The 115,343-nt window shown below is 62.4% G+C and carries 90 protein-coding genes, 2 tRNA genes and 1 pseudogene (1 of these 93 running past the window's edge); 25 read left to right on the top strand and 68 right to left on the bottom strand.

Annotated elements, in window-relative coordinates:
- Nucleotides 1-1,060, top strand: the 3' portion of a protein-coding gene (gene leuA / locus PQR67_RS22615; RefSeq protein WP_408464230.1) for a 2-isopropylmalate synthase. Its footprint begins 659 nt before the window's first position; only the last 1,060 of its 1,719 coding nucleotides appear in the window; the start codon falls outside the window, past its left edge; it ends in the stop codon at nt 1,058-1,060.
- A gap of 404 nt (nt 1,061-1,464) precedes the next feature.
- On the opposite strand, the gene PQR67_RS22610 is transcribed toward leuA, so the two are convergent.
- The 8 genes from PQR67_RS22610 to PQR67_RS22575 all read right to left on the bottom strand — a co-directional run bounded on the left by PQR67_RS22610 (nt 1,465) and on the right by PQR67_RS22575 (nt 11,440).
- The gene (locus tag PQR67_RS22610; protein ID WP_408464228.1) at nt 1,465-2,238 is read right to left on the bottom strand and encodes an amino acid ABC transporter ATP-binding protein; all 774 of its coding nucleotides are present in this window, start codon (nt 2,236-2,238) and stop codon (nt 1,465-1,467) included.
- The gene (locus PQR67_RS22605) at nt 2,238-2,915 is read right to left on the bottom strand and encodes an amino acid ABC transporter permease (protein ID WP_120344492.1); all 678 of its coding nucleotides are present in this window, start codon (nt 2,913-2,915) and stop codon (nt 2,238-2,240) included. The genes PQR67_RS22610 and PQR67_RS22605 overlap by 1 nt, the downstream gene beginning before the upstream one ends.
- A 38-nt stretch (nt 2,916-2,953) precedes the next feature.
- Nucleotides 2,954-3,736: an amino acid ABC transporter substrate-binding protein gene (locus PQR67_RS22600; RefSeq protein WP_408464225.1), complete on the bottom strand. Its 783-nt coding sequence runs from the start codon at nt 3,734-3,736 to the stop codon at nt 2,954-2,956.
- Between the two features lie 354 nt (nt 3,737-4,090).
- The gene (gene hydA / locus PQR67_RS22595) at nt 4,091-5,542 is read right to left on the bottom strand and encodes a dihydropyrimidinase (RefSeq protein WP_408464223.1); all 1,452 of its coding nucleotides are present in this window, start codon (nt 5,540-5,542) and stop codon (nt 4,091-4,093) included.
- Nucleotides 5,543-5,625: 83 nt separating this feature from the next.
- Nucleotides 5,626-7,137 (bottom strand): NCS1 family nucleobase:cation symporter-1, encoded by a 1,512-nt coding sequence (locus PQR67_RS22590; RefSeq protein WP_408464221.1) that lies wholly within the window; start codon nt 7,135-7,137, stop codon nt 5,626-5,628.
- A 114-nt stretch (nt 7,138-7,251) separates the two neighbouring features.
- Nucleotides 7,252-8,580, bottom strand: a complete 1,329-nt coding sequence (gene preA / locus PQR67_RS22585) for an NAD-dependent dihydropyrimidine dehydrogenase subunit PreA (protein WP_408464219.1) — start codon at nt 8,578-8,580, stop codon at nt 7,252-7,254.
- A gap of 93 nt (nt 8,581-8,673) precedes the next feature.
- Nucleotides 8,674-10,023, bottom strand: coding sequence for an NAD(P)-dependent oxidoreductase (locus PQR67_RS22580; protein ID WP_408464217.1), 1,350 nt, complete (start codon nt 10,021-10,023; stop codon nt 8,674-8,676).
- Between the two features lie 136 nt (nt 10,024-10,159).
- The gene (locus PQR67_RS22575) at nt 10,160-11,440 is read right to left on the bottom strand and encodes a Zn-dependent hydrolase (protein ID WP_408464215.1); all 1,281 of its coding nucleotides are present in this window, start codon (nt 11,438-11,440) and stop codon (nt 10,160-10,162) included.
- A 302-nt stretch (nt 11,441-11,742) separates the two neighbouring features.
- On the opposite strand from PQR67_RS22575, the gene PQR67_RS22570 reads away from it, so the two are divergent.
- The 3 genes and pseudogenes from PQR67_RS22570 (at nt 11,743) to PQR67_RS22560 (ending at nt 13,162) form a co-directional block, all read left to right on the top strand.
- Nucleotides 11,743-12,501: a TetR/AcrR family transcriptional regulator gene (locus tag PQR67_RS22570; protein WP_408464213.1), complete on the top strand. Its 759-nt coding sequence runs from the start codon at nt 11,743-11,745 to the stop codon at nt 12,499-12,501.
- Between the two features lie 29 nt (nt 12,502-12,530).
- Nucleotides 12,531-12,767 carry a type II toxin-antitoxin system Phd/YefM family antitoxin gene (locus PQR67_RS22565; RefSeq protein WP_408464211.1) on the top strand — a complete coding sequence of 79 codons (237 nt, stop codon included), beginning with the start codon at nt 12,531-12,533 and terminating at the stop codon, nt 12,765-12,767.
- A pseudogene (locus tag PQR67_RS22560) lies at nt 12,764-13,162 on the top strand (type II toxin-antitoxin system VapC family toxin). Before PQR67_RS22565 ends, PQR67_RS22560 begins: the two are co-directional and overlap by 4 nt.
- A 53-nt stretch (nt 13,163-13,215) precedes the next feature.
- Here PQR67_RS22560 and boxA read toward each other — a convergent pair.
- From boxA to PQR67_RS22540, 4 genes are all read right to left on the bottom strand, one after another.
- Nucleotides 13,216-14,460 carry a benzoyl-CoA 2,3-epoxidase subunit BoxA gene (gene boxA, locus PQR67_RS22555; protein ID WP_408464209.1) on the bottom strand — a complete coding sequence of 415 codons (1,245 nt, stop codon included), beginning with the start codon at nt 14,458-14,460 and terminating at the stop codon, nt 13,216-13,218.
- Between the two features lie 58 nt (nt 14,461-14,518).
- On the bottom strand, nt 14,519-15,946 hold the full coding sequence (gene boxB, locus PQR67_RS22550) for a benzoyl-CoA 2,3-epoxidase subunit BoxB (protein WP_408464207.1): 1,428 nt from the start codon (nt 15,944-15,946) through the stop codon (nt 14,519-14,521).
- Between the two features lie 110 nt (nt 15,947-16,056).
- On the bottom strand, nt 16,057-17,727 hold the full coding sequence (gene boxC, locus PQR67_RS22545; RefSeq protein ID WP_408464205.1) for a 2,3-epoxybenzoyl-CoA dihydrolase: 1,671 nt from the start codon (nt 17,725-17,727) through the stop codon (nt 16,057-16,059).
- A 117-nt stretch (nt 17,728-17,844) separates the two neighbouring features.
- Entirely contained in the window at nt 17,845-18,849 is a 1,005-nt protein-coding gene (locus PQR67_RS22540) for a helix-turn-helix transcriptional regulator (RefSeq protein ID WP_408464203.1), read from the bottom strand.
- A gap of 184 nt (nt 18,850-19,033) precedes the next feature.
- Here PQR67_RS22540 and PQR67_RS22535 point away from each other — a divergent pair, with 184 nt between their 5' ends.
- From PQR67_RS22535 to PQR67_RS22520, 4 genes are all read left to right on the top strand, one after another.
- Nucleotides 19,034-19,525, top strand: coding sequence for a DUF4863 family protein (locus PQR67_RS22535; protein ID WP_408464201.1), 492 nt, complete (start codon nt 19,034-19,036; stop codon nt 19,523-19,525).
- Entirely contained in the window at nt 19,522-21,120 is a 1,599-nt protein-coding gene (locus tag PQR67_RS22530) for a 3,4-dehydroadipyl-CoA semialdehyde dehydrogenase (RefSeq protein ID WP_408464199.1), read from the top strand. Before PQR67_RS22535 ends, PQR67_RS22530 begins: the two co-directional genes overlap by 4 nt.
- 99 nt (nt 21,121-21,219) lie before the next feature.
- Nucleotides 21,220-22,836: a benzoate-CoA ligase family protein gene (locus PQR67_RS22525; RefSeq protein WP_408464197.1), complete on the top strand. Its 1,617-nt coding sequence runs from the start codon at nt 21,220-21,222 to the stop codon at nt 22,834-22,836.
- An 8-nt stretch (nt 22,837-22,844) separates the two neighbouring features.
- Nucleotides 22,845-23,675 (top strand): alpha/beta fold hydrolase, encoded by an 831-nt coding sequence (locus PQR67_RS22520; protein WP_408464195.1) that lies wholly within the window; start codon nt 22,845-22,847, stop codon nt 23,673-23,675.
- 57 nt (nt 23,676-23,732) lie between these two features.
- Here PQR67_RS22520 and PQR67_RS22515 read toward each other — a convergent pair whose 3' ends face one another.
- From PQR67_RS22515 to PQR67_RS22505, 3 genes are all read right to left on the bottom strand, one after another.
- Nucleotides 23,733-25,100 (bottom strand): GntT/GntP/DsdX family permease, encoded by a 1,368-nt coding sequence (locus tag PQR67_RS22515; RefSeq protein WP_408464193.1) that lies wholly within the window; start codon nt 25,098-25,100, stop codon nt 23,733-23,735.
- Nucleotides 25,101-25,180: 80 nt separating this feature from the next.
- The gene (locus PQR67_RS22510) at nt 25,181-26,299 is read right to left on the bottom strand and encodes a porin (RefSeq protein WP_408464191.1); all 1,119 of its coding nucleotides are present in this window, start codon (nt 26,297-26,299) and stop codon (nt 25,181-25,183) included.
- Between the two features lie 157 nt (nt 26,300-26,456).
- Nucleotides 26,457-27,659 (bottom strand): aminotransferase class V-fold PLP-dependent enzyme, encoded by a 1,203-nt coding sequence (locus PQR67_RS22505; RefSeq protein WP_408464189.1) that lies wholly within the window; start codon nt 27,657-27,659, stop codon nt 26,457-26,459.
- A 118-nt stretch (nt 27,660-27,777) separates the two neighbouring features.
- Here PQR67_RS22505 and PQR67_RS22500 point away from each other — a divergent pair, with 118 nt between their 5' ends.
- The 4 genes from PQR67_RS22500 to PQR67_RS22485 all read left to right on the top strand — a co-directional run bounded on the left by PQR67_RS22500 (nt 27,778) and on the right by PQR67_RS22485 (nt 31,846).
- Nucleotides 27,778-28,653, top strand: a complete 876-nt coding sequence (locus PQR67_RS22500) for an IclR family transcriptional regulator (RefSeq protein ID WP_408464187.1) — start codon at nt 27,778-27,780, stop codon at nt 28,651-28,653.
- A gap of 71 nt (nt 28,654-28,724) precedes the next feature.
- Nucleotides 28,725-29,186: a RidA family protein gene (locus PQR67_RS22495; RefSeq protein ID WP_120344473.1), complete on the top strand. Its 462-nt coding sequence runs from the start codon at nt 28,725-28,727 to the stop codon at nt 29,184-29,186.
- Nucleotides 29,187-29,323: 137 nt separating this feature from the next.
- Complete coding sequence (locus PQR67_RS22490) at nt 29,324-29,653, top strand: hypothetical protein (RefSeq protein ID WP_408464184.1); 330 nt, start codon at nt 29,324-29,326, stop codon at nt 29,651-29,653.
- 81 nt (nt 29,654-29,734) lie between these two features.
- Nucleotides 29,735-31,846, top strand: a complete 2,112-nt coding sequence (locus PQR67_RS22485; protein ID WP_408464181.1) for a phosphocholine-specific phospholipase C — start codon at nt 29,735-29,737, stop codon at nt 31,844-31,846.
- Between the two features lie 9 nt (nt 31,847-31,855).
- Here the strand turns inward: PQR67_RS22485 and PQR67_RS22480 are convergent, their stop codons facing one another.
- On the bottom strand, nt 31,856-32,104 hold the full coding sequence (locus PQR67_RS22480; RefSeq protein ID WP_408464178.1) for a hypothetical protein: 249 nt from the start codon (nt 32,102-32,104) through the stop codon (nt 31,856-31,858).
- A gap of 96 nt (nt 32,105-32,200) precedes the next feature.
- On the opposite strand from PQR67_RS22480, the gene PQR67_RS22475 reads away from it, so the two are divergent.
- Both PQR67_RS22475 and PQR67_RS22470 read left to right on the top strand, forming a co-directional pair.
- Complete coding sequence (locus PQR67_RS22475; protein ID WP_408464175.1) at nt 32,201-34,000, top strand: methyl-accepting chemotaxis protein; 1,800 nt, start codon at nt 32,201-32,203, stop codon at nt 33,998-34,000.
- 21 nt (nt 34,001-34,021) lie between these two features.
- The gene (locus PQR67_RS22470) at nt 34,022-35,605 is read left to right on the top strand and encodes a methyl-accepting chemotaxis protein (protein WP_408464172.1); all 1,584 of its coding nucleotides are present in this window, start codon (nt 34,022-34,024) and stop codon (nt 35,603-35,605) included.
- Here PQR67_RS22470 and PQR67_RS22465 read toward each other — a convergent pair.
- Entirely contained in the window at nt 35,602-35,982 is a 381-nt protein-coding gene (locus tag PQR67_RS22465; RefSeq protein WP_408464169.1) for a DUF5594 family protein, read from the bottom strand. The genes PQR67_RS22470 and PQR67_RS22465 overlap by 4 nt on opposite strands.
- A gap of 176 nt (nt 35,983-36,158) precedes the next feature.
- On the opposite strand from PQR67_RS22465, the gene PQR67_RS22460 reads away from it, so the two are divergent.
- Nucleotides 36,159-36,644 (top strand): hypothetical protein, encoded by a 486-nt coding sequence (locus PQR67_RS22460; RefSeq protein WP_408464166.1) that lies wholly within the window; start codon nt 36,159-36,161, stop codon nt 36,642-36,644.
- A 328-nt stretch (nt 36,645-36,972) separates the two neighbouring features.
- Here the strand turns inward: PQR67_RS22460 and PQR67_RS22455 are convergent, their stop codons facing one another.
- From PQR67_RS22455 to PQR67_RS22445, 3 genes are all read right to left on the bottom strand, one after another.
- A complete protein-coding gene (locus PQR67_RS22455; RefSeq protein ID WP_408464163.1) occupies nt 36,973-38,622 on the bottom strand; it encodes an amidohydrolase in 1,650 nt (549 codons plus the stop codon).
- An 8-nt stretch (nt 38,623-38,630) separates the two neighbouring features.
- Complete coding sequence (locus PQR67_RS22450) at nt 38,631-40,211, bottom strand: DUF3138 family protein (protein ID WP_408464160.1); 1,581 nt, start codon at nt 40,209-40,211, stop codon at nt 38,631-38,633.
- A gap of 163 nt (nt 40,212-40,374) precedes the next feature.
- The gene (locus tag PQR67_RS22445; protein ID WP_408464157.1) at nt 40,375-41,484 is read right to left on the bottom strand and encodes an extracellular solute-binding protein; all 1,110 of its coding nucleotides are present in this window, start codon (nt 41,482-41,484) and stop codon (nt 40,375-40,377) included.
- Between the two features lie 235 nt (nt 41,485-41,719).
- On the opposite strand from PQR67_RS22445, the gene PQR67_RS22440 reads away from it, so the two are divergent.
- Nucleotides 41,720-42,580, top strand: a complete 861-nt coding sequence (locus tag PQR67_RS22440; RefSeq protein WP_408464154.1) for a helix-turn-helix transcriptional regulator — start codon at nt 41,720-41,722, stop codon at nt 42,578-42,580.
- 57 nt (nt 42,581-42,637) lie between these two features.
- A complete protein-coding gene (locus tag PQR67_RS22435; protein ID WP_408464151.1) occupies nt 42,638-43,051 on the top strand; it encodes a RidA family protein in 414 nt (137 codons plus the stop codon).
- Between the two features lie 43 nt (nt 43,052-43,094).
- On the opposite strand, the gene PQR67_RS22430 is transcribed toward PQR67_RS22435, so the two are convergent.
- From PQR67_RS22430 to PQR67_RS22415, 4 genes are all read right to left on the bottom strand, one after another.
- Nucleotides 43,095-43,619 (bottom strand): arsenate reductase ArsC, encoded by a 525-nt coding sequence (locus PQR67_RS22430; protein ID WP_408464148.1) that lies wholly within the window; start codon nt 43,617-43,619, stop codon nt 43,095-43,097.
- Nucleotides 43,620-43,715: 96 nt separating this feature from the next.
- Nucleotides 43,716-43,859, bottom strand: coding sequence for a hypothetical protein (locus tag PQR67_RS22425; protein WP_408464145.1), 144 nt, complete (start codon nt 43,857-43,859; stop codon nt 43,716-43,718).
- 237 nt (nt 43,860-44,096) lie between these two features.
- Nucleotides 44,097-44,285 (bottom strand): hypothetical protein, encoded by a 189-nt coding sequence (locus PQR67_RS22420; protein WP_408464142.1) that lies wholly within the window; start codon nt 44,283-44,285, stop codon nt 44,097-44,099.
- Nucleotides 44,286-44,326: 41 nt separating this feature from the next.
- Nucleotides 44,327-45,262: a LysR family transcriptional regulator gene (locus PQR67_RS22415; RefSeq protein ID WP_408464139.1), complete on the bottom strand. Its 936-nt coding sequence runs from the start codon at nt 45,260-45,262 to the stop codon at nt 44,327-44,329.
- 165 nt (nt 45,263-45,427) lie between these two features.
- Between PQR67_RS22415 and PQR67_RS22410 the strand changes: the two genes are divergently transcribed.
- The 4 genes from PQR67_RS22410 (at nt 45,428) to PQR67_RS22395 (ending at nt 51,748) form a co-directional block, all read left to right on the top strand.
- Nucleotides 45,428-47,548 (top strand): 3-hydroxyacyl-CoA dehydrogenase NAD-binding domain-containing protein, encoded by a 2,121-nt coding sequence (locus PQR67_RS22410; protein ID WP_408464136.1) that lies wholly within the window; start codon nt 45,428-45,430, stop codon nt 47,546-47,548.
- 113 nt (nt 47,549-47,661) lie between these two features.
- Entirely contained in the window at nt 47,662-48,870 is a 1,209-nt protein-coding gene (locus PQR67_RS22405) for an acyl-CoA dehydrogenase family protein (RefSeq protein ID WP_408464133.1), read from the top strand.
- 12 nt (nt 48,871-48,882) lie between these two features.
- On the top strand, nt 48,883-50,013 hold the full coding sequence (locus PQR67_RS22400) for an acyl-CoA dehydrogenase family protein (protein WP_408464130.1): 1,131 nt from the start codon (nt 48,883-48,885) through the stop codon (nt 50,011-50,013).
- Between the two features lie 154 nt (nt 50,014-50,167).
- Nucleotides 50,168-51,748, top strand: coding sequence for an aspartate:alanine exchanger family transporter (locus PQR67_RS22395; protein ID WP_408464127.1), 1,581 nt, complete (start codon nt 50,168-50,170; stop codon nt 51,746-51,748).
- Nucleotides 51,749-51,778: 30 nt separating this feature from the next.
- On the opposite strand, the gene PQR67_RS22390 is transcribed toward PQR67_RS22395, so the two are convergent.
- Nucleotides 51,779-53,461 carry a hypothetical protein gene (locus tag PQR67_RS22390; RefSeq protein WP_408464124.1) on the bottom strand — a complete coding sequence of 561 codons (1,683 nt, stop codon included), beginning with the start codon at nt 53,459-53,461 and terminating at the stop codon, nt 51,779-51,781.
- Between the two features lie 234 nt (nt 53,462-53,695).
- Here PQR67_RS22390 and PQR67_RS22385 point away from each other — a divergent pair, with 234 nt between their 5' ends.
- Together PQR67_RS22385 and PQR67_RS22380 are read left to right on the top strand one after the other, a co-directional pair.
- Entirely contained in the window at nt 53,696-54,985 is a 1,290-nt protein-coding gene (locus PQR67_RS22385) for a PIG-L deacetylase family protein (RefSeq protein WP_408464121.1), read from the top strand.
- A gap of 245 nt (nt 54,986-55,230) precedes the next feature.
- The gene (locus PQR67_RS22380; protein ID WP_408464118.1) at nt 55,231-56,082 is read left to right on the top strand and encodes a PP2C family protein-serine/threonine phosphatase; all 852 of its coding nucleotides are present in this window, start codon (nt 55,231-55,233) and stop codon (nt 56,080-56,082) included.
- Nucleotides 56,083-56,215: 133 nt separating this feature from the next.
- On the opposite strand, the gene tagF is transcribed toward PQR67_RS22380, so the two are convergent.
- From tagF to PQR67_RS22255, 25 genes are all read right to left on the bottom strand, one after another.
- Nucleotides 56,216-56,950 carry a type VI secretion system-associated protein TagF gene (gene tagF / locus PQR67_RS22375; RefSeq protein WP_408464115.1) on the bottom strand — a complete coding sequence of 245 codons (735 nt, stop codon included), beginning with the start codon at nt 56,948-56,950 and terminating at the stop codon, nt 56,216-56,218.
- The gene (gene tssM / locus PQR67_RS22370; RefSeq protein WP_408464112.1) at nt 56,947-60,510 is read right to left on the bottom strand and encodes a type VI secretion system membrane subunit TssM; all 3,564 of its coding nucleotides are present in this window, start codon (nt 60,508-60,510) and stop codon (nt 56,947-56,949) included. The genes tagF and tssM overlap by 4 nt, the downstream gene beginning before the upstream one ends.
- 52 nt (nt 60,511-60,562) lie before the next feature.
- Nucleotides 60,563-61,906, bottom strand: a complete 1,344-nt coding sequence (locus tag PQR67_RS22365; protein ID WP_408464109.1) for a DotU family type VI secretion system protein — start codon at nt 61,904-61,906, stop codon at nt 60,563-60,565.
- A 6-nt stretch (nt 61,907-61,912) separates the two neighbouring features.
- A complete protein-coding gene (gene tssK, locus PQR67_RS22360) occupies nt 61,913-63,247 on the bottom strand; it encodes a type VI secretion system baseplate subunit TssK (protein WP_408464106.1) in 1,335 nt (444 codons plus the stop codon).
- 108 nt (nt 63,248-63,355) lie between these two features.
- Nucleotides 63,356-64,012 (bottom strand): type VI secretion system lipoprotein TssJ, encoded by a 657-nt coding sequence (gene tssJ, locus PQR67_RS22355; RefSeq protein WP_408464103.1) that lies wholly within the window; start codon nt 64,010-64,012, stop codon nt 63,356-63,358.
- Nucleotides 64,009-65,682 (bottom strand): type VI secretion system-associated FHA domain protein TagH, encoded by a 1,674-nt coding sequence (gene tagH / locus PQR67_RS22350; RefSeq protein ID WP_408464100.1) that lies wholly within the window; start codon nt 65,680-65,682, stop codon nt 64,009-64,011. Before tagH ends, tssJ begins: the two co-directional genes overlap by 4 nt.
- Nucleotides 65,683-65,688: 6 nt before the next feature.
- Nucleotides 65,689-67,668, bottom strand: a complete 1,980-nt coding sequence (locus tag PQR67_RS22345; RefSeq protein WP_408464097.1) for a type VI secretion system Vgr family protein — start codon at nt 67,666-67,668, stop codon at nt 65,689-65,691.
- Nucleotides 67,669-67,702: 34 nt separating this feature from the next.
- A complete protein-coding gene (locus tag PQR67_RS22340; RefSeq protein WP_408464094.1) occupies nt 67,703-68,092 on the bottom strand; it encodes a DUF4280 domain-containing protein in 390 nt (129 codons plus the stop codon).
- A 14-nt stretch (nt 68,093-68,106) separates the two neighbouring features.
- On the bottom strand, nt 68,107-70,779 hold the full coding sequence (gene tssH, locus PQR67_RS22335) for a type VI secretion system ATPase TssH (RefSeq protein WP_408464091.1): 2,673 nt from the start codon (nt 70,777-70,779) through the stop codon (nt 68,107-68,109).
- A 73-nt stretch (nt 70,780-70,852) separates the two neighbouring features.
- On the bottom strand, nt 70,853-71,860 hold the full coding sequence (gene tssG, locus PQR67_RS22330; RefSeq protein ID WP_408464088.1) for a type VI secretion system baseplate subunit TssG: 1,008 nt from the start codon (nt 71,858-71,860) through the stop codon (nt 70,853-70,855).
- Nucleotides 71,845-73,734 carry a type VI secretion system baseplate subunit TssF gene (tssF, locus tag PQR67_RS22325; RefSeq protein WP_408464085.1) on the bottom strand — a complete coding sequence of 630 codons (1,890 nt, stop codon included), beginning with the start codon at nt 73,732-73,734 and terminating at the stop codon, nt 71,845-71,847. The genes tssG and tssF overlap by 16 nt, the downstream gene beginning before the upstream one ends.
- Nucleotides 73,734-74,243 carry a type VI secretion system baseplate subunit TssE gene (gene tssE / locus PQR67_RS22320; protein ID WP_408464082.1) on the bottom strand — a complete coding sequence of 170 codons (510 nt, stop codon included), beginning with the start codon at nt 74,241-74,243 and terminating at the stop codon, nt 73,734-73,736. The genes tssF and tssE overlap by 1 nt, the downstream gene beginning before the upstream one ends.
- Before the next feature lie 7 nt (nt 74,244-74,250).
- On the bottom strand, nt 74,251-75,060 hold the full coding sequence (locus PQR67_RS22315) for a type VI secretion system accessory protein TagJ (protein ID WP_408464079.1): 810 nt from the start codon (nt 75,058-75,060) through the stop codon (nt 74,251-74,253).
- Between the two features lie 85 nt (nt 75,061-75,145).
- On the bottom strand, nt 75,146-75,631 hold the full coding sequence (locus PQR67_RS22310; protein ID WP_408464076.1) for an Hcp family type VI secretion system effector: 486 nt from the start codon (nt 75,629-75,631) through the stop codon (nt 75,146-75,148).
- Between the two features lie 66 nt (nt 75,632-75,697).
- On the bottom strand, nt 75,698-77,188 hold the full coding sequence (gene tssC, locus PQR67_RS22305; protein WP_408464073.1) for a type VI secretion system contractile sheath large subunit: 1,491 nt from the start codon (nt 77,186-77,188) through the stop codon (nt 75,698-75,700).
- 27 nt (nt 77,189-77,215) lie between these two features.
- Nucleotides 77,216-77,719: a type VI secretion system contractile sheath small subunit gene (gene tssB / locus PQR67_RS22300; protein WP_408464286.1), complete on the bottom strand. Its 504-nt coding sequence runs from the start codon at nt 77,717-77,719 to the stop codon at nt 77,216-77,218.
- A gap of 30 nt (nt 77,720-77,749) precedes the next feature.
- The gene (tssA, locus tag PQR67_RS22295) at nt 77,750-78,796 is read right to left on the bottom strand and encodes a type VI secretion system protein TssA (protein ID WP_408464070.1); all 1,047 of its coding nucleotides are present in this window, start codon (nt 78,794-78,796) and stop codon (nt 77,750-77,752) included.
- A 125-nt stretch (nt 78,797-78,921) separates the two neighbouring features.
- The gene (locus tag PQR67_RS22290; RefSeq protein ID WP_408464284.1) at nt 78,922-79,356 is read right to left on the bottom strand and encodes a hypothetical protein; all 435 of its coding nucleotides are present in this window, start codon (nt 79,354-79,356) and stop codon (nt 78,922-78,924) included.
- A 90-nt stretch (nt 79,357-79,446) separates the two neighbouring features.
- Complete coding sequence (locus tag PQR67_RS22285; protein ID WP_408464067.1) at nt 79,447-79,611, bottom strand: hypothetical protein; 165 nt, start codon at nt 79,609-79,611, stop codon at nt 79,447-79,449.
- Nucleotides 79,612-79,684: 73 nt separating this feature from the next.
- Nucleotides 79,685-81,847: a serine/threonine-protein kinase gene (locus PQR67_RS22280; RefSeq protein WP_408464065.1), complete on the bottom strand. Its 2,163-nt coding sequence runs from the start codon at nt 81,845-81,847 to the stop codon at nt 79,685-79,687.
- Between the two features lie 12 nt (nt 81,848-81,859).
- Nucleotides 81,860-82,243 (bottom strand): SEL1-like repeat protein, encoded by a 384-nt coding sequence (locus PQR67_RS22275; RefSeq protein ID WP_408464062.1) that lies wholly within the window; start codon nt 82,241-82,243, stop codon nt 81,860-81,862.
- A gap of 188 nt (nt 82,244-82,431) precedes the next feature.
- Nucleotides 82,432-90,066: an autotransporter-associated beta strand repeat-containing protein gene (locus PQR67_RS22270; protein WP_408464059.1), complete on the bottom strand. Its 7,635-nt coding sequence runs from the start codon at nt 90,064-90,066 to the stop codon at nt 82,432-82,434.
- Nucleotides 90,067-90,124: 58 nt separating this feature from the next.
- On the bottom strand, nt 90,125-91,846 hold the full coding sequence (locus tag PQR67_RS22265) for a ShlB/FhaC/HecB family hemolysin secretion/activation protein (protein WP_408464056.1): 1,722 nt from the start codon (nt 91,844-91,846) through the stop codon (nt 90,125-90,127).
- Nucleotides 91,847-92,140: 294 nt separating this feature from the next.
- A complete protein-coding gene (locus PQR67_RS22260; protein WP_408464053.1) occupies nt 92,141-94,630 on the bottom strand; it encodes an ATP-binding protein in 2,490 nt (829 codons plus the stop codon).
- Between the two features lie 397 nt (nt 94,631-95,027).
- A complete protein-coding gene (locus PQR67_RS22255; protein WP_408464050.1) occupies nt 95,028-96,056 on the bottom strand; it encodes a helix-turn-helix transcriptional regulator in 1,029 nt (342 codons plus the stop codon).
- Between the two features lie 405 nt (nt 96,057-96,461).
- On the opposite strand from PQR67_RS22255, the gene PQR67_RS22250 reads away from it, so the two are divergent.
- Complete coding sequence (locus tag PQR67_RS22250; protein ID WP_408464047.1) at nt 96,462-98,297, top strand: ATP-binding response regulator; 1,836 nt, start codon at nt 96,462-96,464, stop codon at nt 98,295-98,297.
- 4 nt (nt 98,298-98,301) lie between these two features.
- On the opposite strand, the gene PQR67_RS22245 is transcribed toward PQR67_RS22250, so the two are convergent.
- The 16 genes from PQR67_RS22245 to PQR67_RS22170 all read right to left on the bottom strand — a co-directional run bounded on the left by PQR67_RS22245 (nt 98,302) and on the right by PQR67_RS22170 (nt 112,982).
- Nucleotides 98,302-98,952 (bottom strand): response regulator, encoded by a 651-nt coding sequence (locus PQR67_RS22245; RefSeq protein ID WP_408464044.1) that lies wholly within the window; start codon nt 98,950-98,952, stop codon nt 98,302-98,304.
- Nucleotides 98,953-99,088: 136 nt separating this feature from the next.
- Nucleotides 99,089-99,165, bottom strand: a tRNA-Pro gene (locus tag PQR67_RS22240).
- A gap of 63 nt (nt 99,166-99,228) precedes the next feature.
- Nucleotides 99,229-99,636 carry a MerR family transcriptional regulator gene (locus PQR67_RS22235; protein ID WP_408464041.1) on the bottom strand — a complete coding sequence of 136 codons (408 nt, stop codon included), beginning with the start codon at nt 99,634-99,636 and terminating at the stop codon, nt 99,229-99,231.
- A 46-nt stretch (nt 99,637-99,682) separates the two neighbouring features.
- Entirely contained in the window at nt 99,683-100,093 is a 411-nt protein-coding gene (locus PQR67_RS22230) for an integration host factor subunit alpha (RefSeq protein WP_028200202.1), read from the bottom strand.
- 69 nt (nt 100,094-100,162) lie between these two features.
- Nucleotides 100,163-102,598 (bottom strand): phenylalanine--tRNA ligase subunit beta, encoded by a 2,436-nt coding sequence (pheT, locus tag PQR67_RS22225; protein WP_408464038.1) that lies wholly within the window; start codon nt 102,596-102,598, stop codon nt 100,163-100,165.
- A 142-nt stretch (nt 102,599-102,740) separates the two neighbouring features.
- On the bottom strand, nt 102,741-103,754 hold the full coding sequence (gene pheS, locus PQR67_RS22220; RefSeq protein ID WP_074282769.1) for a phenylalanine--tRNA ligase subunit alpha: 1,014 nt from the start codon (nt 103,752-103,754) through the stop codon (nt 102,741-102,743).
- A gap of 158 nt (nt 103,755-103,912) precedes the next feature.
- Nucleotides 103,913-104,272 carry a 50S ribosomal protein L20 gene (gene rplT / locus PQR67_RS22215; protein WP_006052502.1) on the bottom strand — a complete coding sequence of 120 codons (360 nt, stop codon included), beginning with the start codon at nt 104,270-104,272 and terminating at the stop codon, nt 103,913-103,915.
- A 29-nt stretch (nt 104,273-104,301) separates the two neighbouring features.
- Entirely contained in the window at nt 104,302-104,499 is a 198-nt protein-coding gene (gene rpmI, locus PQR67_RS22210; protein WP_012433738.1) for a 50S ribosomal protein L35, read from the bottom strand.
- A 247-nt stretch (nt 104,500-104,746) separates the two neighbouring features.
- Nucleotides 104,747-105,271, bottom strand: a complete 525-nt coding sequence (gene infC / locus PQR67_RS22205; RefSeq protein WP_325044246.1) for a translation initiation factor IF-3 — start codon at nt 105,269-105,271, stop codon at nt 104,747-104,749.
- Between the two features lie 49 nt (nt 105,272-105,320).
- Complete coding sequence (gene thrS, locus PQR67_RS22200) at nt 105,321-107,228, bottom strand: threonine--tRNA ligase (RefSeq protein ID WP_408464035.1); 1,908 nt, start codon at nt 107,226-107,228, stop codon at nt 105,321-105,323.
- A 252-nt stretch (nt 107,229-107,480) separates the two neighbouring features.
- Nucleotides 107,481-107,557, bottom strand: a tRNA-Val gene (locus PQR67_RS22195).
- Nucleotides 107,558-107,687: 130 nt separating this feature from the next.
- Nucleotides 107,688-109,931, bottom strand: a complete 2,244-nt coding sequence (locus tag PQR67_RS22190) for a RelA/SpoT family protein (RefSeq protein ID WP_408464032.1) — start codon at nt 109,929-109,931, stop codon at nt 107,688-107,690.
- A gap of 80 nt (nt 109,932-110,011) precedes the next feature.
- The gene (locus PQR67_RS22185) at nt 110,012-110,365 is read right to left on the bottom strand and encodes a RidA family protein (protein WP_120345975.1); all 354 of its coding nucleotides are present in this window, start codon (nt 110,363-110,365) and stop codon (nt 110,012-110,014) included.
- Nucleotides 110,366-110,456: 91 nt separating this feature from the next.
- Nucleotides 110,457-111,368 (bottom strand): alpha/beta fold hydrolase, encoded by a 912-nt coding sequence (locus PQR67_RS22180; protein ID WP_408464029.1) that lies wholly within the window; start codon nt 111,366-111,368, stop codon nt 110,457-110,459.
- A 265-nt stretch (nt 111,369-111,633) separates the two neighbouring features.
- Nucleotides 111,634-112,275: a CoA transferase subunit B gene (locus PQR67_RS22175; protein ID WP_408464026.1), complete on the bottom strand. Its 642-nt coding sequence runs from the start codon at nt 112,273-112,275 to the stop codon at nt 111,634-111,636.
- A 2-nt stretch (nt 112,276-112,277) separates the two neighbouring features.
- Nucleotides 112,278-112,982: a CoA transferase subunit A gene (locus PQR67_RS22170; protein WP_408464023.1), complete on the bottom strand. Its 705-nt coding sequence runs from the start codon at nt 112,980-112,982 to the stop codon at nt 112,278-112,280.
- 250 nt (nt 112,983-113,232) lie between these two features.
- Between PQR67_RS22170 and PQR67_RS22165 the strand changes: the two genes are divergently transcribed.
- A complete protein-coding gene (locus PQR67_RS22165; protein WP_408464020.1) occupies nt 113,233-113,778 on the top strand; it encodes a LuxR C-terminal-related transcriptional regulator in 546 nt (181 codons plus the stop codon).
- Between the two features lie 24 nt (nt 113,779-113,802).
- Here the strand turns inward: PQR67_RS22165 and PQR67_RS22160 are convergent, their stop codons facing one another.
- Together PQR67_RS22160 and PQR67_RS22155 are read right to left on the bottom strand one after the other, a co-directional pair.
- A complete protein-coding gene (locus tag PQR67_RS22160) occupies nt 113,803-114,234 on the bottom strand; it encodes an acyl-CoA thioesterase (RefSeq protein WP_408464017.1) in 432 nt (143 codons plus the stop codon).
- Nucleotides 114,235-114,339: 105 nt separating this feature from the next.
- Complete coding sequence (locus tag PQR67_RS22155) at nt 114,340-115,116, bottom strand: SDR family oxidoreductase (RefSeq protein WP_408464014.1); 777 nt, start codon at nt 115,114-115,116, stop codon at nt 114,340-114,342.
- Nucleotides 115,117-115,343 lie beyond the last annotated feature (227 nt).

Raw genomic sequence — 115,343 nt, 5'->3', positions numbered from 1 at the left:
TGTCTACGCCGACCAGATCGAATGGATGCACCGCAATCTCGCCCGTCGCGATTCGCTGGTCCTTTCAGTGCATCCGCACAACGATCGGGGCACCGCGGTGGCTGCCGCGGAACTGGCGGTAATGGCAGGAGCGGATCGTATCGAAGGGTGTTTGTTCGGCAACGGCGAACGTACCGGCAATGTCGATCTCGTGACGCTCGCGCTGAATCTGTACACGCAGGGTGTCGATCCTGAACTCGACTTTTCGAATATCAATGAAGTCGCGCGTACCGCCGAAGAATGCACGCAGTTGCCGGTGCATCCGCGTCATCCGTATGTCGGCGATCTCGTGTTCACCGCGTTCTCCGGCTCGCATCAGGATGCGATCAAGAAGGGTTTTGCCGTGCAAAAACCGGACGCGATGTGGGAAGTGCCTTATATGCCGATTGATCCGAGCGATCTCGGGCGGACCTATGATTCGGTGATTCGCGTGAACAGTCAGTCTGGCAAGGGTGGGATTGCTTATTTGCTCGAGCAGAGTTATGGGGTGGTGTTGCCGCGGCGCTTGCAGGTCGATTTTAGCTCTGCTGTGCAGCGGTTTACTGACTCTAGCGGTCAGGAGGTCACGCCCTCGCAGATCTGGGAATTGTTCCAGCAGGAGTATGTGCAGAGTAATGCGCCGATTCACTATATTGGACATAGTCTCTCTGAGCGCGATGGGCGGGAACATATCAAGCTCACCGTCGAGATTAATGGCTCGCGGCGCGTGCTGAACGGTGAAGGGAATGGGCCGCTCGATGCGTTGATGCATGCTGTCGGTGTGCCGGTGCGGATTCAGCATTATGAAGAGCGGGCTTTGACTCAGGGCGCGGATGCTCGTGCTGTGGCTGTGGCGGAGATGGCCGGCGCTGATGTAGTTGGGAGTGCTTTTGGGGTTGGTATTGATGCCAATCTGGTGACGGCTTCGATTCGGGCCGTGATTAGTGGGGTTAATCGGGCTTATGTCAGAGCTAATGCTGAGGCGCAGGGGCGGTTTTTTGAAGTTGCGCTGAGGGATGAGGTGGAGCGGGTGGTGGTTTGAGGTTTTGGTGTTTTTTTTATCTGGAATTTTTTTGGCCTCTCCTTGATTTCTTAGTGGTCTATTAGTGTTGCCCCTGTGCGGGGCGGCACTTACTTTCTTTGCCGCCGCAAAGAAAGATAAGCAAAGAAAGCGGCTCAACCCGCCAGCTTATAAGCGGGTCCCCCGCGCAGCCACGGTAGTGGTGCATCTGGAATCTGTCTTCTCGCACACTCCGCGTGAGTGACAAGGCAGTCATTCTTCCCGACTCGCACTGCGTGCTCGTCGGAAGCCTCTGCCCGCAAACCAGTGGTCCAGGTTTGCGCCTGTTGTACGTCTTTTTGAGGGGCGCTTTGGCGCCCTTCTTCTTTTGTGCTGTACTTTGCGCTATCGGTGGATGTTGCTGGTGTCCTTTCATCCTCCGTCGCTCAGCCTTGTGCTGTCCACGCGTCCGGCAAGCTGTGTGTCAGCGTCGATACGAAGCGCTCCGTCTCCCGCTCGCGCGGTTGCATGAAAATGTCCCTCGACGGGCCCGCCTCCACCACCACGCCGTTGTTCAGGAACACCACGTCTCGCGCAATCGTCGCGGCAAGACGCAAATCGTGCGTCGCCATCAACATCGTCATGCCTTCCATGGCCAACTGCTTGAGGACGTCCACCACCTCGGCAGCCAAGCCAGGATCGAGCGCCGAGGTCGGCTCGTCGCATAACAACACCTCCGGCGAAGGTGCCAGCGCTCGCGCAATCGCTACGCGTTGCTGTTGGCCGCCGGACAGCGTGGAGGGCCATGCATCCGCTTTGTGCGCAATGCCAACCTTCTCAAGCAGTTCGTCCGCGCGCACACGCGCTCTCTCCTTGTCCCACTTCAACACGGTCAGCAGACCTTCCATCACGTTCTGCCGTACCGTCAGGTGCGGAAACAACTGGAAATTCTGGAACACCATGCCAGTGCGGCGGCGAATCGTTAGCACCGTCTCGCGCAATGGCTTGTGGTCCCGGCTGAATTCGAGGCGCTGGTCACCCAGCTCAAGGGACCCGGCCTCCGGGATTTCCAGCAGATTCACGCAGCGCAAAAGCGTACTCTTGCCGCTGCCCGACGGGCCAATCAGCGCAGTGACGTTGCCCGGCGCGAGTTGCAGGTCCACTGAACTCAATACGCGATTCTCGCCGAAGTACTTGTCGATTTTTTCCAGTCGAATCATCAGTTGCTCGCCTGAAAAAGTGCATGACGGCCAAACTTGCGCTCGAGCCGCACCTGCGCCGACGACAACACCGAACTGAACACGAGATAAACAAGTGCCGCCTCCGTGTACAGAATCAACGGTTCATACGTCACCGACGCAATCCGCTGCGCCGCCTGAAAGACCTCGGGCACGGTCAGCACCGCGGCGAGCGACGTGTCCTTCACCAACGCAATAAACGAGTTCGACAGCGGCGGCAACGCAACGCGCGCCGCCTGCGGCAGGATCGCGCGGCGCAGCGCCTGCTCACGCGTCATACCCATCGAATACGCCGCTTCCCACTGACCCTTCGGAATCGACTCGATCACGCCGCGGATCACTTCCGAGTTATACGCACCAACATTCAGTGAGAAGCCGATGATGGCTGCTGTCAACGGGTCGAGCACGATGCCTACATTCGGTAGTCCGTAGAAAATCACGAACAGTTGCACCAGTAGCGGCGAGCCGCGAAACAGCCACACGTAGAAGCGCACGCACGCCACCGCCCACCGCGGCCCGAATAGCCGCACCAGCGCGACGATAAACGCCACCACAATCCCAATGGCAAACGACGCCAGGGTGAGCGGCACAGTAAACACCAGCCCCGCATACAGGAGGGGCCACAGCGACTGCGCCATCAGATGCAACCATGCCGGCATAGTTCAGACTCGCACTTAGCGCTTATTAACGTACTGGCTTATTGGGAAACGTCTTTACCGAAGTACTTTTCCGAAATCTTCAGGTACGTGCCGTCTTTCCTCATGTCGGCGAGCGCTTTGTTGATCGCCGCCTGCAACTCAGGACTGCCCTTGCGGATCAGCACCGCGGACTTGTCGCTGCTGTCGGCCGACGTATCGAGCGTGGCGATCTTCACCTTCGCATCCGGCTTGTGCTTCTTGAAGTCGAGGAACGACAGCGAATCGTTGACGGTCGCGTCGACGCGGCCCGACGTCAACAGGTCGATCGATTCATTGAAGCCCTGCACGGGAATGACGTCCGCTCCGTGCGCGGCCGCGATCTTGCCGAAGTTGCTGGTCAGCGTATTCGCCGACTTCTTGCCCTTCAGGTCGTCAAACGTCTTGATCGTGGTGTTGTCCGAACGCACGATCAGCGCCGCATGCGAAGTAATGTACGGGTCCGAGAAATCGTATTTCACCTTGCGTGCGTCGGTAACCGCAACTTCATTGATCACCGCGTCGTAACGGTTCACATCGAGACCGGCGATCAGACCGTCCCATTTACCCTCGACGAATTGCGGCTTGACGCCCAGGCGTTGCGCAATCGCCGTGCCGATCTCGACGTCGAAGCCGGTCAGCTTGCCAGACTCATCGTGGTACGTGAACGGTGCGTAAGTGCCTTCGGTGCCGATCTTGAACACGCCCGCGGACTTGATCTGCGCAAGCTCATCCGCAGCGAATGCCGGGCTCAGGGTCACCGCTTGCAGCAGTGCGATCAGCAGAATGGAACGAATCGACTTCATCAGGTGGCTCCGTTAGGTTTGCTACGTCGTTTGCATGGTTTGGTGTGCGGCGTTCCGCCGGCGCTCGGGCCGGGCAGAGTGGGCGGACTGTAGCAAACGGCCTGCGTTTTTACAAAGGATCAGGTCTCCGATCAATATGCGCTTGCGTGCTAAGCGAACAGCCAGGGTATCTCATGCAACGTCGAACTCGACGCTGTAACGGATAACGCGGATGCGGCATGCATCGCACCACGGAATACGTGCTGAGCGCCATCGGGGAAAACGCGGGAGGGGTATCGCCACGGCGAATGCGCGGCGTCGAAGAACAATCGGCGCGGGCGGCACTGCGAGGCCGCCCGGCAGATTGCAAACAGCTTACCGTTCCACCGGATGCGGCTCCTTGCGCTTGTTGGCCACCCGGATCGCATCGAAGTAAGCCGGATTCGGCGGACGCTTCAGATAACGCCCGGCACCCCGCACGGCCCGCAACTCGCCATTGGTCCATGCCAGTGCGCCGCGCGTGAGCGTGTGCATCGCCACGCCCTGCACCGTCATCCCTTCGAATACGTTGAAGTCGACCTTCTGATGATGCGTCTTCACCGAGATCGTTTTGCTCGCCGCCGGATCCCACACCACCAGGTCGGCATCCGCGCCCACCTGTATCGCCCCCTTGCGCGGATACAGATTGAAAATCTGCGCGGCATTGGTCGATGTGATGCGCACGAACTCATTCGGCGTGAGACGCCCCGAATTCACACCGTGATGCCAAAGCACCGCCATGCGATCCTCAACGCCGCCGCAGCCATTGGGGATCTTCGTAAAGTCCTCGCGCCCCATGGCCTTCTGCGACGCGCAGAACACGCAGTGATCGGTCGCCGTGGTGTGCAACTGCCCCGCTTGCAGGCCTCGCCACAATGCCTCGCGATGCTCCGCGGAACGGAACGGCGGGCTCATGACATGCGCGGCGGCCCGGGTCCAGTCAGGATCGCGATACACCGCTTCGTCGATCACCAGATGGCCCGGCAGCACTTCGCCGAACACCCGAAGACCTTCGCTGCGGGCGCGCGCGATCGCGTCGACCGCATCTTTCGAGGACACGTGGACGATGTAGACCGGCACACCCAGCACCTGGGCAATGCGAATCGCTCGGTTGGCGGCCTCGCCTTCCACTTCAGGCGGCCGCGACAGCGGATGCGCCTCCGGACCCGTAAAGCCTTTTGCCAGCAACTGACGCTGCAACTGAAACACCAGCTCACCGTTTTCCGCATGCACGGTAGGCAACGCGCCGAGCTCGAGCGAACGAGAAAAGCTGTTCACCAGCACTTCGTCATCGGCCATGATCGCGTTCTTGTAGGCCATAAAGTGCTTGAAACTCGACACGCCGTGTTCATGCACCAGCGTACCCATGTCGCGATAGACCGAATCGTCCCACCACGTCACCGCAACGTGAAAGCCATAATCCGCCGAAGCTTTCTCAGCCCAACCACGCCATTCCTTGAAGGCCTCCATCAACGGTTGCTTCGGACTCGGAATCACGAAATCGATGATGCTGGTCGTGCCGCCGGACAAACCCGCCGCCGTGCCGGTGTAGAAATCGTCACTGGCCGTGGTGCCCATGAAAGGCAACTCCATGTGCGTATGTGGATCGATACCACCGGGCATCACGTATTGCCCGCCCGCATCGACGATCGTGGCGCCCGCCGGCGCCGCCAGGTCCGCTCCGATCTGCAGGATGGTGCCGCCATCCTGCGGGTCCGCACACAACACGTCCGCACGATACGTGTTGTCCGCGTCGATAATCGTGCCGCCGCGAATCAGGGTCGTCATGATGCCGCCTCCTTATGAACTGCTGGTTTCGGTGCTACGTACTTCGTTCACCGCGCGCTTTGCTCATCCACGCGCATCCACACTCAGGCGCTCGCCACGCGCGCGCTCGGTCCCTTGCTCAGTTTCATCCAAGCGCTATAGACGATCGACGCCAACGCGAGTCCGACGAACCAGGCGTACGTATAAAGCGTGTTGAAAATCGCCGGAACGTTCGGGAACGAGGCCGGAAACGCGGTATGCAAAAAGCCCGGCAGATTCGGCAGCACGCCGATCACAAGCGCCACCACCGCACCGATGTTCCAGCCGCCGGTGTAGCTGTACTCGCCATGCTCGTCGAACAGTTCACGCGGGTCGAGCCGGGTGCCGCGAATCAGGAAGTAGTCGACCATCAGAATGCCCGCCACCGGACCGAGCAAAGCCGAGTAGCCGACCAGCCACGTGAAGATGTAGCCCTGCGTGGTGGCGAGAATCTTCCAGGGCATCATCACAATGGCGATAGTCGCGGTCATCATGCCGCCGACGCGATACGAAATACCCTTCGGCCACAGGCTCGAAAAATCATAAGCCGGGCCGACTAGATTCGCTGCCAGGTTGCAGCACATCGTATCGAGCGTCAGGATGATCAATGCAAGGCCGACACCGATGCCGGTCATACGGCTCGTCAGGTCGATCGGGTCCCAGATCGCCTTACCGTAGATCACCACGGTCGCCGAGGTCACCACCACGGAGATCACCGAGAGCAGCGCCATTGGAACCGGCAAGCCGATTGACTGGCCGATCACCTGATCGCGCTGCGTTTTGGCAAAGCGGGTGAAGTCGGGAATGTTCAGCGCAAGCGTCGCCCAGAAACCCACCATGGCCGTGAGACCGGGCCAGAAGGTCACCCAGAACATGCCCTCCTTCTTGCCGCCCGGCACGAACTGCGACGGCGCCGACAGCATCGAGCCGAGTCCGCCCGCCTTCGAGGTAGCCCACCACACCAGCGCGATGCACATCACGATCTTGATCGGCGCGGACCAGCTTTCGAGCCAGCGGATCGAATCGGTGCCGTGAATAATGAAGTAAATCTGCAGCGCCCAGAACACGAGGAAACATGCCAGTTGCGCGAGCGAGATGTCGAGGAACGGCAAGGCCGCGCCGTGCAGCGCGTTGCCGGTCAGAATGTTCAGCAGCGTGTAGATCGCGCTGCCGCCGAGCCATGTCTGAATGCCGTACCAGCCACACGCGACGATCGCCCGCAGCATGGCCGGCAATTTCGCGCCTTGCGTGCCGAACGAGGAACGCACCAGCACCGCATACGGAATTCCGTGCTTCGCGCCGGCATGCCCGATCAGCAGCATCGGCACCAGCACGATCAGATTGCCAAGCAGCACCGTCGCCACGGCCTGCCACGGCGACATACCCTCCTCCGTCAAACCGGCTGCGAGCATGTAGGACGCAATGTTCATCACCATCCCGACCCAGAGCGCGGCAAAGTGATACCACCGCCACGTCCGCTGGGCGACGCCGGTCGGCGCAAGGTCATCGTTGTAAAGACTGCTGCCCTGCGCGCCGGCCGCGAACTGCGGATCGACGGGTTGCGCTGTCTGCTTCATCGAAAGATCTCCACTGATCGTTGAGGCCCGCGCGGCTTCTGGCGGCGCGTCAGGCCTTGGGGAAAAATTACAGCTTCAGTACAAGCGCTTCGTTTTTTATGGCTGGCTCACGTTTCAGGCTGCCTTTTCGGCATGGGCGTGCCCGGCGACTTCAGCGGCGTCCGACGTGTCGCCCTCTCCAGCATTCACCCGTGCCGGGTTGTTCGGATGCGTGGTCCAGTTCGCGTACTCACCGCTGTCCACGCGCTCCATCGTGATGCATTGCTCGACCGGGCACACATGCAGGCACAGATTGCAGCCGACACATTCGGAGTCCATCACTTCAAAATGCCGAACGCCATCTTTTTCTTTCATGATCGCCTGGTGAGCCGTGTCTTCACACGCGATATGGCAGAGGCCGCACTGGATGCACTTGTCCTGATCGATGCGCGCCTTGATGTCGTATTTGAGGTTCAGGTACTTCCAGTCGGTGACGTTCGGCACCGCGCGGCCGCGGATGTCGTCGAGCGTCGCGTAGCCTTTTTCGTCCATCCAGTTCGAAAGGCCATCCGCGAGATCGGAGACGATACGGAATCCGTAGTGCATCGCCGCCGTGCAAACCTGCACGCTGCCCGCGCCGAGCACCATGAACTCGGCCGCGTCGCGCCACGTCGAAATGCCGCCAATGCCGGAAATCGGCAGATTCGGCGTTTCCACATCGCGCGCTATTTCGGCCACCATATTCAGCGCGATCGGTTTGACCGCCGGGCCGCAATAGCCGCCGTGCGTGCCTTTGCCGTCGACCATCGGCAACGGCGACATCGCATCGAGATCCACCGCCACGATCGAGTTGATCGTGTTGATCAGCGACACGCCGTCCGCGCCGCCCTTATAGGCCGCACGCGAGCCGAGACGGATGTCGCTGATGTTCGGTGTCAGTTTGACGAGGCAAGGCAGCTTCGAGCCTTCCTTGACCCAGCGTGTGACCATCTCGATGTATTCGGGCACCTGGCCCACCGCCGCCCCCATGCCGCGCTCGCTCATGCCGTGTGGGCAGCCGAAATTCAACTCCACCGCATCGGCGCCGGTGTCTTCGACGAGCGGCAGGATCCACTTCCAGTCGCGCTCGTTGCACGGCACCATCAGTGAGACGATCATCGCGCGGTCCGGCCAGTCGCGTTTGACCTGGGTGATTTCCTTGAGATTGACGTCGAGCGGACGATCGGTGATCAGTTCGATGTTGTTCAGGCCGGCGATGCGCTGGCCGTTCCATTGCACCGCGCCGTAGCGCGAGCTGACGTTCACGACATGCGGGTCGAGGCCCAACGTTTTCCATACGACCCCGCCCCACCCCGCTTCAAACGCGCGATTCACGTTATAGGCTTTGTCGGTCGGCGGCGCGGAGGCAAGCCAGAAAGGATTCGGCGACGTAATGCCGGCAATCGTACAGCGCAGATCGGCCATGTTCGGCTCCTTGGGGACTGCTGTTTTTTGTCTGGTGGCTCAAGCGAACCCAGTGACTTCAGTGACGTGAGCGACTTGAGCGATTTCAGCCACTCATGCGGCTTTCACGGCGGTACGGGCAAACTGGGCGTCAATCGCCGCGGCGGCGACCTTGCCGTCCTGTACCGCTTGCACCGTCAGATCGATCCCACCCGTCGCCGCGCAATCGCCGCCTGCCCACACGTCTGGCAGCGAGGTTTGTCCGTTTGCGTCGACCGCAACGCGGCTGCCGTCCAGCGTCAACAGTTCCCGCTCGATACCGACGGGCACCAGGGTCTGCCCAATGGCTTTCAACGCCATGTCGGCTTCGACCACGAAGCGCTCGTGATTGCCATCGCCTGACGTGCGTTCGAATTCGACACCGGTGACCACGCCGCTTTCTCCGATCAAACGAGTCGGCGTGGCGTGCGTGACGAGTGTGACGCCGTTGATCTGCGCGAAATCGCGTTCGGCCCACGTCGCGCTCATCGACTCGACGCCGCGCCGGTACACCATCGTCACCGAGGTCGCGCCGAGCTTGTGGCTTTGCACGGCGGCATCCACGGCCGTATTGCCGCCGCCGATCACAACGACCCGGCGGCCCACCGGCACCGTGCCGAAGTCATTCGCAGTGCGCACCTGTTCGATGAAATCCACTGCGTTCATCACGCCACTCAGGCTCTCGCCTTCCATTGCCAATGCGCGCACGCCCGTGAGACCGATCGCGAGAAAGACCGCATCGTGCTGCTTGCGCAGTGCGTCGAGGTCCACGTCACGTCCAAGCGCTACGCCGTGCCTGATCTCGATACCGCCGACCGAGCATAGCCACGCCACTTCGCGCTGGGCAAAATCGTCGACCGTTTTGTACGCGGCAATGCCGTACTCGTTCAAACCACCCGCTTTCTCGTGGGCGTCGTAAATGGTCACGTTATGACCGGCCAACGCAAGCCGGTGCGCACACGCAAGTCCTGCCGGCCCCGCACCGACCACCGCGACATGCCGCCCCGTTTCGGCCGCACGCTTGAACAGCGCTTCACCCCGCGCCATTGCCCAATCGGTCGCATGACGTTGCAGCGCGCCAATTGCCACCGGTTTCGCATCCTGATGGTTGCGCACGCAAGCCCCCTCGCACAGGATCTCGGTTGGGCAAACGCGCGCGCACATGCCGCCCAGCGGATTCGCCGAGAGAATGTCGACGGCCGCGCCCTTCAGATTGCCGTTGCCGATCTTGCGAATGAAACTCGGAATGTCGATTTGCGTCGGACACGCGTTCACACAGGGCGCGTCGTAACAGTAATGACAGCGGCTCGCAGCGGCTGCCGCGGCGCTCGCGTCGAGCAGCGGCGCGATATCGGAGAACTCGCAGGAGAGTTGCTCGGCCGATAGGCGCTGAGGCGCAATATCGCCGGTTTGCTTGATGGCCATACACGTTCCTTCTTCGATGTGAGGACGTAGCCGGTCCCGCCGGCTGCGCAAAAGCGGAGCCGGGGCGGCATCTTTTATGGACACGACGGTGAGGCTGGTGAATCGACGACAACCTGCAACCGCAACCGCTAAAGCGTTATGAAACCGGCTCGCACGCTCGTCCGAGCATCGCGTGCAACAAGACGTTAGCGCCCGCTTCGATCCATTCGAAGGTCGCGTCTTCGATCTCGTTGTGACTGATCCCGTCTACACACGGCACGAACACCATCGAAGTCGGCGCGACTTGCGACAGATAACAGGCATCGTGTCCCGCACCGGACACCATGTTGCGATGCGGATAGCCGAAGCGTTCAGCCGCGGCGCGCACGGACTTCACGCAGGCTTCGTCGAAAGCGACTGGCGCGTAGTAAAAAATCTGCTCGAGTTCGGTTTCCAGACCGATCGCGCCCGTGATATCCGCTACGCCTTCACGCAAGGCGGCATCCATCTTCGCGAGCACGGCATCATCCGGATGACGGAAATCGACGGTGAAGAACACGCGGCCCGGAATCACATTGCGCGAGTTCGGATAGACCTGCATCATGCCGACCGTCGCGCAGCCGAACGGCGCGTTATCCAGACCGATGCGGTTGACCAGATCGACCACGCGCGCGGCGCCAAGCAACGCATCGCGACGGCGCGGCATCGGCGTCGGACCCGCATGCGCCTCCTGCCCGGTCAGCGTGATTTCGTACCAGCGCTGACCTTGCGCATCGGTCACCACGCCAATGGTTTTATGCTCGGCTTCGAGAATCGGCCCTTGTTCGATATGCAATTCGAACGCGGCATGCAAAGGACGGCCACCGCAGGGAAGATCGCCTGCATAGCCGATCCGTTTGAGTTCCTCGCCAATGGTCTTGCCGTCCACGTCCTTGCGCGAGAGGCCATAGTCGAGCGTGAAGACGCCCGCGAACACCCCCGAGGCGACCATGGCGGGCGCAAAGCGCGAGCCCTCTTCGTTGGTCCAGATCACCACCTCAACAGGATGTTCGGTCTCGATGCCGTGATCGTTCAGACTGCGAATCACTTCGAGCCCGCCCAGCACGCCATAGATACCGTCGAAACGACCGCCCGTCGGCTGCGAATCCGCGTGCGAGCCTGTCATGACCGGCAACGCATCGGCATTGCGCCCCGCGCGGCGCATGAACACGTTGCCCATCTGATCGACACTGACCGTGCAGCCTGCTTCCTTCGCCCAACTGACGATCAGGTCGCGCCCCTCTTTGTCGAGGTCCGTCAGCGCCAGCCGGCAGACACCGCCTTTGGGCGTCGCGCCGATCTTCGCCATCGTCATCAGGCTGTCCCACAGCCGCTTGCCGTCGACCTTGATCGACGTAGCGGGTTCTGAGTGCTTCAGCGCTTCGGATACCGCGTTCATTCGTCTCGCTCCTTTCGGTGAATCGACATGAAACTGGTGCATGGGCGGCGGGCTTTGGGGCGTGGCCGCACGTCGGCGGTGCACGTCCGATGCTTTCGATTGCCCCTTACCCAGAGGGCAAACCCTGGGGCATCGCCCGCTCTCTCAATCCTGTCCAGTTGGACAGGTTGTAGACGATTAAGCCCGCCAAATCAACACCTTTCGTACGGCAGGAAACATAGCGAGAAGCGTGCCATTGCAGTGCAGCACGCGTTTATCGACGGGCTCGAATGCGGGTGTTCATCGGCGCTCAAACGACTAGAATGAAGCGCGACGCGGCACACATGCCGATGAAGGCCAACATGAGAGACGACAACGTGGCTGCCGACATCACGGAAAACAACGAGACCCAGGACGAAACGCGCGCACCTTTGCGGCGGCGCAAGGCGCACATTCGCGAGTCGAATGAAGCGCATTTATTGGCGTGCGCCGAAGCGGTTTTCGCCGAGCGAGGACTCGACGGAACCAGTACGGCGATGATCGCGGAACGCGCAGGCTTACCGAAAGCTAACTTGCATTACTACTTCCCGACGAAACTCGCGCTGTACCGGCGTGTGCTGGAAGACCTGTTCGAAGACTGGCATCGCGCGGCGGATACGTTCGAATGCAGCGACGATCCGGTCGAAGCGATCGGCGGATACGTCCGCGCGAAAATGGAGTTGTCGCGCCGCCGGCCATTGGGCTCGAAGGTGTGGGCGAGCGAGATCATTCACGGCGCGGAACACATGGAGGACATTCTCACGGGCCGCGTGAAGCCGTGGCTGGACAGCCGGGTCAAGGTTATCGACAACTGGATCGCACGCGGGCTGCTGGCGCCGGTGAATGCGCAAACGCTGATGTACATGATCTGGGCGACCACCCAGCATTACGCCGATTTCGACGCGCAGATTCGCGCGCTCAAAGGCAAACGCGCGCTGACGCAGAAGGCGTTCGAAGCGACGACTGAAGAGGTCGTGCAGTTGGTGATTCGAGCATGTGGAGCGGTGTCGCCGGCGCAAGCGAAAGGACCAGCCGCCAAATGACTATAGGCAATTGACCATGGGAAATTATTGTGCAAAGCAATCTGGTATCGAAGTCCGAATTCAAGGCCAAGGCGCTCGAATTGTTCCGGCAAGTGGAGGCGTCCGGCGAAAGCTTGATCGTCACCGACCATGGCAGGCCGGCGCTTGAAGTGCGGCCCTATCGCGGCGTAGAACGCAGTCCGCTGGACGTGCTACGCGGCTCAGTCGTGCGTTACGACAATCCGATCGCGCCCGTTGGAGAGGATGACTGGGAGGCGACGCAGTGATCGTTCTGGATACCCATACTCTGGTCTGGTGGGTCACCGGCGATCCGACGTTGAGCAAGAAAGCAAAGACTGCCATTGCGCATGAAATGGCCGGCGGGAAATCGTCGTATCGGCTATTTCCGCGTGGGAAATAGCCATGCTAGTGGAGCGAGAAAGGCTCCTACTCTCTATGGATGTCAGTAGTTGGCTCGCCACCGTCTCGGCAATCGAAGCTGTACGCTTCATACCTGTCGATGTCGAAATCGCAACGAAGTCTGTCGACCTACCTGCCCGGTGAGTTCCACAAAGACCGAGCCGACAGGATGATCGTCGCGACCGCACGCAAGTTTGCCGCACCGCTAGTGACAAAAGACGAAAAAATTCGGGCGTATCCACACGTTAAGACGATCTGGTAAAGACCGCGAGGCCCGCAGGCATGCGGGCCAATTCATGCCCGGACACCAGGCGATCAATACGTCTCAAGATGCAGCCGCCCTTCCCGCTTCAGCTTCATCCATAACGCGTCCCAATCGAGTTGGTGCTGCTCGCCGATTTCCTTGAGCGCCTGCAGCACGCCGTCTTCCATCCCCTTCAATCCGCACACGTAGATATGCGTGTTGTCGTCCTTGAGCATGTGCGCGACGTCGACCGCGCGCTCGCGCATCGCATCCTGCACGTAACGTTTGGGTTGACCCGGTGTGCGCGAAAACGCCAGATTCGTGTCGATAAAATCCTTCGGCAGATTCGTTAGCGGCCCGAAGTACGGCAGCTCTTCTTTCGTGCGCGCACCGAAGAACAGCATCAGCTTGCCGGTCGCGCCTTTCAGACGGCGCCGCCTGCGATACTCGGTCATCGCGCGCATCGGCGCCGAGCCCGTGCCCGTGCAAATCATCAGCAGATGCGAGTTCGGATGATTCGGCATCAGGAAGGTGCCGCCGAACGGGCCGATCACGCTCACCACGTCGCCCTTCTTCAGGTCGCACAGGTAGTTCGAGCAGACGCCGTCGAGCGCGTCGCCGTGCTGCTGGGAAACACGTTTCACGGTGAGAGAAACGTTGTTATAGCCGGGTCGTTCGCCGTCGCGCGGGCTGGCAATCGAATACTGCCGTGCGTGGTGCGTGCGGCCATCGGTGCTCGCTCCCGGCGGCAGGATGCCGATCGACTGGCCTTCCAGGACGGGAAAAGGCATCGAACCGAAATCGAGCACGATGTGATGAATATCGCTATCGGTCGAGCTGTCGGTCAGCCGGTAGTTGCCGACCACCGTTGCGGTAGTCGGCGCCTTGTGGGTATAGAGATTCACATACGGTTTCGCCGCGGACCACGGCGGGACGACCGACCCACGCACGGTATCGACTTCAATGCCGCTTGCGTCCGTCGATGTATCGCCCGACGATCCGGCCGCGACCGAGGCATCTTCCGGCGCCGGCACGGCCATCGTGTTCTGCTCCGGCAACACGTCCCATTTGAACTGCTCGTCGACCGGATACGCATCGGCTTTTAGCACGGTGCGCCAGTTATCGATCGCGCCGGTCGGACAGGGCGGCACACACGCCATGCAGCCGTTGCAAACATCCGCGTTGACCACATAGTTGTTCTCGTCGTGCGTGATCGCATCGACCGGGCAAGTCTCTTCGCAAGTGTTGCAGCGAATGCAGATTTCCGGATCGATCAGATGCTGCCTGAGAACTTCGATCGACACTGGGCCGTTCATGACTTCCTCCAACCTGGATTCGCGCGAATACGACACCGCACGTTTTTAATCACCGTACTCAGTTAAAGCGTACGTATTCGAAATCGACCGGCTGACGGTTCACACCCATGGCCGGCGGTGCAATCCAGTTCGCGAACTTGCCGGGCTCGACCACGCGCCCCATCAGCGACGCGACATACGCGCGATCTTCCGGCGTCGCGAGCCACTTCGCTTCATTGGCGGCCCATTCGGTCTCGCTGACCACGCGGCCATCCGGTGACACACGGGTACTCGCAAACGTGCCGATCTGCCGGTTGAACGCTTTATGCGGCACCGTCATACGGAAATCGATGCCGGCCTTCTCGAGCACCTTGTTCCAGCGGCCGACGCCCGCCACCGAATCTTTAATATAGTCGTCGCGCAGCACCTCATTCATGGCGTTGAGCATCGGCACTTCACGCTCGACCAGTTTGCCGTCCTGTACATCGAGCAGCTTGTAGCTTTGACCGTTCAGCCGATGATCGTCGTCGCGCTTGTTTTCTTCATAACGGCCCTTCAGACCCGAGCTATAGAAGGTGGCCGCATTCGAGGAATGATCGGCGCCGAACAGGTCGATCGTCACCGAGTAATGGAAGTTCAGATAACGCTGGATAGTCGGCAGGTCGATCACGCCGGCCGCGCGGATCTTCGCGACGTCGTCCGTGCCCAGTTCGTTCATCACCTGCGCGGTGCGCTGGATCACGCGCGACACGCCCGATTCGCCGACGAACATATGATGCGCTTCTTCGGTCAGCATGAACTTCGTGGTGCGCGCAAGCGGATCGAAGCCCGACTCGGCGAGCGCCGACAACTGGAACTTGCCGTCGCGGTCGGTGAAATACGTGAACATGTAGAACGCGAGCCAGTCCGGCGTTTTCTCGTTGAAGGCACCGAGAATACGTGGATTGTCTTCGTCGCCCGAACGGCGGCCGAGCAGTGCTTCGGCTTCCTCACGACCATCGCGGCCGAAATAACGGTGCAGCAGGTACACCATTGCCCACAGGTGGCGGCCCTCTTCCACGTTCACCTGAAACAGGTTGCGCAGATCGTACATAGACGGCGCGGTCAAACCCAGATGCCGTTGCTGCTCGACCGAAGCCGGCTCCGTGTCGCCTTGCGTGACGATAATACGGCGCAGATTCGCACGATGCTCGCCGGGCACGTCCTGCCAGGCAGCCTCGCCCTTGTGCTCGCCGAAATGAATCTTGCGGTCCTGCTCGCCGGGCGTGAGGAAAATGCCCCAGCGATAGTCCGGCATCTTCACGTGATCGAAATGCGCCCAGCCGCCCGCGTCGACGCTCACCGCCGTACGCAGATACACGTCATAGCCATGCGAGCCTTCCGGGCCCATATCGCCCCACCACGACAGAAAATTCGGCTGCCATTGTTCGAGTGCGCGCTGCAGTGCGCGGTCGTCGGCGAGATTGACGTTGTTCGGAATCTTTTCGCTGTAGTTGATCGTAGACATGGTCGGTTCCTTGGTCGGAAACTGCAGTGCTTGAGTATGAGAGGCGCGTATCGGGCAGGTGGCGTCGTTTTCAGTTACGTTGCGTCGCGTCGAAACAATTCAAACGTGGTTCAAACGCGCGAGACGTCGAATTGCGCCTTGCTGCCCTTGCCGTACACCTTGAGCGCGCCCTTCTCGCCCACTGCGTTCGGCCGGTTGAAGATCCAGTTCTGCCAGGCGGTGAGACGCCCAAAAATACGCGTCTCCATCGTCTCCGGGCCATTGAAGCGTAGATTCGCTTCCAGACCGGTCAAGGCATCCGGCGACATGGCCGCACGCTCTTCGAGCGCGATACGGATTTCGTCGGCCCAATCGATATCGTCGGGCGAAGCGGTCACGAGACCCAGGCGCTCGGCTTCAACCGGCTTGATCGCCTGGCCGATCTTCGAGCGCACCGCATCGAGCGGTTCGACTTCCTCATAGAAGCGGCGAGCAAGACGCGATTGATGCGTGACCATCGGATAGAGGCCGAAGTTGACTTCCGACAGCGTGATCGCCGGCTCGTCGTCTTCGTTGCTCGGCAGCGCCGCCATATAGCTGCGGTCGCAGGCAAACGCGAGTTCCGCGAAGGTGCCCGCAAAGCATGAACCCGGCTCGATCAGCGCGAACAGCGAACGTGACGACACGTCGATACGCGCCAGCGTGCGGCGCAAGAGGCCAATGGTCTCGCGCACGAACCAGTGGTCCTTGTGCTGCATCAGCGTGGCGTCGGCGGCGAGCAGGTTACGGGCATCGCCTTCGGTCTTGAAGACCCAGGTGCCGACGTCGAGCTCGTTGGTGCGCATCGACAGGATGGCGTCGTCGAGTTCGCGAGCGAACTGCAGCGGCCACCAGCTCGTGCCGGCGGCGACGATCGCGTCGATATCCGTGGGTTGTCCGGCTTGCGGGGCTTTAGCGGTGAAAGTGGCGATGCGCTTCGCACGATCGATCGTGATGTCGAGCGTTTTATAGGTCAGGCCATCTTCGCGATCGGTGCGTTCGATACGTGTGAGCGTTACGCCTTGCGCATCCGACGGACGATCGCTTTGCTCAGCGAGTTCAAGCGCACGCGCCTGAATCGTCTGATCAAACTGATTCGGCTTCACGACTTCATCCACGAGACGCCATGCTTTTGCCCGCTCGCCGCGGATGCCTTCCACCACCGTACAGAAAATGTCCGCACGATCGTGGCGCACCTTGCGTTTATCGGTAACGCGGCTGAGGCCGCCGGTGCCCGGCAGCACGCCCAGCAGCGGCACTTCCGGCAGTGAAACCGACGACGAGCGGTCATCCACCAGATAGATTTCGTCGCAAGCGAGCGCGAGTTCATAACCGCCACCGGCGCACGCGCCGTTCACCGCAGCGAGAAACTTCAGACCTGAATGACGCGACGAGTCTTCGAGACCATTGCGCGTTTCGTTGGTGAACTTGCAGAAGTTGACCTTCCACGCATGCGTCGAGAGACCTAGCATGAAGATGTTTGCACCCGAGCAGAAGACGCGGTCCTTCAGACTCGTCAGCACCACCGTTTTGACTTCCGGATGCTCGAAGCGGATGCGCTGTATCGCGTCGTGCAATTCGATATCGACCCCGAGGTCGTATGAATTCAGCTTCAGCTTGTAGCCGTCACGAATACCGCCGTCCTCGGCGATATCGATGCCGAGGGTCGCGACCGGACCGTTGAAACTCAGCTTCCAATGCTTGTACTGCGAGGGATCGGTGCGGTAGTCGACCGGCGCGATTGCGGTTTCTGCTGTGGACATGGAGCGTCTCCTGACTGGACGGTGCAAAACTTGTTGTTTGAACAATAGTGCATCGTCACATCCATGTAAAGCACTTTAATGCATGTTTGCTAGTAAACCCTGGCCTCTCACTGCATGTCAGCTCACGCGCGCGTCATCCGGCGATTCGGCCGCGAGCCTTGCAGCGAGCCGGTCACGCAGTTGCAAATAGGCGTCGGCCAAGGTTTTTTCGCTCGTGTCGAAGGTCATGTCGGCGCGGCCGTACAGCTCGCCGCGCCCGGCCAGGATGCGCTTGAGGTCGTCCATCGCTTCCTTGTTGCCGGACATCGGGCGCAGGTCGCCTTGCGCGACGACACGGCGCATATGCTCTTCCGGCGTGGCCTGCAGCCATACCGTGAAGCAGTGCGACAGCAGGGCATTAAAGGTGCCCGACTCCGACACCAGGCCGCCCGGCGACGCAATCACGGCGCGTTCATGCTCGTGAATCACAGCCTCGAGCGCCCGGTGCTCATAGCGCCGGTACGCGCTCGCGCCATAGAGCGAATGAATCTCCGACGGCGGACAGCCGGCGAGTTGCTCGATCACGCGCGTGAGCTCGACGAACGGCACCTTGCGTTCCTGCGCCAGCATCCGTCCAAAGGTCGACTTGCCGGCCCCGCGCAAGCCGATCAGCGCGATCCGGTCCTTGCGATGCGGGTCGCGCGGCGCTTGCGCGAACATCTCGGCAAGCGCCACGCGGGCACGCTGCAGCGCCGCCTGGTCACGGCCTTGCAGCAGTTCGCGGATCAGCAGCCATTCGGCGGAAGCGGTCGTTTCGTCACCGATGACTTCGGCCAGCGGACAGTTCAGCGTTGCCGCGATCTGCCGCAGCACCAGCACCGACGCATTGCCCACGCCCGACTCCAGATTCGCCAGATGACGTTCGGATAAACCGGTTTCAGTCGCCAGTGTCTTGCGCGTCATGCCGCGGCGCGCACGCAGCAGGCGCACGCGCTCGCCCATCGCCGTCAGAAACGGATCGCGCTCCTCGCGCTCGCCGCCGCGCTCCACCCCGCGCTCGGTCGCGCTGTCCGCCCGCCCCGCGCGGCTTGCATCTTCATCGGCAGAATCATCCAGCGGCGCGGAAGAGTAATTTTGGTTCATGTTTAACTGCCTCTTGAATACGTTACATGTACTATAGTGCTTGACAGGTGCAGAGTGAACGGTTAATTTTCGCCAAATATTGATCCAATAACAAACGCTGTCGAGGTTTTTCGCCAGTGTCACGGAAACAGTGCGACGACACGCATGAATTAACGTGCGTGCGCGTGCTGATCTGGAGGCTTGCATGTCCCCACATGACTTTCAACGCCTGATTGCGGGCGTGACAGAGCAACTCGCCGGCCGGCCGCTCGACGGCACGCTGGCCACGTGGCTCAACGGCACTTATCCCGCGGACGGTTCGACCTTCCGCGATCTGGCCAACGCCTGCCGCACCGGCGTGGCTGAAGGCTGGCTATGCAACCGCAAAGGCGGCGGCATTCGCTACGGCCGGATCTTCAAGGCGTTGCCGGACACCCATGGTTTTTCTGTCGACGTCGTGGATATGAAGGATATTGCCGGTCCTCATCACGTTCACCCGAACGGCGAAATCGATCTGATCATGCCGCTCGACGAGGGCGCCACCTTCGACGGTCATCCGGCCGGCTGGTGCGTGTACGGCCCCGGCAGCGCGCATCGCCCGACCGTCGCGAATGGGCAGGCGCTGGTGCTGTATCTGCTACCGCAAGGCGCGATTGAATTCACTACCCCATCACCTTCCGCCCGAGTTTCATCATGACCGAACTATTGAAGAACTACGTTGCAGGCCAGTGGGTTGCGGGCAACGGTGACGGCATCACGCTCACAGACCCGGTCACCGGCGAAGCGCTCGTGCGCGTGTCGAGCCAGGGCCTGGATCTCGCCCATGCATTTGGTTTCGCTCGTGAAGAAGGCGGCGGCGCCTTGCGTGCGCTGACCTATGCGCAGCGCGCCGCCCGCCTCGCCGAAATCGTCAAACTGCTGCAGGCGAAACGCGACGACTACTATGCGATCGCAACCGCCAACTCGGGCACCACGCGCAATGATTCGGCGGTCGACATCGACGGTGGCATTTTCACGCTGTCGTACTACGCGAAGCTCGGCGCTTCGCTCGGCGACGTGCATGCGCTGCGAGACGGCAACACCATATCGTTGAGCAAGGACCAATCGTTCAGCGTGCAGCACGTGCTCACGCCGACACGCGGTGTCGCGCTCTTCATCAACGCGTTCAATTTCCCGTCGTGGGGCTTGTGGGAGAAAGCTGCGCCGGCGCTGCTATCCGGCGTGCCCGTCATCATCAAGCCCGCCACGGCGACCGCATGGCTCACGCAGCGAATGGTTGCCGACGTAGTGGATGCGGGCATTCTTCCGCCCGGCGCGTTGTCCGTCATCTGCGGCGGCTCCGCGGGTCTGCTCGACCAGATTCAGACGTTCGACGTGGTGTCGTTCACCGGCTCTGCTCAAACCGCTGCAACATTGCGCGCGCATCCGGCTTTCGTCGAGCGCGGCGCGCGTCTGAATGTCGAGGCCGACAGCCTCAACAGCGCCATTCTCTGTGCCGACGCAACGCCCGACACCCCCGCGTTCGAACTGTTCATCAAGGAAGTGGTGCGGGAAATGACCGTGAAGTCCGGTCAGAAATGCACGGCGATCCGGCGCGCGTTCGTGCCGGAAGCATCGCTCGAAGCCGTGCTCGATGCACTCAAAACAAAGCTGGCGAAAATCGCCGTCGGCAATCCGCGCAACGAGGCCGTGCGAATGGGATCGCTCGTGAGCCGCGAGCAGCACGATAACGTGCTGGCGGGTATCGCCGCATTGCGCGAGGAAGCGGTGCTCGCGTACGACGGCTCGGCGGCGCCCTTTATCGATGCAGACGCGACGATTTCAGCCTGCATCGCGCCGCATCTGTTCGTGGTCAACGACCCTGATAACGCGACGCTGCCGCACGACGTCGAAGTGTTTGGACCAGTGGCCACCGTGGCGCCGTATCGGGTCGACGCCGCAGCAAGCGGCACCCTCCCCGAAGCCCATGCAATTGCGCTCGCGCGGCGCGGTCAAGGTTCGCTCGTCGCCTCCATCTATTCGAACGACGATGCGCATCTCGGCAAGCTCGCACTGGAACTTGCCGATTCGCACGGACGTGTCCACGCCATTTCGCCGTCAGTCCAGCAGAGCCAGACCGGCCACGGCAACGTGATGCCGATGTCGCTGCATGGCGGGCCGGGCCGCGCGGGTGGCGGCGAGGAACTCGGCGGCCTGCGTGCGCTGGGTTTCTATCACAGGCGCTCGGCCGTTCAGGCATCGAGCGCCGCACTCGACGCGTTGACGCAAACCACGCATTTGCCCGCCGCGTAACAGCACGAGACAGGAAGGCAGCGAACAATCAGACAGTAAGCATCGAGCGGATCAAGAGCACATAAGCGCCGGACCGCCCCCACCCGTTGGAGGAGACATATGGAAGCCCTGCTGGAACCGGCTGCGCATCAGCCCGCCGTGACGGTCGAACCGCCGCCCGCGAGTTTTAATTTCGCGGCCTACCTGTTTCGACTGAATGAAGCACGCGCCGCCAAGCCCGCTTATATCGACGACGCCGGCATCACCACTTACGGCGAACTCGATGATCGGGCCCGGCGCTTCGCGAGCGCATTGCGCACACTCGGCGTGCATCCGGAAGAACGCGTGCTGCTGGTGATGCTCGACACCGTCGAACTGCCGATCGCCTTTCTCGGTGCGCTCTATGCGGGCGTCGTGCCGGTCGTCGCGAACACGCTGCTCACCGCGGCCGACTACGTGTACATGTTGACACATAGCCACGCGCGCGCCGTCATCGCCTCAGATGCGTTGCTGCCGAATGTCGTAGAGGCGATGAGTACCGCTGAACACGACGGCTGCCAGTTGATCGTCTCGCAGGCGCCCGCAAGCGAGCCTCTGAGCGAACCTTTGACCGAGCCGCGAGCCACGCCGCGACTCAACGATCTGATCGACGCGGCCACCCCGGCTATCAAAGCCTGCACGACCGGTTGCGACGACATCGCATTCTGGCTGTATTCGTCAGGCTCGACCGGCAAGCCGAAAGGCACGGTCCACACGCACGCGAATCTGTACTGGACCGCTGAGTTGTACGCGAAGCCGGTGCTCGGCATCGTCGAAAGCGATGTGGTTTTCTCGGCGGCGAAATTGTTCTTTGCGTATGGCCTGGGGAATGGCCTGACGTTCCCGCTTTCAGTCGGCGCCACGGCGGTATTGATGGCCGAGCGCCCCACCGCCGATGCCATCTTCACCCGCCTCGTGCGGCATCGCCCGAGCATTTTCTACGGCGTGCCGACGCTTTACGCGAGCATGCTCGTCTCGCCCAACCTGCCCGCGCGCGCCGATGTCGCGATGCGCGTATGCACGTCGGCGGGCGAAGCGCTGCCGCGCGAAATCGGCGAACGCTTCACCGCACACTTCGGCTGCGAGATTCTCGATGGCATCGGTTCGACCGAGATGCTGCATATCTTCCTGTCGAATCGCGCGGGCGCGGTCGAGTACGGCACCACGGGGCGTCCCGTGCCCGGCTATGAAATCGAACTGCGCGACGAAGCCGGTCATGCGGTGCCTGACGACGAAGTCGGCGATCTGTATATCAAAGGACCGAGCGCGGCGCTCATGTACTGGAGCAATCGCGAGAAATCGCGCGCGACCTTCCTTGGCGAGTGGATCCGCAGCGGCGACAAATACCGCCGTCTCGCGAACGGCTGCTACGTGTATGCGGGCCGCAGCGACGACATGCTGAAAGTGAGCGGCCAGTATGTATCGCCTGTCGAAGTGGAAATGGTTCTGATGCAGCACGATGCGGTACTGGAAGCGGCGGTAGTCGGTGTGGATCACGGCGGCCTCGTCAAGACGCGCGCGTTCGTCGTGTTGAAGCGTGAATTCGTGCCGTCTGAGATACTCGCTGATGAATTGAAGGCTTTCGTCAAGGAGCGGCTCGCGCCGCACAAGTATCCGCGCGATATCCTGTTCGTCGACGATTTGCCGAAAACCGCTACAGGCAAGATTCAACGCTTCAAACTGCGCGAACAGTCATAAGGTGATCCATGCAGAACCCCGCAAGCCCAGCCCTTGTCAGCCACTTTGCAGAACTGCCCGCCACGGCATCGCATGGGCCGTTGCGCATCGAATACCGTTGGATGAATGGAGCCGCGGGCAATGCGCCGATTGCCGTATTCCTGCATGAAGGACTCGGTTCGATTGCGATGTGGCGCGATTGGCCGTTAGCCTTATGCGAGCGCCTCGGCCTGCGCGGTCTCGTGTATTCGCGGCCTGGTTATGGATTGTCCACACCGCGCGCGCATGACGTCAAATGGCCGGTCGATTTCATGACCGCGCAAGCGCGCGATATTCTGCCCGCCCTGTTCGACGCGCTCGATATCGGCGTTCGGGAACGCGAGCGCATGTGGCTGATCGGCCACAGCGACGGCGGCTCGATCACGCTGCTCTACGCAGCATTGCATCCGGATGAACTGGCCGGCGCGGTTGCGATCGCGCCGCATGTATACGTCGAAGACATCTCGGTGAAAAGCATTGCGCAGACCAAACAGCTCTATGAAAGCACGGATCTGCGCAGCAAGCTCGGCCGCTATCATGCCGACGTCGATTCCGCGTTCTACGGCTGGAACGATATCTGGTTGAATCCGGCCTTCAGGGAATGGCGTATCGTCGATGAACTGAGCGCTATCAGGCAACCTCTGCTTGCAGTGCAGGGGCACGACGACAACTACGGCACGATGGCGCAGATCGATACGATCGGCGAGCGCGTGCCGCATGCACAGTTGGCAAAGCTCGACGCTTGCGGACACTCGCCGCACCGCGATGCGCCGGATGCGTTGAACGAGGCGATTGCGGCGTTTATTTCGCGGCAGCGTTGAGCCCGCCGGAAGATCGCGGCGTGTCCTCACGACACGCCGCGATATGACCTCTTCCGTTCAGATCACGGTCGAAAGACCCAACGTCAACACCAGTGCCGTCACCGAAATAATCGTTTCGCAGACAGTCCATGTCTTGAAGGTTTGCGGCACCGTCATGCCGAAATATTCCTTCACCAGCCAGAAGCCACCGTCGTTCACGTGCGACAGGATCAGCGAACCCGCACCGGTGGCCAGCACCAGCAACTCGGGCCGCACGCCGCCCACCGTGCCCGCCGCCGCCGCAATCGGCGCGATGATGCCGGCCGCCGTTGCCATGGCTACCGTCGCCGAACCGGTCGCCACGCGAATCAACGCCGCCACCAGCCACGCGAGAATCAGCAGAGGCACGTGCGCGCCCGTCGCGACGTCGACGATCGCCTTCGACGCGCCGCTATCGATCAGAATGCGCCCGAAACCCGCGCCCGCCCCCACCACCAGCGTGATGCTCGCAGTCGGCGCAAGACACTCGTTGGTGAACTTGAGGATCTGCTCGCGGTTGAAACCGCGCGACTTGCCAAACGTGTAGAAGCTCAACAACACCGCCAGCAGCAGCGCCATGTCCGGATGGCCGATCAGACGCAACGCATTGTTCAGCGATGATTTGGCCGGCACGATCAGATCCGCCCAGCTACCGATCAGCATCAGCAACACCGGCAACAGCACCGTCAACAACGTAATGCCAAAGCCCGGCAACTCCTGCTGCGAGCGCTTCGCGTCCTGTTCGATGAACTGCTGCGCCATCGGATTGATGCCGTCGAGCACCACAAAGCGCGCGATCAGCCTGGAGAACAGCGGCCCCGCAACGGCTGCGGTCGGAATGCCGACGATCAACGCGTAGAAAATCGTATGACCGATATCCGCGTTGTACGCCGTCACCGCGAGCAGCGCAGCCGGGTGCGGCGGAATCAAACCATGCACGACGGACAAACCGGCCACCATCGGAATGCCGACACGAATCATCGAGGTGCCGGTCCGCTGGGCGACATTGAATGCGATCGGAATCAGCAGCACGAAACCGACTTCAAAAAACACCGGCAAGCCGACGAGGAACGCGATGCACATCATCGCCCAATGCACGTTCTTCGGCCCGAACAGGCTGATCAGCGTGCGCGCAATACGCTCCGCACCGCCCGACTCCGCCATCATCTTGCCGAGCATCGTGCCGAGCCCGACCACGATGGCGATATGGCCAAGCGTGCCGCCCACACCGGTTTCGAAAGACTTGAGAATCGACGTCGCCGGCATGCCGACGGCGAGCGCCAGCGCCACCGACACCATCATCAACGTGATGAACGGATTCATCTTGAAGCGCGCGATCAGCACGACCAGCGCGATGATGGCAATCAATGCATAGACGAGTAACAGACTTCCTTGAACGGTCGCCATGAGTGCTCCTGAAGAGAAAGATCCGCGCCGCGGTTTCCGTTAAGCGGAATGTTGTCTGAGCGGCGGCGCGGGCGACGGACTTAGAACTTGTGGCGGATACCGGCAACGCTCACGAACTGGCCGTTGTTGCTCGACGGATTCGAAATGCCTTCGACCCAGGCGTGCGAACCGGAGCCACGTTGGTAGATCCCGTTCAGATAGAGGTCAGTGGTCTTCGACAGGAAGTACTCGCCGCCCACGCTCACCTGGTTGTAGTGCGCATTGGTGGCCGTGGTGCCGCTGGCGTGCTGCGTCGTGTAGATGTAGCCCAGCGCGAGCAGCGTGGCCGGCGTGAGTTGGTACTTCATGGCTGCTTCATAGTTGGCGAAATGCAGGCTGCCGCCGTTGAGCAACTGGAATTGCGAGTTCGTGTACAGCAGCAGAACGGTTGCCGGGCCGAACACGTACGAGCCGCCCGCGCCCCATACCTGATTGCGCTGCACGCCGCTGATGATCGACGAGCCGGTGCCGTAGTAGTTGTCCGACGGTGCCGCGCCCGCAGTATTGCTAGCCGGCTGATTGACCAGCGAGTAGGCCGCGTCGAGATGCAGCGGACCATTCACGTAGTCGGCGCCGACGCTCCATGCGCGATTGTTGGCGAACTGGCCTGCCGTATTCGAGAACGCGTACATCGCGTTCGCGGTAAACCCTGCATACGTTGGCGTGGTGTACTTGACCGCGTTATCGGTGCGGTAGGTGTTGTTGATATCGTCGTTGTCGTAGATCGCGTTGCCGTACTGGCTCATTGCGCCGACGCCGTTGATCTGCATGTTCGACAGATAGTCCTGCACGCTGTTGTACTGACGGCCGAGCGTGATCGTGCCCGCCGTGCTGTTGGAGAGCGCCACCCACGCGCTACGACCAAACATGCGGCCCCCCTGGCCGGATGCGCCACTCTCCAGGCTGAAGCCATTCTCGAGCTTGAACAGGACCTTGTTGCCTCCGCCCAGATCTTCGCTGCCGAGCAGGCCCCAGCGTGAACCCTGCACATTGCCCTGGGTTGCCTGATACGCCTTCTCACCCTTCTGGTTATTGGTGAAAGTAAAGCCGGCGTCGACAATGCCGTACAGCGTCACGCTGCTTTGCGCGTGGGCGGCTTGCGCGGCGAGTCCGGCTGCAGCCAACGCGATGGCCGTACGAAGAATCTGTTTGTGCTTCATGGTTTCCTCAAGTCGAAAGAGAGACAAACGCCGGTTACACAGGCATGTTCCGGCGATATAAGTAGTACTAAGCGGGCAAGTCAAAGCAACACCGGAACGCGGTCCGGTGCCAGGGTCAAACAACGGTCATCGATGAATCGATGTGAGCCGGAGAAAATCAGTCAGGCCAATTCCGGCGTGCGGCAATGCGCCGTGCGTCGCGCTGATGGAACGGTGTGACGACGGGTTTGGGCGACTGCCGCGCGCGCTCGAGTTCGGCGGTGAGTCGCGCCAGTACGATCTGCTCTTCGCCCGGATGCAGATTGCACGGGTCGAGGAAAAAGAAATGCAGCTCCGCTTCATGATCGCGCACGATCACCGGCGCTTCGCCTTCGGGCGGCCGCGCGAGCGCATCGGCGAGATCCCACGCCGTGATACGAGCCTGCCTGGGATCGATATGCAATTTCAGACGGTCGAGCGGATTGCCGGTCGGGTCGGCGTCGATCTCCGCCCATACGCCGTCGCAGCGATTCAAGGTTTCGCGCCACAGTGTGAGGTAGCCGCGTTCGCGGGCACGAACCGCGACAGCGTCGCGCCGCTGCCACTGTTCCAGCGCGGCCATCGCGCCCACGATACCTTCCTTGCCGACTTTCATGCCACGGCCAATGCCGCCATTCTGGAAATACGCGGCACGTACCAGCGTTTTCTTGCCGGCGACGATACCGGCGGTCAGCCCACCGAGAAACTTGTGCGCCGAGTAAAGCGCGAAGTCGGCGCCGGCCGAGATAAAGCGCTTGAGGTCGTATTCGGAAGCCGCGTCGACGATCACCGGCACGCCCTTCGCATGCGCAACTGCAATGAATTCTTCGAGTGGGATCATGCCGAACTGCACCGTATGATGCGAAACCACGTACAGCGCCGCAGTGGTGCGTTCGGTGATGGCGGTGTTCAACTGGTAGCCGTGCGCTTCGGTCGCCGCGCCCACCGGCACGACGCGCGCGCCGGACAGACGAATCGCCTGGTCCACCGGTGCGCCATAATTGACGAGGTGGCCAGTCTGAATCACGACTTCATGGCGCGGCATGGCGCTTGTGTCGGGGAGCCGCTCGATCAGGCCGAGGTCGTCGCCCGTCATGGTGGCGGCGATGGAAAGCGTGATCGCGGCCGAACACGAGGCGGTGATGTACCCGGCCTCGCTGCCGCACGCTTCGGCAATCGCCGCTGAGGCGCGGCGCTGCAGATCGTCGATCTCGACGAATTGCGGCAGCACTTGCGCCACCGCGTCGATTACCGGTGCGCTAACACTGGACGCGCCGAGACCCGTCATCGTGCCTGATGCATTGATGACAGGGCGTAAGCCAAAGCGAGAGCGAATGTCCATGAAGCGCCTCCAACCCGGTATTTCTTAATTATGGAATATATGTTGTAATTGCGGATCAGTCTAGCATACAATCAACCTGCGTCAACTGGACAAAAACATCCCGCGTCAGAGGAGCACGATGGCTCGCACGTCCCGACCTTCCGCGTCCGAAGCAGTACCCGCCGCGGCATCCGCCGGCACCGAACCCCAGCCGGCAGGCCGGGAGGAAAGCGCCACGCCGCGCACACGCACCAGCGCGATCGATCGCGCTGTGCAGATTCTCGACGCGCTCCAGCAAGCGAACCGCCCCGCTACGGCCTATGAAGTCGCACGCATGGTCGGCGCGCCGCTGTCCACCGTGTATTCCATCATCAACGATCTGGTTGAGAAGAACCTGTTGGCGCGGCGCATGGACGGCACCATCTGGCTCGGCTCGCGTCTGTATGGTTATGGTTTGACATACGCGAGCTCGCTCGACTACCTCGCCGTCGCGCATGAAGAAATGCAGCGGCTCTCAGCGGAAGTCGAAGAAACCGTGCAGGTCTGCGGACTCGAAGACGGCATGATGGTCGTGCAGCAAATGGCTGAAGGCCCCGGGCATTTTCGGGTGACCTCGCGAGTCGGCAGTCGCGTGCCCCTCAACTGGACCGCGTCCGGCCGGTTGCTGGTCGGGCATCTGCCGGATGCCGAACGGGTCGCGTTCTTCGCGCAGCACGCGCAAAGCTCGCCCACCGGCCGCGCGGAAACCCGGCCGCAAGTGCTCGCACAGATCGCGCGCGAAGCGTTGGAGGCGCGGCTGTCGATTCAGATCGGCGAATCGGACGCGTCCGTGGCGTGTCTCGCGGCGCCCGTGCTCGACAACACCGGCGCGTGCGTCTTCACGATTTCGATCGTGATGCCCGAGGCGAAAGCCGCGCTCGGCACCGAGCGTTTCGCGCAAGCCGTGCAGGCGGTGGCCGCCCGCATCGAAGCACGCCTCGGCTGGCGGCATCGCGACCAGGAGCCGGCGGCGTAAGGCCACCTTAAGCTCCACGCCGGCACGCCACGCTTACTTCTTAAAGACCGCTCACCATCACATCCCCATCGATGAACTGCTACGACCGGCTGCACACGCGCGGCCTCAAGCTCCCGCAGGTGCCGACGCCGATCGGCAATTTCACCCACTGCACGCGCGAGGGCAATCTGCTGTTTCTGTCCGGCCAGGGACCGCTCGACGAAACCGGCTCGCTCATGACCGGCAAGGTCGGCGCAAACGTCAGCGCGGACGAAGCGTACCGGCACGCGCAAATGGTCGGCTTGAATCTGCTCGCCGTGCTGCATAACGAACTGGGCGATTTGCGGCGCGTGAAGCGCGTTGTCAAACTGCTGGGCATGGTCAACGCGGCGCCGGATTTCACCGAGCATCCGCGCGTGATCAACGGCTGCTCGGATCTGTTCGTCGATGTATTCGGCGATGCCGGTCGGCATTCCCGCTCAGCGGTCGGCGTGGGCTCCTTGCCGGGCAATATTACCGTCGAGATCGAGGCGATCGTCGCGATCCAGGATTGACGGCCGCGCAATTCTCAACAAATACCCAAATTTCCACATCTTCACAAAAGTTACACAGGTCAGCGACTATTCTTGCGCATCGCTGACCTGGGCGCGTGGATGCCCTGGCGCATCCTCCCCGTGCCGGAGACATTGCCATGTCCGTTGTGTCCAAGCCTTCTATTGCCTTTTATCGCAAACGTTTGGCTGGCGCACTGGCCGCCGTGTCGCTCTGCACGCTGCTCGGCGCCTGCGGCAACGACGACCGCGCACCGGACACGGGCACCACGAGTTCCACCGACGGAGCCAGCGATAACGGCGGCGCTGCACAGGTCCTGTCAGCGAACCCGTCTGCTTCACCTTCCTCACCAGCATTACCTGCACTCACGATTCAAACCCCAGCACTGCCCGCATCAAGCGCCGACGCGACATTGTCCGCTGCCGCGTCGACGCCGCTCGCCACACCCGTCATTCACACCGCAGATTGAGTTTCGCGCCCCATACGACGCGCGGCTCACGCTCGCGCGCCGCATGGTTCGTTCCTCTTATGAAGATCGAAAGCCAGGACCATGACTTCAAAAAATCGCCGTGATTTTCTACGCTCCGCCGCGCATGCCGCCGGTTCCGCCACCGCGCTGGGCATGTTGCCGCTGGGTATTCGCAACGCGCTCGCGATTCCCGCCAACAACAAGACCGGCAGCATTCGCGACGTCGAGCATATCGTCGTGCTGATGCAGGAAAACCGCTCGTTCGACCATTACTTCGGCACGCTCAAGGGCGTACGCGGTTTCGGCGACACCCGCGCGATCAACCTGCCCAACGGCAAGCCGGTGTGGTATCAGCCGCTCGCCGCGGATCTCGGCTATGTGTTGCCGTTCCGCCCCACCGCGCCGAATCTCGGCCTGCAATTCCTGCAAGACCTGGCACACGACTGGACCAGCACGCACACAGCATGGAACGGCGGCCGCTACGATCAATGGGTGCCCGCCAAGGGCACCACGACGATGGCCTACCTCACGCGCGACGACATTCCATTCCACTATCAACTCGCCGACGCTTTCACGATCTGCGACGCGTACCACTGCTCGCTGATGGGCCCGACCGACCCGAACCGCTACTACATGTGGAGCGGCTGGGTCGGCAACGACGGCAGCGGCGGCGGACCGGTGATCGACAACGCGGAGGCCGGCTACGGCTGGTCCACCTATCCGGAAGTGCTGCAGAACGCCGGCATCACCTGGAAGATCTATCAGGACATCGGTACGGGACTCAACGCAAGCGGCTCCTGGGGTTGGACGCAGAACCCGTATATCGGCAACTACGGCGACAACTCGCTGCTCTACTTCAACCAGTACCGCAACGCTCAACCCGGCAATCCGCTGTACGACAATGCCCGTACGGGCACGAACGCGGCCAATGGCGACGGCTACTTCGACATCCTCAAGCGCGACGTGCAGAACAACGCCCTGCCGCAAGTCTCGTGGATCGTCGCGCCGGAAGCGTATACCGAGCACCCGAACTGGCCGTCGAACTACGGTGCGTGGTACGTCGATCAGGTCTTGCAGATTCTCACGTCGAATCCCGAGGTGTGGAGCAAGACCGTACTGCTGATCAACTACGACGAAAACGACGGGTTCTTCGATCACATGGCGCCGCCGTTCGCGCCGGCATCGAGCGCAAACGGTTTGTCGACCGTCGACACCAGCAATGAGAACTATGCGGGCAACGGCAGCACGCCGGCGGGTCCGTATGGACTCGGCCCGCGCGTGCCGATGCTGGTGGTCTCGCCGTGGTCGAAAGGCGGCTACGTGTGCTCGGAGTTGTTCGACCATACGTCGGTGATCCGCTTTATCGAAAAGCGCTTCGGCCATCAGCACAATCTCGGCGAATCCAACATCACGCCGTGGCGCCGTGCGGTGTGCGGCGACCTGATGTCGGCATTCAACTTCAGCACGCCGAACGATGCGTTCCCGACGCTGCCGAGCACGAGCGGCTATGTCCCGCCCGATCAGAATCGGCATCCGGACTATGTGCCGCTGCCGCCGCTCGTGCAGGCGGTGCCCAAACAGGAACCCGGCGTGCGCCCGGCTCGCGCGCTGCCGTACGAACTGTTCGTACGCGTGCATGGCGAAGGCTCGGCGAACAAGCTGACGATGCGCTTCGTCAATTCGGGCCGCGCGGGTGCCGTGTTTCTCGTCTACGCCGCAAACGGTCTCGCCGCGCCGCTTACGTATACCGTCGAAGCCGGCAAGCGCCTGCAGGATCAGTTGCCGTTGAATGCCGACGGTACGTACGATTACACGGTCTATGGCCCGAACGGCTTTCTGCGCCGCTTCGCGGGCAAGCCGGTCGCGAGAAACTGGTGGCACGGTTCCGATATCGCGCGGCCGGAAGTGGCGGAAGGCTACGACGTCGCGAACGGCAACCTGCAATTGCGGCTGGAAAATGTGGGCAGCGCGCGCTGCCAGTTCACCATCGTCAATGCCTATGACGCCGGCAATGTGGTCAAGCATTCGGTACGCGGCGGCGATACTGAACAGCTATACCTCGATCTGCGCAACGCCTACGGCTGGTACGACCTGGCGATCACCGTCGACACGGACCCGTCGTTCGCGCGGCGCTTCGCCGGACACGTGGAAACCGGCAGGAGCAGCATGAGCGATCCGGCACTGGGGAGCTAAGTTTCAGTTTCAGTTCAACTTCAATTCAGTCCACGCAAAACGAAACGGCCGCTGCGGTAGAAAGCGGCCGTTTTTTTTCAGGTATTCACGTCGTAGTACCCAAGCGATATCTTCATACGAATATAACGCCTCACAAGCAATTTTTAATGGCGTTGTTTCGGCATCCGTTGAAAACCCCATCTCGCGCGCAAAAGTCTGTAGCATCGCGGCGCGCCGCCACAAGCGGCTCTCCGCACGCCTGTCATAAACCGAAAGCATTGGCCGCTCAAGTCCCTCCGGCCCACGCCGTATACCGCGTATGAGGCCCCCGCCTCACCGGCCACGGTTCACTGCTTACTCCGAAAAACTTCCAACATGTTCTCCTCCATTCGCGCGCGCATCGTCGCCCTGTGCGTCGCCATCGTTGTGGTTGCGCTCGCTGCCAACACGGTTCTCAACTATGTCGTCGCCAACTCGTATAACGCCGACGCTATCGAAAGCAGTTTGAATGCTGTTGAAAGCGGCCATGCAGACGGTATCGAAGACTGGATCGCCTCCAATAGTCAGATGATCAATTCACTGCAGGACGCGGTGCTGCAACCCGATCCGTCCGCCGCGTTAAAGCAGATCGCCACCGCCGGCAAGTTCTCCAACGTGTACGTCGGCTACGCGGACAAGACCGCGAAGTTCTCCGACCCGACCGGCATTCCGCCCGACTACGATCCGACCGGCCGCCCGTGGTACAAGCAGGCCGCAGCAGCCGGCAAACCGGTGGTGACGCCGCCGTACGTGGATGTGGGCACAGGCAAGCTCGTGGTCGCGTTCGCCGTGCCCGTGGTGCGCGACGGTGCGGTGAAAGGCGTGGTGTCCGGCGACGTCGCGATGGACAGCGTGATTGCCAATGTCAAGGCGATTCACCCGACACCCGCGAGCTTCGGCATGTTGATCGACACGAGCGGGCATATCGTCGCCCACCCGGACGCCAAGCTGACCTTGAAGCCGGTGACGGATCTCGCGCCCGCACTAACGGGAGACAAACTAAGCGCACTCTTTAGCGCCGAGCACCCTGTCGAAGTCGACGTGAGCGGCAGCGCGAAGCTGCTGCGCGCCGAGGCCATTCCGGGCACCGACTGGTACGCGGTCGTCGCGCTCGACAAATCGGAGGCAACCGCGGGCATGCGATCGCTGTTGACCGCTTCGGTCATCGCCCTGATCGTGATTGCCGCAATCGCCGCGGCAATCGTGGCAGCGGTCACCGCCGTCTCGTTCCAGCGCCTCTCGACCGTACGCGACGCGATGAACGCAATCGGCTCGGGCGAAGGCGATCTGACACAACGTCTGCCGGCCACCGGCAATGACGAAGTCACGCAGATCGCGCGCGCGTTCAATACCTTCATCGACAAACTCAGCCACGTGATGCGCCAGATTCGCGACGCCAGCGATTCGGTGCGCGTGGCCGCGAATGAAATCGCCGCTGGCAACGTCGATCTGTCGGGTCGCACCGAATCTGCTGCGGCCAGCCTGCAACAGACCGCTGCCTCGATGGAAGAAATCACCTCGACGGTCACGCAGTCGGCCAGCGCCGCGAAGCAGGCCGACGACACCGCCGTGTCCGCGTCGCAAGTCGCGTCGCGCGGCGGCGTGGTGATCTCCGACGTGGTCACGACGATGGGCGAGATCGAACAGGCATCGGTGAAGATCTCCGACATCATCGGCGTGATCGACGGTATCGCGTTCCAGACCAACATCCTTGCGTTGAACGCCGCGGTCGAGGCGGCGCGCGCCGGCGAACAGGGCCGTGGTTTCGCGGTGGTGGCCGGCGAGGTGCGCAGCCTCGCGCAACGCAGCGCGCAAGCCGCCAAGGAAATCAAGGCGCTAATCGAATCGACCGTGGCGAGCGTGACATCCGGTTCGGGTCAGGTCCGCCAGGCCGGTAAGACGATGACGGAAATCGTCAGCAATGTCGCCAACGTGACAACCATCATTTCCGAAATCACCCAGGCGGCCAACGAGCAAACGCGCGGCATTCAGGAGGTCAATCGCGCGGTCAGCCAGCTCGACGAAATGGTTCAGCAGAACGCCGCCCTGGTCGAGCAATCCACGGCGGCGGCCGCCGCGTTGCAAAGTCAGGCCGGCAGTTTGGCCGGTGCCGTCGCGCAATTCAAGCTGGACTAAGGTGCACTCAAGGAAATCGCAGTGACGTTCTATAGAAATCTGAAAATCGCCGTCAAGTTGGCGTTGCTGGGCGCGGTGCTGCTCACGGCAACGATGGTGGTGGGTCTGGAAGGCTGGCACGCGTTGTCGACTACGCATGCGTTGCAAATTCAGTCCGCGCAAACGCTCGGCCAGTATGCGCAAGCTGCCGACACGGCACGCGTTGCGCAGGTCGAGTTCAAGAAACAGGTGCAGGAATGGAAAGACCTGCTGCTGCGCGGCGCCGATCCGGCCGCGTTCGCCAGGTACCGTGACGCCTTCAGCAAGGAAAGCGGCACCACGCACGCCGCTTTGCTGCGACTGAAGGATCAGTTGAATGCGCTTGGCGCGAACGTCGACGGCGTCGACAAGGCACTCGCCACCCACGCCTCCTTGCAGGACAGCTACCTCGACGCGCTCAAACGGTATGACGCGGCCGATCCGAATACGGCGCACGTTGTCGACAGCCTGGTGAAAGGCATCGACCGCGCCCCGACCGCCGCGATCGACGACATCGTCGCCTCGGTGATGCAGCAGGCACAAGACTCAAACGTACGCACGAGCGAGGCCGCGCAACGCGCGTACACGCTCGCCTGCGTGCTGCTTCTGTCGGTCGTGATCGGCTCGCTCGGCGCAGGCACATTCGCGATCTGGTTCCTGAGCCGCAGTATCACGCTGCCGGTCCGGCAGGCGGTGGGCGTCGCGCAGGCGGTCGCGGCAGGCGATCTGCGCGCCGATGTCGCCGTGGTCAGCCGTGACGAAACGGGCCAGTTGCTGGTCGCGCTCAACGAAATGAATCATCGCTTGCGGCACATCGTCAGCGAGATTCGCGAAGGCGCGCACACCATTTCGTCGGCGACGCAGGAAATCGCCGCGGGCAACCTCGATCTGTCCGCACGTACCGAACAACAGGCCGCGTCGCTCGAAGAAACCGCCGCGTCGATGCAGCATTTCACCGACTCGGTTCAGCGCAACGCCAGCAACGCACGCGAGGCCACCACGCTCGCGCAAACCGCCGCGCAAGCGGCCCGCGACGGCGGTGCCGTGATGGTCGACGCGGTGCGCACCATGGGCCAGATCGATGCGGCATCCAAGCGGATCGTCGATATCATCGCGGTGGTCGAGGCGATTGCCGCGCAGACCAATATTCTGGCGCTCAACGCAGCCGTTGAAGCAGCGCGCGCCGGCACGCAAGGGCGTGGCTTCGCGGTGGTCGCGAGCGAAGTGCGCAGTCTGGCGCAACGCTCGGCCGACGCCGCCCATGAGATCAAGGCGCTGATTCGCGAGTCGGTTGCCACGATCGACGCCGGCACGCAGTTGATCAACCACGCAAGCAACACGATGGATGGCGTGGTGCAAAGCGCCGGCAGCGTCACGCGGATTGTCGAGTCGATCGCGACGGCCAGCGTCGATCAGGCCGCGGGGATTGCGGAAGTGAACGATGCGGTTACGCAGATGGATCAGGTGACGCAGAGCAACGCGGCTTTGGTCGAACAGGCGGCCGCGGCAGCCGATGCGGTGCAAAGCAAGGCATCGGGCCTGGTGCAAAGCGTGAGCTTCTTCAGGATTGGCGCGGCGGCGTCTTAAGAGCCGAAATCGAGGCCGCCGATCAGTACCGCCGGCTCGCCCTGTGTGTGCGAGGAGAAATCCAGTTCGCGCACGTGGCGCCAGGCTTCGAGCTTGCGTGGCAACGCAGCCAGATAGCCGGCGAAGCGCGCCGGTCCTTGCGGGCCCATCAACCGTTCGATTTCGTCGCTGTCCCAGGTCAGGAACAGGTTCAATGGATGCGGGTAGTGACCGAGACCTTCGAGCGGCGCTGCGTGAATCCGCACGCTCGTGGGGTGGCCGTGGCCGCCGTAAGGCAGCACCTCGGTATGCACGGTGGTGGCGAAACATGCGGCGATTGCCTCGGCAATGCGAGGTGCGAACTGTTCGTCGAAACGGGCGGCACTCTCTGGGCGCATCTATGTCTCCAGCCTTCTGTCTGATCTGCGGAGCATCGTAGCATGGGAGTGCGGTTGCGCCGGTGGCGGCCCTGTTGCGGCCCTGTTGCGGCCTTGTTGCGGCCTTGTTGCGGCCTTGTTGCATCGGCGGGCATTTTCTATAATCCGCGCCTGCACCCTATAACAAGAGGCAGTAGATGTCGCATACCCGTTTTTCCTTGCTCCTCGCCTGTGCCGGTATGTTCGGCAATCAAGCCATGGCAGCCGACCTGATCGCCACCCAACCCGGTGTGATGTGTACGTCAGCTCAGGCACTCGCACAACTCACGCTGCCCAACGGCGATAGCCGCAGCCACGATGCCGCGGCAACGGCGGCTCAACTGGCATTGGCGCAATCGGGTGGGTGCATCGATATTCAGCCGGGTGTCACGGTTAGTGTGCAAGCGGCTCGTAAGAATACGTCGGTGGTGACCTATCGGCGGCCTGGTTCGGTTACGGATGAAACCTTCGTGGTCCCGAATATCGATTTCGTACCGGTTTTTGCTGATGATTCGGATGTGGCGCAGACTGCGGTGCAAGTTCAAGCTGGGAGTCAGCGGCAGGTTGGTGTGCAGGCTTCGGCCGTGGCGGCGGCGTCCGGTTATCGGGTCGCGCAACGGGTGCCTGGGGCTGCGGGAGAGTGATGGGGAGTTTCCTTGTTCTGGGTTTTTTTGGCCTCTCCTTGATTTCTTAGTGGTCTATTTGCGTTGCCCCTGTGCGGGGCGGCACTTACTTTCTTTGCCGCCGCAAAGAAAGATAAGCAAAGAAAGCGGCTCAACCCGCCAGCTTATAAGCGGGTCCCCCGCGCAGTCACGGTAGTGGTGCATCTGGAATCCGTGCCCTCGCACCTTTCACGTACGTGACAAAGCACTCATTCGCTCCCACTCCGCACTGCGTGCGTCGCGGATGGGTCTGCCTCGGAAACCCGCGGTGTGGTTGTGTTTCGCCTGCCCTCCTTCTTTGCCTCCCCCCTTAGTCGAGTTGGCCGTGTACCGTCTCGCCCTCGAATAGCGTTAGCGCCGTTTCTACTTCCGCTATTCGATGGGACGCCACTTTGCGTAGGTCGTCACTCAATATCGCCAGCGACGCGGGTCGGCCAGCGCTCAGTTGCCCCGCCCGGTCGTCGAAGCGCAAGCTGTACGCGGAATTGTGCGTGTACGCCCGCAGCATCGTCTCCAGGTCGACGCTTTGCTCCGCAAGGAACGGTGGGGCAGTTATGTCCCCCGGTTTCGCGCGGCGCAGTGCGGTTTCTATCGCCACCAACGGGTTTTGGGTCGAGACCGGCCAGTCGGAGCCGCCCGATAACATTGCGCCGTGGCGCTGCAAATCGCCGAACGCATAATGGCGACTCATTCGTTGCTCACCAAGCAGTTGCGCGTACAAAGCCCGCAGATCTGGGGCGACGCTGCCCCATACGGCCTGAATCGATGCGATAGCGCCAGTCTGCGCGAAACGCGGGACGTCCTGCGGGTCGATCAGTTGCACGTGCGCCAGTTGCGCGCGGCGGTCGCGGTGGCCACGCTCCTGGTTCAACGCCTCAAGTGCGTCCAATGCCATGCGTACCGCGCGGTCGCCGATCGTGTGGAAGTGCAGGTCGAAACCGGCTGCGTCCGCAGCAAATACAGCCTCTCGCAATTGTGCAGGGTCCCAATGCGCAGCACCGTTATGGTCAGCGTCTTCGTAGTTGCTTAACAATGCGCCTGTGTGGCTCTCGAGCACGCCGTCGATGAAAATCTTCGCTGTATGCAAACGCACCCGGCCACCGTCGTACTGGTGGCGCCAGTCGATCAGCCTCGCAATCTGCGGTGCAAGTGACATGGTCGGCGATACCAGCAACCCCAGGCTCACGTTCGCCTTCAATTCACCGCTGTCGCGCGCGCGCACGTAAGCATCCACGAGACGCTGCCCCACCATCGCCTCGAACCACCCCGTAATGCCGTTCTCGTGCGCCTGACGCTGCGCCTTCTGGAACGCCCGCGCGGATTCGTCCGCGCCCATTTGCGGAAGATGACGGAACAATCCGTAGAGCGCAGCTTCATGCACGACGCCCGTAGGCTCGCCGTGCTCGTCGCGTTCGTAAATGCCGCCCTCAGGGTCCGGCGTCGTCGCGGTCACGCCGAGGGTGCGCAGTGCAGCCGTGTTCAGGCAGCCGGAATGCACGTCATGGCCAATCAGCAGCAGCGGACGCTCACTCACCATCGTGTCGAGCGCCACGCGGTTAAGTCGAGCGCCGAGCGCATCGAGCGCAACGTTGCCCGCCATCACCCAGCTACGTTGCGGATGCAAGGCAGCACACTCGCGAACCTGGTGGGCAACGGCGTCGAATGAATGCGCGTCGCCAAGATCGCCGTCACACGTCAGTTGAAATCCTTCAACGGGATGCGCGTGCGAATCCGTGAAACCAGGCACGATCATGCGGCCTCGTAAATCAATCTCTTCAATGTCGCGGAGCGTTTGCGGCATGTCCGCGCGGCTGCCGACGTAGGCAATCATGCCGTCGCGTACAGCGAGGCAATCCGCGAAGACCGGCGTCGCGCCGCCCGTGTAGATCGCACCGTTGACGAAGGTGCAATTGCGGTAGCGCAGCGCGTCGTGAGCGGCGTCGTGTGAAAAGTTGGCCATGATAGTCGTCAGAAGGAATAGATGAACTGGGTCGCCAGAATGTCGTTGGCGCGTGAGTAAGTGCCGTCGTTCATCAGGAACACGGGGTGGTTGGCCTGGTCGTGCCGGTATTCGAACTTCAGCGTGATCTGCTGAGTCGGAAAGAACAGCAAGTCGGCCGTGATGTCGTAGTGCGTGGCGCCCTTGCACTCGGTGCCGTTGTGCGTCGACGCAGCGAAGCACGCGGGATCGATGCCGAAACCGCTCGTCGCATTCACCGACGGATTGCCGCCCGAGAGTCCGTACAGAAGGTTCGGCGCACCGCCGCCGTTGGCGGTGTCGTTCAGGTAGTCGAAGCGCAGCGTCGCCCCCATGTGACCGAGCCACGTGGAAGTCCACTTCTTGTGGCCCTGCAGCGAAATGCCATACCAGCGCGCAGTGCCGCCGTCGTAAGCGCCCTTCTGCTGCTCGCCGTAGTCGAGCTGTGCGTTCAGTTGCAGCTTGTCGCGCGTGTAGGTCAGATCGGTTTCGATGTAGCGCATCATGCCGAACGGGGTCGATGCGTTGCATTGATAGCCGTAGCCGCCAGGATTCGCGCAGGGCGAAAACAACGTCGAGCGGCCGACCATGCCGGCTACGCCAATGTCGAGCGCCGTCGACAGTACATCGTCGAAGCGCGCGGAGAGCAACGGCACCCAGTTGCTCTGCGAGGTATTGTTCGGACCCTTGACGATTGCCGACGAGGTCCGCAATTGCTCGTTCGCGATATACACCTGCCAGAAATGCGTGAAGATCGCGTTGTTACCCTTCAGGCCGATGCCGACCATGCCCGCCGGCTCGCTGAAGTCGTACAGGAGATTGTGCGTCAAGGTCAGCATCTGATTCGACGGCAACGGCTCGTAGCCGATGGGGCTCTGCAACAGGCCCGCCGTGAAGGTGGTCAGCGAATTCAACGGTACCGTCACATCGGCTTGCGTCAGGATATTGTTGCCGACGCTGCCGTGACCGCTGCTCAAGGTCGACCCCACGCCGCGATTCGGTTGGATGACGATCTCCGCCGCCGGCGCGAGCGGACCGACGCCGAAGGTCTTCTTGATGTCGAGATAGACATCGCCGATCTGACTTTCGAAGTAGTCGTAGACACCCGGGTCGTGATTCAGGAACTGAAAACCGCCAGAATGCTGCGCGCGGTTGTAGAGGTACAAGGGGTCGATATAGCCGGTCACGCTCAGACCGGCGAGCGGGCCCGTGGTGGCCGCTTCTTCAAGCGAGTCTGTTTTCAGCGTGAGATTGTTCACCTGCTCATGCATCGACTGGAAATCGCGCGCCAATGCCGCGGAATCCTGCGCGGCGGTTGAAGCCGAAGCGGCAACAGGCACCGGTGCAGATACGGCCGCTGCTATCTGTGGCGTTGCCTTGATTTGCGCCTGATCTTTTGCCGTGGCCTGAATCTGCAGACTATGAATCTCCGCTCGCAGCGACGTGATTTGCGCCTGCAATGCAGCAAGCTGCGCGGCAACTGAGGGCGGCGCCGCGGGGTCCGTCTGCGCGGCAAGAGCAGTCAACTGGAACGCGAGTGCGCTCACCAGAACAATGACTTTCAGTTTCATGATGGAAGACGTCGAATGGACGTGTTGATCCGCGCCGCGTCGCGAGACGCGGTGGCAGGATGCGTGCTTGTTGGATGAACGTGGGGGTGACTGCGGAACTCAGTGACGCTGCAAGCGTACTGATGTCACCCGGTTGCGCGGCTCGTCGACAACCCGTTCAGGCCTAGTCCGCCTTGTACTGTTGCCACAAACGCGTCACGAGCCGATTGATCTCGGTGGGCAACGGCTTGACCGCGAACAGCTTGTTGAAGTCGGCCGGTGGCGGAAACACCGCCGGGTCGGCCAGCACACCGGCACGTACCAGTTTCGCCGCGCTCGAGACCGCGCTCGGATACGAGGTGTCGTTCGTCAGGTTCGCGCTTTCCTGCTCGGACAGCACGAAGTTGATCCACTTCAGCGCAGCGTCGGGATGCGGTGCATCTTTCGGCACGGCCATCACGTCGAACCAGATCGGACCGCCTTCGTTCGGCAGAATGTATTTGATGTGATAGGCGCGATGCGCATCCAGAGCGGAAAGCCGCGCTGTGTTCACGTCGCCCGACCAGCCGAACGCGAGACAGATATCGCCGTTTGCCAGATCGCCGATATAGCTGCCCGTGCTGAACTGCGCGATATATGGCCGGATACCCTTCATTAAGGTCATCGCATCCTGGTAGTCCTTGGGATTGGCGCTATTCGGATCGCGCTTCATATACAGCAGCACGCTGCCGAATACATCGCGCGGCGAATCGATCAACGAAATGCCACAGCTCTTGAGCTTCGCCGCGTTCCTGGGATCGAACAGCAGATCGAGGCCGTCGAGCCTGGCGTCCTTGCCGAGCGCGGCCTGCACTTTCTCGACGTTGATGCCGAAGCCGTCCGTACCCCAGCTCCACGGCACCCCGTACTGATGCCCCGGATCGTCGGCGGCCAGCAGCGCCATGAGCTTGGGGTCGAGCAACGCGTAGTTCGGCAGCTTCGCTTTGTCGAGCGGCTGATAAATGCCCGCGGCGACCTGCTTCGCCCAGAACGCGTCCGAGGGCACCACCACGTCGTAGCCGGAACTGCCGGAGAGCAATTTGGCCTGCAAGGTCTCATTGCTATCGAACTCCTGATACACCACGTGGATCCCCGTCGCCTTCTCGAAGTTGGCGACGGTATCCTTGCCGATCGAATTGCCCCAGTTGTAGACGTTCACGACGGCTGGCTCCGCATGCGCCGCCGCGGTCAGCAAACATGCCGACAGCGCCCGCATCGACCACGCCAGCTTCTTACTCCACCTGCTGATTTCCATCCTCGACCTCCGTCCCCGGTTCATGATGATGCAACGATGGGCAGAGTCTAGGGAGGCGAAATTGTGCCGTCTGTCCCGACTGAGGGGGGACACGCAGGATATAAACGGTCCACGCCCGGGTTTCGGCGTTCCGGCGCTTACGCCCGTCAAATGGATGGGTAAGCCGCAGTGGGCGGGCTGATTTTTTCGTGTTATCAGTGAGTTTGCCGCGACCCTCCGTTGAAAATATCAGGCCATGACCGCTTCTCCCTCCACTACACCGCTGTCCGTCGGGCAATTGGCCGCGCTCTCGAACGCCTTGGGTCCGTTGGTCGATTCGACCGGTTCGTCGCGTTTTCTCGCGCAACTATTCGATTGCGTGAGGCTATTCGTCGATTGCGACTCGTTGCATCTGCAACGGACACGCGCTACGCCGCGAGACACGGGTGCCCGGCGCATCGAGTGGATCGGCAGCTATGCGGCCGATCGTGAAAACCTGCAACGAACCATGGAGAAGTACTTCGGCAGTTTCGTCGACCGCGATCCCCTTAACGGCCGGATTGGCGATGCCCAGCAGATCGAGTTGATTCACTTTTCCGCGCAGACCATCGAAGACACCGAAATGCGCTGTCTGATCTACGACGTTGCGGATATTCACGACGAGTGCGTGGTGGTGCGGCCTTCCAATGGCGTCGTCTATTCCCTGTCCACGTGCCGCGCAAAGCGCTTGCCGGCGTTTTCGCTCTATGACCTGAGCGTCCTCAAGCATCTCGGCCAGGTGCTGTTGCCACTCGCGGAACTGCATACGCGCATGGTCGGCGTGCCGCTCGACGACAACGTCAACAGGATTGCCCCCGCCGACGTGTTGCAGGCCTATCTGACGCGCCGCTCGATCCTGCTTTCGTCACGGGAGACGGGCGTGTGTTCAGCCTTCGTCAAAGGCATGACAACACTCGCGATCGCAGAGTCGATGGGGGTCAAGGAATCGACAGTCGAAACCTACGCCAAGCGTGCGTTCGCGAAGCTTGGCGTCAGTTCGCGGCGCGGGCTGCTGTCAGCCGTGCATGGCCGTGAAGAGACCACTACGGCACAGACTGCAGTTCAATCGCTCGCGTAGCGTGTGGGCCACGGGAACCCGATTCGCCGTACTACAACCGTTGATTGAAGAACTACCATGAGCAAAATAGAACGCCTGCGTCTTCCGGAAGATGACGCAACTTTTGGAAGCAATCGAATTTTCGATCTTTTCCAGTACTCTCCTGCCGTGACGGCTAACGGGCTGGTCTTCATCGCCGGCCAGATCGGACTGCGCGCCGACGGCTCGATTCCCGAAGAGCCGCGGGACCAGATCGACGTCGCATTCAAGCGTATCGAGGCTGTGCTCCAGCACCTGGGGCTCGACTTTACCGACGTGGTCGAACTTGTTTCCTACCACGTCGACATCGCTTCGCAACTCGCCACATTCCGCGAGGTGAAGGAACACTACATCCGCTCCGACTTCCCGGCGTGGACGATTCTCGGTGTTGCCTCGCTGGCCCGCCCCGAGCTTATCGTCGAAATCAAGGTCGTCGCCGCGACCCGCACGTGAACCGCGCTTTCGCCGGACGGTGACTCAATCCATCCGGCGCGCTTCAGGGATTGTCAGCGAGCGCCATGGACGGCGGTGCATGGTCGTCCATCGCATTCACCGCGGCGCGGCGCTCGGGCGATTTCATCGAATGCAGAGGCAGTGCCACGAAAAGGCTAACGCGACGCAGAATCTGACGGAAAACCGTCTCGAACACGCGCTTTTGCTCCGCCTCGGTTCCCGTCTCAGCAAGCGGGTCGGCAAAGCTCCATTGGCAAAACGTGGGATTGCCAGAGAAGCGTGGCGCGTTGGACTCCCCTGCTTCGTCGCACATCGCGATAACCAGGTCCATTTCCGGCGCGGACGAGCCGGCAAACTGCTGCCAGCTTTTTGGCCGTAGCTTGCCCACCTCTGAAATCGTTGGGCGTAGCTGCTCGAGCGTCAATGGATGCACATCGGCTGCCGGTTCGATACCCGCGCTGAATGCATTGAATCTATCGCTACCCAGTTCGCGCAGCAAAGCCTCGGCCATGATGCTGCGGGCAGAGTTGGCGCGACATAAAAACAGCACGTTGTGCTTTTGATTCATGGAAAACCCCCGTCATACTCTGGCCGATTAGTTTTTCGACCATTCTGACGGCCAAGTTTTGCGGATCCATGACAGGTCTTTCGCAACACACCGTGCTCAGGCGCGCAGCACGCCTTTCAGGCGCCCCAGTTCTGCTGGTCTGGTGTACGACCGGTACAGCTCGCCAACCGTGCCGAATGCGAGCGCTGGTTTGAGCGTGGCGCCGGGAAGCGCGTCTGTAATCCAGTCAAATGCATTCATTTCCCGCTGGGCAGCGTGGATTGTGGCAGTGAGCACAGTAAGGGCTCGCTCGGCGGAGTGGCCACCGAGATCAAGGAAGCAACTCTCAAATGGATGCTTCGTGGCAGGTTCGACGTGTAACACTGATTTTCGAGCGTCCAAATCAATCTCCTACGCGGATTGCACCTTCTGTATATCAACCAAATGTGACAATGCGTCGTTCTATCCGGCCAAAGATATGACTTGAGGCGTGCATGCTCACCCGGCGCGTTTGTTTCGTTGCGCGCGACTTGCGCGCCAGCGAATCAGGAAGCCGACCAGTGCGGCGAAGCCCGCAGTGGCCGCGTAGCCGGCGAGGCGGATGGCGTCCTCGCCCGGAAGGCGCGAGACCAGCACAATGACAATGGCGATTGCAAGCAGAGCGAGAAATGCGATTGCCCATTTCATTGACGTCTCCCCTGAGGTTTAATGTGCTGCCACGTGCACGGCTATCCCGCCGTTTTGCCAAGCATACCGTGAGCCGCGTTTCCTCTTCCACTTCCGCGCGCCTGCTCCAGAATGAACTCGATAAAACTCGCCGCCGCGCGCGTGTGATGGCGATTCGGCATATAGAGCATGTACATGTTGGTACCGAAGATGCTTAAGCGCCATTCATCGAGCGCCGTCACCACATCCCCGCGACGCAGGTCGTCCTGCACCACATAGTCGGGCACCAGACCCACACCGAGGCCGGCCAGCACCGCCTGACGCAAGAACAGAAAGTTCTCGGAAATAATCGCCGGTTCCAGCAGCACTTCGTGGCGTTCGTCGCGCAGATACGCCGCCACCCGCAATTGCCTGCCGACCACCGCCGACGTAATCAACGGCGCCGTGCGCAGATCGTCGAGCCGCACCGGCATACCGCGGCTTTCAGCAAAATCCGGCGAAGCGCAGGCCACGTATCGCACCGGCCCCATGTCGCGCGCAACGAGGTTTTGCGGCGGTTCGGACATCACGCGAACCGCGATGTCGACCTCGTCGCGCATCAGATCCTCAACACGGTTCTCGAACATCACATCGAGCACGATGCCGGGATAGAGACGCTTGAACGCGATCAGCCAGTCCGACATCACCAGTTGCCCGTAGCCGCTCGGCACACTCAATCTGACCCGCCCCTGCAAGCTCTGCCCGAGCGTGGTGACCGACTCGCGCGCGGCCAGCAGCGCATTCTGGATCGTACGGCCATGCTCGTATAACTGCAGACCGATTTCGGTCGCCTCGACCCGGCGCGTGGTGCGCCTCACCAGTTGCATCCCGATCGAACGCTCCAACTGGTTCAGGTGATAGCTCACGTTCGCGCGGCTCATTTTCAGCCGGCGCGCGGCTTCGCTCAGGTTGCCCGCGTCGAGAATATCAACCAGCAGGGTCAGCGAATTGACGTCCATGACACGGCCTTTGTCAAAATAATTTTGACAGTCTGTCAACGGTCTATGTAATTGTCAATAAACCTTGACCGACCGAGAATTGAACAATTCGCCAGACCCAGTACGCCTCAACCGCGCGGATTTGGCCCGATTTAGCCCGACGGCACCTATTCAGGAGACGACACGATGACCCTCACCCCTTCCGCCGACGTTGTCACACGCGAATTGCGCGGCAAAGTCCTGCTGGTCACCATCGACCATGCGCCGGTCAACGCCTTGTCCGCCGACGTGCGGCGCGGCCTGCTCGCCGCCATCGAAGCCGCGGATGCCGACAAGGCCGTCGAAGCGGTGCTGATCGTCGGCGCCGGACGCAATTTCATCGCGGGCGCGGACATCCGCGAGTTCGGCAAGCCGCCGGTGCCGCCGTCGCTGCCGGACGTATGCAATCGCATCGAGGCGTGCACGAAGCCGGTAGTGGCCGCCATTCACGGCGCCGCGCTCGGCGGGGGCCTGGAAGTCGCCCTCGGGGCGCACTACCGGCTCGCCGTGGAGGGTGCGAAACTCGGTTTGCCCGAAGTACAACTCGGCCTGCTGCCGGGTGCGGGCGGCACGCAACGCACGCCGCGCCTGATCGGCGCGCAGGCCGCGCTCGAGCTGATCCTGAGCGGCCGCCATGCGGGCGCGAAAGAAGCCCTCGCGCTCGGCCTCATCGACCGGCTCGGCAGCAGCGACGACATCCTCGCCGAAGGACTCGCCTATGTGCACGAACTGCTGGCCGCTCACGCGCCGGTGCGGCGCACGCGCGACGCCGCCGCGCTCAGCGATCGCACCGCGAGCCTCGCCGCCGTCGCCGCGGCACGCGCGGAAACGGCGAAGAAATCGCGTGGCCTGTTCTCCCCGCTCAAAATCGTCGATGCCGTGGAAGCCGCCGTGGAACAGCCATTCGAAGACGGCCTGCGACTCGAACGCAAACTTTTCCTGGAATGCCTCGACAGTCCGCAGCGCGCCGGCCTGATTCACGCGTTTTTTGCCGAACGCGAAGTGCTGAAGGCGCCGGAAACACGCGACGCGAAACCACGCACGTTGAATAAGATCGGCGTAGTGGGCGGTGGCACGATGGGTGCGGGCATCGCCGTTGCGGTGCTCGATGCGGGCTTGCCGGTGACGATGATCGAACGCGACGACGCGTCGCTCGCACGCGGGCGCGCGCACATCGAAAAGGTCTATGACAGCCTGATCGCCAAAGGCCGCCTGAGTACCGAAAAGAAAGCCGACATCATGACTCGCTGGCAAGGCAGCACCACCTACGACGCACTCGCCGACGCCGATCTGGTGATCGAAGCCGTATTCGAAGACCTGTCGGTGAAAAAGGCCGTGTTCGCCGAACTCGATCGCGTCTGTAAAACCGGCGCGGTGCTCGCCACCAACACGTCGTATCTCGACATCGATGCGATCGCGGCCAGCATCTCGCGCCCCGCGGACGTGATCGGTCTGCACTTCTTCTCGCCCGCCAACATCATGAAACTGCTGGAAGTGGTGGTGCCGAAGCAGGTCAGCGCGGATGTCGTCGCCACGGCGTTCGAACTCGCCAAGAAACTGCGCAAGACGCCGGTGCGAGCCGGCGTGTGTGACGGCTTTATCGGCAATCGCGTGCTGGCGGTGTATCGCAGCGCGGCGGACGCGATGACCGAAGATGGCGCGTCGCCCTATCAGATCGACGCGGCCGTGCGCGCGTTCGGCTTCCCGATGGGCCCGTTCCAGGTGGTCGATCTGGCGGGCGGCGACATCGGCTGGGCCACGCGCAAGCGCCGCGCCGCCACGCGCAACCCTGACGCGCGCTACGTGCAGATCGCCGATCGTCTTTGCGAACGCGGCTGGTTTGGCCAGAAGACCGGACGCGGTTTTTATCTGTACCCCGAAGGTTCGCGTACCGGCGCGCCGGACCCCGAGGTCGAGGCCATCATCGAAGCCGAGCGTGAACGCGCCGGCATCACGCCGCGTACGTTCACCGACGAAGAAATCATCCGCCGTTATATGGCCGCGATGATCAACGAAGGGGCCAACGTCGTGCACGAAGGTATCGCGCTGCGTCCGCTCGACGTCGACGTGACCTTCCTCTATGGCTATGGTTTTCCGCGCTATCGCGGCGGCCCGATGAAATACGCCGATACGGTGGGCCTCGCCACGGTTCTTGCGGACATCCGCGAATTCGCCAAGGAAGACCCGCTGTTCTGGCGAGCCTCGCCGCTGCTGGTCGAACTGGTCGAACGCGGCGCCGATTTCGCGAGCCTCAATCAGACAGCTTGAGCCCCACCGTCATCGGGAGCATGCTCGACCGGTGACTGGCTGGCCGCCACCGGTCAGCCAGCCCATCCGGTTGCCAGGCATCGGGCTACCAACCATCGAGGAACGAACCCATCATGGATCTGAACTTTACGCCTGAAGAAGAGGCTTTTCGCACCGACGTGCAGCGTTTCCTGCACGACAAGCTCCCGCAGCGTCTCGCCGATAAAGTACACGGCGGCCGCCGTCTCACGCGCGACGACATGGCCGAGTGGCACGCCATTCTCAACGCGCAAGGCTGGCTCGCCAATCATTGGCCGAAGGAGTACGGCGGCCCAGGCTGGACTGCCGTGCAGAAATTCATCTTCGAAAATGAATGTGCGTTGGCGGGGGCGCCGCGTGTCGTGCCGTTCGGTGTCAACATGCTCGGCCCGGTGTTGATCAAATACGGCAACGAGGCGCAAAAACGTCACTGGCTGCCGCGCATTCTCGATGGCTCGGACTGGTGGTGCCAGGGCTACTCGGAACCGGGTGCGGGCTCGGACCTCGCCTCCGTCAAAACCACCGCGGTACGCGGCAGCGACGCGCAAGGCCAGCACTACATCGTCAACGGTCAGAAAACGTGGACCACGCTCGGCCACTACGCGAACATGATCTTCTGCCTCGTGCGCAGCGCCACCGACGTGCGCAAGCAGGAAGGCATCAGCTTCCTGCTGATCGACATGAATACGCCGGGCATCGACGTGCGCCCGATCATCACGCTCGACGGCGAACACGAAGTCAACGAAGTGTTTTTCACGGATGTCCGCGTGCCCGTCGACAACCTCGTCGGCGAAGAGAACAGGGGCTGGACCTACGCCAAATATCTGCTCACGTATGAGCGGACCAATATCGCCGGCGTCGGCTTTTCGGTAGCCGCCCTGAACCGGCTGCGCAAGATCGCCGCGAAACAGCAGCGCAACGGCCGGCCGCTGGCGGACGATCCGTCGTTTGCCGCGCGCATGGCGCGCGTCGAAATCGATCTGGAGAACATGAAGACCACCAACCTGCGCGTGATCGCGGCGGTGGCCGGCGGCGGCGTGCCGGGCGCCGAGAGTTCGATGCTGAAGATTCGCGGCACTGAAATCCGCCAGGAAATCTCCTCGCTGACACGCCGCGCAATGGGACCGTATGCGCAACCGTTCGTCGAGGAAGCCCTGCACGACGGATTTGAAGGCACGCCGGTCGGCCCCGATGAAGCGGCGAGCGCGGCCTCGCTTTACTTCAATAACCGCAAGCTGTCGATCTTCGGCGGCTCCAACGAAATCCAGAAGAACATCATTTCCAAAATGATCCTGGGACTGTAAGGGGCGAACGCCATGAATTTTCAGCACACCGAAGACCGCCGCATGCTGGCGGACACGCTCAACCGTTTTATCACGGAGCAATACGGATTCGCAACGCGCGACCGGATTGCGCGCTCACCCGAAGGCTTTAGCGCCGATCTGTGGAATCGATTCGCGGAACTGGGCATTATCGGCGCGTTGTTCGACGAAACGGATGGGGGTTTTGGCGGCGGCGGCTTCGATATCGCGGTCGTCTTCGAGAGTCTGGGTCGCGGCCTTGTGGTCGAGCCGTTTCTCGATACGCTAATCGTCGGCCAGGCAATCACGCGTGAAGGCAATGAAACGCAAAAGGCCACGCTTGGCGATCTGATCGACGGCTCCCGGATCGTTGCGCTCGCGCATGGCGAACCGGACGGCCACTACGAACTATCGCGCGTAACGACGCGTGCAGAACGCAACAATGACACGTGGACGTTGAACGGCGCGAAGGCGGTAGTTCAGCAAGGCGAGAACGCTACCCTCTTTCTGGTCTCCGCGCGCACGAATGGCGCCGACGATGAAGAAGCCGGCATCACGCTCTTTCTCGTCCCGCGCGACGCCGCGGGTGTCAGCGTACGCGGCTATCGCAAGATCGATGGCGGCCGCGCGGCCGAGGTCACATTCGACAACGTCACGCTGAGCGACGCTGCATTGCTCGGTAAGACCGGCCAAGGTTTCGCGACGCTCGAATACGCGCTCAGTTGCGGCGTGCTTGGCTTGTGCGCCGAAGCAGTCGGCGCGATGGATGTCGCGAAAGACTACACGCTTGAGTACTTGCGTACACGCAAACAGTTTGGTGTACCGATCGGCAGCTTCCAGGCCTTGCAACATCGAATGGCCGATCTGCTGCTCGAAATCGAACAGGCGCGCTCGGCGGTGATCAACGCGGCTGCGGCGCTTGGCTCTGAGCGAACTGTGCGGGAACGTGCCGTTTCAGCGGCCAAGTACAGCATTGGCAGGATTGGCGCGCGGGTCGCCGAGGAATGCATTCAACTGCATGGCGGTATCGGCATGACGTGGGAGCTGCCGCTCGCTCACTATGCAAAGCGTCTCGTGATGATCGACCATCAACTGGGGGATGAGGATCATCACCTCGAACGGTATATCGCGCTCGGCAAAGGTTGACGCCTGGTTTCAAACACAAAGGAAAAAAACCACAATCTGTTAGATACTGGCGAACATCCCGCCCGCGAGGGCGGCTCTCTGACTCATTGAGCATAAGCAGCGCAGTTGCAGGAAGCCGGCAGAACCCGAAGTCTCACACCCTATCGGAGGAAACGTGGATTTCCTGAAGACGCTTCTTGAGCAGCAGCCGTTAATGACGCTGTTCCTTACCATCGCCGTAGGTTATTTCGTCGGCGAAATCAATATCAAAGGGTTTTCGCTCGGGGTCGGCGCGGTGCTGTTCGTCGCACTCGCCGCTGGCTCATTCGCGCCGAAATCGGCGCCCGCGCCCATGATCGGCACACTCGGCCTGTCGCTGTTCCTCTACACAGTCGGCGTGCAATACGGCAAGCAGTTTTTCCTTGGGCTCACCAGCGCCGCGGGCCGGCGCGCGAACATCCTCGCGCTGATCGGCGTGCTTTGCGCGGGCGCGGCAAGCATCGCGATCCAGAAAGTCATGCACCTTAATCCGGGGCATGCACTCGGCCTCTTCTCCGGTTCAGGCACCAGCACGGCGGCATTGCAGGCGACCATCGCCGCGCTCGGCAACGACGACGCGGCGGTGGGCTATTCGGTCTCCTACCCGTTCGGCGTGGCCGGTCCGATTCTGCTGCTCTATCTGGCGTACATGGTCCTTGCGCCGAAGATCAGGACGGCTTCCAACGCGGGCCTCGCAATCCTCGAAATCGCGCTGCGCAATCCGGCATTCCGTGGCAAGACGCTCGCCGAAACGCTCGCGGCGCTCCCCGCCAACGTGCAGATTGTCGCGGTACGCAGTGCGCATCACAACGCGCCGGCCACGCCCGAACTCGTGCTCGCCGAAAACGATGTGGTGCTCGCCGTCAGTCCGGATGAAGATGCGCTCGCCGAGGCTCGCAAGCGTCTTGGCGAAGCCGCGCCCGGGCGCGTGCTGCGGGACCGCGGCGATCTGGACTATCTGCGCGTGTTTGCGTCGCGAGCGAATGTGGTGGGCCGCACGCTCGGCGAACTGAAGCTGCCAGACGGCTCGATCGTCGCCCACGTGCGCCGCGGCGATGCTGACGTCATGCCGAGCGCCGATCTCATACTCGAATACGGCGACCGTGTTGGCCTGCTGACGCAGCGCGCGACGTTTCCCGCATTGCGGACCTTCTTCGGCGATTCGATCAAGGGCACGGCCGAGTTCAGCTACATTTCGGTCGGCTTGGGGATGGCGTTGGGGTTTCTGGTCGGTGCGATCCAGGTTCCGCTGCCGGGGCTGGGCAAACTCGCGCTCGGCTTATGCGGGGTGCTGATCGTAGCGCTCGTATTAGGCAAGCTGCGCCGGACCGGCAGCGTCACCTGGACGATGCCGCTGCCCGCGAACCTCGTGTTGCGCAATCTCGGGCTGACGATTTTTCTTGCGCAGGTGGGCATGGCGTCGGGGCCGAAGTTCGCCGCGACCGTTTCACAGACCGGACTGCTGATGCTGGCGCTTGGCGCGATCGTGCTGCTCGCGCTGGCTGTGCCCATTCTGATTCTGGGTCTGCTGGTGTATCGCCTGCCGTACGACGAAGTGGCGGGTATCGTTGCCGGCGCCTGCGGTAATCCGGCGATTCTCGCTTTCGCCAACAAGCTCACCGCAACCGACAAGCCGGACATCGGTTACGCGATGATCTTTCCGGCTATGACGATCGTGAAGATACTGTTCGTGGATATTGCGGCGGGGTTGTGGTGAAGGAGCGGGTGCAGGAAAAGCACCGTTCGATTATGTCTCGCCGCGCTTCGCGATGCTGAGCCTCACTTCGGTTTCGACGGTGTCGAGAAGCGCATCGACACCACGTCCACTTCCATGCACACCCGTCAGACTGGCAAGCCCGGTATCGCGCAAGACGGCAGTACCGTCGCGACGGATTCCCATCTGCGCATCGACCAGTTCATTGCCGCTCTCCGCGGCAAGCGCCCGAATATATTGCAAATGCGCAAGCGTCTGTGCATTCAGGACGGGACTTTCCTTCGAACCCGCATGATGGTTCGACTTCGAATCGAATATCAAGGCTTGTTCTTCGGCGATCCATGCGGGACGTCCAAAGATATCGCCGGTACGTCGGATTCGCTCCACGGGATAACCGAGTGCCTGAACCCGTCGCTTTGCTTCCACGATCTGATCCGGCGAGCGGATGAACGAGGACCCGTTAGGCGTGCGCTGAATGGTAACGACCACCGGCTCGCCCCAAAGCGGATCGATAGCCGTGCCTTTGAAGGCGACCTTCTCCCTGCCAAAATTTTCCAGCACGCCCAATCCGGTGGAAGACGGACGGCGCAAATCCGACTCTGGCGTGATCGAACGCGCGTATCCCTCGCCTATCACCTCGAGCGCCGCGCCGGGCGGTCCAGGTGAGCGCTTTGCACGGACGTCGCGGATATGCATCAACGGAACCTGGGTAACGTCGGCGAGATCCTCCGCGAGCCGGTCAATGTGCTCTCGAGAGAGAGTGCCCTCAGGCTCGGCATAGAACGCTAGCGGCTGCCCGTACCGGTATGCGCCGGAAGAGACGACCCGATAGACAATCTCGTGCGCGCTCATCGCATGTCCATCCGCATGGATCGCCCCGCGGACGAAGTACGCATCCAGCGGAACGTGGAATGCTTCTCCCGCCTGCCCCCCGACCAAACGCCCATGTGGGGCGAACAGAATATCAGGCCGCTTGCGCCAGAGGCTTCGGTGGCCGTGCAATACAGTGCGCGGGCCATCTACGGCTTGTGCGGCATCGAGCGCACGTGGTGGAGTGCCCTCCACTTGCACACCGTCGGTCACGTCACGCGTGACAGGACGCGGATATCGCGCTGCACGTGCCCGGAGTTCGCTGTACCCGAGCGATGCAAGTGCTTCGCTGACAGCACCCTCCAGCGCGTCCGGAGTTCGCGAAATCGATGGTCCGCCATTGACGAGTACAAAACCGTTGCCCGGATGCAAGTCGTACGCGTTGACTGCGTCGACGATTACCTTGCTCAACGCCGCGCGTCCTGCGGCGTATGCGCCCTCGCTGCGGATTTCGATCACTGCACATCCGTCGACCCGGCTGGACGCGTCATGATAAACGGCGATATCGACGTTCGAACCGTCGAGACTTTGTGCGATCACCGCATTAGCGCTGGCCGAATAACTGACCGGAATGAACGGCAATGAACCCTGTCCTGGGCGCCGCGGGAACGCAGAAACGGAAGGGGTTTCCGCGGATTGCGGGGGCCGTGCGGCACGAAACGTGGCGGACGACACGTCGCTGCGTGTTCCGCCTGCGGCGCGAGACGCGCGCAAGGCTTCGAGTTCCGCCGGCATCGACGGCGGCGCCGATGGCCGCGAGCCACCTTCCGGCTGCTCCAGCGGCGTTCCTGCAGCCGTCTTTTCGATCGGAGATGTCGGGTCCGAATCACTGATTCTTTCAGTCATGACCACCCAGCCTCATGCACGACAACGTACTGCCCCCCTCACCGGTCGATCATCTAGTGTATGTGCAAGACCCGTAGCTAACGTTCAACACGCGACGTCATTGCCGAAAAAGCGAAGTGCCCGGGCGACGTCACCGCTTCACTGCTTCGCACGCCGATCCGATATTGCGGACTGAGTCGCGTGCGCGCTCGCTGATGCCTGTAGCGTCGAAGCATCGAGCAAAAGGAGTACGCCATGCGCGTCGGAGACAACGGAACCAACCTTCCTGCCGGCCCTACGGCCGCAGATTCTCTTGAGCAACAGAAGCCGCAAGCCGCTGCGCGCGAGCCTCGTCATCTGGCGCAGGACACGTGCCTCCCGGCACGCAAATCCGGCGCCGCGCGCGGGGCTTCGTTCGGCAGCGCCGACGACGGCGTTAGCCGCAAACCCGGAGATGGCGCACCGGCGCATCGCTCTGGAGGTATTTCGGCGTCCGATACGATCGTGTGGCCGCAGCTTCAGCCCGCACCGAGCCGGCCCGCGGTGCTCGGCTTCTATCCGCACCGGGATGACGAATCGAACGGCAGCGGCGGCGTGCGTCGGCTGATTCGCCGTGGCGTGCAGTTCGACGAAGCGCATGCGACCAGCGGCGAAGGCGGCAAACGGATCGTATCCGATCGGCGCACCGGCACGATTTCGCAGCAAGATCCGGAGGATCCGTCGACGCTCGCGCGTGAACGCGGCAACGAATCACGCCGCTTCATGCGCATGCTCGGCGCGGGACGCCGTTCGACAATTACCTCCATGCGCGGCAACCCCGACCTTGACCCGTTCGCACCTGGCGCGCGCCAGGATACGGCGCATCTTCTCGATCACGAGCACGGCGTCTGGAGCGCACTGCAAACGAAGCAACAGCTCATCAACCTGCTGGCCGAGCGCCGCCCTGCTGCGGTATTGACGATGACGCATGACGGCGCCGTGCATCAGGCGCATCGCGCGATGCATGAGCTCGTCGAGGAGACCGTCGGTGAGTTTGCCGCGCACTACGGAATTGAGGCACCCGGTGTGTTTGGCGTGCGCGAAACCGGGTGGGCAACGGACGACAAGCTGGATCCGGTCGACCCCGAGCGCGTCGTGCGCGTCGATCTCTCTCGCGGCGAGCAGCGCGCGAAAGTGCGGGCCCTGGTTCAGTCGTTCACCTCACAGCCGCCAGGCCACCCGTTCCGTTCAGAAGACGCCAGGCTCAACCCGCTTCATCGCTTCGACGTCTATCTCGACAGTGCGAGCACATTGGCCGAGCAAGGAACCCGGAGCGAACGCAACGATAACGTGCATGGCTGGGACTTCCTGCGTCCCGAGGAATACCTCATCGCGAGCGACGCGACAGGGCCCGCGCAGATCGAAGCATTACGCGCTCTTTTCGGGCGCAAGGTATCGATCAGGAAGGTAATTCGACAAGCACTCGCGAGCCGCCTGCCGCTGCCCGGTCCGCGCAGACGAACGGTGGAACTCACGCCGCCTCGCGGCAACGAGGAAGAAAACTGAGGGCATAGTTCGCCAGACCCCATTCAGTGCCTCTACTTTCGCTCGGCAAGCGCGGATCACGCTACGTCGTATCCGTTCCCCATACGTTCCCCTAAATGCTTCATCAGCGCGCTGATTTCCATCCTGCCAATTGCGCTCATCCGCACAGCGCCTTTAGTCGTTGACGCCGCCAGGTCTTTATGGATAATGGCTTGAAACAAGATGCTTTCGCTCCTTCCGGCCAGCGCTGACTCGACACGACTCACTTGAAACCCTCCTCGCCCAATCAGACCTATCAGCTCGCCACGGGTTGCGCATTCGGCCTATCCGATATCGGACTCGTGCGCCGCAACAACGAAGACAATTTCCTGATTGATGACGCACTCGGGCTTGCCATCGTGTGCGACGGCATGGGCGGCCATGATGCCGGCGAGGTCGCGAGCACGGAGGCGCTGGCACTGTTCCATCAGTTCATCGCAGAAGTCGATCCCCACGCGTTTCATCATGAACCACACGACGATCCCGACGCCACGCTGCCGGGCCGATATTCGGCGAAGTCGGACGGCACCGCGCCGCAACGCACGCATCCGGCTATTACCGTCGCGACGCGAGCGGTCGAACATGTTAATGAGCAGCTCTACGCGATGAATCGCAGCGACATGCGTCCCGACGGCCGCGGCATGGGTACCACCATGACCGGTATCTGGCGCCAGCCTCAGTCGGCGACCATGGTGGTGTTCCACGTCGGCGACAGCCGGCTCTATCGCTGGCGCGATAGCCGGATGCTGCAGATCACGAGCGACCAGACGCTCTATCAAAAGGCGCTCGACGCAGGCATCACCGTCAATCTGCCAGGGCGCAACGAATTGCTGCAGGCGATCGGTCCATCGCCACTGGTCGAACCTGAGGTACACCGGCTCACGCCGAGGCCGGGTGATCTTTATCTGCTGTGCTCGGACGGTCTGCACGGCATGCTGAACGACCAGCAGATTGCGGACGTGCTACGCCTCACTACGCCTGACACACTGGCAACCTGTAGCCACCAGCTTGTCGAACTCGCTAAACAGCACGGCGGCAAAGACAACGTCACCGTGGTGCTGGTGTGGTTCGACGCATAGCGTCCGGACTGGTCGGGGCTGGCCGGGACTGGTCGGGTTTGATCGGGTTTGATCGGGTTTGATCGCTAACGCGTCCTGCGTTGCATAGGGAAGCTGAACATTCCTCCCGGTGCCGCTCATACAGCGATTCTGTTCAACGCGCGGTGCCGCGGCACAAAATCGTCCACCCCGAGGCTTCCCACCCGGCGCCCACCAATGCGCTGAACTGCTGCTCGGCAGGCAACCCTTCGCATGCGACCAACACGGCTTCACCGGCCGCGCCGCCCTCACTCCACCAGAAGCTGCACCCGGCGGCACAGGTCGCCACCAGATCGTTCATCAGCGTGTGTGCGCCATCCGCGACATCAGCGCCCGAGAACGAAGCTATCCGGAGACACAACGCCGTCTTCTCCGCTCGCACGGCAGGCACGCCAGGCACAATGGGCACACCAGGTGCGACCAACTGCGTGAGTGCCCCATCGAACGCGTCGATCTGGAAGCGCTCGTCGAGCGTCGAGCGTGCCAGCACGTCCAGACGGTCGTACCATTCACCGCTCACGCCGATCCATTCGACGAGACCGACACTCGCGTCGCGACTCGCCGCTATCGTCAGCGGAAAATAACGCCCGACACGATCGATGCCCGGCATCATCACGCCCGCCCAGGCACGCTCTCCACACACGCCTCTGCCAAGCACAAAGCGCCACACCGGGCTCGTTAGATACGCGCCGAGCCAGTCGGCACCCAACTGCTGACGGCTCGCGTGCAGCCCGCGCTGCAACCAGTCATCCCACGGCTCGAGAAAGGACGCCGGCAAGCGTCGCGACAGAAAATCTCCATGCGTAATGGCCTTGCCGAAAAAACCCGGCGCGTCGAACCGTTCGCTCATAGCTTGGCCGGACACGTAAATTTGCTGAGTGCGTCGAGATTGAACGGGTTCACCACGCTGCTCGCGCGCAACTCCAGCGTGACCTTGCGGCCGTCGAGGTCCAGCGTGAGGTTATAGCGGTCGCGCTGCGCGGTCGGCTCCAGCACGCCCTTGTCGATCATCCTGAACCACGCCCATGGGCCGTCGGTGGAATATCCGCTGCTGCCGCCCGCCCCCGGCGGCGCATAGTCGACCCGCACCGAACTCGATACTTTTCCGTTAGGCCACTGGAATGGGGTCGAACGCGTGGGACCATGTCCGTACGTGAGGGTCTGTCCATCAATGTCGAGCGTGAACTGCGTCACGGCAGCGTCCATCGTGACCGGCTTCAATTCGAAGCGGGCGGACGCCATCTTGCCGCCGCCCGAAAAGAACGCATCGCGAATCTGCGCGGCGCGTTGGAATTGCGTCAGCACATCCTCTGGAATGCCAAGCGATACGTTGCCGAAAGGCCGCCAGCTCCAGCGCGTCTTCGACATATCGACGTAAGGCATCAGATTGTGCTGGAAGAAGTCGTCGATCAGGCCACCCGGCGCGAACACGCGGCCGAAGTCGTCCTGTGTCACCGCGTTGCCGGCGTTACGGACGAGCGGATAACGGCCGTCAATCGCCTGGTGGCAGAACGACGCGACGTTCGCCACCCACAGCGAACTCAGGCGCCCACGCTCGCTGCCGAGCGTCAATGACGACCCCGCGTCCGCCACACCCGTGAGCATCGCCGCAAGTGGCGCGGGCTTGCCTTCAGCGCCCTGCTTCAGCTTGACCAACGCGTCCGAGGCGGGCGCAGGTGCGCCCTGGCGCTTCGCGGTATTGGCGGCATCGAGATAGACGAACACCTCGTTGAGCGCGGCCAACTGCGAATCGAGCGGCGATGCGCCGCCCGCGCCCGCCGCCGCGAGCTGGTGCAACGAATCGAAATGCAGATCGACGGGATTTTGCAGCGCGGCCGCCGGCGCGGGCACCGCATCGTCGGACGAGGCAAGCGCACTCTCCAGCTTCTTCTTGACGCTGTCGAGTTTGCCCTTGGCGGTATCGATCAAGGTGCTCTGCTTGACGTCGCCGAGTGTGGTTTCCTTCGCGGCCACGCTCAGGAACTTCTTCAGCGGCGAGGTGGGCTGCGCGAGCACGTTCACCACCCGCGCGGCCTGATCGAGGTCGTGAAACGGGACGATGCCGACATCGGACAGGAATGCGTCCCAGCGTCGGATGTAGTCGTCATAGTAAAGCTCCAGCACCTGTGCGTTCAGTTGCTCGACCGCCGCCGGATCGGTGACTGCTTCGTCCTTGCCCAATATCCAGTTGTCCTTGACGACGTCGGCCACCGCCAGATCGCGGCGCGCGAGGAATTGCCGGTAGCCGTCGCGCGTGTAGAGGCCGGGTACGCCGCGCGTCATCGGCTCGCCGCTCTTGCGCACGAACACGAGTGCCGCGTCACGCCCCGCCGCGCTGGCCGGCGAAACCTCCGGCAAACTCGTGTGCTGCAGATTGCGCACCAGCGACGCATAGACCCGCTGTTGCAGCGGAATCTTCGCCAGTGCCTGGCGGGTCGACGCGACCAGGTCGGCGTCGAGCGTGACCGGGCCGTCGTCCTGCAGATGCTCGAGCAGCGCGCTCATATGCGCCGACAGATCCTTGCGCTGGTCGTCGGTGACATGCCCGGCGAGGTTGCGGTCCCAGTCGTAGTCCGTCCACGCGCCAACCGATTCGGCGTCGAAATGGCTCGGGTCGCCCAGCATCAGATAGACCCGCAGCGTCTCGTACAGATATTGCGGGTTGTTGGCTTCGCCACGCCGCAGTTGTTCTTCCAGGCGGCCGACCACTCTCGGCAACAGGGTCTGACGCAAGAGACGCTGATACAGGGCCTGCGCGGCGGAGCCGAGCTTGTCGCCCTGATACAGACCCAGCGTCATCAGAAACGGTGCGCCGCCGTTGCGATCCGAGTAACCACCGGGAATGTCGCGCGCGGCGTCGAGCAGCGGCAACACGCTCAGCACACCGGCGCCGGGCACGAGGTTGCGCGCCTGCGCATCGATCGCGTCGACCTGTGACGCAACCTCGCGAACGTAAGCTTTGTTGCGCACGTAACTGGTCACGAGCCCCGCCGTCACCAGCACGATCAGGACGGCGGCCAGCATCCAGGCGCCGCGTTGCAGCCACGCACGGCGGCGCTCGACACGCAGGTCCGCGCCGGCCAGACCCGACTCCTGGAACAGCACGTCGCGCAGCAGCCGCGTAATGAAATAGCTGCGGCCGCTCGCCGTGTTCGCCACCAGCACCTGACGATCGACACCGAAGCTCGCCGCCAGGGCCCCCATCACGCGGTCGATCGGGCTGCCCTCCTGGGTGCCGCTGGTGAAATACACGCCGCGCAGCAGCGCGTTTTCTTCATAGCGACTCGACTGGAACACGTCGCCGAGGAAGCCGGCCAGCAGGTCGCGCAGCGACGCGAGTTGCTGCGGAAAGCCATAGATCAGCGCACGACGCCGCACGTCCCGCTCCTGTTGCAGGCGGTCGAGCACACGCGCCTGCAGGCGCGCTTCCAATGCGTCGAATTCAGCCGGAAAGGTGGCGAGCAACTGGTCGACGTTCGCGGCGTCGGCAACCGGAAACGTCATGCCCCAGACACTCGTGCGCTCCTCGCGCCCGAGGTCGTCGAAGAACTCGACGAAGCCGGCCATCAGGTCGCACTTCGTCACCAGCACATAGATCGGAAAGCGGATGCCGAGGCGTTCATGCAATTCCTTGACCCGCTCGCGGATCGCCAGCGCCTGCGTCTTGCGATCGGCTTCGGACTGCCGCAGCAGATCGGCAACCGAAACCGCCACGATCACGCCGTTGATCGGCCGGCGCCGACGGTATTTCTTCAGCAATTGCAGGAAGCCCGTCCATGCCGCCTTATCGGCATCGGAATCGCTGTCCTGAGTCGTGTAGCGGCCGGCTGTGTCGAGCAATACGGCTTCGTCGGTGAACCACCAGTCGCAGTTGCGCGTGCCGCCTATACCGCGAATCGCCTCGCGGCCGAGCTTATCGGCCAGCGGGAATTTCAGGCCTGAGTGGACCAGCGCGGTGGTCTTGCCCGCGCCCGGCGCGCCGACGAACATGTACCACGGCGTCTGATACAGATACTGACCGCCAAAGCGGCGGCCGCCGCGCGCCTCACGCAGAATCGTCAGTGCTTCCTGGAAGCGCTGGTTGAGCGCCGACACTTCGGCGGCCGAGCGCGTCTCTCCCGCAGACGGCGCGGGCGATGCCGATGCCGCATCGGTGGCCGGCTGCGCGGCCACGCTCTGCATCAGCTTCAAACTGGCAATGCGTCCGATCAGCCATTTGCCGACAAAGAAGCCGGCCCACAGCACAAAAATAATCGCGATCAACGTGACGCGGCTCGACGCCGATTCCAGCGGCGCATTGCCGTTGAAGGCAACGAGCGGCCCGTCGAACCAGACGATCAACGCGAGCGCGAGTGCGCCGAAGAACGCCAGCACCCAGGCACGGATGAACCAGCTAAAGAGACGTTTCATGACAGGTGACCTGGCAAAAGACAAAACAGAAACACCGCGGCAACAACGCCATTCATGGCGTACCCGAGGTGAAGACGGTCACATCCACGCGCCGGTTGCGCGCGCGGTTCGCCGCGCTGTCGTTCGGTACGAGCGGCTCAGTGTCGCCACGCCCCTCGGCGGCGAAACGCTCCGGCGTGCCGGTGCGGGCGGCCAGCACCTGCTTGACCGCTTCGGCGCGGGCTTGCGACAAATGCCAGTTCGACGGGAAACGCGCCGACACGATGCGCTGGTCGTCCGTATGCCCCGCCACCACGACGCGGCCCGGCACGGTCTTCAACGCGTCGCCGATGCGATCGAGTAGCGGATAGAAACTGCGCGACACATCGGCGCTGCCGGAACCGAACATGCCGTCGCCATGCAGCGTGACTGTCGATTTGCCAGGCGTCTCGGCCACGCTGACCAGCCCCTGGCTGACCTCCGGCGCAAGAAACGTAGCGAGGCGCGGCTTCACGGGCTCGAGCGCGACGGCGGCCTTTGGCGCGGCGGCAGGTTCGGCCACCGCCGTCTTGACGCCGTGCAGCGCGGCGAATACCGGATCGGACGCGCGGTTCAGACTGATCGAGAACGCCAGTTGCAGCCCCATCAGGATCACGCCGGTGAGCGCGGCAAGCACCCACATCGGCAGCATGCGCATCAACGGATTGCGCTTGTCCACAACGCCTTGCCAATGCGGCGACAGATCGCGTTCGAGCGGGCCGCGCCGCTCGCGGATCATCGCCAGCAGCCGCTCGCGCAACACGTCGAGTTGCGCACGGCCGCCTTCGATCAGGCGGTAGCGCCCTTCCATGCCGAGCGCGAGACACACGTACATCAACTCGAGCACTTCGAGGTTGGCGCGCGGGTCCTGCGCGAGCCGCTGCAGGATCATGAAGAATTTCTCGCCACCCGACGCCTCGTTGTGAAACAGGATCAGCAGACTGCGCCCCGACCATGCACCGCCGCCACCCCACGGCGTGCTAGACACGGTTTCGTCGAGAAAGGTGCACAACGCGTAGCGCGCCGCCGACAAGGTTTCGACGCTGAGGTTCGCCGCGCGGGCCTCGCTCTCGAACTGACGCACACCGTCGACCAGACGGCGGCGCAAGTCTTCGAGATCGGAATGGGTCGACATATGCCGCAGCGGCACGATCAGATCGAGCAGCGGATTAGCCGCGCGCAACAGCGGATTGAGCCCGCTCGTCGAGATTGGGCCTGACGCGGGCGCATCGGCCGGCGTGGCTGATTGCATTGGCGACGGGGTAGGCGCCGGCACGTCGGCTGGCGCGGCGGGCGCGCCAGGCGTTGCGCCCTTGCCGCCCGGACGCGGCACCAGGAACGTCGCGTCCTGATCCGCAGCGAAGTCGTCTCGACTCATGATCGGCTATCTCCTGATGGCCCAGAACGCCAGTTGCAGACCTGGGAATTCGCCCGCCACGTGCATCGCGAAGCCGGCCGAGGTGGGCAGCAACTTCCACAGATCGTTGCTGCGATCGAGTTCGAAGTACGTGAAGCCGGCGTGGAACGGCAACTGCCGTGGCGCGACCGGCAGCGCGCGCAAGGCGATGCCGGGAAGCTGCAAATTGACAAGGTCGCGGATCTTTTCGACCGGCCCGATCTTGACCTGCTGCGCGAAGCTGTTGCGCACGGTTTCCGCGGGCATCTGCGCGTTGACCGCGAGCACGAACATGGCGGACTTGTAGAGCTCGGTGTCGGGCACTACCGCGACATGCACGCCGAATTTGCGGGCGTCGAGCGGAATCGGTACGACGGCGGAGTCCATCACCATACTCAAGGACTGCCGAAGATCGGCGATCACCGGCATGAAGGTTTCGGCGAGCCGGTCATGCCGGTACACCGGGTATTGCGCGGTGCGCTTGTTCGCCTGCGAGAAGGTTGCCAACTCGCCCGCCAGCGCCACCGCGACGCGGAACAGTTCTTCCGGGTGCAAGCCGGTCATGGTCGCCAGATGCGCGATCAGCGGCTCGGCGCGATTGACGAGTTGCAGCAACAGAAAGTCCTGAATCTCAGCGGCCCCGCCTGTGCCCGGCGCGGTCAGCCGGCTCGCGAGCGCCTCGCCACGCTGGCGCAGCAGCCCGGTGAATTCGTCGGCGAACGCGGCGAGCCGTGGCGCCACCCGGTAGTCGAGACACGGCGGTGCGTAGTCGGGATCGAGTACGACGCGGTTGTCCGCGCGCCGCTCGATCACCCGTGCGACGCCCAGGCACGCGTGCGCGTTCACCACTTCGGATTCGAACGCGAGCCGCAGGCGCAGCTTGCCGATTTGCAGCAGCGCCGCGCCGGTGCCGTCCGCGTTGCTGTCGTTCACTTCGTATTCGAGCGTACCGTAGCGCGCAAAACCGTCAGTGGACGGAACGGCCGTGGCCTCCGGAATACCGGGGCGGCGCACCGGCAGCGCGAGCACCACGAGCGCGTTGCGCGCGTCATCCGGAATGTCGATGCCCGGCGGCGGGGCGTCGTCGGCGGAAAGCGCGAACGGCGTGCCGTCGGGCAGCACGCCCGCGCATTCAAGAATCGCCAGCTTGCCGAGCGCGAGTTGCGCGTCGTCGAGCTTGAGCGTGGTGAAGCCCCAGCCATACGGCCGCAGTCCGGCCGCTCGCGATTCGACCAGCGCATGAAGATAACGGTCGTGTTGCTGGAGATGCTGCGGCTGCAGAAACATCCCCTCGGACCAGATGACTTTGTTGTTCCAGGACATCGCGTGTGCTAACTCCGGTGATGCTGCGATTCATCAATTCGTCTGCTTGCCTAACGAGTTCAAGACGGCCACTGCCCGCTCCCCGACGGCCTATGTGTGCTGTGCAATCTACGAATGAGGCGCGCCGCCCTGGCTTGCCCCCGTCGCTGCCCCAGCCGCTGCCGGTGCCCCTGCCGCGATCGCGACGCCCAGCGCCTCGAGCCGAACCTCGACCTGTTTGACGTCGGCCGGCCAGACGTCGACGAACGCGCGCCAGCTCGCCGAGTCGACGTCCCGATACGCCGCCAGCACGGCGATCTGCCGAACATCCCTGGCGCGCTCCAACACCACGGTGCGGCTCGCGCCGGGTTCGACCTGAAGGTCTTCGCGCGCCAGCAGGTCCGCGCCGAGCAACGCGCTGTCGTGATCGAACAGCGCGAAGAAATCGGCGTTGGCGAACTTGCTCGCCGACTTCAACTGGTAGAGCCGCACCGCAACCGGCGACGGCCGGCCGGTGACGTCCGGATTGAGTTCGGCGGCGGCCTTCAGCGTGACATTGATAAGCTGCGGCGGCGGCGCGGCGGGTGCCGGTGGAGGCGCAGGCGGCGGCTTGGCTTTGCCGATCAAGGGCAGCTTGTCCAGCATGCCGCAGCCGGCCACCAGCGACGCCGCGCCAAGGACGAGCAGGCGGCGCATGGGATCGACGCACCGTGGCCGCGCAGGCGAGTTCTCACACGGTGCCGCCGGCACGCGGTGGAACAGACCCAAAGGAGAACGAGTTTTCATTTGGAACGTATGCGTCCGATCTGGTCTTCGTAAGCGCTCGCGAAACGTTCGCCGAACAGGCGCTGAAAGTCGTCGTCGGCCTCGCGCACCATCTCGTCGTACATTTCGACCTGGCGGTCCCACATGCGCGCCTTGCGGTTGCCGCCGAGCATCTTGTCCATCACGCTCGGCGCCGAGACGCGCTTCTCGATCGCCGCCGGGTCGAAACGCTTGAGCACGTCGAGCAGCGCCGCCCGCATGCCGGCCACCATTGCGAGTTCGTGCGCCTTGATGTCGTCGAACGAAGCCCAGATCGCCTTGAGCGGCGGCAGGTAACCCACGCCGCGTCCCGACAGCATCTGCATCAGCGCGCTATCCACATCCGGGAAAAATTTCAGCGGATTGTTATCGCGCACGCCGATCACCGTCATGTCGATGCGAATCTCCTTTTTGGTCAGCGCCCGGGCCATCAGCACGTCAATGGTTCCGCCGAGCGATTCGCGCAGCATCTGGCCGACCAGTTCGGCGAGGTCCACCGCGCTACGCGCGCCGAGCGGCAGGTCGGGGACGCCAAGGCCTTTGAGGAGCGCTTGCAGCATGGCGTCCTGGGTTGGCGCGGGAGCGGGCGCAGGAGCGGATGCAGGTGCGGTTGGCACTGCCTGACCCGTTGGTGCTGGCTGGGCTGCTTGCGTCGCCTGAGCGACGTGAGCAGCGGCTGCATGGGCGAAAGCAGGCAATTCCGCCGCGTGATCCGCTTGAGCGGAAACAGACGGCAAGGTAGCTTGCACCCCCTGCACGAGCACGGGTGCCTGAGGCGATCCGTCCACGAGCGTGACATCCGGCATTGGCTTGACCGGCTCAGCCGCGGCCGGCCCGTGCCCTGAGCGCCCAAGAATCGTGAATTCCGGCAGCAGGACCGGCGCGGGCGCCGCCGCCGACGCCTCGCTCGCGCTCCGCTCTTGCGCCTGCTGCGGCGATGCCGTCACCACATCATGACCATCACCGCCGCCCCGACCACTCTGCCCCAAATCGGCAAACGGATCGTAGTCCGTAGGAATGCCCATCGATGCGCCGGTGAACGGCAACGACTCCGGCGCCGCATGGGTGCCCATCGAGCCGCTGTAGCCCGGCGTCCGCTCGTGAGACGGGCGTTCGAACAACGCGTCGGCCAGCGGCCCCGCGTGCGAGTTCAACGGTCCATTGAGTCCAAGCGGATCGTCCGCCGGCCCACTGCCGATCTGCAATGCGTCGAGGCCTGGCGGCAACGCCAGCGGGTCGGGCAACGGCACAGCACCGCCCGAACCGAGCAGATCGTCGAGCCCGTTGCGGGCGGCAAGCGGGGATGGAGACGGCGCCGCCACCACCGCCGGCGCGTCGGCCTGCACCACCACGCTCAACAGATACTCCCCCACCGCGAGATCGTCGCCGTGCGTCAGCCGCGCCTGACGCGAACCGCCCAACGGCCGCCCGTTCAGCACGCTGGGATTGCTGCCCACGTCCTGAATCAGAAAACTGCCGTCGCGAAACTCGATGCGGGCATGCGCGCGCGAAATCAGCTTGTCCGGGTCCGGCAGGACCAGGTCGTTGTCGGTCGAGCGGCCGATCGTGCCGCCGTCCACTCCGAACTTTCTTTCGATCGCCCCGGTTGCCGCCGCGTTGCGATAGTGTTCGACGCGAAGTATCAGGAACATGACGGATTACCTCGTGCCATCGTCGGCCTCCGTGGGCGCGTCGGGCGCTTGCGGCGCGGCCGCTTGCGCGGACCCTCCGCTGTTCGCGCCGCCGCCGTTGATATTGACCATCGCCGAGCCGACGATGGCGACCGTCGTGCCGGAGATCGAGACGCCGTCCGGCGCGAGCACGATCGTGTTGCCACCGACCTTCAGGGTCAGCATCTGATCCGCCTCCAGCGTGATATTCGCGGCCTTGAGATCGATGCGTCCGGCCGCGCTCAACGCGAGATTGCCGCCCGATTTGTGCTGGGTATCGCCCGTCACATCGAACGAAAGCGTCCCGCCGATCTTGCCGTTGTGCGCGCCCTGCACCGTGTCGTGCCGGTCGCCCGCCACCTTGGCGTAGTGACTGCCCGCTATCGAGAGATGGCGGTCCTTGCCCACCGATTCGAGCGAATCGTTCTTGACGGTGTTGTCCTGGTTGCGGCCCGCGAAGAGAAAGAGTTGTTCGCTGCCGCCCTTGTCGTCGAAGCGCAGTTCGCTGTAGGTGTCGCCTCCTTTGAACGAATCGCTCCTGATCGCCGAGCGCGTGATGTTGTCGGGCAGCGCGTAAGGCGGCATCATGCCGGCGTTGTAGACCGTGCCCGTCACGAGCGGCCGGTCGGGGTCGCCCTCGAGAAACTCGACCACCACCTCCTGCCCGACGCGCGGCAGGAACAGTGCCCCCCAGCGCTTGCCGGCAAACGACTGGGCCACGCGCACCCAGCACGAACTGTCGCCGTTGCTGACGCCGGAACGGTCCCAGTGAAAGCGCACTTTGACGCGGCCGTATTGGTCAGTCCAGATCTCCTGGTCGTTGTTGCCGGTCACGAACGCGGTCTGCGGGCCCCGTATCGAAGGCCTGGGGGTCGTGAGCGGCGTGCGGAACGTATGCGTGCTGTCGAGCGCGTCGAACGTGCAGGAAAACTGCAGGCCTTGCGCCGCACCGCCGGCCGGCTCGTAGCCGCCGTATGAAATCGCGTAATGGGCGCCCGTCACGAGGTATTGTGCGTTCTGGTCGGCGCGCGGATGGTCGAACAGCTTGAACAGCCCGCCGGCGCTGATAGCGCCTATATTCGAGTGGCCACTCACGCGCTGGGCGCGTGCCTCGATCGCTTCCAGGCGCGTGCGAACCACCGTCTCCGCGGCCGCCCGGGTCGCGAAACCACCCGGATAATCGAAGCGCGCCGCCGTGGCGTTCTCGTAGTTCGACTGCAACGCGGCCTGCGCCAGCGGGATACTGGCCTCGCGATTGGTCGCCATTTCGAAGTTGAAATCCGCGGCGCTCTGCTCGTGCGTCTGCAACGCGCCTTGCATCGTCCACTCGCCGATACATTCGATCCCCCGCGCGCCGCCCACGCCACCGGCCATGTAACGGATCGATGCGGCGCCGTCGAGGCTGTTGTGCGCCGCGTACGAATCGGCGAGCACGAGCGTGTGGCTCGATGCATCCTGACGGAAGAAGTAGTAAATGCCCGCCGACTCCATCAGGCGGCTCACGAACGCAAAGTCGGTCTCACGGTATTGCACGCAATACGGCAGTGCTTCATACGTGTTCGAAAGCGACGCATCGAAGCTCGCCGGATACTCGTTGAACACGTCCTTGATGATCTCGACAACCGTCTTGTTCTGGAATACCCGGCAGTTGTGCGCGCGCGTGAGGAACCACAACCAGTGGTGCAGCGTTGCCTGATAGGTTGCAAAACGGCCGCGCCAGCCGGTGTGCGCAAACTGCGTGACGTAGCCATGAAAATACCGCGGGTTGCCGCCCGGCCGGTCGATACGCACACCCATCGTCTGCCCGAGAATGTCGGACAGCGCGATCGCGTCGCTTTCGCTCAGCAGGTCGAGCTGGTATTCACTGAGCCGGCCGAGTTCGTCATTGCCGTTCATGCCGGCAAACAGCAGCACGTCGTCGCCGAGCGGGCTCGTCACGGCGCACGGGCGGTTCTTCTGAGTGGTCATGGAGGTGGTCGCTAAGGTCGCCACGCGTCAGCCTTTAGGGAATCATCGTTTTGACGGTGCCCGGCGCGACGAAGCTGATCGCGCCGCCCCAGGTGCATAGGCAGGTCGACGTGTTGTCGAGCGCCGGAAAATTGCCGATCGTCACCGTCGGGGCACCGGGTGTCCACGGCGCCACTGTCGCGGGCACACATGGCATCGGCGTCAGCACACCGAGCGCGGCGGCCGTCGCGGCGGCGACCGTGGGGTTCGAGACCGAGTTGCACATACCGAACGGCATGATGTTGACGAGCGGAATGTGATCCATGATGTTCGCGGCGGGCGGCCCCTCCGCGAACACCTTGTTGGTGGGCAATACGACAAGGCTCGACGGCGCCGCGCCGAACGAGCACTTCAGGGTCGCGCCCATCGAGACCTGGCTAGCCATGGCAGCGCTGCTCCTCAATCGAATGCATAACCGAACTCGCCGTTCGACACGGTGATATGCGCACGCCGCACCGGCTTGCCGTCCATCAGGCGCGTGAGAAATTCGCCACTGATGGCGGGCAGCAGACTGTTGGTGAGGATCGCGTCGATCATCCGGCCGCCGCTTTCCAGCTCCGTGCAGCGGCTCGCGATCAGCTTGACCACGTCGTCGTCGTAGGTGAACGGCACTTTGTGGCTTTGTGCGACGCGACGCGCGATGCGTCCGAGTTGCAGGCGGATGATCGCGCCGATCATCTCGTCGTTCAGCGGGTAGTACGGGATCGTGACGAGACGGCCCAGCAGCGCCGGCGGGAACACCTTCAGCAGCGGCTCACGCAAGGCCTTGGCGATGCCTTCGGCGTCGGGCATCAGCTCCGGGTCCTTGCACAGGCTCGTGATCAGATCAGTGCCGGCGTTCGTCGTCAGCAGGATCAGCGTGTTCTTGAAATCGATCACGCGGCCTTCGCCGTCTTCCATCCAGCCCTTGTCGAAGACCTGGAAGAAGATTTCGTGCACATCCGGGTGGGCCTTTTCCACTTCGTCGAGCAGCACGATGCTGTACGGACGGCGGCGCACCGCCTCGGTCAGCACACCGCCTTCGCCGTAGCCCACATAGCCCGGCGGCGCGCCCTTGAGCGATGAAACCGTGTGGGCTTCCTGGTACTCGCTCATGTTGATCGTGATGACGTTCTGCTCCCCGCCGTACAACGCCTCGGCGAGTGCCAGCGCGGTCTCGGTCTTGCCCACGCCTGAAGTGCCCGCCAGCATGAACACGCCGATTGGTTTGCCGGGATTGTCGAGACCGGCGCGCGAGGTCTGGATGCGCTTGGCGATCATGTCGAGTGCGTGACGTTGACCGATGATCCGCTGCGACAACGTATCGGCGAGTTTCAGCACATTCTCGATTTCATTCTTCACCATCCGGCCGACCGGAATGCCGGTCCAGTCCTGCACCACCGATGCAACCGCCTGGTGATCCACCGTCGGCAAAATCAGCGGCGTCTCACCCTGGTGCGCGACGAGTTGCGCCTGCAGATCCTTCAGTTGTGCGAGCCATGTCTCGGCGCTGCCGGTGTCCGCCGCGCCTTCGACCTTGCCGGTCGCGTCGCGCAGCTTGCCGCGCAGCTCGAGGATGCTGTCCACCAGCGTCTTTTCCGTTTGCCAGCGGGCGTCGAGTTCGGCGAGCCGGGCACGCTCGGCGACGAGTTTTTGCGTCGCGAGCGTTTCGCGTTCGAGCGTATCGACACCGACCGCCGTCTCGCGGCCGATGATCGCCAATTCCGTCTCAAGTGCGGCGATGCGCTTTCTGGCATCGTCGATCGTGGCGGGTGTGGCGTGCTGGCTGACCGCAACCCGTGCGCACGTTGTGTCGAGCAGACTCACGGCCTTGTCCGGCAATTGGCGCGCCGGGATGTAGCGATGCGACAGCTTGACGGCCGCATCGAGCGCTTCGTCGAGAATCTGCACGCGATGATGCGTCTCGAGCGACGAGGCAATGCCGCGCATCATCAGCAAGGCTTTTTCTTCCGACGGCTCCGGCACCTGTACGACCTGGAAGCGGCGCGTGAGCGCCGGGTCTTTCTCGATGTGTTTCTTGTATTCCGCCCACGTGGTCGCCGCAACGGTGCGCAGCGTGCCGCGCGCGAGCGCCGGCTTGAGCAGGTTGGCGGCGTCGCCGGTACCCGCGGCGCCACCCGCGCCCACCAGCGTATGCGCTTCGTCGATAAACAGGATCACCGGCTTTTCCGAGGCCTGCACTTCCTCAATCACTTGCCGCAGCCGGTTCTCGAACTCCCCTTTCATGCTCGCGCCCGCTTGCAGCAGACCGACGTCGAGTGTGAGCAGGCGCACATCGCGCAATTGCGGCGGCACGTCGCCTGCCACGATGCGTTGCGCGAATCCTTCGACCACCGCGGTCTTGCCGACGCCGGCCTCGCCGGTGAGGATCGGATTGTTCTGGCGCCGGCGCATCAGGATATCGATCACCTGGCGAATTTCTTCGTCGCGTCCGACGATCGGGTCGAGCTTGCCGCTTCTCGCCTGTTCGGTCAGATCGAGCGTGAAGCGTTTCAAGGCTTCGCCCTTGCCGAGCGCGGCGGGCGCAAGCGCACCGCTGGCTTCGCCAGGCGCCGCCGCGCCCATCTGGAAGTTGTCGGTAGCCGAGAGGTTCGCCTCAGGCGAGCCGCCGGCGATTTCATCGAAGGCGTCGGCGAGCGTTTCGCTTTTGACCTTCTCGAACTGGCGCGAGATCGCCTGCAACGAGTGGCGCAAGCCCGGTGTCTTCAGCAGGCCGACCATGATGTAGCCGGTGCGCACCTGTGACTCGCCAAACATCAGCGTGCCGTACACCCATGCACGCTCGACCGCCTCCTCGACCTGCGAGGACAGATCGGTAACCGAGGTCGAGCCGCGCGGCATGCGATCGAGCGCCGCCGTCAGGTCCCGCGCTAGCACGGCGGTGTCGAGGTCGAAATGGCGAATGATGCGATGCAGGTCGGAGTCCTGCAATTGCAGGATCTGATGAATCCAGTGCGCAAGCTCGACGTACGGATTGCCACGCAGCTTGCAGAACACCGTACTGCTTTCTATCGCCCGGTAAGCGAGCCCGTTCAACTTCCCGAACAGCGCGACGCGACTGATCTCAGCCATGAATGTCCTCTAGAGCGTATGGGTGCCTACGTTTAATGAAATGTTCTTTCTCCGACACCGGAGACGTGTCGCCTCAGGATCGCGAAGGAACCGGATAGAACAGCAACTGGTCGGCATCGCGCGCCCGCTCGCGGCCCCCGACCGAGGTCGTAAGTCCGAGCCGCGCGGTACGCCCGAGCCGCAACGGCGGCACGTGTTCCTTCCTCAGCACGAGCCGCACATCCCAGGCGAGCGCATCGCCCGCGTACTGGCGAACCCAGTCGATCAGGCGCGCGAGATTCGCGCCTCCCGGCAACAGCGTGCAGAACTGCTCGAAATCGAGTGGACCGATGCGCAAACGGAATTTGTGCTGGACGTTCCATACCGCGCTGCCCAGCACGGTGCTCACGCCGAGCCGTTCGGCGTTCACCCCCGTCTTCAGACGCGTGCGCTCGTCGACCGGCAAGCGCATCCAATGACCGACGAACGGTTCGACGCGCACCGCCATGCGGAAAAAATCCGCGAGCAGCGCGGCAAGACCCTCGGCGTTGCGGCGCTGATCGGCAAGACGCCCTGCGTAGTGGAGCTTCGCGACGCCGGGCACGCTCGAGCGATGTTGCAGCGACGGCATGCCGAGCCCGACGAGCGACGCGACATAGGCGGCGAAACGGTCGGCTTCGGGGCGGTCGAGACTGACGGCGGGCTGCGCATTGGCCCACGCGCAATAGAACAACGACAGCATGCGGTGGTGAAACACGTCGAGAAACCGCGCCAGCGTCGGGTCGGCAGAATTGCGCAGACGGTCGCGGATGTACTCGGTCAAATGCAGCGGCAGCGGTCCGTTCGGTCCGCTCAGGCCGAGAAAGTTGACCTCCATGCGCGGCGGTTTCTCGCCGCGCCATTCAAGCTTCTCGATCATCGCCGGCTCGAATGCGAGCGTCACCGCCTGGGCGAGCCGCACCGGATCGTCGGCGGCGCGCTGCGAACGGCCCAGGCGCGGATGGTCCGGGTACGCGGCCTCGATCAGCCGCAGCGCCGCGTAGAAGTCGAAGCGCCGTGGCTCTTCGGCAAGCGGCGCGAGCTGCGCTACAGGATCTCGCATCGTCCGCTCCTCGCCGGCCATTTCATGATGTCGCCGCGCGTGGTCGAACGCACGACGGTCTCGGTGAAGGTATTGAGCGACGTGTACTTGGCGAAGAACTGTTCGAGCACGCCGCCGAACAGAAAAATACCCGCGCCTTCGAAGGCGCTTTCGTCCATCGTCACGGTGACCTGCAAACCTCGCCCGTAAGCGATATGTCCCGGTGCCGGGATGCGCCGCACGACCGGCTGCGACGACACCGAGCGCACTCCTTCGATCTGCCGGTGCCCGACCGTGTCGGCAACACCCACGTATAGGCGCAGTAGATCGCGCAGCGCCGAAGCGCCCTCTTTCTCACCTTGATCGAGCAAGGACAGATAGTTCAGCGACAGATGGCTGACCACGCGCCACGCTACTTCCCCTTCCGCATACGATGGCGCCGGCGCCGTGGGTCCCGCGACGCAGCGCACGGACTGCACGGGTGCGCTCGCCTCCAGCGTGAAATCGGTCTTGCCGAGGCCAAGCGGCATGGAAAGCGGCAGATCGCGATTGGTGCACAACAGCTCGGCGCCGAGCTGGCGCAGGTCGCTGCGATAAGGCGCCTCCAGCGGGTCGACCAGCGAGACGAACATTTCGCTGCCGATATAGCTCGAGCGCGGTCCCTGGCGCCGCTGCCGCTCGGACAGCACGCGGCGCGCGCGGCGCACCTGGTAGTACGCGCCCGCCTCGCGCTCGTTCATCAGGTCGTTGGCCGCATAGAACGGCCGGAACACCTGCTGCTCGTCCTTGCCGCTGCCGTAACCGGTGACGGACATCACCTGTTGGATTTCGAAATCCATCGGCCGGGTGCGGTCTGGAATCAGGTGAAACTCGGCCTGCTGTTTTGCCAGATGAACGCGATCCGAGCGCTTCGGAAACAGGTTGATCGCGGGCGCACAGAACAGGCCGAATGTCTCCGCGCCGACGCCGCCTTCGAGTGACGGCTGCAAGCGGTCGAACAGAATCACAAGATCGAGCTCGTTGTCCGTGCTTCGGCTGACGGCGCGCGCAAGGCCACCGAGTTCGACGAACTGGTAACGCTGCGGAAACGCGAAATACTCGTGCAGCAGCCGGTAGCCGTGAAACGACCGCGGTCCATGCGGCAGCAAGGCCTCGTCCGACGAGAATCCCACCCGGCCGATCTGCGCCCGGTCGATCACCTCATGCCACACTGCGTTGCCATTGGCGTTGGTCCTGGCCGGCATCGCGATCAGCGCCAGCGCGTGAGCGAAGATCTGCTCGTACAACTGCGCGGGCAACGCATCGCTGCCGCGCAGATGCAGCGTCAGGCGTTCGAGCGATAGTTCGTTAAGCGCAAGACCGGCTGTCGCGCGCAGGCGCAATCTCAAGCCGGCGCGTACGGTGCCGAGCCGCGAGAAATCGAGCCCGGCGATCTCGCCCGCGTGCGCGAAATACTCCGCGTGGGCGATCTCAAGCGGCCAGAGTGTGGTTTCATGCGCGGTGCGATATTCGCACGGCGTCTGGTCGTTCTTGCCGAGAATGCTTTTCAGCACAGTGCCGCGCGGCAGCGTGAACCCTGAGGCGAGGCTGCCTTCGGCCAGGTCCGGCGCGAACTGCACCACCGCCATCGACGGCGTCGGCGCCAGGTAATGCGGATAGACCAGCTCCAGCAGGTGTTCGGTGAAGCGTGGAAACTCCGCGTCGATTTTCATCTGCACGCGCGCGGCGAGAAAGCTGAAGCCTTCCAGCAAGCGCTCGACGTAAGGGTCGGCGCACGCAAAACTTTCAAGCCCGAGGCGTCCCGCCACCTTCGGAAACTCACGGGCGAATTCACCGCCGGTTTCGCGCAGATGCTGGAGTTCGCGCTCGTAGTAGCGCAGCAGGCGCGTGTCCATCAGGAAAACACCGCGTCGAAATCGGTTACGCGGATCTCGCCCATTTCCAGGTCGAGCTCGGTCTTCAGGAACAAACGCTCAGGCACGGGTTGCCCCCACAGTTCGCCTTCGAGTTCGAAAATGAGCTGGTTGTGCGAACTCTGGTCGAAAGCAATCGGCCGCACCTGCACCGTGTTGCGCAAGATACGCGGCTCGAAGTCCCAGATTGCCTGGCGCATGCGGCGCGCGACACCTTCGATGTCGATGCCCGAGGCGGTCTGTCCGGAAAAATCGGGCATGCCATAGTTGACGACCGATTGCGCCGCGAGTGGAAATGCTTCGAGATCCTGCAGAATGCCGATGCCGCTGGAATTGAAGAGCCACGCGAGATCGCGCAGCACCGCCTGGCGCAGCGTACGCATCGACAGCACGCGACGCTCGCGCGATTCCTGCGTGTTGTCCGGTTCGTCGTCGGTCAGCCGGTCGAGCAGCGACGGCTGAAGACGTTCCCTGGCGGTCAGTTCGGCCATGATTGCCTCACTGCAGCGGCGCTGCGGGCGCGGCGTCGATCTGAATGTCGCGCACGTCCATCAGCGAGTGATCGCCAGTGTCGGTCGCCAACACGCGCTGTCCGATACCGACAAACACACCCTCGTGCGGCTCACGCCACTCGGTACGGCGCGCGAGTTTCAGCGCGTCGTTGGCCGCGGCAAGTGTGCCGTCGTACCGGGTCGGCACAAACGCGACGCTCTCGCCGCCGCTCGCGAAGGTCACCTGGGCCGGCATCCACACGGTGTCGCGCAGATCCGCCGGCGCGTCGAAAGCGATCCGGGTCAGCCGGTGAAACGGCACCCAGTAGTAGTGACCGTTGACGATCATCTCCACCAGCGGCCCGAGACGCGCATCCGCATCGGCAATCCATTCGAACGGCACGCCGTCGAGCGTGCCGCTGCTGGCCGGCGCCATCTCGAGCGCTTCTTCGCGAATGTGCGCGGCCTCGGCAAAGGCGCCGGTGGCATCGCGCTTCAGCGCTTCGAGCATCAGTGCAATCCACGCTTCCGGTTCGCCGAAGATGACCGGTGTGCGCCGCCCCGCGAACACTTCCGCGCGCAGCGCCTCGCAGCGCAGGGCTTCGCGGTAGCTTTGCACCATGGCCAACGCACCGGCATCCAGCTCGCCGCACACGGCAAGCTGCGTGTTCGCCCGTTCCCACTGGCCAAGCACGGCAAGCAGCTGAAACAGGAATACGCGGCTTTTCGGATCGGCCGGGTTGGCGCGCACTTCCTGCGTCAGCGCGGCGAGTGCGTCGTCGAGCCGGCCGCTTCGCAACAGATCCTGAGTCGTCATGGTATGTCTCTGAGGCTCCCCAGCGCGCGGCGCGGACGTCGCGGCATGGGGAACGATGAAGGCCGTTGTCGTTGGTACGCCAGGGTCAATACGTCGCCTTGTTCGTGCTCAGGTCCCACTTCTTCGGCGTGCCGGTCGTCACCTTGGCGCCGTCGAACTGGTCGTACTGGAACGAGATCTTGGCGAAATTCAACGAGAACGATTCGGACGGCCGGTCGCCGCCGCTCGACATCGAATAGGCGCTGATGATCGCATCCTCCAGTTCGATCTTCAGATACACCTGGTCGGTCTTGTCCGCGCCGCCCGTCTGGATGAAGTGAATCTCCGCCTTGCCTAGCGACTTGCCATAGGTCGCCTGGGCGAACAGGTCGGCCGACGCGATATCGGTCGGCTTGGAGAACGTCACCTCCGAGAACGACGGATTGCTCGTATCGCGATCGGTCGCGCCGTCGCTGCTCGTGGAAATGGCGCGACCGACGCCCAATTGCATGGAGTTGACGGCGATCCAGTCGGTATGGTCGTCGACCTTGGAGGTGCCTTTGATCTTTGTTCCGAAGTTCAGGAGAATCATTTTTTTCCTCTTGATAAGTGAGCAACAACCCGATGGACACCGGGCTGCCGAAGCTTGCTGATCCGATTACTTCTTGGCCGACGGCAGCTTCGAGACGAGCCGCAACGACACGGTCAGTCCTTCGAGCTGGTAATGCGGGCGCAGGAAAAACTTCGCGCCGTAGTAACCCGGATTGCCTTCGACTTCTTCCACCACGACTTCCGCACCGGCGAGCGGTTTGCGCGCCTTGTCGGCCTCGGTCGCGGTGGCCGGGTTGTTTTCCACGTACTGGCCGATCCAGTTGTTCAACCAGATCTCCATATCGCTGCGTTCCTTGAACGAACCGATCTTGTCGCGCACGATGCACTTCAGGTAATGCGCGAAGCGGCAGGTCGCGAACAGGTACGGCAGGCGCGCCGCGAGGTTCGCGTTGGCGGTTGCGTCCGCGTCCTCGTATTCGGCGGGACGTTGCAACGACTGCGCGCCGATAAAGGCCGCGAAATCCGTGTTCTTCTTGTGAATGAGCGGCATGAAACCGTTCTTCGCCAGTTCGGCTTCGCGGCGGTCGCTGATCGCGATCTCGGTCGGACAGGTCATGTCGACACCGCCGTCGTCCGACGGAAACGCGTGCACCGGCAGGCCTTCGATCGCGCCACCCGATTCGATGCCGCGAATCTGCGAGCACCAGCCATAGGTCTTGAACGAGCGGTTGATGTTGACGGCCATCGCATACGCCGCGTTCGACCATGTGTAGTTCTTCGGGTCGCCGCTCGTTTCCTCCTCAAAATCGAACTCTTCGACCGGATTCGTATTCGCGCCGTACGGTGCCCGCGACAGGAAGCGCGGCATCGTCAGGCCGACGTAGCGCGCGTCCTCCGAATCGCGGAACGAGCGCCACGCGGCATGTTCGGGCGTCTGGAAAATCTTCGTCAGATCGCGCGGATTGGCGAGCTCCTGCCACGAATCCATCAGCATCACAGACGGATCGGCAGCGCTAATGAACGGCGCATGCGCCGCGGCCGCGATCTTCGCCATCGAACTGAGAAGCTCGACATCCGGTGCGCTGTTGTCGAAGTAGTAATCGGCGACCAGCGCGCCGAACGGTTCACCGCCGAACTGACCGTATTCTTCTTCGTAGACCTTCTTGAACACCGGGCTTTGATCCCATGCGGTGCCCTTGTATTTCTTGAGGGTCTTGCCCAATTCGTTCTTCGAAACGTTGAAGACGCGGATCTTCAGCATTTCGTCGGTCTCGGTGTTGTTCACCAGATAATGCAAACCGCGCCAGGCGCTTTCGAGTGCCTGGAATTCCTCGTTGTGCAGGATCTGATGAATCTGCTCGGTGAGCTTCCTGTCGATCTGTGCGATCAATGCGCCGACGGTGGCAAGCACGTCGTTCGACACGAGGTGGGTGCCGGCGAGCGCCTGCACCGCGAGTGTCTTGACGGCCTCTTCGACGGCTTCTTTCGCCTTGTCGGTTTTCGGCTTGAATTCCTTTTGCAGCAGGCTCGCGAACTCGCTGAGCTCAACGGTCTCGCCGCCAGGCGACGCTTGTGATTCGGTACTGGTCTCGGCCATGTGAAACTCCGTCGGTAGCGATTGGGGTTATTCCTGCGGCTTCGGTGCCGAGGTGAGCGCCTGCATCAGCGCCGGCTGCTCGAGCAGTTGCGCGATCAGTGTTTCCGCGCCGGTCTTGCCATCCATGTAGGTCAACAGATTGGCGAGTTGCGAGCGCGCTTCGAGCAACTGGTTGAGCGAGCCGACCTTGCGGGCAATCGCCGCGGGCGAGAAATCGTCCATGCTCTCGAAGGTCATATCGACCGAGAGATTGCCTTCGCCCGTGAGGGTGTTCGGCACCTGGATCGCCACACGCGGCTTGGTCGCCTTCATCCGCTCGTCGAAGTTGTCGACGTCGATCTCGAGAAACTTGCGATCGGCAACCGGCGCGAGCGGGTCCGCCGGCCTGCCGGACAGATCGGCAAGCACGCCCATCACGAACGGGATCTGCACTTTCTTCTGCGATCCGTACACCTCGACGTCATACTCGATCTGGACGCGCGGCGCCCGGTTTCGAGCGATGAATTTCTGACTGCTTTCCTTGGCCACGATGACTCTCCGCTTACGAAGGGGTTGCTGGGATTACTCCGACTGAATGCCGCCCACCTGGCGGACGGATGCCATGCTCTCTGGCGCGAGGTCCGCGACGATTTCGAGGAAGCTCATCGTCACGAGGCGCCGCGCGCGCAGCAGCATCAAGGGCACGGGGCTCGACGGCTCGTGGCGCTCGTAGTACGCGCAGAGTTTGTCGAGCAGGCGCGTGACGTCGTCGCGGCCGGTGATTTCGTCTTTGCGCGCGGGGGCGTTCGCGCCGTGCTGAGCGGCGTCGCCGTCTGCAGGGTTCGCGTCGGCCTCGTTGCCCACCTCGGTTGCTTCCACCGGCGCGCGGCGCTGCAAGCGCTGGGCCGTGAAATCGCGGGCGCGTTTGAGCAGGCGGGTGAGTTCGGTGAGGTCGATGGCCCGCGCGGCGCCCACCCGTTCCGTGAGCTGCGATTCGATATGTTCGATGCGGGCGCAGGCCTCTTCGAGTACGGCCGCTGATTGCTGCAACACGCCGAGATCGACATTCAGGAAGATCCCTTCGATCAGCGTCATCGTCGGCGCTTCCTCGCCTGCCGGGGCCGGCATCTCGCCGTTGGCGATTTCGATGTCGCGCAGGCTGACGCGCCCTGCCACGCCGGCGTCGATCAGCGGCGCAGCTTTGAGTGTGCGCAGAACGGTAGTGGGTTCAATCAGGGCTGCGAGCGCGTTGACGCGCATCGTCGGATCGTTGTCGTCGTCCGGATCGAGTTGCGGATGCACGTGGTCCCAGTTCGCGTCGAGCAAACGGTCCAACATCACGAGAGCTTGCGTGAACCCGGCGACGCCCTCGGTTTCGAGCAGCGCGCGGGTCAGGTGGATCGTAATGCGCAGATCGCGCGTGCGGGTGAACAATGCGAGGCAGGCTTTGCGGATCGCCTTCCAGTCAGGCGGCTCGCCCGCAATGACCGTCGCGCCGAATTGCGCCTCTTCCTTGCCCTTGGCGAGTTCTTCGAGCTCGAGAAAAGCCGCGTCGTATTCCAGGTCGCTGCCGCACGGCGCGTCCGCGGATAACTCGGTCAGGATTGCATCGGCATCGAACACGTTCACCCCTTTTTCTGATCTCGGGGTGAATTATTGAGACGGTGCGTTTCCCAAACGTTTCCGTGGCGGCCTGACGGTGACCACGCGCTCACGATACGCGGAAGCTCTGTATGTTGAAAACTGAGCGCCGCCTACTGTTTGACGCAGGCACGAGGCAAACTCGACGCGTCCGACTTTATCAAGTCGACGATGAAGTATTCAAAATTGTACGCAGACGTTGACCTCTTCGACCATTCAAGATCATTCTTATAGAAGGCCTTTTGTTCTTTACGAAGCGCAGCCTCATTGTCTGCGTTTATCAAGTCAAATGTGCTGACAAATATGGAGACGTCGTGGTTGTCGCGCTCATAGTCTTCTGTTTTTCTAATGAGATGAGTCAATTCATGAATGATGGTCGATATCTGCTGAACGTTCGTCGTTTTGTAGAAGCAGGGGCACAGCGAAATGGAACCCCGCTTGCGCAGTCTCTGATCGTCTGGCGTGTAAGCGTGCGCCAAGTTGGTACATTGATCCCCATGCGCTTCAACCCGTAGTGTTTTGCTTTTGTCCGCGAGGAAATTTTTTATATCCTGGAACGTATGTCGAACCGCCCCGCGCTGTGTGCCGAACCATTTTCTGCGTATCAGCTTGCCTTCGTCCCGAGCGGCCGTGAGCTCCTAGTTTCCCTGCACATGTCGCGGCGCAAGGCATGCGTCGATAGCCCAATCGATTACATCTGGAACAAAGAGCAGTATCTCTTTCAGACCCTTTTGCTCCGAGGGTTGCAAAGCTGAGTTATTGACGATTTCCAGCAATGCACCGTTTTCGTAGAACCTGGCCATGGCAACTCCTGATAGTTAGTACAGCGTTGATTCCATCTGCGATTCGACCTGCTTGCAGTCCCATCCTCAATCTCTACCGCTTGCTCACATCGGGCACATCCACTCCCGCCGTGCGCGCGACGTTGTACCAGCGGATCGACTCCGCGTAATCGCGTGGCACGTCACCCGCGCCGTTTCCGTAGATGTCGCCCAATTGCTTCGCCGCCTGACCGCTGCCGCCACGCGCCGCGCGTTTGTAGAGCCGTACGGCGTCGTTGAGTTTGCCCTCTCCTTGCAGCTTCGCCGCCTGCGCAAGCAGATCGGCGGACGATACTTTTGGTTCGGCTACAGGTGGAGTCTCGGCGGATCTGGCGGCGAGCGTGGGCGCGCTTGTGCCGGGCGACGTTGGCTGCGCATTCGCCGAATTTGCCGCGTTTGACTGTGAAGGTGTGGGCGACGCAGACGTCGCAGTGGCATGCGACGCCGTGGCGCTGCTAACCGGCGTCGCAGCTTGAGCGGCGGTCGTGCGCGGCGTCTGGGCCGCTGCAGTGGCGCTCGATGCCGCCGTCGGCGCAGCATTCGGCCTGGCAGCTTTATTCGCGCTCACGACTGCTTCTGAAGCGCGGTTCTTCGCGAGCGCCTCGCGCGCGCGGCGCTCGGCGTCGGCGGCGGATGCCGCTTTCAGACGTGCGGCTTCGCGCTGCGCCGTGTTGACGCTGCTTGCACTGCTCGCGGTGTTTGTGGCCGTAGCCGCGCTTGTGGCGCCCGAGGCACTCGCATTGCCCGTTGCGCCCACCGGCGGCGTTGTCGCAACCCGCGCCTCGGCGCCGGACGCGGCACCTTGCGATGAAGAAGCGTCCACGGGCTTCCCAGCCACGAGCGATGTCCCATTCGCATTGACTGACGGCGCAACACTTGCTGCGACCCCACCGCTGTTCACAGCTACCGGTGCACTCTGCCTGAGCATGAAATACCCACCGCCGCCCACGGCCAGCACCGCCACCGACGCAACCGCGATCAACGCAGTCCTGCCAGACTTCTTCGCGACCGGCGCAACCCGCATCGATCCATCGCCCGAAGCCCCCGGCATGCCAGGCTGATCGGGCCGGTCAAGCGCGAGCCGCGTGCCCCCATCCGCGACACCCTCGCCACGCATGGCGGCACGCGAAGCCGACGAATCATCGCCATGCAGCTTCGCCAGCTTGCGGCGCGCGAGATCGGCATAGGTCCCGTTTGGAAACTTCGCGATATAAAGCTCGAATTCGTCCGGATCGCTGCTGTCCTTGATGGTTTTCCAGAACTCGATTTCGACCGCGCTCGAATCGTTCGCGACGCGCGTACCGCGTGCCGCGCCGGTCTCGCCCGGCGGCCGTGCGCGTGCCGCGGCCACCGCGAGCATGGTCGCCTCGTCCTCGTCGATCGCCTGACCGGCAAGCGCGCGCTGCAAATCCTCCTTGAACGCCCGTGCGTATGGGTAACGTTCCTCCGGATTCTTCGCAAGCGCACGGAACACGATCGCGTCGAACACGGGATCGAGCGCCGGATTCTGCACCGACGGCGGCACCGGGTCGTCCTGGATAATCTGCCGCTGCACCGCCCAATGACCATCCCCGACAAACGGCCGCTTCATCGTCAACAACTGATACAGCACGATACCGGCCGCGAAAATATCCGAACGCGTGCCGACCGGATTGCCCATTGCCTGCTCGGGCGACATATAGCTAGGTGTCCCCACCATCGTGCCGGCCTGGGTGCCGTCGCTACCGGTATCCGACAGACGCGCGACACCGAAGTCGGTCAGTTTCACGCGCATCTGCGCGTCGAGCATGACGTTTGCCGGCTTCACGTCGCGATGCACGATGCCTTGCTCGTGCGCGTAGCCGAGCGCGTCGAGCAATTCGCCGGTCATGCGCACCGCGTCCTTCACGGCGAATTGCGTGCCCTTGTCGAAGTACGCCTTGAGCTCCTCGCCGCGAATCAGCTCCATCACGATATAGGCGACGTTGTTCTCTTCGCCGAAATCGAATACGCCGACGATATGCGGATGGTTCAGCCGCGCGACGGCCTGCGCCTCGCGTTCGAAGCGCACCTGATATTCGGCCGCCATCTCCGGATCGGAAAGCTGGCTCTTGAGAATGGTCTTGATCGCGACAGGCCGGTTCAGTTTCGGGTCGGCGCCTTCGTAGACGACCCCCATCGCGCCGCGCCCAAGCACGCGCTTGATCTGATATCTGCCGAGTTGTTGTAGCTCTTCCATCGCTGCGGCCGCTCAAGGCGGCGTGCCTCCCATGAAAACGTGCGGCAGATCGATCGACTCGCCGGACTCGCGTGCCCGGCGCTGCCAGTACACGGCGCACGCATAATCACGCGCGACGTCGCCCTCGCCGCCGTACAGGTTGCCAAGACGTTTTTGCGCGGGTCCATAGCCCGCAACGGCGGCGATGCCGTACCAGCCAAGCGCCTCTTCGAGCCGGCCGGCCGCGTCGTACAACTGCGCACAGTGATAGGCGGCGAGCCGGTCCAGCGCGGCGCTGGGTTGCGCGGCGCAGCGCGGATCGTCCATGCGCGCGAGCGGCACGTGGCGCGGCGCGTCGATTGCTTTCTTCTGCTCATGCGCGGGCGGCGCTAACGGGTAGCCGAGCGAGCAGGCCACTTGTGGCTCCGCGGCAACGTCGGAGACCGTAGTCGCGGCAATCACAACGGCAATTGCTGCGATCCTCAATGCGGCAAAGGCAACGGCAGATGCAGATGCAGATGCAGATGCAAGCGAAATCGTCCGTTTCAGGAACGACTCTGCAAATATCGTTGCAAGCGGTTGCGCGAACCATCTCACGGACGCGTTCACGGACAAACCTCCGTAGCACGCAAACGCACACTCTCGTCGCGTGGTTCGGCGACGGCATGATCGGCGAGCCGGCACGGCGCCGGCATACGCACCTCGAGGTCACCCTCATGCGGATAGGTCTGAACCTGCTCGAGGTCCCCGGCGAATCCGTACTTCACCTTCAGCGTGAATTCGTCCTCCTGATGCATCTGATTCACCATCGCCGACTGAATCCCAGCCTGCACCGAGGAAATCGCGCTAATCAGCACGTTGTTGCCGATGCACGGACCCATGTTGACGCGCGCGCAATTGACCTTCGTGCCGATCGAGAAGCGGGTCTGCTGGCCGTCGGGCAGCAGAAAAAATGCATCGTAGCCAGACACGAGCGACAGCTTGCCAACGTTGTTCAAAGCGAACTCGGCCGGCAGCGCCGCGCCGATATTCTGGTTGTCCTTCGCCGTAAGCGTGATGCTGTTCGCGCTCACCGACGCGCCGCGCGCCGTGGTGACGAGACCGCCCGCGACAATCGTGAGCGCGTCGCCGATCACGGTGCCGCCGAACGTGGTGGCGCCGCCGCTCGTCGTCGACAAAGTGCCGGCCGTGCCGGAGACAGTGAGCGCGCCACCCGCCGTCACGTTCATCGTGCCCGGCGTCGACAGCGCCAGCGCGAGATCCTGCGCGCTCGTGATCGAGCCGCCCGCGGCGCGAGCCGTGACCAGTGCGCCGAAGGTGTTGGCCAGATCGAGAATCAGGTTACCGTTCGGCGTGCTGAGCGTGGTCGCGCCGCTCACTTGCAGCGCGCCGCTCTGTGTGATGTCGCCGCCCGCGCTCGCGTTCAGCGACGCCACATTGGACGCGCCGAAATTCAGCGCGCCCGCGCTGTTCACGCTGGCCGGTCCGCCGCTCAACTGCAACGCGCTGCCGAATTGATTGGCCTGGTTGAGTGTAATCGCGGCGCCGCCGGTCGTCGCGATCGAGGTCGTACCGGCAATCGTCGCGGCAGCAGATTGCGTGACGGCGCCATCCGACTGCAGTGTCAGATTCGCGAGCGTGGTAGTGCCGAGTTGAATACCACCCGCGTCGGCATTAAGCGAGAGCGACCCACCGCCGGTGAACGTGCTCGCGCCGGTGAAATGATTGAAGGCGTTGGCGGCGTTGAGCGTCGAGCCGGCGCCGATGTCGAACGCGGCGCCGCGCACGTTGAGCGCGCCCGACAAGGTGTTGAGGCCGCCGCTTGCGACAAGCGTGCTGCCGTCGAGCAGGCTGAGGTTGTTGCCGAGCGTGGCGCCGGCAAGCGCGAGCGTCGCGCCGCCGCTCACCGTCGCGAGACCGCTGCCGAGCGAACCCCCGGCGCCCACGGCCAGCGTGCCTTGCGCGATCGACGTGCCGCCGGTATAGCTATCGGCACCGTTTAACGTGACGAGTCCTGCGCCCTGCTTGGTCAGCGACTGTCCTGTGCCGTTGTCGCGAATCACACCGTTGACGGTAAGCGTTGCGCTCGACGCCGCCGATACCGTGCTGCCGCCGCTCAGTGTGATGAGCCCATTCGCGACGCCACTGCCGGTTGTCGTTTCCAGCGTGCCGCCCGCCAGCGTGACGGCATTCGGCAGCGTGTTCTGCAAATCGAGCGAAGCGCCGCTGCCGACGGTGATCGCACCGGTCTGCGCGCCTGCCGTGCCGCTGTTCTTCAGCGCGAGCGTACCGCCTGTCACGGCGGTGCCGCCGGTGTAAGTCTGGGCCGTGTCGAAGCTCAGCGTGCCGGTGTTCTGCTTGCTTACCGCGCCGCCGCCGCTGATCGTACCGCTGAAGGTGCTGTCCGACGCCTGGTCGAAGACGAGACGTGTGCCGCCGGCGAGCGCAAGATTGCCTTGCAGACTGGCCGTATTGCCTTGCAGCGTGCCGCCTGTCACGCTCGTCCCGCCGGTGAAACTGCTGACGCCGTTCAGCGTCACGAGGCCCGCCCCACCCGCAACCAATGCGCCCGCCGATGCGCCGTTGCCGAGCGCCCCATTGATCGTGAGCGCGGCGTTGCTGCCGGTCGAAAACGTGCTGCTGCCGTCCAGCGTCACCGCGCCGTTCACGATGCCGTTACCGGTGCTCGTCTCCAGCGTGCCGCCGTTCAACGTCACGGCGTTCGCCACCGAATTCTGCACGTCCAGTGCCGCGCCGCTGCCCACCGTGATCGCGCCTGCCGACGCGCCGGCTGTGCCGTTTCCGGTTAGAGCCAACGTGCCGTTCGTCACGCTCGTCCCGCCGGTGTAGGTCTGGCTCGTGCCGATCGTCAGCGTGCCGCCGTTCTGTTTCGTGACCGCGCCGGCGCCGCTGATCGTGCCGCTGAACGTGCCGTTCGATGCCTGGTCGAACACCAGCCCCGTCCCACCGGCGAGTGCGATATTGCCTTGCAGACTGGCGGTATTGCCCTGCAGCGCGCCGCCTTTCACCGTCGTGCCGCCGCCATAGCTCTGCGCGCCATTGAAGGTTAGCGTGCCGGTGTTCTGTTTCGTGACCGTACCGGTACCGCTGATCGAACCGTTGAAGGTGCCGTTCGATGCCTGATCGAACACCAGCGCGGCGTTGTTCGTGATGCTGCCCTGCAGGCTTTGCGTGTTGCCTTGCAACGTGCCGCCGCTTAACAGCGTGCCGCCGCCGTATGTGTTGATGCCGGTCAGCACCACCGTGCCCGGCCCACTCACGGTGAGCGCATTCGGCGACGCGCCGCCGCTCACTATTCCACTTACCGTTAGCGTCGCGCCGGAACCGGTTGCAAACGTGCCGCTGTTGCTCAGCGCGACTGGTCCGCTGACGGTGCCGGTGCCCGTCGTCGTTTCCAGTGTTCCGCCGTTCAGCGTCACCGCGTTGGACAACGTGTTCTGCACGTCCAGCGCTGCACCGCTGCTCACCGTGATCGCGCCTGCCGGAGCGCCGGCCGTGCCGCTGCCCGTCAAGGCCAACGTGCCGCCGTTGATCGTCGTGCCGCCGCTGAACGTGTTAATGCCGGTCAGCACTACCGTGCCCGTGCCGTTCACCACCAGCGCTCCCGCTGGCGTACCGTCGATCACTGTGCCGCTAACCGTCAGCCTCGCGTTATTGCCAGTCGAAAACGTGTTGCTGCCCTTCAGCGTCACCTGGCCGTTCACCACGCCGCTGCCGGTGCTCGTCTCCAGCGTCCCTCCGGCTAACGTCACTGCATTGGCAAGCGTGTTCTGCACGTCGAGCGCAGCGCCGCTATTCACCGTGATCGAACCTGACTGTACGCCGGCCGTGCCGCTGCCTGTCAGGGCCAGGGTGCCGCCGGTGACGTTTGTGCCGCCGCCGTAACTTTGCGCTGTGTCGAAGGACAGCGTGCCGGCGTTCTCTTTCGTGACTGCTCCCGCGCCGCCGATCGTGCCGCTGAAAGTGCCATTCGATGCCTGATCGAATACAAGCCCCGTGCCACTCGCGACATTGATGGTTCCCTGCAGGCTGGTGGTGTTGCCCTGCAACGTGCCACCGGTGATGCTCGTGCCGCCGCTATAACTCTGCGGACCGCTGAATATCAGCGTGCCAGTGTTCTGCTTTGCGACCGCCCCCGCACCGCTGATCGCGCCGCCGAAAGTTCCATTCGATGCCTGATCGAATACAAGCCCCGTTGCGGTGGCGACATTAATGTTGCCCTGCAGGCTGGTGGTGTCACCCTGCAACGTGCCGCCCGTGACGCTTGTGCCACCGCTGTAAGTCTGGGAGCCGTTGAGTATCAGCGTGCCGGTGTTCTGTTTCGTGACAGCACCCGCGCCGCTGATCGTGCCGCTGTAAGCGCCATTCGATGCCTGATCGAATACAAGCCCCGTTGCGGTGGCGACATTAATGTTGCCCTGCAGGCTGGTGCTGTCGCCCTGCAATGTGCCACCCGTGACGTTTGTGCCGCCGCTGTAGCTCTGGGGGCCGTTGAGTATCAGCGTGCCGGTGTTCTGCTTGGTGACCGTTCCCGCGCCGCTGATCGTGCCGCCGAACGTTCCATTCGATACCTGGTCGAATACAAGCCCTGTGCCACTGGCGACATTAATGCTTCCTTGCAGGCTGGTGGTGTCACCCTCCAATGTGCCGCCCGTGACGTTTGTGCCACCGCTGTAGCTCTGTGCGCCATTGAAGGTCAACGTGCCAGCGCTCTCTTTCGTCACCGCACCAGCGCCGCTGATCGTGCCGCTGAAAGTGCCGTTCGATGCCTGATCGAATACAAGCCCCGTGCCACTGGCAACATTGATGCTTCCTTGCAGGCTGGAAGTGTCGCCCTGCAACGTGCCACCCGTGACGTTCGTGCCACCGCTGTAATTCTGTATGCCATTGAGTGTCAGCGTGCCGGTGTTCTGCTTGGTGACCGTTCCCGCGCCGCTGATCGTGCCGCCGAACGTTCCATTCGATACCTGGTCGAATACAAGCCCTGTGCCACTGGCGGCATTAATGCTTCCTTGCAGGCTGGTGGTGTCACCCTGCAACGTGCCGCCCGTGACGTTTGTGCCACCGCTGTAGCTCTGTGCGCCATTGAAGGTCAACGTGCCAGCGCTCTCTTTCGTCACCGCACCAGCGCCGCTGATCGTGCCGCTGAAAGTGCCGTTCGATGCCTGATCGAATACAAGCCCCGTGCCGCTGGCAACATTGATGCTTCCTTGCAGGCTGGTGGTGTCACCCTGCAATGTGCCGCCCGTGACGTTTGTGCCACCGCTATAACTCTGAGTGCCGCTGAATATCAGCGTGCCAGCACTCTGTTTCGTCACCGCCCCCGCGCCGCTGATCGCGCCACTGAAAGTTCCATTCGATGCCTGATCGAACACAAGCCCCGTGCCGCTCGCGACATTGATACTTCCCTGCAGACTAGTGCTGTCGCCCTGCAACGTGCCACCCGTGACGCTTGTGCCGCCGCTATAACTCTGCGGGCCGCTGAATATCAGCGTGCCGGTGTTTTGCTTGGTGACCGCACCGGCGCCACTGATCGTGCCGCTGTAAGCGCCATTCGATGCCTGATCGAACACAAGCCCTGTGCCACTCGCGACATTGATGCTTCCTTGCAGGCTGGTGGTGTCACCCTGCAACGTGCCACCCGTGACACTCGTACCGCCGCTATAACTCTGCGGGCCGCTGAATATCAGCGTGCCAGCACTCTGTTTCGTCACAGCCCCCGCGCCGCTGATCGAACCACCGAAAGTTCCATTCGACGCCTGATCGAACACAAGCCCCGTGCCACTCGCGACATTGATGCTTCCTTGCAAACTAGTGGTGTCGCCCTGCAACGTGCCGCCCGTGACGCTTGTGCCACCGCTGTAGCTCTGTGGTGCACCAAATGTCAGCGTGCCGGCGTTCTGTTTCGTCACAGCTCCAGCACCGCCGATCGCGCCGCTGAAAGCGCCATTCGACGCCTGATCGAACACCAGTCCCGTGCCAGTCAAGAGACTGATGTTTCCCTGCAGGCTGGTGGTATTGCCCTGCAGCGTGCCACCTGTGACGCTCGTGCCGCCGCTGTAACTCTGTGCGCCGTTGAGTATCAGCGTGCCGGTGTTCTGCTTTGTGACCGCCCCCGCGCCGCTGATCGTGCCGCTGAAAGTGCCATTCGACGCCTGATCGAATACAAGCCCCGTGCCACTCGCGACATTGATGCTTCCTTGCAGACTAGTGCTGTCGCCCTGCAACGTGCCGCCCGTGACACTCGTACCGCCGGTATAACTTTGTGGGCCGCTGAATATCAGCGTGCCAGCACTCTGTTTCGTCACCGCGCCCGCGCCGCTGATCGAGCCGGTGAAAGTCCCATTCGATGCCTGGTCGAACACCAGTCCCGTGCCAGTCAAGAGACTGATGTTTCCTTGCAGACTGGTGTTGTTGCCTTGCAACGTGCCGCCTTGGACAATCGTGCCACCGCTATAAGTATTGGCCTGACTCAACTGAAGCGTGCCAGCGGTCAACGTCAATTTACCGGTGCCCGAAATCGAACTGCCAGCGGACTGGGTAATCAGGTCGCCCGGATTGTTCGAGCCGAGCGTGATCGCTCCCGACCCGGAACTCAGATTGCCGAGCGATATGCCACTGGTGCCCTGCGTGCTGGCGTCGGTACCGGCTAGCATCGAGATGTCGCCGCCGTTGGTCGACAGCGAATGGCCGCCCATATTGATCGCCCCACCGGACGTGAGCGAAATTGATGCCACAAAAGTCGGCGCCGGCCCCGTGTTCAGCGCCAGGTCCGCCATGAAGATGATGGAATTCGTAGCGGCGAGCGCCAGGTTGGCCGTCAACGAAAGCCCCACCAGCGTCGACGTCAACACATACGAATCACCCGTGCCGCATGTGACGGGATCCGCAGTCACAATGCACAGGTCCGTTGGATCGAGCAGCAAGGTACCGCGCTGACCATTCGGCGCACTCAGATCGGCTGTGCCGTCCACGGCCAGCACGCCTTTGCTCGACACTTCCGCGTTGCCGCCATTGCCGCCGTTGGCCCCGCCGCGCGAGACGATCGCTCCGGAAAATTGCGTGCGGTCATTGGACCAGACGACGACCTGCCCACCATTACCCTGGTCGGTTGCGCTCGCATCCAGCACGGCCCCCTTCACGATCGCCGTGGTCGACGCATTCTGCAACGGTCCCGCGCCATGCTCGGCGCCGCCCACCAGGATCGTGCCGCCGCCGACAGGGCCAGACGCGTCGAGCTTCGCCGTACCGGCGAGCGCAAGTTGATCACCGCTCACCGTAATGTTGCCGCCGTGACCGCTCGCCCCCGCACCGCTCGCGTCGAGCGTGCCGCTGATCGAAACAAGGCCTTGAGCGCCGCCGTTCAGTTGAATGTCTTCGCCGTTCGAACTGATCGACCGCGCGCGAATCACACCGCTGCTGTTGATGACCGTATCGAGCGCACTGTCACGCGCCTGCGCGCTCAGCAGCACCGGGCCGCCGGAAAAAATGGTGCCGCTGTGGGTAATGCTGGCCTTCAGCGCACTGGCGTCGACATTCACCGACAAGGGACTCTCGGCATCCAGCGTCATGCTGACCCGATCGCCCGCCGCCAGTGCGACGCCACCCGTCGCGCTCACGTTGCCGGCGTTGACGATCTGCGGCGCGATGAAAACCACCGCACCGTCGCGCGCGTTCACCGATCCCTGATTGACGATGCCGCCCGCCGAACCGCCGTTCTGAAACGTATAGCGCCCCGCGAGAAAATCGCTATCGGAGATGCCCAGCGTCGACGCGACGAAACTACCGGTGTTCACCGACGCCCCGGGCGCGAACAGCACGCCCGCCGGGTTGACCAGAAAAACCTTGCCGGTCGCCGTGAGGCTGCCGAAGATCGACGACGGCGAGCCGCCCACCACCCGATTGAGCGCGACGGAACTCGCATTCGGCTGAACGAACGTGACGCTGTTACCGTGACCGATCGAAAAGCTCTGCCAATTGATGATCGCGCTGCTGCTCCCCTGGTTGATCACCAGTTGCTGGCCATTGGGCTGCGTCACCGTGACGTTGCCCGATACCACCTTGGCGCCGCCCGGCAGGGTCTGCGCAAGAACGGCCGCACTCGTCAGCAGCAACGCGGGTCCGCATACGAGCGCGAGCACGCACGGCACCCACGAAAAGGCGCGCGTGCCGCAGTGGCTCTCGTTAAAGTAACGATCGGAGCGATCGGCGTAACTCATCGATCCGTGTTTCCGCGGCATCCCGTCTCCCCAGCGCACGAACCTCATCAGGTCCGCATCAAAAGAACTGCACCCATTGCACCCAGACGCGCGGTGTGTTGTCGTGTGTATCGGAGGTCGGCTTTCTGCCGCCATGCCATGCGATGCTGGTGCGGAACAGGTACTTGTTCGGCGCGCCGAAATTCATGCCGACGCCGTAGCTCAGCAGGCGCACGCTATTGGACAGGCCTGGATCGGGCGCCGGCGCGTCGCCCGGTTTGGCGTTGGACAGGATGTAGCCGAAATCGAAGAAGCTCGTCAGCACAAAGCCCCCCGCGCCGATATGCAACCCCGGCACCGTGTAGCGCAATTCGAGCGTGCTGGCGAAGCCGTCGTCACCAATCGCCTCGCCTTCGGGGTAGCCACGCACGCGGTTCGCGCCGCCAAGCGAGAACTTTTCCGCCGCAGTCAGATTCTTCGAGGCGGCCTGGCCGGAGGCTGAGAAGAACAAGGCAAGGTTCGGCGCGAGTTGCTGAAGACGCTGATAGTCCCCATAGAACTTCGTGAAGAAACCATTCGTGTGATAGCCATTCACGCTGGCGTCATCGCTTTTCTCGGCGTCGCTGCCAAAGCCGAGCGTGCCGAACATCACACCGGCGGTGTAGACGTTGACATAGCCCGTGCCGCGCGAATCGCCGTTCACCTGGGCCTTCAGCCCAATGATGTTCTTCTGCTGCGCAGGTGCGCCGCTCTGCTTGTCGTTCAACTGCTCATAGGTCAGCCCCACCTGCGCGAACAGATTCACGTTCTTGCTGCGCTCGATAGGATGGAGTACGAATAGATTGACGACGTCCGCCGTGCCATGCGCATTCAGGTCCGCGAACTCCTTGCCGAGCGAATAGTTGAGCCGGCCGTAGTCGACGCCCACGCGCGTCCCGAGGTGCCCCACCGGCACGAGGTAGCTCACGTCGCCGAAATCGCTCAGATTCTGGTTGGTGATGAAACCCTGCACCGTCAGCAGGTCACCAATCCCGAGCGGACTCACGAGACTGGTCTTGACCCCTAAGCGATAAGCGCCCGCATAGCGATTGCCGTAGTTGTCCACGTCGACTTCGCCGGTGACCCGCTTGGGTTTTTCGGCCAGCACCTCGACTTCGAGATCGGCGGTGCCGACCTGCGCGCCGCGATTGAGAGTCGAACGAATCACCGCGCCGGGCAGATCGCGAATCAGCAGCAGCGGCGTTTCGACGGATTTCTCCGTAATGATGTCGCCTTCCTTCAGACGCGCGTGCAGCATGCCCAACACCTGATCTTCGCTCACGCGTGCTTCGGGCGGGTACGGATGCTTGATCGTGATCTTGCCCAGGCGCCCTTCGAGAATGCCGATCGTCACGACACCATCCGAAATGTTCTGCTTCGGCAGGAACGAGACGGCAAGGAAGTAACCGCGCTGCCGATAGAACGCCTTCACCTTGTCGACGATCTCGTTCAGACCGTCCAGGTCCACCTCGTGAAACGCATACGGCGCGAGCAAGGCGGTCAGTTCCTCGCTCGAGATAACGGTGTTGCCGGTAAAGCGAAAACCTTGCGGCGTAAACCGCAGATCGGGGGCTTCGACCTTCGGCGTCGGCGGCGTCTCCGGCGGCTTGACGACCACGTTCGGGTCGGCCGGCGGCACCTGCGGAGGCGGCTTGATCGCCTCGATCAATTGCCCCGAAGTCGGTGGTGTCGGCGGCGTCTGCGGGAATGCTGGCCATGCGGCACACAGGCCTGCCGTCAGCAAGGCTGTGCGATGCAACACGTCAAAGCGCGTCGGCGTCCTGCACGGGAAAAATGGCATTGGATGAAAACCCGGACGGTCGTTTTATGTTTCTTTCGCGTGCGATGCGCCACGCCCCCTGACTTGCCATTCGCCGAACCTTGAACGACTGCCTGCAAAGTTCAGCGAGTTGCCGCCATGATGGGAAGGCCGCGTTTCCGAAACGTTTCCGTCCTTGATGGAAGCGCTTCAGCGCGTTTGATGCCTATGCGGACGAGCGCGGCAGCGCGGACAAACCGAGCTTCCTTGCGAAGCTCGTTGGCTCGTAATTCACGGCTATGGGTTCGATTTCGGCACGCCTTCGAGTGCGAGCCGCGCACCGGCAACGCGCTGATGGGCCCATTGCCGCCGCTCGCGCGAGAGCGATTGATAGGCCGCTTCACGCAGCATCGGATGGCGGAACGCATAGCAGCCAGCGCCCGTCGCCACGATGAGCCGCGCTTGCAGCAGCGTGGTAAGCAGCGGCTCGATCTCGGCAACACTGCGCCCCGCTGCGTCAGCCAGCAGCGCGGCGGTGAAATCCCTGCCGCTTGCGGCGGCGAGCTGCGCCAGCGGTTTGGCTGCGCCGACGGAATCGATGCGCCCCATCAGCAATTCGTGCAGGGACGGCGGCACGGCATTGGCCGGCATGCGCTCGGCATCGGTCGCCGCGCGCGCGAGCGCCATCAGGTAGAGCGGCACCCCGTCAGCGCGCCGCGCGATTTGCACCTCCGTGTCGGGTTCGAGTGCGGCACCCTGAGTGAGTGTCGCGATTAGCTCCAGACTCGCTTCGGGTGACAGCGGTTTGAGCTGGATACGGGCAATCGCGGTCGTCGACAGCCATGGCGCGGCAAAATCGTCGCGGCCCACGAGGATCGGCAAACGCCGGTGCAGTGGCGTTTCAACCAGGCGTGCCACGAGTTGCAACGTGCCGGGGTCGGCCCATTGCAGATCATCGAGACAGATGAGGCCGCCATCCGGCACGGCTTCTTCGAGCAGCGCGAGCAGGTGATTCACAACCGCTTCGGACTCGCGTGAAGCGCAGTCGAGTTGGTTCGAGCGGTCTCTGAACACATTGCTCAAGGATTCGAGCGCCGCTTGAGCACGCGGGGTGTGCGGTATCGTGGCGTCGCGCAGCCAGCGTCGGAATGGATGAAAAAGTGTCGTCGCCAATTCGGGGCGGCAGCGCAGCTCGATCGCCGGCACACCGCGGCTCTTCACAAATTGCCTGACCAGCGACGATTTGCCGGTCCCCGCGTCGCCCGTCATCAGCAACGCGCGCATCGATAGCTGAGCGCACTGGCGCAATGCGTGGTTTAGCTGCGTCAATTGCGCGTCGCGTCCGATCAGCCTGCCGCGCTCCCGCGTCGGCAACGCGGCATCGAGCGGCATCGCCAGCAGCGCCTCCACTCTTTCGCCGGTGGAGGCATCGCTGACGAACACCTGGCGCACGGCGCGGAAATCGCATTCCGGCAACAGCTCGGCCGTCGCATCGCTCATGAGGACTTCGCCGGCGCGCGCGCTGTTGGCGAGCAGGCCGACAATGCGCGTGAGCCGGCAACCGAGATCCGGTTGATTCTCATGGGCGGCGCTGAGCGTAAGCCCGGTGTGGATGCCGAACACGATGTCGACGCTGCCGCGCTCGGGCGTACCCGCCGCCGCGTCCGCCTTGATCGAATCGCGGCATTCGAGCGCGGCTGTCACGGCCTGGCGGACCGCCCCTTCATGCGTGACCGGAAAACCGAAGTACGCGAACATGCCTCCGCCTGGTGCGTGCACGATATAGCCGCCCGCTGCCTGCAGGATCGCTTCGCAGCGTTTGCGCGGCGCCACCAGTGCGGCGGCCCAGCTATCCGGATCGTCGCAGCGCGGCACGGTCAACTGACAATACGCAACCGTGATCTGGCGGCGCTCCGCCGCCTCGGCAAACATCGGCGCAACCAGGCGTGTCGGCGTCGCGACGAGCGCGAGCGTATCGCGGTGCGGGGGGGCATCGAGTGCGGCCCGGCAGTGTTCGAGTTCGGCTTGCGCCTCGGTTCGACGGCCGGCGCGCATTAGCAAACCGATCAGCAACTGCCACGCCGATTCATCCCAAGGTTCCTCAACCGTCAGGCGGCGGGCATGCGCGGCCGCGCGGGTGAACTCGCCCTGCTGCGCAAATCCTTCAGTCAGGAACCGCCGCAGGCGCGAGATCGCACAGCGGTAAGCGACGCGACGCGCGTCCATCCAGCGCTCGAATTCACCGGCGTCATCGATCTGGATATCGGCGAGAAATTCCCCCCGGTAGAGCGCCGCGGTTTCCGACAACGCTTCGAGCTGGGCCGGCGCTGCGCCCGCGGCGGTCTCAACCATCCGGTCGTCCGGCGGCAACTCGCCAATCGCCACCGACAAGGCATGGACGTCGACCCACGGCAGCGCGTCCGGCCGCAAGCAAAGCAGATCACGATGGATCTCGAAGCACTCTTCGCCAAGTGCCGCTTTCACGTCGAACAGAATGCGTTTTAGCTTGCGCCGCCCACTCCCAGGCTCTTCGCCAGGCCAAAGCAATTCGGCCAGCCAGTCGCGCGAATGCGCAGCCCCCGGTTGCGACACGAGCCACGCGAGCAGCGCACGCGACTTGTGATACTTCAACGGGAGTACGGTATCGCCACGCTCGATACGCATCGGTCCAAGCAACGCGATGCGATTTGCATGCGGCACAGCAAGTTCGTCGCCGTCCGCGCGATAACGCTGAAGCAGCGGCAACACCGCCGCCTGTCCTGCCGGATTTGATTCGATCACGAGCATGTCGTGTCCGCCCCCGCCGTGCGACGCCTCTCAGGTGCATCGCCGGACTGGATGCCTGCTCCAGTTAATTGTTAATGAACTCACCCGGAGTCATTGACCCGGGTCAGTGGTCTTTGCTGTTCAGTATTCGCGGAGGATCGAATCCCAACTGGGAAGGTCCTTTTTTTGCCCCACGGTCAGTACGTTTTTTCTAGCGCCTCTCGCTGCTGCCCGGCCCTCACGCCCGGTCGCGGCAAGGACTTTTAACAAATAATATTCATCGTACTAATACAAAGTCGGTGCTTGATTTGTATGTCACGCCGACCTATAGCCGCCATCGCCGCGACCCGCTCGGCCGCGCCCAGAAAGGCGGCAGCGGCGCTCGCACAATAAATCCGCTTCGCTTTGCCAGTTCCGCTTACCGGTTCACCTCGGCGCGTATGCCGCCGCTCAGCACCCCCAGATCGCGTGCCGCTTTTGCCGCTTCGCTGATATGACGAACCCGCAGCTTCTCGACGATCTCCGGATATATCCTTCGGTGTACCTGGTTTGCAGAAAGCTTCAGTACCTGCGCGATGGGTGCGGCCGCCATACCGCGATTAAGCATCTGCAGGACTTCGATATCGCGCGCGGAGAGCTTGTATTCGTCGGTAGCGGCACGCGCACGCGCCTCGGCGCGCCACTCCACCAGTTCGGCCGCCAGTACCCGCAGCGTGTGACGGCGCCTCAGCATCAGATCCTGGTTTCTGGCGTCGCTCGTACCCGCAACTAGCAGGTACGCGACGAAAGACTCGCCCGCTGTGCGAGCAGGCGAAATCACGCCGGTGGCAAAACCTGCCTCGGCAAACGCGTCGAACGCCTGACGCTGCCCGGCGCTGCGGATCTCAATCTGATCGCTCGGGCACGGCGCGCTGTTCGAACGTGCGTACTCCAGAAACAGGTCGTTCATGTACCACCGCCGCTGCACGAACTTTTGCAGCAAGGAAAAGCAGCCTTCCGACATGAAGTGACACCAACTGATGCCCTGCTCCCGATTGGAGAGCTGATACGACGCGAAGATGTATTTCACCGGCGCTTGTCCGCGCTGGGCGAGCACGGTCGAGACGAGATGCGCGAGCCTGGGTTCGCTGCGCGTCGCACGAATCGAATCGAGGTTGCTCGCCCCCACTTGCAAGGTCCTGCCCGTCGTTTCGGTGCGCTCGCGCAGCAACCGGTCGTGGCGCTCGAAAGCGCGCTGATAAGCGACTCTCAGCGCGTCGCGATGAGGATCGCTTGCAACTGCCGCCGTCAGGTCATCCGCGCCGCGGATCCGCGTCGAAATGGTGATGCACATGCCATCGGGTTGCACGAGTTGCCGTTCGATCAGTTGTCCATCGGGGCTCGCCATCAACGATAGCCGCAGCCGCTCTTTCGCCGCCCAGGCGGTCTCAACGAACTCCAGGTCCACGGTACAAGATCCCCTTTCGCCGTGCCGGAAGACGCGGGAAGTCCAGCGTTACCTGAAAATCATGTGCCCGCAGCCGTGGGGGAAATGCGGGGGCGTTGCTTTGCTGCAAGCAGCACATGGACGCGCAATATGCTTATTGCCACCTTAGGTCACCCGTACGGTCGTTTTTTCATCGGTCGTCGAACGATGCGCTCTGCCGTGACGTTAGTGCAAAGCGCGGCGATAGAACATACCTGGAAATGAGTATCCCCACGCTGCTTCAGAACCCGTTCGATATCCGGCCCGCGAATCTTACGAAGATTGCAAACATCGCGCATCGGACTAAAGTCCCATGCCAACGATAAAAATCTGTGGGAGACTCCCGGTGCGAACCGGTTGTGACTTAACGCCAAAGGCACTAGAACAATGAATCCTCGAGCGGCGCCGATAGCCGGGACCTTTTCCCCTTATGCAGATCAGATCTTTGCGGCGCAGATGGCGGCGCTGCGCCGCAACTTTCCCGTTGCGCTCGCAGGCTCGTTGCTGACGGTCGGCCTGGTCGTCGTTGTATTACACGGTAATTTTCCGCTGTACGAACTGCTGAGCTGGCTCGCCGCGAATGCGGTGGTCACGCTCACGCGTGCGGTGCTTGTAGCGCGCTACGAGCACGCGAGCCGGCAGATGGCGTCACTGCGGCGCTGGGAGCTTTCGATACGATCGTGCACGGCGCTCGCTGGCGCGCTCTGGGGTCTGCCTTATGCGTACTGGCTGTTCCATGCGCCTTTCGAACATCAGATGTTCCTGATCATCGGCCTGCTCACGCTCGGCACCGGCGCCATTTACGCGTATTGCATTCATCTGCCACTGCTCTATGCGTTCGAAGTGCCTTATTTCGTGCCGTCTTTCGTCGCGCTTTCGTTGTTGCCGGGCACGATCGCCCACGCGCTCGGCCTGGCGGGTGGGCTGTACCTGGCGGTCACGTTCGCCTTTGCGCATCGCATGTACCGGACTCAGCTCGATTCGCTGCGCATCCGCTTCGAGAACACCGACCTCCTGCAACGTCTGGCAATCGAGAAAGAAGCCGCTGAGCGCAGCAATCTGGCCAAGTCGCAATTTCTCGCATCGGCAAGTCATGACCTGCGTCAGCCGGTGCACGCGCTGAGCCTGTATGTCGGAGTCCTACGCGAGCAGCAGTTGAACGCCAAGAGCCGTCAACTGGTCGATCACATCGGCCGGGCGACCGCGGCGATGGGCAGTCTGTTCGACGGCTTGTTGAACATCTCGCGGCTCGATGCCGGTGTGATCAAACCACGGCGCCGCCATTTCCCGCTCGACTCGCTGCTCGATCAGATTCAACGCGAGTACGCGCCACAGGCGGCGGCACGGCGGCTTATCCTGCGGCTGCGTTGCGCCGGTGCGCCTGTGGTCTATTCCGATCCTGTGTTGCTCGACCGCATCCTGCGTAATCTGGTCGACAACGCGATCCGGCACACACGGCAAGGCGGCGTGTTGATCGCGTGCCGTCACCGCGATACGAAATTACGCGTGGAAGTGTGGGACACCGGCGTCGGCATTGCGCCTGAAGAACACGAGAGCATCTTTCTCGAGTTCCGCCAACTGAGCAACCCGGAACGGGACCGCACCAAGGGATTAGGTCTCGGCCTTGCCATCGTGCGTCGCACCGCCGACCTGCTCGGCCTTCCGCTCGAATTGCGCTCCCGGCCCGGACGCGGCAGTGTGTTCGCGATCACGTTGCCGGTCGGCGAGACGGGGTTTGAGACGGGCTCCGCCGCACCGCTGTCGTCGCCCGTCGATACGGATCGCGGCACGAATGACGATGCCGACAAGCAGCATTCGCAAGGACACCTGATCTTCATTGTCGAAGACGACGCGGATAATCTGCATGGCCTGCGACTGCTGTTGGAAACGTGGGGCTATCGGGTGATGGTCGGCAGCAGCGGCGAGGAGATCTTGCAGGCGACGGCCGACGCTGCCGAGAAGCCGGCGCTGATCCTATGCGACTTCCGGCTGCGCGATCATGAGACCGGCATCGAGGTCATCGATCGTCTGCACGAGGAATACGCCGACGACACGATCCCAGCGATGCTGATTAGCGGCGACACCGACCCCTCCCGGCTGATCGAAGCGTCCGCGCGCGCGTGGCCGCTGTTGCACAAGCCGGTCGACTCGGTCCATCTGCGCCAGATGATCGCGCAATTGCTCGCGCCCGCTACACGCGAACGGGATGGCAACACCGTCTAGCGCGTCAGTTCGGCCTGCCGAATAGCCCGGCGCGGCGCGCGATAAGTACCGCTTGCGTGCGATTGATTACGCCGAGCCCGGCCAGGATCGCCGTCATGTGAGCTTTGACGGTTTTCTCGCTAGTACCGAGCCGCGCTGAGATTTCGCCGTTGCGCAGGCCGTCGCAGACGAGCCGCAACACTTCGATCTGCCGCGGCGTCAATGCGCCTAGCAAGGCCGCGTCGTCAGATTGAGCGGGGCGGCGCCCGTTTGTATCGATGGCCGCGTAGGTGTCCGGCACGATCTGCTTGCCTGCGATCACGCCGTGGAGCGCTTCCAGCAATGCCTTGCTCGAAGCAGATTTGTGAATGAAGCCTTGGGCGCCGGCGGACAACGCGGCGTGCACGTCGTCGGGGTCTTCCGACGCGGACAGCACGAGTATGTGAATACCTGGGCGCGCTTGCCGAAGACGCCGCAGCAAGGCACTGCCACCCACGTCCGGCAAGTAGTAGTCCATCATCACGACGCCGATCTCAGTGTGCGTGTCGAGCGCGGCAATGGCCTCGCCGCCGTTGGAAACCGCATGTACGATGAAATCGGGCGCAGCTTGCGTGAGCGCGAGAACGAGCCCTTCGCGAAACATTGCGTGATCGTCGATCAACAGAATTGCTCGCATCGGATCCTCGGTCTCCGTGGATGGGGCTGACAGCGGGTCGTGCAGGAAACGGGACAGGGTAGAACAAAACCTGGAAAACGAAACCAGCAAAACGAAAAAGGCCTTACAAGCATTGCTTGTAAGGCCTTGATTTCTTTGGTCGGGGCGAGAGGATTTGAACCTCCGACCACACGCCCCCCAGGCGTGTGCGCTACCAGGCTGCGCTACGCCCCGAACAGATAAAAATTATAACAGACACTTCAAGCGATTAAAACTGCCCCACGCCAACAAAGCGAACTAGTGCCCCAACAAATCGATCACGTGCAGCAACTCCTTGCGCAGCCGCTCCACATCGACCGTAGCCGTTGCCGCAACCGGCGCGGCTACGCCCTCGCCTTCCTCCGCTACGTCAGCCGGCGCACCGTGCGCGCCACCGCCATGCGAATCAAGCCGATTGCGCGCACCGTTGATCGTGAAACCCTGCTCGTATAGCAACTCACGAATCCGCCGGATCAACAGCACCTCATGATGCTGGTAGTAACGGCGATTGCCGCGCCGTTTGACCGGCCTCAACTGCGTGAACTCCTGCTCCCAGTAGCGCAGCACATGCGGTTTCACGCCGCATAGTTCGCTGACCTCACCAATCGTGAAGTAGCGCTTCGCCGGAATCGGAGGCAAGACGACTTTTTCGATCGTCGCTGTCATCGTCAGTTAGCCGTCGTGGTGGGTTGCGCAGGGACGCGCCAATCGATCAGCGCGTGAAGCTCGCTTCGGCGCCGTTCTCGACCAGCGCTTTCAGCTTTTGACTTGCATGGAACGTCACAACACGGCGCGCGGCGATCGGAATCGCCTCGCCGGTCTTCGGGTTTCTGCCGGGACGCTGGGGTTTGTCGCGCAACTGAAAGTTACCGAACCCCGACAGCTTCACGCTATCGCCACTCTCCAGCGCGTCGCGGATCACCTCGAAGAACGCTTCAACCATGTCTTTCGCTTCCCGCTTGTTGAGTCCGACATTGTCGAACAGCAACTCGGCAAGTTCAGCCTTGGTAAGCGTCGGCGTTTCGGTGGAAACGGCCGCGGGTGATGTCGGAATATCGCGAATCATGGCGCTGCGTTGCGCCGTAAGAAGGGCTTCGAAATCACTCGAGTTCATTTCATTCATATCTATCAAATGGCGCGCCAAGCAGAAACGGAGGTTGCGAAAAAATGCCGTGCAAACGTTAAATGCGGGTTATCCACGCAACCGTGCGCCATATACTCGAGCCAGACGTTCCACCAGAGTTTGAATGGCCAGATCGACCGTTTCATCCTGAAGGGTCCCGCCAGTATCTTGCAAGGTCACACGGAACGCAAGGCTTTTCTCGTGAGCAGCCAGACCACCGGAAGTGTTTGATTTTGGACGGAATTCGTCGAAAAGCGCAACCTTCTGAACAGTCTTGCAGGCCGCTTCGGACTGAGCCTTCTGAAGCTCATCCAGCAACGCCTGAACCTCGATTTTCTGATCGACGACTACCGCAATATCGCGACGCACCGGCGGGAATTTAGACACGTCTGCCGGAGTCGGCAATACGCGCTGCATTAATGCTTCCGCTTCGACTTCAAACAGAATCGGCGCATGCGGTAAATCATATTTTTGCATCCAGCGCGGATGCAATTCGCCAATCCAGCCTACTGCGCGGCCATTCAGTTCTATACGCGCGCTGCGGCCCGGATGCAATGCCGGATGCTCTGCTTTCACGAAGCTTGCCACAGCCGGCGCGAGCACGGCTTCCAGATCGCCCTTCACGTCGAAGTAGTCGACCGCGCGCGTTTGCGCGCCCCATTGCTCTTCGAGCGCGGGACCGTAGGCGAGGCCGCCGATCATCTTCGGTTGCGCGAAACCTTCGACCGCCAACTCGCCTGCCTTGATCGACGGATCGTGCAGGAACACACGGCCGGCTTCGAACACGCGTACGCGATCGGCCGCGCGACGGTTCAGGTTGGTGCGCAACACATTGATCAGGCTACCGAACAGCGTAGTGCGCATGACCGACAACTGGCTCGCAATCGGATTCAACAGACGTACCGGCGTGTCGTTGCCGGCAAAGTCCTGCTCCCACTCGGCATCGACGAAACTGAAGTTGACCGTTTCCGCGTAATCGCGCGCGGCGAGCGCATGGCGGATCACGTGGATCGAGCGCTGCGTTTCGTTGGTCGGCAGCATTTCGCTGGTCGCGACCGGCGGGCGTGCGGGGATCTTCTCGAAGCCGTAGATACGCGCGACTTCTTCGATCAGGTCTTCTTCGATTTCGATATCGAAACGGTACGACGGCGGCATCACCGAGAACGTATCGCCGTCACGTTCGAAGCTGAGCCCGAGGCGCGTGAAGATCTGCGCGATTTCGTCCGCATCGATCTTGATACCGATGATGCGGTTCGCACGCGAGACACGCATCTTCACCGGCTCGCGCTTCGGCACATTGACGATCTGATCGTCGACCGGACCGGCTTCGCCGCCGCAGATATCGAGGATCAGTTGCGTGATGCGTTCGATGTGCTCGACGGTGGTCGCATAGTCGACGCCACGTTCGAAACGATGACCCGCATCGGTCGAGAAGTTGTACTTGCGCGAGCGGCCGCGAATGCTGTCCGGCCACCAGAAGGCGGCTTCGAGATAGATGTTGGTAGTATCGAGCGTGACGGCCGTGCTGTCGCCGCCCATGATGCCGGCGAGGCTTTCGATGTGCTGTTCATCGGCGATCACGCCGACAGTTTCATCGAGTTCGACGGTGTTGCCGTTCAACAGCTTGAGCGTTTCGCCCTTGCGGCCCCAACGCACGTCCATGCCGCCGTGGATCTTGTCCAGATCGAACACGTGCGACGGGCGGCCGAGTTCGAGCATCACATAGTTCGAGATGTCCACGAGCGCGGAAATGCTGCGCTGACCCGAACGCTCGAGACGCTGCACCATCCATTGCGGCGACTTCGCGCGCGCATTCACGCCGCGAATCACTCGGCCCGAAAAACGGCCGCACAGATCGGGCGCCGAGATTTTGACGGGCAATGTTTCGTTGAGCTTCACTTCGACCGGCTTGATCTCAAGCGGACGCAGCGGTGCACCGGTGATGGCCGAGGTCTCGCGCGCCACGCCGAACACCGACAGGCAATCCGCCTTGTTCGGCGTCAGCTTGATTTCGAAAACGGTGTCATCGAGATTGAGCGTTGCGCGGATGTCCTGGCCGATCGGCGTAGCTTCCGGCAGGATCATCAGGCCGCTATGATCTTCCGAGAGCTTCAGCTCGCGTGCGGAGCACAACATGCCCTGACTTTCCACGCCGCGCAGCTTCGAGAGCTTGATCTCGAAGGGTGTGCCGCCCTCTTCGGCCGGCGGCAGTTGCGCGCCAACCAGCGCAACCGGCACCTTGATGCCCGGCGCGACATTCGGCGCACCACACACGATGTTCAGCGTCGCGCCCGTGCCGGCGTCGACCTGACATACGTTGAGCTTATCCGCGTCCGGGTGCTTGACGACTTCCAGCACCTGGCCGACGACGATCTTCGAGGTCGGCGGCGCGGCCGGCCGCAGGTCTTCGACTTCGAGACCCGCCATCGTCAACGCGTGCGACAGCTCATCGGTCGTCAGTTGCGGATCGACAAAGGTTCTCAGCCAGGATTCCGGGAATTGCATGGTTCTGTGGTCGTTCTGATCAGGTTAGGTCCACGTCCGGCAAGCGGCCCATTGATTCATTGGGCTCTGCCGGGGACGCTGCTGGCGGCACGCACTGCGTGCGGTGCCGCGCTCTATGCTAGTCGCGTTCGTACGCGCCGGTTCACGCGAATTGACGCAGGAAACGCAGGTCGTTTTCGAAGAACAGACGCAGGTCTTGCACGCCATAACGCAACATGGTGAGCCGCTCGAGGCCGCTGCCGAAAGCAAAGCCGATGTAGCGCTCGGGGTCGAGGCCCATGTTGCGGATCACCGTGGGGTGAACCTGGCCGGAGCCCGAAATTTCGAGCCACTTGCCGGCGTTCTTACCCGTTTCGAACAGCATGTCGATTTCAGCCGACGGTTCGGTGAACGGAAAGTACGACGGACGGAAGCGCACCTGAATATCGTCGCGTTCGAAGAATTTCTTGAGGAAGTCGGAGTAGACACCCTTCAGGTCCGCGAAGCTGATGTTCTCGTCGATCCACAGGCCTTCAACCTGGTTGAACATCGGCGAGTGCGTGGCATCGCTGTCCACACGATACGTGCGGCCGGGCACGATCACCTTGATCGGCGGCGTGTTGGTACGCGCGTAACGCACCTGCATCGGGCTGGTGTGGGTGCGCAGCAGCAACTGACGGCCGTCGGCATCTTTGCCGTCGACGTAGAAAGTGTCCTGCATCGAACGCGCCGGGTGGTTTTCCGGGCTGTTCAGCGAGGTAAAGTTGTACCAGTCGGTTTCGATCTCGGGGCCGTCGGCCACGTCGAATCCGATCGACCGGAAAATCTGTTCGACACGCTCCCATGTGCGCATCACCGGGTGCAGGCTGCCTGCACCGGTGCCGCGGCCGGGCAGCGTAACGTCGATGGCTTCAGCGGCGAGGCGCTGATTCAGCAACGCGTCGGCCAGCGCCTGACGGCGGGCCGTCAATGCGGCTTCCACTTGTTGCTTGACGAGGTTGATCCGTGCGCCTTCGGTCTTGCGCGTTTCGGGATCGAGTTTGCCAAGTCCCTTCAACAGCTCGGTCAGCGCACCCGATTTGCCGAGAAAGCGGGCTTTCTCGTTCTCGAGGGTGGTGACGTCGGAGGCTTCTGCGAAGGCTTTTTGCGCGTCGGCGACAATCTGGTCCAGATCCATTGATCCCATCATTTCAACGTCAGTGTTCAATCGAAAGCAAAACTGGTTCTACCAACAAAAACGGGGCTCGGTGAGGAGCCCCGTTTTTGTTGCAGCGTCACCGAGACTACCGGATGTTCGCTGCAACGAACCACGCAGTTTAATTGCCCAAAGCGCAATCAGGCTGCAACGGCGGCTTTCACCTGCTGAACGATCGCAGCAAAAGCAGCCTTGTCGAACACAGCCATGTCGGCCAGCACCTTGCGGTCGAGTTCGATCGAAGCCTTCTTCAGGCCGTTGATGAACACGCTGTACGTCATGTCGTGCTGACGCACCGCCGCGTTGATACGCGTGATCCACAATGCACGGAACACACGCTTCTTGTTGCGGCGATCGCGGTAGGCGTATTGGCCTGCGCGCATGACCGCCTGCTTGGCGATGCGATAGACGTTATTGCGACGGCCGCGGTAACCCTTGGCCAGCTTGATGATCTTCTTGTGACGGGCCCGTGCGGTAACCCCACGTTTTACTCGAGGCATATCTTGCTCCTATGAGTGTCGGTTAAGGGTTAAGCGAACGGCAACATTGCGCGCACGGAGTTCATATCTGCATCATGAACTGCCGTCGAACCGCGCAAATGGCGTTTGTTCTTGGTGGTCTTCTTGGTAAGAATGTGGCGCTTGAAGGCTTGACCGCGCTTGACGGTACCGCCCGGACGCACCACGAAGCGCTTTGCAGCACTCTTCTTGGTCTTCATCTTCGGCATGACAACTCCATTATTAGATGGATATGGGTGTGCGGTCGGCCAGATGGCCATTACCCGCCCTTCGAAACCCATTCCACTTGGTATGCAGACCGCCGATACCGCCGGCAGCCGCTTTTCAGAACACAGCACCCACTTGCGTAGGCACCGATCCGAAACCTGCTGATACCGCGCCGGACACCCGGCACAGCACCCTTCAATCTTTCACAACCGGAGCACGCGCCACACGGCGCGCCGCTGCTCCAATCGCTTACTTCTTTTTCTTCGGCGCGATCACCATGATCATCTGGCGACCTTCCATTTTCGGCATCTGCTCGACCTGACCGACTTCGTCAAGGTCCGTGCGCAGGCGCTCAAGCACCCGCATACCGATTTCCTGGTGAGCCATTTCGCGGCCACGGAAACGTAACGTGATTTTCGTCTTGTCGCCGTCATCGAGGAAGCGGATGAGGTTGCGCAGCTTGACGTTGTAATCGCCGTCATCGGTACCCGGGCGGAATTTGACTTCCTTGACCTGGACAACCTTCTGCTTGAGCTTGGCCTCGTGCTGCTTCTTCGCTTCCGAGTACTTGAACTTGCCGTAATCCATCAAACGGCAGACCGGCGGGACCGCTTGCGGAGCGATTTCGACCAGATCCACATCTTGCTGTTCCGACATGCGGAACGCATCAGCGAGTTTCACGATGCCGAGCGGTTCGTTCTCGACTCCGACCAGACGCACCTCGGGTGCTGTAATCTCACCGTTGATGCGGTGCGCAGACTTATCAGTAGCGATGTTACGTTTCCTCTAAAAATTAAAAAAACGAGCCGGGCTGCCAAGTGGCTCAGTTGAACGACTGCACGTCCTGGCGCAGACGCTCAATGAAGGTATCGAGAGGCATCACGCCTAGATCGACACCACCACGGGCACGCACGGCTACCGTTTGGGCTTCACGCTCTTTGTCGCCGACCACGAGTAGGTACGGCACCTTTTCTAGCGTGTGCTCGCGTATTTTATAGCTAATCTTCTCGTTGCGCAAATCGGCCTCTACTCTAACCCCTTGTTTTTGCAACGATTGGGCTAAAGACTGCGCATATTCGGTCTGACTTTCCGCGATATTCATCACCACAACCTGCATCGGCGCGAGCCATGACGGCATTGCACCAGCATGGTGCTCGATCAGAATACCGAGAAAACGTTCCATTGATCCGACGATTGCCCGGTGCAGCATGATCGGGCGGCGGCGGCTATTGTCTTCAGCGACGTATTCGGCGCCCAGGCGCTCCGGCAGCACCATATCGAGCTGCAACGTGCCGCACTGCCACGATCGGCCGAGCGCGTCCTTGATGTGGTATTCGACCTTCGGGCCATAGAACGCACCCTCACCCTGCAGCTCTTCCCACGTCACGCCGCACGCCGTCAGCGCGTCGCGCAGACCCTGTTCGGCACGATCCCACGTCTCATCGGTGCCGGCACGTGAATCCGGGCGCAGCGACAGCTTGATTTCGACGTTATCGAAGCCGAAATCCTTGTAGACGCTCATCGCGAGCGTGTTGAACGCGATCGATTCGCTGATGAACTGGTCTTCGGTACAGAAAATGTGCGCGTCGTCCTGCACGAAACCGCGCACGCGCATCAAGCCATGCAGCGCGCCCGACGATTCGTTGCGGTGACACGAGCCGAACTCCGCGTAACGCAGCGGCAGATCGCGATACGAGCGCAGACCGTGGTTGAATACCTGCACGTGACCAGGGCAGTTCATCGGCTTGATCGCGTAGTCGCGCTTTTCCGATTCCGTCGTGAACATGTTTTCACGATAGTTCTGCCAGTGGCCCGACGCTTCCCAGAGCGAGCGGTCCATGATCATCGGCGTCTTGATTTCGAGGTAGCCGGCGTCGTTCACGCGGCGGCGCATGTACTGCTCGACCTGCTGCCACAGCGTCCAGCCACGCGGATGCCAGAACACCATGCCCGGCGATTCGTCTTGCATGTGGAACAGATCGAGTTGCTTGCCGAGCTTGCGGTGATCGCGCTTTTCCGCCTCTTCGAGCATGTGCAGATACGCTTCCTGGTCTTCCTTCTTCGTCCAGGCCGTACCGTAGATGCGCTGCAACTGCTCGTTCTTCGAGTCGCCGCGCCAATAAGCGCCGGCCAGCTTCATCAGCTTGAAGACCTTCAGCTTGCCGGTGGACGGCACGTGCGGGCCACGGCACAGATCGGTGAAGCTGCCATGCGAGTAAAGCTTGATTTCGTCGCTAGCCGGAATCGATTCGATGATCTCGGCCTTGTACTTTTCGCCGATGCTCTTGAAGTAGTCCACGGCTTCGTCGCGCGACACCACGCGGCGCGAGACCGGCTCGTCTTTCTTCGCGAGTTCCTGCATGCGCTTCTCGATCTTCTCGAGATCTTCCGGCGTGAAAGGGCGGCTATACGCGAAGTCGTAGTAAAAGCCGTTGTCGATCACCGGGCCGATCGTAACCTGCGCTTGCGGGAACAGATCCTTCACCGCGTACGCAAGCAAGTGCGCCGTGGAGTGGCGAATGATATCGAGGCCGTCTGCGTCTTTCTCAGTGACGATGGCAAGCGCCACGTCGTGATCGATCAGCGTGGACGTATCGACGAGTTCGCCGTCGATCTTGCCGCCGAGCGCGGCCTTCGCGAGGCCGGGGCCGATCGAGGCGGCCACTTCGGCGACGGTCACCGGATGCTCGTACTGTCGAACAGAACCGTCAGGCAGACGTATCGAAACCATTGTGCTCTCCGTGGTGCCGACCGGCGGCGGCATGTACAACCAGGTCAAAAAAGCCAAAAAAAATGCGGCCCCGCTTTCGAGGGGCCGCATTCACATTTTCTGCTAACTACAGTGGCGAAAGTGGTCCTCGACTAGCGTCGCTCCGAAGTAGTTTCGGTCAACGTTCGCGGTGCCATAACCGTATTTGCCTTTTGCGCCGAAGCGCTTACTGCAGTTTGCGAAACCCCGGTAAAACCGGAATTTCTCTTTCGTTGGTAGGCTCGATTGGACTCGAACCAACGACCCCCACCATGTCAAGGTGGTGCTCTAACCAGCTGAGCTACGAGCCTGAAGAAACGAGATTATATGGAGCGCCACACTGCTTGGCAAGTACTTTTATGCATCGACTTTAAATTTCTATTCACACGCTCTGGCGCATCGAATGGATGCCTGCCGGCAACCCGCCGCCGCGCCCAAGCGTCAACTCTTGCGTGAAGCGCGCATCACGCCGGTCACTTCGCCGAGCAACGCGCACGCGCGTTGAATCTGCGCCGCGCTCGATACCTCGACGGTGAATTGCATGAACGCAGCGTTACGGCGCGATTGCGTTTTCACGCCGATTACGTTCATTTTCTCGCGCGCGAAAACTTCCGAAATATCGCGCAGCAGGCCTTGCCGATCCGTCGCCTCGATGCTGAGGTCGACAGGATAGACCGATTGCCCGCGCCCGCTCATGACATCGGCCGACCATGCGGTTTGCAACACTCGCTCCGGCGCGCGATCGGCCATGCGCAGGAAGGTCGGGCAATCGCTGCGATGCACCGACATGCCCTTGCCACGCGTGACGAAGCCGCTGATGTCGTCGGGCGGTGCAGGACGGCAACAGCGCGCGAGTTGGGTGAGCAACGCGTCGACGCCGACCACCAGCACACCCGTGGACGCCCCACGGGCGACGCTTGCGCCGCTACTGCGTTTCTCGAACTGTTCCGGTGCCTCGACCACAGGCTCGGGCGGCGGCGCGTCGTGCAGCGCCTGCTCGACGAGCCGCAGGCTGAACTCTTCCTTGCCGACCACCGAGAACAGATCGTCGGTGGTTTTGAAACCGAGCTTGGCGGCGAGCTGATCGAGATTGACCGACGTCTTGCCCTCGCGCTGCAAGGTCTTTTCGACCATCGCACGGCCGCTCGCGATGTGCTCCTGCACTTCGACCGCGTTGAACCACGCGCGCACTTTCTGGCGCGCCCGATGGCTCTGCAAATAGCCGAGTTGTGGATTGAGCCAGTCACGCGACGGCCCGCCCTCTTTCACCGCGACGATCTCGACGGTCTGACCGTTCTGCAGCGGCGTGTTGAGCGGCACCATGGCACCGTCAACACGCGCGCCGCGGCAGCGATGCCCCAGCTCGCTATGCAGGTGATACGCAAAGTCCACCGGTGTCGCGCCGTGCGGCAATGGAATCACGCGCGCTTGCGGCGTGAGCACATAGATGTGGTCGTCGTCGAGCGTAGCCTGACGCAGTTGCTCCCATGGCTGCGCGGCGCGCTTCTCGCCATGTTCGCCCTCTGAAACGTCGTCTTTCCACGCGAGCAACTGACGCAACCACGCAATCTTCTCGTCGTACTTCTCATTGGCGCTGAACTGGCCGCCGTAGCCGCGGGCGCCCGCTTCCTTGTAGCGCCAGTGTGCCGCCACACCGTACTCGGCGAACTGATGCATTTCCTGGGTGCGGATCTGCACTTCGAACGCGCGGCCGTCGTCGCCGATCACCACCGTGTGCAGCGATTTATAGCCGTTCGGCTTCGGCCGCGAGATATAGTCGTCAAACTCTTTCGGCACGGGCTGCCACAGGTTGTGCACGATGCCGAGCACCGTGTAGCAATCCTTGATGTCCGGCACAATCACGCGAAACGCGCGCACGTCGTACAGTTCGGCAAAGTCCAGATCCTTGCCGCGCATCTTGCGCCAGATGCTGTAAATATGTTTGGGCCGGCCGCTGACTTCGGCCTCTACATTCGCCGCGGCCAACTCCCGCTGCAGCCGCTCGATCGCCTGCGCAACATAACTCTCGCGCTCGACGCGTTTCTCGTCGAGCAGCTTGGCGATGCGCTTGTAAGTGACCGGCTCTTCGAAACGGAGCGCGAGATCCTCGAGCTCCCATTTCAGTTGCCAGATGCCGAGACGGTTGGCGAGCGGCGCGTAAATATCGAGCGTCTCGCGCGCGACGTCGGGCGACGGCGTGATTTTCGCCGCCGCGTAGTAACGCAGCGATTGCAACCGCGACGCGAGCCGAATGAGCACCACCCGAATGTCTTGCGCAAAAGCAAGCAACATCTTGCGCAGCGCCTCGACCTGCGCGCGGCGCGCGGCCTGTGCATCGCGCCCTGCTTCCGGCATCGCATTTTGCGCGGCACGCAAGCTCACCGTACCGAGGCGCAGCAACTTGCGCACATCGCCAACCAGCTGTGCGACTTCTTCCCCGAAGTTGTCGGCGATCACACGCTCCGGCTCTCGCAGATGCGGCGTTAGCGCAAACAGGGCCGCCGCCAGCACCGCCGGCGGATCGACATTGAGCGTGCGCATGATCGACGCGGTACCTGCCGCGTGATCGGCCAGCAACTCGCCGGACGAAAGCCGCACCTCACCCGCATGTTCGCGCACGAACGCCATCGCTTCGTCGAAAGAAGGGATGGGAGTAGGCGTGCTCGTAACGATTTCGGTAGTCATGGTGCGGCGGCCCACCGGGCCAGACGGATCAACGGAATTTCAACAACTGCAAGACGGGGCTCAGTCAGCCTTGGTCAGGCTCAATCGCGCTGAGCCGCGACCACCACGATTTCGACGAGGCATTTCGGGTTCGCGAGCTTCGCTTCCACGGTAGCGCGCGGCGGCGTGGCGCCTTGGGCGACCCACTCGTCCCACACTGCGTTCATGCCGGCGAAATGCACCATGTCCGAGATGTAAATCTGCACGGACAGCAAGTGCGACTTGTCGCTGTTCACTTCAGCCAGCAGACGGTCGATGTGGCCGAGCACTTCGCGCGTCTGACCCGTGATGTCCTGATCCGCGTCTTCGGCGATCTGGCCTGCGAGGTACACGGTGCCGTTGTAAACGGCGGTTTCCGAGAGGCGCTTGCCGACGTGATGACGAATGACTGCCATGAAGAATCCTGAGTTTGGTTGAAAGTTGATCGAAAATGCGTTGCGCATTGCGCCCGATCAGAGACGAAAGGGCAACGCCTGCAACCCTATATTATGACGCGTCAGCGGCCTGCCCGATGAAGAACTGCCGCGCGAGGCCGATCTGATCAGGCGACAGAAACGCTGGCGCATGCCCGACGCCCGCGATCTCCGCGCTCGATACGGCGTGCCCCGTTTCGATCATCTTCGCGACGGTCTCGCGAGAAAGCAGATCCGATTGCTCGCCGCGCACCACCAGCACCGGCCCCTGAAACGCCGCCAGCGAATGCCAAAGGGCGGCCTCGCCGAGTTTGGTTGCCTCTTCGGTTGTCGCGGCAAACGGCTGTGCGATCCGCGGGTCGTAGCGGAACACCCATCCACCGTCCTGCTCGTGCAAAAGCGGCGTATTGATCTCGTGCCACTCCTCAGGCGTGAGCGGACCGAAGGTTTGCGCAAGCAACGCGGCGTAATCGATGCCCTGTTGCAGCGACTCGAAACGCACGGGCTTACCGAGGTAATCGCCGATACGCTGCACGGCCACCGGTTCCAGATGCGGACCGACGTCGTTCAGCAGCATCTTGCGGATCGGCGTTTCCGGCAGACCGGCCAGCGCAAGCCCGATGAGACCGCCCATCGAGGTACCGAACCAGTCGACAGTTTCGACGTTCAGGCGCGCAATCAACGTGACCATGTCGGCAACATACTGCGGCACGCTGTAGAAGTTGGGATTCGCGAGCCACGAAGACAAGCCCCGCCCCGCTACATCCGGACACACCACCCGGTAAGTGCCGGCAAATTCCGCCGCCAGGCGGTCGAAATCGCGCCCGGAGCGTGTCAAGCCGTGCACGCACAGCAGCACACGCGGATTGGCCGGATCACCCCATTCGGTATAGGCAATACGATGCAAGCCACCGGCGCTTGCGCACTGCACATAACGTTGACGCGGCGTGACCCGCTCGACGGCGGAAGCGGAGGTTTCGGTCATCTGGGTTCCTTGCAAAAGCGCTGCGGATTCGGCCTCGGCACAGCAGGGATCAATAAGCGTTCAATCTTCGAAAGATTGTAAACCGCTTTGCCGCGCGGCAAGGATCGGCCAAACGTCATAAGACGACCCGGGACTTACACAGCCATGGAGCGAACATCCGGCACCAAAACAAAGCGGGCGAGACTCACGCCTCGCCCGCTTCGGATCCTGCCTTGCCGCCACGTGCCGGTCATGAAGACCGGAACCGAAGGCGGCTCAACAAACCTCAGCTCACCGCGCTGACATCCAGCGGCGCACCCGTCTTCGCCTTGATTTCCTCGACGCTGACACCCGGCGCCAGTTCCGTCAATTTCAGACCGTCTTCCGTGACTTCGATTACGCCGAGGTCCGTGATGATCTGATCGACCACGCCCACGCCCGTCAACGGCAACGTGCATTCTTCGAGGATCTTGTGCTGATCGCCTTTCGCGACATGTTCCATCAGCACCACCACGCGCTTGACGCCCGCAACCAGATCCATCGCGCCGCCCATGCCCTTGATCATCTTGCCGGGGATCATCCAGTTGGCCAGATCGCCCTTCCTGCTGATCTGCATCGCGCCCAGAATCGCCAGGTTGATGTGGCCGCCGCGAATCATCGCGAACGAATCCGCCGACGAGAAAATCGACGAGCCCGGCAGCGTGGTCACCGTCTGCTTGCCGGCATTGATCAGGTCGGCATCCACTTCTTCTTCGGTCGGCGACGGGCCGATGCCAAGCAGGCCGTTTTCCGACTGCAGCCACACTTCGACGCCCGCCGGCACATGGTTCGCCACCAGCGTTGGCAAGCCGATACCGAGGTTCACATAGAAACCGTCCTGCAATTCCTTCGCCGCGCGCGCGGCCATTTCGTCACGAGTCCATGCCATGATCAGGCTCCTTTCGCGCGGACGACGCGTTGTTCAATGCGTTTTTCCGGATGCGCATTGAGCACAATGCGCTGCACGAAAATGCCCGGCGTGTGAATCGCGTCCGGATCGAGTTCGCCCACTTCCACGATTTCCTCGACTTCCGCGACGGTGATCTTGCCGGCCATCGCGCACATCGGGTTGAAGTTGCGCGCCGTGCGGCGATAGATCAGGTTGCCCGATTTGTCAGCTTTCCACGCCTTGACCAACGCGACGTCGGCCGTCAGCGAATGTTCGAGCACATAGTGATTCTCGCCGAACTGGCGGGTTTCCTTGCCCTCGGCGATCAGCGTGCCGTAGCCGGTGTTCGTGAAGAACGCCGGAATGCCCGAGCCGCCCGCGCGCAGCTTCTCGGCGAGCGTGCCTTGCGGCGTGAACTCCAGCTCGAGTTCGCCGGCCAGGTACTGGCGCTCGAACTCCTTGTTCTCGCCCACGTACGACGAGATCATCTTCTTGACCTGGCGCGTTTCGAGCAACAGACCGAGGCCAAAACCGTCGACGCCCGCATTGTTGCTGATGCAGGTGATGCCCTGCACCTTCGAATCGCGCAGCGCCGCGATCAGCGCCTCGGGAATGCCGCACAGCCCGAAACCGCCGACGGCAAACGTCTGCCCGTCCTTGACGATGTCTTTCAGCGCCTCCTCGGCGCCTGGATAGACCTTGTTCATCAGTATGTCCCTTCCTTTATGGAAACCCGAAACCGTAATCCGGATCGTTGCGACTTCGATATGACGGAGAGTGGGCAAGCGCCCGACATGTCATTCTAGTCATCCGCGGCCAGCTCTGCGCCCAGCTTGTCATGCCTCGCGCCAATGCCCGCCGCGGATGCTTCGCCGCGTTGTCATGTGCCCGAAAGAGTACGCTGGGCGCGCCATACGGCACAATACGCAAAAATACATAAGTACTTGCCGCCAGCCCATGCCCGCACTGGATTACCAAACCGCATTTCACCTCGCCCCGATCGGACTCGTGCTGTCGCGCGAACGGATCATTGAAGACTGCAACAACGAGCTGGCGTCCATATTCGGCTACTCGCGCGAGGCGCTGCTCGGCCAGTCGTTCCAGGTGCTATACCCGTCGACCGACGAATTCGAGCGGATCGGCGCGCGGATTACGCCCATCATGACCGCGCAAGGCAGTTATGCGGACGACCGGATCATGAAGCGGGCCAACGGGGAATTGTTCTGGTGCCACGTAACAGGCCGCGCGCAGCAACGCGCCGACGCGCATGCCGCCGGCGTGTGGACATTCGAGGATTTGAGCGCGACGCGGCGCGTGGCGATTGAACTGACGCCGCGCGAACGGGAAATCGCCGCGCAACTGGTGACGGGCAAGACCAGCAAGCAGATTGGGCGCGTGCTGGATATCAGCCCGCGCACGGTCGATGTCTACCGCGCGCGGCTGATGCGCAAATACGATACGGGGAACGCGACCGAGCTATTGCAGCGTTTGCTCGGACATTGACGGGGCGATCAAACCCCGCTTTGGTCAGGCCGCCTTAACCAGCGCCGCGCGCTCGATGGTCTCGCGCAGCCTGTCCGGAACCGGCACCGACTTGCCGGCGGCATAGTCGATCCAGACGCAGCGCGCCGCGCCACGGGCATAGACCGTGTCCGGATCGTCGGCGCGTACGAGCTCGAACCCCGTGTCAAAGCTGCTGCGTCCAGGCGTCGCCACGGCCATCCGGCCGATCACGTCGCCGGGATAGTGCAACTGCTTGAGAAACTCCTTCGATGCATTGACGATCACCGGCCCCTGCCCGTCGGCGTTGCTGCCGGCCAGGCCCAGTTGTTCGAACCAGGAAATCCGCACCTGCTCCATGTAACGGAAATAGACCGTGTTGTTCACATGGCCGAATGCGTCCATGTCGCCCCAACGGATCGGCATCGACATCTCAAAAACTGCGTGAAAATCGCTCATCGTACTTCTTTAACGGTTGAAACGAGGGTGAAACCGGCCCGTGAGCCGGCGAAAACATGACAAGCAGGCGGATGCGGGCAGTTTTCTGACGGGCAGTGTGCGCGTTCAGGCGAGCCCGAATCCGTCGTCGGCGGCAATCACCGAGCCATTGATGAACTGCGATTCGTCGGCCGCCAGCAGCAGCAACAGCCCGTCCAGATCCTCCGGCTTGCCGACCCGATGACGCGGCAGCAGCGACACCAGCTTCTGCCCCTGCTCGGTCGACCAGTGATGATGGTTGATCTCGGTGTCGATATAACCCGGGCAGATGGCGTTCACGTTGATGCCGTGCTTGCCCCACTCCAGCGCCATGGCTTTCGTCATATGGACGACGGCGGCCTTGCTCATCGAGTACAGGCCGATCTGCGGCAGCACCCGCAAACCCGCCATCGACGCGATATTGATGATCCGGTATGACGGCTTCTGCGCACTATTGCCGCGCATGATCATGCGTTTGGCGACTTCCTGGGCGACGAAGAACGCGCCGCGCGTGTTCGTATCGAACACGTATTCGAAGTCGGCCGGCGTGACTTCCGAAAGCTTCTGCGTAGTCGACACGCCGGAGTTGTTCACCAGAATATCGATCGTGCCTGCCTCGGTTTCCGCGTGAGCAACGGCCGATTTGATGCTCTGATAATCTGTGACGTCAAGCGAGACAACATGCGCCGCGCCGCCAGCGGCCTCGATCTCGGCGCGTAATTCCTTCAGACGCTCGGTGCGGCGGCTTGCCAGCACGACCTTGGCGCCGGCCTGCGACAATACCTGAGCAAAGCGCTTCCCCAACCCGCTCGAGGCGCCGGTGATCAGCGCGACCTTGCCTTCCAGATTGATCGAACGGCCCATTGTCGTTCCCTTGTTCGGTTGTTGTTACAGACGCGATTGACAGATGCGGCAAGACCGTCCCTGCGGGTCATACCGTATCACGGAAATAGAACGATCGTGCTAATCTCTGCTCATCGGGTTGCAGTGCCGCAGACCATCGCCCACAATACGATCCCGAAAAAAGCATTCTAACGGTAAGAAGAGGAGCATCAATGACCCCCGCAAGTCTCATTGAGCAATACGGTCCA

It is taken from the genome of Paraburkholderia fungorum (genome assembly GCF_046026025.1).
Lineage (GTDB): Bacteria > Pseudomonadota > Gammaproteobacteria > Burkholderiales > Burkholderiaceae > Paraburkholderia > Paraburkholderia fungorum_E.
Note: the sequence above shows the minus strand (reverse complement) of the source record. Positions and strands in the feature narration are given on the sequence as shown.

What these genes read in the sequence shown, in the direction of transcription:
- PQR67_RS22610 (WP_408464228.1), bottom strand. Translation starts at nt 2,238, where the DNA reads ATGATTCGACTGGAAAAAATCGACAAGTACTTCGGCGAGAATCGCGTA.
- PQR67_RS22605 (WP_120344492.1), bottom strand. Translation starts at nt 2,915, where the DNA reads ATGCCGGCATGGTTGCATCTGATGGCGCAGTCGCTGTGGCCCCTCCTG.
- PQR67_RS22600 (WP_408464225.1), bottom strand. Translation starts at nt 3,736, where the DNA reads ATGAAGTCGATTCGTTCCATTCTGCTGATCGCACTGCTGCAAGCGGTG.
- hydA (WP_408464223.1), bottom strand. Translation starts at nt 5,542, where the DNA reads ATGACGACCCTGATTCGCGGCGGCACGATTATCGACGCGGACAACACG.
- PQR67_RS22590 (WP_408464221.1), bottom strand. Translation starts at nt 7,137, where the DNA reads ATGAAGCAGACAGCGCAACCCGTCGATCCGCAGTTCGCGGCCGGCGCG.
- preA (WP_408464219.1), bottom strand. Translation starts at nt 8,580, where the DNA reads ATGGCCGATCTGCGCTGTACGATTGCCGGCATTACGTCGCCGAATCCT.
- PQR67_RS22580 (WP_408464217.1), bottom strand. Translation starts at nt 10,023, where the DNA reads ATGGCCATCAAGCAAACCGGCGATATTGCGCCTCAGCGCCTATCGGCC.
- PQR67_RS22575 (WP_408464215.1), bottom strand. Translation starts at nt 11,440, where the DNA reads ATGAACGCGGTATCCGAAGCGCTGAAGCACTCAGAACCCGCTACGTCG.
- PQR67_RS22570 (WP_408464213.1), top strand. Translation starts at nt 11,743, where the DNA reads ATGAAGCGCGACGCGGCACACATGCCGATGAAGGCCAACATGAGAGAC.
- boxA (WP_408464209.1), bottom strand. Translation starts at nt 14,460, where the DNA reads ATGAACGGCCCAGTGTCGATCGAAGTTCTCAGGCAGCATCTGATCGAT.
- boxB (WP_408464207.1), bottom strand. Translation starts at nt 15,946, where the DNA reads ATGTCTACGATCAACTACAGCGAAAAGATTCCGAACAACGTCAATCTC.
- boxC (WP_408464205.1), bottom strand. Translation starts at nt 17,727, where the DNA reads ATGTCCACAGCAGAAACCGCAATCGCGCCGGTCGACTACCGCACCGAT.
- PQR67_RS22540 (WP_408464203.1), bottom strand. Translation starts at nt 18,849, where the DNA reads ATGAACCAAAATTACTCTTCCGCGCCGCTGGATGATTCTGCCGATGAA.
- PQR67_RS22535 (WP_408464201.1), top strand. Translation starts at nt 19,034, where the DNA reads ATGTCCCCACATGACTTTCAACGCCTGATTGCGGGCGTGACAGAGCAA.
- PQR67_RS22530 (WP_408464199.1), top strand. Translation starts at nt 19,522, where the DNA reads ATGACCGAACTATTGAAGAACTACGTTGCAGGCCAGTGGGTTGCGGGC.
- PQR67_RS22525 (WP_408464197.1), top strand. Translation starts at nt 21,220, where the DNA reads ATGGAAGCCCTGCTGGAACCGGCTGCGCATCAGCCCGCCGTGACGGTC.
- PQR67_RS22520 (WP_408464195.1), top strand. Translation starts at nt 22,845, where the DNA reads ATGCAGAACCCCGCAAGCCCAGCCCTTGTCAGCCACTTTGCAGAACTG.
- PQR67_RS22515 (WP_408464193.1), bottom strand. Translation starts at nt 25,100, where the DNA reads ATGGCGACCGTTCAAGGAAGTCTGTTACTCGTCTATGCATTGATTGCC.
- PQR67_RS22510 (WP_408464191.1), bottom strand. Translation starts at nt 26,299, where the DNA reads ATGAAGCACAAACAGATTCTTCGTACGGCCATCGCGTTGGCTGCAGCC.
- PQR67_RS22505 (WP_408464189.1), bottom strand. Translation starts at nt 27,659, where the DNA reads ATGGACATTCGCTCTCGCTTTGGCTTACGCCCTGTCATCAATGCATCA.
- PQR67_RS22500 (WP_408464187.1), top strand. Translation starts at nt 27,778, where the DNA reads ATGGCTCGCACGTCCCGACCTTCCGCGTCCGAAGCAGTACCCGCCGCG.
- PQR67_RS22495 (WP_120344473.1), top strand. Translation starts at nt 28,725, where the DNA reads ATGAACTGCTACGACCGGCTGCACACGCGCGGCCTCAAGCTCCCGCAG.
- PQR67_RS22490 (WP_408464184.1), top strand. Translation starts at nt 29,324, where the DNA reads ATGTCCGTTGTGTCCAAGCCTTCTATTGCCTTTTATCGCAAACGTTTG.
- PQR67_RS22485 (WP_408464181.1), top strand. Translation starts at nt 29,735, where the DNA reads ATGACTTCAAAAAATCGCCGTGATTTTCTACGCTCCGCCGCGCATGCC.
- PQR67_RS22480 (WP_408464178.1), bottom strand. Translation starts at nt 32,104, where the DNA reads ATGCTTTCGGTTTATGACAGGCGTGCGGAGAGCCGCTTGTGGCGGCGC.
- PQR67_RS22475 (WP_408464175.1), top strand. Translation starts at nt 32,201, where the DNA reads ATGTTCTCCTCCATTCGCGCGCGCATCGTCGCCCTGTGCGTCGCCATC.
- PQR67_RS22465 (WP_408464169.1), bottom strand. Translation starts at nt 35,982, where the DNA reads ATGCGCCCAGAGAGTGCCGCCCGTTTCGACGAACAGTTCGCACCTCGC.
- PQR67_RS22460 (WP_408464166.1), top strand. Translation starts at nt 36,159, where the DNA reads ATGTCGCATACCCGTTTTTCCTTGCTCCTCGCCTGTGCCGGTATGTTC.
- PQR67_RS22455 (WP_408464163.1), bottom strand. Translation starts at nt 38,622, where the DNA reads ATGGCCAACTTTTCACACGACGCCGCTCACGACGCGCTGCGCTACCGC.
- PQR67_RS22450 (WP_408464160.1), bottom strand. Translation starts at nt 40,211, where the DNA reads ATGAAACTGAAAGTCATTGTTCTGGTGAGCGCACTCGCGTTCCAGTTG.
- PQR67_RS22445 (WP_408464157.1), bottom strand. Translation starts at nt 41,484, where the DNA reads ATGGAAATCAGCAGGTGGAGTAAGAAGCTGGCGTGGTCGATGCGGGCG.
- PQR67_RS22440 (WP_408464154.1), top strand. Translation starts at nt 41,720, where the DNA reads ATGACCGCTTCTCCCTCCACTACACCGCTGTCCGTCGGGCAATTGGCC.
- PQR67_RS22435 (WP_408464151.1), top strand. Translation starts at nt 42,638, where the DNA reads ATGAGCAAAATAGAACGCCTGCGTCTTCCGGAAGATGACGCAACTTTT.
- PQR67_RS22430 (WP_408464148.1), bottom strand. Translation starts at nt 43,619, where the DNA reads ATGAATCAAAAGCACAACGTGCTGTTTTTATGTCGCGCCAACTCTGCC.
- PQR67_RS22425 (WP_408464145.1), bottom strand. Translation starts at nt 43,859, where the DNA reads ATGAATGCATTTGACTGGATTACAGACGCGCTTCCCGGCGCCACGCTC.
- PQR67_RS22420 (WP_408464142.1), bottom strand. Translation starts at nt 44,285, where the DNA reads ATGAAATGGGCAATCGCATTTCTCGCTCTGCTTGCAATCGCCATTGTC.
- PQR67_RS22415 (WP_408464139.1), bottom strand. Translation starts at nt 45,262, where the DNA reads ATGGACGTCAATTCGCTGACCCTGCTGGTTGATATTCTCGACGCGGGC.
- PQR67_RS22410 (WP_408464136.1), top strand. Translation starts at nt 45,428, where the DNA reads ATGACCCTCACCCCTTCCGCCGACGTTGTCACACGCGAATTGCGCGGC.
- PQR67_RS22405 (WP_408464133.1), top strand. Translation starts at nt 47,662, where the DNA reads ATGGATCTGAACTTTACGCCTGAAGAAGAGGCTTTTCGCACCGACGTG.
- PQR67_RS22400 (WP_408464130.1), top strand. Translation starts at nt 48,883, where the DNA reads ATGAATTTTCAGCACACCGAAGACCGCCGCATGCTGGCGGACACGCTC.
- PQR67_RS22390 (WP_408464124.1), bottom strand. Translation starts at nt 53,461, where the DNA reads ATGACTGAAAGAATCAGTGATTCGGACCCGACATCTCCGATCGAAAAG.
- PQR67_RS22385 (WP_408464121.1), top strand. Translation starts at nt 53,696, where the DNA reads ATGCGCGTCGGAGACAACGGAACCAACCTTCCTGCCGGCCCTACGGCC.
- tagF (WP_408464115.1), bottom strand. Translation starts at nt 56,950, where the DNA reads ATGAGCGAACGGTTCGACGCGCCGGGTTTTTTCGGCAAGGCCATTACG.
- tssM (WP_408464112.1), bottom strand. Translation starts at nt 60,510, where the DNA reads ATGAAACGTCTCTTTAGCTGGTTCATCCGTGCCTGGGTGCTGGCGTTC.
- PQR67_RS22365 (WP_408464109.1), bottom strand. Translation starts at nt 61,906, where the DNA reads ATGAGTCGAGACGACTTCGCTGCGGATCAGGACGCGACGTTCCTGGTG.
- tssK (WP_408464106.1), bottom strand. Translation starts at nt 63,247, where the DNA reads ATGTCCTGGAACAACAAAGTCATCTGGTCCGAGGGGATGTTTCTGCAG.
- tssJ (WP_408464103.1), bottom strand. Translation starts at nt 64,012, where the DNA reads ATGAAAACTCGTTCTCCTTTGGGTCTGTTCCACCGCGTGCCGGCGGCA.
- tagH (WP_408464100.1), bottom strand. Translation starts at nt 65,682, where the DNA reads ATGTTCCTGATACTTCGCGTCGAACACTATCGCAACGCGGCGGCAACC.
- PQR67_RS22345 (WP_408464097.1), bottom strand. Translation starts at nt 67,668, where the DNA reads ATGACCACTCAGAAGAACCGCCCGTGCGCCGTGACGAGCCCGCTCGGC.
- PQR67_RS22340 (WP_408464094.1), bottom strand. Translation starts at nt 68,092, where the DNA reads ATGGCTAGCCAGGTCTCGATGGGCGCGACCCTGAAGTGCTCGTTCGGC.
- tssH (WP_408464091.1), bottom strand. Translation starts at nt 70,779, where the DNA reads ATGGCTGAGATCAGTCGCGTCGCGCTGTTCGGGAAGTTGAACGGGCTC.
- tssG (WP_408464088.1), bottom strand. Translation starts at nt 71,860, where the DNA reads ATGCGAGATCCTGTAGCGCAGCTCGCGCCGCTTGCCGAAGAGCCACGG.
- tssF (WP_408464085.1), bottom strand. Translation starts at nt 73,734, where the DNA reads ATGGACACGCGCCTGCTGCGCTACTACGAGCGCGAACTCCAGCATCTG.
- tssE (WP_408464082.1), bottom strand. Translation starts at nt 74,243, where the DNA reads ATGGCCGAACTGACCGCCAGGGAACGTCTTCAGCCGTCGCTGCTCGAC.
- PQR67_RS22315 (WP_408464079.1), bottom strand. Translation starts at nt 75,060, where the DNA reads ATGACGACTCAGGATCTGTTGCGAAGCGGCCGGCTCGACGACGCACTC.
- PQR67_RS22310 (WP_408464076.1), bottom strand. Translation starts at nt 75,631, where the DNA reads ATGATTCTCCTGAACTTCGGAACAAAGATCAAAGGCACCTCCAAGGTC.
- tssC (WP_408464073.1), bottom strand. Translation starts at nt 77,188, where the DNA reads ATGGCCGAGACCAGTACCGAATCACAAGCGTCGCCTGGCGGCGAGACC.
- PQR67_RS22285 (WP_408464067.1), bottom strand. Translation starts at nt 79,611, where the DNA reads ATGGCCAGGTTCTACGAAAACGGTGCATTGCTGGAAATCGTCAATAAC.
- PQR67_RS22280 (WP_408464065.1), bottom strand. Translation starts at nt 81,847, where the DNA reads ATGGAAGAGCTACAACAACTCGGCAGATATCAGATCAAGCGCGTGCTT.
- PQR67_RS22270 (WP_408464059.1), bottom strand. Translation starts at nt 90,066, where the DNA reads ATGAGTTACGCCGATCGCTCCGATCGTTACTTTAACGAGAGCCACTGC.
- PQR67_RS22260 (WP_408464053.1), bottom strand. Translation starts at nt 94,630, where the DNA reads ATGCTCGTGATCGAATCAAATCCGGCAGGACAGGCGGCGGTGTTGCCG.
- PQR67_RS22250 (WP_408464047.1), top strand. Translation starts at nt 96,462, where the DNA reads ATGAATCCTCGAGCGGCGCCGATAGCCGGGACCTTTTCCCCTTATGCA.
- PQR67_RS22245 (WP_408464044.1), bottom strand. Translation starts at nt 98,952, where the DNA reads ATGCGAGCAATTCTGTTGATCGACGATCACGCAATGTTTCGCGAAGGG.
- PQR67_RS22235 (WP_408464041.1), bottom strand. Translation starts at nt 99,636, where the DNA reads ATGACAGCGACGATCGAAAAAGTCGTCTTGCCTCCGATTCCGGCGAAG.
- PQR67_RS22230 (WP_028200202.1), bottom strand. Translation starts at nt 100,093, where the DNA reads ATGAATGAAATGAACTCGAGTGATTTCGAAGCCCTTCTTACGGCGCAA.
- pheT (WP_408464038.1), bottom strand. Translation starts at nt 102,598, where the DNA reads ATGCAATTCCCGGAATCCTGGCTGAGAACCTTTGTCGATCCGCAACTG.
- pheS (WP_074282769.1), bottom strand. Translation starts at nt 103,754, where the DNA reads ATGGATCTGGACCAGATTGTCGCCGACGCGCAAAAAGCCTTCGCAGAA.
- rplT (WP_006052502.1), bottom strand. Translation starts at nt 104,272, where the DNA reads ATGCCTCGAGTAAAACGTGGGGTTACCGCACGGGCCCGTCACAAGAAG.
- rpmI (WP_012433738.1), bottom strand. Translation starts at nt 104,499, where the DNA reads ATGCCGAAGATGAAGACCAAGAAGAGTGCTGCAAAGCGCTTCGTGGTG.
- thrS (WP_408464035.1), bottom strand. Translation starts at nt 107,228, where the DNA reads ATGGTTTCGATACGTCTGCCTGACGGTTCTGTTCGACAGTACGAGCAT.
- PQR67_RS22190 (WP_408464032.1), bottom strand. Translation starts at nt 109,931, where the DNA reads ATGACTACCGAAATCGTTACGAGCACGCCTACTCCCATCCCTTCTTTC.
- PQR67_RS22185 (WP_120345975.1), bottom strand. Translation starts at nt 110,365, where the DNA reads ATGGCAGTCATTCGTCATCACGTCGGCAAGCGCCTCTCGGAAACCGCC.
- PQR67_RS22180 (WP_408464029.1), bottom strand. Translation starts at nt 111,368, where the DNA reads ATGACCGAAACCTCCGCTTCCGCCGTCGAGCGGGTCACGCCGCGTCAA.
- PQR67_RS22175 (WP_408464026.1), bottom strand. Translation starts at nt 112,275, where the DNA reads ATGGCATGGACTCGTGACGAAATGGCCGCGCGCGCGGCGAAGGAATTG.
- PQR67_RS22170 (WP_408464023.1), bottom strand. Translation starts at nt 112,982, where the DNA reads ATGAACAAGGTCTATCCAGGCGCCGAGGAGGCGCTGAAAGACATCGTC.
- PQR67_RS22165 (WP_408464020.1), top strand. Translation starts at nt 113,233, where the DNA reads ATGCCCGCACTGGATTACCAAACCGCATTTCACCTCGCCCCGATCGGA.
- PQR67_RS22160 (WP_408464017.1), bottom strand. Translation starts at nt 114,234, where the DNA reads ATGAGCGATTTTCACGCAGTTTTTGAGATGTCGATGCCGATCCGTTGG.
- PQR67_RS22155 (WP_408464014.1), bottom strand. Translation starts at nt 115,116, where the DNA reads ATGGGCCGTTCGATCAATCTGGAAGGCAAGGTCGCGCTGATCACCGGC.